Origin of the sequence: Kutzneria sp. NPDC052558 (genome assembly GCF_044547355.1) — a bacterium.
Lineage (GTDB): Bacteria > Actinomycetota > Actinomycetes > Mycobacteriales > Pseudonocardiaceae > Kutzneria.
Window position 1 is genome coordinate 500,672 of sequence record NZ_JBIUAG010000001.1, and the last position, 115,343, is coordinate 616,014.

The window sequence follows — 115,343 nt, forward strand, 5'->3', positions numbered from 1 at the left end:
TGCCCCCGTCTTGCCGGGCCGGGCGGCGGGGGGCGGCCCCCGCCCACCGGGGGGTGGGGGGGGGGGGGGCCCGCCCCCCCCCCCCCCCGCCGCGGGGGGGGGGGGGGGGGGGGCGGGGCGCCCCCCCCGACTGCGTTGATCACCACGCAGATGGGAGTAGCGCGTATCACAACTCACCAGTAACCTCCGGTCTGTGGCCTTGATCACAACGGCGTCCTCGGCTCGGCGGGGCTTCCGGCACCCGTGCGTCTACTGTGGACTTCCCGTGCTCGTCGACGACGTCGGCGAGCTCCATCCCGGCCATGTCGTCGTCGACTATCTCGACACCTCCAGCCCCAGCGGGCGCGGTTTGCCGGACCTGGCGCTGTTGCACCGGTTCTGCAACGAGCACCTGCTGCCGGACTGCGGCGTGGCGCTGCGCCGGGCCCACCTGGGCTGGGCCACCGAGCAGTTCGACGTCGACACGGGCTCGTCGCTGCGGCACTACGACCAGCTCGGCCTGCACACCGCCCCCTGGCGCGGCTTCGAGCTGTACCAGCGGCACTGGCGGGTGCGGAAGATGCGCTACGCGTGCAAGGCATGCCGGTACTACGCCGGCTGGTTCAACCGGAGTGGAGCTGACCCCCGTTGATCGTTCGTCTCGTCCTCGGCCTGCTGATCACCGTTGTCGGCCTGGCCATCGCCGGCCGCCGGATCTTCTGGCTGTACCGGCTGATCTCCTCGGGCCAGCCGGCCAACGGGAGGCTCGAGGACCCCGCCGCCCGGGTGAGCGTGGAACTGCAGGAGGTGCCCGGCCAGCGCAAGCTGCTCAAGTGGTCGGTGCCCGGCCTGGCCCACTTCTTCACCATGTGGGGCTTCGCCGTCCTGCTGTTCACCATCGTCGAGACCTGGGGCGCGCTGTTCGACCGGGACTTCGCGTTCTGGTGGATCGGCCATGAGCCCTGGCTCGGGTTCATCGAGGACTTCTTCGCGGTGGCGGTGATCCTCGCGCTGGTCACCTTCGGCGTCATCCGGATCCGGCAGGCCCCGCAGCGCCGACAGCGCAAGTCCCGGTTCTACGGCTCGCACACCGGCGCGGCCTGGCTGGTGCTGTGGATGATCTTCGGTGTGATGGCGACGCTGCTGCTCTCGCGCGGCGCGCAGTACGCCACCGGCCACTTCCCTTACGGGGACAGCGGTTGGCCGTTCGCCTCCGCGCTGCTGGGGCACGCGCTCGCTCCGCTCGGCAACGACGTCAACACGGTGCTGGAGACGGTGTTCCTGCTGGCCAACGTGGCCGTGGTGATGGGCTTCCTGGTCCTGGTCGCGTACTCCAAGCACCTGCACATCGGGCTGGCCCCGCTCAACGTGGGCGCCAAGCGGCTGCCCAACGCCCTGGGCCCGCTGCTGCCGATGGAGTCCAAGGGCAAGCCGATCGACTTCGAGGACCCGGCCGACGACGACACCTTCGGCCGCGGCAAGATCGAGGACTTCACCTGGAAGGGCATGCTGGACTTCGCCACCTGCACCGAGTGCGGGCGGTGCCAGAGCCAGTGTCCGGCCTGGAACACCGGCAAGCCGTTGTCCCCCAAGCTGGTCATCATGGACCTGCGGGACCACCTGTTCGCCAAGGCGCCCTATCTCATCGGCGGCCAGCAGGCGCCGGAGGAGGGCTCGGTCGAGATCACCGCCAACGGCCACGGGCACGGCGTGCCCGAGTCCGGTTTCGGCCGCGTCGCCGGGTCCGGGCCGGAGCAGGCCGCCCGGCCGCTGGTCGGCACGGCCGAGGAGTTCGGCGTGATCGACCCGGACGTGCTGTGGTCGTGCACGACCTGCGGCGCCTGCGTGGAGCAGTGCCCGGTGGACATCGAGCACGTGGACCACATCGTGGACATGCGCCGGTACCAGACGATGATCGAGTCGAGCTTCCCGTCCGAGCTCGGCGGCATGTTCAAGAACCTGGAGAACAAGGGCAATCCCTGGGGCCAGAACGCCAAGGACCGTCTACAGTGGACCGAGGGCCTGGACTTCCCGGTGCCGGTGTTCGACGGCGAGCTGCCCGACGACGTGGACTACCTGTTCTGGGTGGGCTGCGCCGGCGCGTTCGAGGACGCGGCCAAGCGGACCACCCGGGCGGTGGCGGAGCTGCTGCACACCGCCGGGGTGAAGTACCTGGTGCTCGGCCCGGAGGAGACCTGCACCGGCGACCCGGCCCGCCGCAGCGGCAACGAGTTCCTGTTCCAGATGCTGGCCCAGCAGAACGTCGAGGTGCTCAACACCCTGTTCGAGGGCCGGGAACCGGGCAAGCGCAAGATCGTGGTCACCTGTCCGCACTGCTTCAACACGCTGGCCAACGAGTACCCGCAGGTCGGCGGCGAGTACGAGGTCGTGCACCACACGCAGCTGCTCAACAAGCTGGTGCGGGAGAAGCGGCTGATCCCGGTGGCCCCGATCGCCGAGGACGTGACCTACCACGACCCGTGTTATCTGGGGCGGCACAACAAGGTCTATGAGGCCCCGCGTGAACTGGTCGGCGCGACCGGCGCGAAGCTGCGGGAGATGCCCCGGCACGCGGACCGCTCGTTCTGCTGCGGCGCCGGCGGCGCTCGCATGTGGATGGAGGAGCGGATCGGCAAGCAGATCAACCTGGAACGGACCGACGAAGCGCTGGGCACCGCGCCCAGCAAGATCGCCACGGGCTGTCCGTTCTGCAAGGTGATGCTCACCGACGGCGTCACCCAGCGCAAGAGCGAAGGCGTGGCCCAGGACAGCCTGGAAGTGATGGACGTGGCGCAGATGCTGCTGACGTCGGTCCGGCGCGGCAAGGAAACGGCGGACACCGCCGGCGAGTAGCGGACACCACGGCAACGGGGCGCCCGGATCGGGCGCCCCGTTGTCGCATGCGCACAACCAGCCGCCGTCCGCGGGAGCGGTCGACTGATCATTGTCCTAATCCTTGTCGACACCAAGGGAAACTCTTGATCCTCACGATCGGTGTCCGTCATAGTTCTCCCGCCGCCGCCCGCGATGCCCCCTTAGGAGTGGATGTGCGCAAACTGTCCGCATTAGCGGCCGCCTTAGGCGCCGCGATGCTGACCTTGTCCCTGCCGAGCCCTGCCAGTGCCGCCATCCTGACCCCGCTGCCGCAGAACGCGGACGGCTGGGAGCAGTCCTTCTCCCCCGCCTACGACTACGACGGCGACGGCTGCTACGCCACCGCCGCCATCGCCCCCGACGGCACGCTGAACCCCGGGCTCAAGCTCGGCGGCGACGTCAACGGGCACTGCCACGACCCGGCCCAGCTGCAGAACTCCAACACGTACTCGCGCGAGAAGTGCAACAACGGCTGGTGCGCGGTGGAGTACGCGAGCTACTTCGAGAAGGACCAGGCCACCCTGGGCCCGGCGGCCATCGGCCACACGCACGACTGGGAACACGTGATCGTGTGGATCAACATCGCCGAGAACCAGGTGGACTACGTGTCCAGCTCGCAGCACACCGGCTGGCAGTGGTACCCGCGCTCGCAGGTCCTGTTCGCCGGCACCCACCCCAAGGTGGTGTACCACAAGGACGGCGCCAGCACGCACTTCATCCGGATGGCCAACAGCAACGACGACCCGCCGGAGAACTACACCCACGCGTGGTTCTACCCGCCGCTGGTCGGCTGGAACGGCTATCCCAGCACGGCGCTGCGGGACAAGCTGATGAACGCCGACTTCGGCTCGGCCACCATCAAGATCAATGACGCCCGGTTCAACGACTCCCTGCACAACGGCCTGCCCACGGGGATTTCGTTCGACCCGTACGCGTGACCGCCGGCGGCTCGCCGTCCACTGTGGACGGTGAGCCGCTCAGGCCGTGCGCGGCGTCCCGATCGGCGGCGGCACGTCCATGATCTGGTCTCCAGGACGTCGTCCTCCGGCCCGGCGGGCGAACCGCCGGCGGTCCTCGGCCGTGCCGAAGCGCTCGTCGATGCGCCGGGCGGCCGCCGCCCACTCGGCCGGAGTCCGCACCGCGGTCAGGGTTTCGACGACGAACGGGTCGTGCCAGCGGGCCAGCGCCCGTTCCCACAACACCGCCGGCGGATCGGTGAGGATGTTGCCGATCGTGCCCTCGTACATGGACATCGCCCGCACGTTCCCGTCCGGCTCGATCTGCACGGCCCCGTAGGTCGACCAGTCGTCGGCGCGGCCGGGACGCATCTGGAGGTCCAGGTTGTCGTTGACCCGCACGGCCACGGCCGGTCCGACCAGCGACCGCAGCCGGGTCAGGCGGTCGGTGCCGGCGAGTTCGCGCCACTGGTCCTCGGTGAGCAACTCGGTCTCGGCAAAGCCGGCCCGGCTGGCCACGCCGCTGGGCACGACCGGCCCGAAGTAGGCGAACCCCAGTCGTGGGAACCGGCGGACGACGTCGGTGCAGAGGGCGTCGAGCTGGTGAAGGTTGCTGCGCAGCACCGAGCAGTCCACGCCGAAGGTGAACGGCCGACGTTCGGCCACCTCGTCGAGCATCGCCAGCGTGCGCAGCGCCCGGTCGAACGACCCGGGCCGGCCGCGGACGCGGTCATGGACCTCGGCCGTCGCCCCGTCCAGGCTCACGGCCAGCATCGACACCACCGACGCCAGGTCCTCGGCCAGCGCGGGCGACATCGACCAGCCGCTGGTGTACACGCCGACGTCGATGCCGGCGTCGGCCAGCCGCCGGGCCACGTCGAGGATTCCGGGCACCAGCACCGGCTCGCCGCCGGACAGCATGACCAGCTCCGGCCCGGCCTCGATGATCTTGTCGGCCACCCGGAGCATCGTGACCGGGGCCAGCTGCCGCGACGCCCGCCGGCCCGATTCGGAATAGCAGTGCACGCAGCGCAGCGGGCACGCGTAGGTCGTGTCCCAGACGAACTTCCGTGGGCCTTCCATGGGCGAGTCCTCCCCTCGGTGCGGCCCATCGTGCGCTTGCCGGGGCCGATCGGAAACCCGCGCCGCCTTAGTCCGCCCCATCGTCCGGGATCACACCCCCGCGTCGTGGGGTTGTTGATACGGTCCGTCCATGGCCGACCTGATCGAGGACGAGGCGCTGCGGGCGAAGCGGCTGCTGGACGCGCAGGACAAGGCGGTGGCGTTGTTCGCCGAGGTGCAGGCGCGCGGCATCGTCGCCCCCGGCGTGCGGGAAACCGAGGCCAGCAACGCGATCCGGGACCTGGCCGCCGACATGTTCGGGGTGAGCCGGTTCTGGCACAAGCGAATCGTGCGGGCCGGGGTGAACACGCTTCAGCCGTACAAGGAGAACCCGCCGGACCGGGTGATCGGCGAGGACGACATCGTGTTCTGCGACTTCGGGCCGATCTTCGAGGAGTGGGAGGCCGACTTCGGCCGCACCTTCGTGCTCGGCTCCGACCCGGTCAAGCTGCGCCTGCGCGACAGCCTGGACGAGGTGTGGCAGGCCGGCCGGGCCCACTTCGACAGCCGGCCGGACATCACCGGCGAGCAGCTCTACGCCCACGTCGTCGGCCTGGCCGAGGCGGCAGGGTGGGAGTTCGGCGGCTCGATCGCCGGCCACGTGGTCGGGCAGTTCCCGCACGAGCGGATCGACGGCGAGAAGATCGCCTCCTACGTCGCCCCGGGCAGCGACGGCCCGATGCGCCGCACCGACCGCAACGGGCAGGTCGCGCACTGGATCCTGGAGGTCCACCTGGTCGACCGCGAACGCGGCTTCGGCGGCTTCGTCGAAGAACTGCTGGACCTGCGCTGATGCCCCGCACCGATCGGGCGTCCCTGCTGGTCGCGGCCCCGCCGGACCGCGTGTTCGAGGCCATGGTCGACCCAGACGCGCTCGCGGCGTGGCTGCCGCCGGAGGGCATGACCGGCCGGTTCGACCACTACGACCTCCGCCCCGGCGGCGGCTACCGACTGACCCTCACCTACGCCGATCCCTCGGGCGCGCCCGGCAAAGCCACCGCCGACTCCGACGTCGTCGACGGGCGCTTCGTCGAGATCGTGCCGGGGTCGCGGGTGGTGCAGGCCGCCGACTTCGTCTCCGACGACCCGGCCTTCGCCGGCACGATGACCATGACCTGGTCGGTGGCCGCCGTCGACGGCGGGACCCTGGTGGAGATCCGGGCCGACGACGTCCCCGACGGCATCTCCGCCGAGGACCACGCCGCCGGCCTGGCCTCCTCCCTGGCCAACCTCGCCGCCTACCTGGACTAGTCGTCCAGCAACGGAAACGTGCCCGAGGACAGCAGGCCCACGATCGCCTCGGTGCGGTCCCGGGGCGCGGCGTAGTCGGGGTGGGCCCGCAGCACCGAGGCCGCGTCGTGCAGTCGATGCAGCTGGGCGGCCGCCTCCTGGACACCGCGACCGTTGACGGCGTGGCCGGCGTAGACCGGTTGCCTGACGTCGACCCGTCCAACCGAGACGGCCTTGTCCACCCGGCGGGCGCAGCGGCAGAACCCTTGCGGCGTCACGATTCCACAGGTCGATCCCATGAACGCCCGCAACCGTTCCCGGGCCCGCTCCAGCCGCTTGCGGTACGCCGCCGGCGACACGTCCAGCACCCAGGCCGCCTCGGTGGAGTTGAGCTCGAAGATCTCCCCCAGCACGAACGCGATCCGCTCGGACCGCTCCAGGCACTGAAGCACCGCCTGCGTGCAGGACAGCCGCACCTCGTGGGCCAGCAGCTCGGCCTCGGGGCCGGCGTAGTCGGTGTCGGCCAACCCGTCGGCCAGGCCGTCGCGGAACTCGTCCAGGCTGAGCTCCCGCTCCTCCTGCGGCGTCTTGCGGCGCAGGTTGAGCAGGTAGTTCACGCCGATCTGGTACGCCCAGGTGAGCAGCTTGGCCTCGCCGCGAAACGAGGACAGCCGGGTGATCACCTGGATCAGGATCTCCTGGGTGGCGTCCTCGGCGTCGGCGGGCCGCCACACCATGCGCAGCGCCAGCCGGTACAGGGGATCCCGCAGTTCGCGCACGATCTCCCGCAAGGCGTCCTGGTCCCCGCCGACGGCCCGGGCGGCGAGGTCGCTCACGGCCACAGCCAGGACGCGATCGCCCGGCCCATCGCCTCCGGCTGGTCCTCCGGGGCGTGGTGGCCACCCGGCCCGAGCGACACCGTCGTCACGGCGGCGAAGGTCTCCTTGGCCCAGGCCGCCGTCTCCGGCGAGCCCATGCCGATTCCCGGCTCCACGGTCATCACGAGCTTGGGCACCTCCGGGGTCTCGGCCAGCCACCGCCCGTAGGCGACGACGCGATCATGCACGTCGGCCGGCTCGCCGTCGAGCGGGATCTCCCGCGGCCAGGCCAGCAGCGGCCGCCGCGACCGCTCGTCCGGGTAGGGCCGCCGGTACTCGTCGTGGTCGGCCTGGGCCAGCCCCGACGCCACCCCGTGCGGCAGGTTGAACTCGATGAACTGGTTGTCCCGCAACACCATCTGCTCCCCCTCGGGCGAGCGCATGCGCTGGAACAGCTCCCGGCCCAGCGGCGGCATCTCGGCCAAGGACATCGGCCGCAGGAACGTCTCCACCAGCGCCAGCCCGCGCACCCGGCCCGGGTTGCGGCGGGCCCAGTCCATGCCCAGCGCCCCGCCCCAGTCCTGGCCGACGATCACCACGTCGTCCAGGCCCAGTGCCTCGAACCAGGCGTCCAGGTACCGGACGTGGTCGACGAACCGGTAGCCGATGTCCGGCTTGCCCGAGTCCCCCATGCCGATCAGGTCCGGCGCCAGGCACCGCGCCCGGTCGGCCAGCACCGGGATCACGTTGCGCCACAGGTATGACGACGTCGGGTTGCCGTGCAGGAACACCAGCGTCGTGTCCCCCGCGCCGGCCTCCCGGTAGGCCATGAACGAGTCCTCGACCTTGATCGTCTTCACGCTGTCCTCCCTCGTCGAACTGCCGTTCACGAGGTTGGACACGGGCCGGGGCCCGACTGTGACATGTGATCGCGCTCACTTGCCGCCGGGCCGGTGGTCGTCGGCCGACTCAGGCTGAGAAGGACCGCCGGTAGTCGGTCGGCGTGACCCCGACCGCGCGCTGGAAGTGGTGCCGCAGCAGCGCCGGGGTCCCGAAGCCGGCCAACCGGGCGATCTCCTCCACGCCTAGGGAGCTCTGCTCCAGCAAGGTGCGGGCGTGCAGGACCCGCTGGGTGGACAGCCATCGGTGGGGCGTGGTGCCGGTCTCCGCGACAAAGCGCCGGGCGAAGGTCCGTTCGGACATAGTCGCGCGGGCGGCGAGCTCGGCGACGGTGTGGTCCTCGGTGATGGTCTCCAGCATCCACAGCAGCACCGGCTGGAGGCTGTCGGCAGTGCACTCCGGGACGGGCATGTCGACGAACTGCCGCTGCCCGCCTTCCCGCTGCGGGGCGACGACCATGCGGCGGGCGATCTGGGCGGCGACCCGGGAGCCCAGCTCCCGGCGCACGAGGTGCAGGCAGGCGTCGATGCCGGCGGCCGTCCCGGCGCTGGTGATGATGTTGCCGTCGTCGACGTAGAGCACGTCGGCGTCGACCTTCGCCGCCGGGAACCGCTGCTGGAACTCCTCGGCGTCCCGCCAGTGCGCGGTGCACGGCCGCCCGTCCAACAGGCCGGCATCGCCGAGGACAAAACCGCCGCTGCACACGGAAAGCAGCGTGGCGCCGCGCGAAACGGCGTCCCGCAGGGCGGCCAGCACGGCCGGCGGGTACTCGTCCCGGATGTCGCACGCCGGCACGGCGACGAGGTCGGCCGACACCAGGTCGGACAGCGGCCGCTCCGGCACCAGGTGGACGCCGACGCTGATCCGCACCGGCTCGCCCGGCCGCTCCCCGCACACCCGGAAGTCGATCGGCGGCACGCCGTCGTCGGTCCGGTCCTTGCCGAAGACCTCGCACACCACGCCGAACTCGAACGGGGACACCCCGTCCACGACCAGCACGGCCGCCGATCTCAACATGCCGCCAGCATACATGGCAGGATTTTGTGGCACACCGTCTCTCCTGCCACTGTTGGCAGGATTTACGTCAGAGCACACTTCAAGCCATGGCACCCTTCACGAAGCGCCTCAAGAACGCCCTCCACAGTCACACCTTCTTCGGGGGTCCGTCGATGCCCCACCCCCGCCTCTACGGCAGCAGCGACATCGAGGACCGCGACCTCATCCGGATCCTGGACGACCTGCGGGTCACTCAGACTCGGCGAGCAGCTCGCGCACCAGAGGAATGACCTTGGTGCCGTAGAGCTCCAGGTTCCGCATGGCCAGCTCGTGCGGGATGGTGCCGTTCGAGTACTTCAGGTCGAACCGCTGCACGCCGAGCTTCTTGACCGTGTCGGCGATCTTGCGGGCAACCGTGTCGGGCGCGCCGATGTACTGCGAGCCGTGGGCGATCTCCCCGTCGAACTGGGCCCGCGTCATCGGCGGCCAGCCGCGCTCGCGGCCGATCCGGTCGTGCATCGCCCTGCTGTGCGGCCACACCAGGTCGGCCGCCTCCTGGTCGCTGTCGGCCACGAAGCCCGGCGAGTGCACCGCCACCGGCAGCCGCTCCAGACCCACGTGCTCCAGCGCACGGTGGTACAGGTCGACGTACGGGGCGAACCGCTCCGGGTTGCCGCCGATGATGGCCAGCGTCAGCGGCATGCCGTAGCTGGCCGCGCGGACCACCGACTCGGGGCTGCCCCCGACGCCGACCCAGGTCTTGATGCGACCGCTCTCGGTCTTGGGGAAGACGTCGGCGTTGTCCAGCGGCGGCCGGACGGTGCCCTGCCAGGTGACCGGCTTCTCGGTCAGCAGGTGGGCCATCAAGTCGATCTTCTCGCTGAACAGCTTCTCGTAGTCGGCGAGGTCGAACCCGAACAGCGGGAACGACTCGGTGAACGAGCCGCGGCCCAGGGTGATCTCGGCCCGGCCGTGGGACACCGCGTCCAGCGTGGCGAACCGCTCGTACACGCGGACCGGGTCGTCGGAGCTGAGCACCGTGACGGCCGTGCCCAGCTTGATGCGCTCGGTGCGGCCGGCGATGGCGGCCAGCACCACCTCGGGCGCCGACACCGCGAAGTCGTCCCGGTGGTGCTCGCCGACGCCGAAGTAGTCGATGCCCACCTGGTCGGCCAGCACCGCCTCGTCGACGACGTCGCGCAGCACCTGCGCGTAGGACTTGCGGTTGCCCTCGGCGTCGACGGTGACGTCGCCAAAGGTGTCGACCCCGAACTCCACGGGTGTAGTCATGCCCTGCCCTTCCCTCGAGCCGTTCCCGGCAACCAGTTGAACGTTGAACTACCATCATCGCATTCCCATCGATTTCACTCGTCACTGAAGTGACAGTGTCACAAAACATAGATCAAAACGCCGCCGACCTGCGACGAACGGCCCTAGCATCGCCAGCCATGCACAAGACCCGGGTCGCCGCGCTGCTGACGCTCATGGCGCTGGCCGCCGGCTGCGCCCAGAGCAAGGTGCCCACCGACGCCAAGGTGACCCTGACCGGCCAGCTCGTCCGGCAGGACGGCGCGCCGGCCGGCGACCTCAAGCTGGCGCTGACCCGGGTGCCCGACCTCGGCGAGCTCGCGTTCCAGGGCATCCCGGTGGCGGCGACCCTGGGCACCGCCTGCCTGGCCGACGACCCGCCGCCGCTGTGCAAGCTGCTCCAGCGGGCCACCACCGACGGCCAGGGAACGTTCACGGTCCATATGAACGGGTCGGACGTGCAGGGCACCTTCGGCGCCGCCACGACCTTCGACCTGGCCGCCCAACTGCCCGCCCGAGGGTCCGAAGTGGACGGTCCGAGCGTCCGGGCGAGCTTCGAGATCCAGCGCACCGAGCTCACCGTGCCGACCCTGAAATTCTGGGAACCCGATCACGTCACGGTCGGCGGCGACGCGCGGACCACCGCCCTCGACTGGTCCCGCATGCCGGACGCGGACGGCTACACCGCGCATTTCTCGGTCAACGGCCAGGAAATCTGGTCCGACACCGCCGAGGCCACAATGGACTCGCGGGTGTTCGAGGACGCGAACGGCGTGGTCCACATCTCCGCCGCCACCAGCGCCAAGGGCCCGGACACCACGTTCCACCTGTTCCACACCAGCCAGGGCGTCGGATTCCGGGGCCGGGCCGGCGCCCCCGAATCCCGTGGCAAGCCTTGCTTCGCCGAAAACAACAAAAGCGAGCCCTGCCACCTCACCGACGGGACCTTCGATCATCCGCTGGGCCAATCCTCCTGCGCCGAGCCCTGCTCGGCCAACGGCTGGGCCTACATCGACCTCGGCGCCCCCGAACCCGTCGGCGCGGTCTTCGCCCGCGCCAACCAGGCCGGCACGCTGACCGTCGAGACCAGCGACGACGCCACCACCTGGACGGCCCGGGCCAGCGGCGACGGCCAGTTCGCCGCCCTGTCCCTGCCGACCAAGGTCACCGCTCGCTACGTGCGCGTGCACGCCGCCCCCGGCTCGAAGCTCACCGGCCTGACCCAGCTCTCGGTGTGGCCGTGACTTCGTTCACCGGCCGATCCATCCCACCATTCGCGCTGGGCTGACCTTTTCGTTCCCCGGTGCGTATTGTTTGGCGACACCGCACTGAGGGGACCGTCGTTGAACGCCATCAGCCGTCCGATCGTCGGACGGGAACACGAACTCGCGCTGCTGAACCATCCCGGGCCGGCCCGGCTGGTCGAGATCGTCGGCGACCCCGGCATCGGCAAGACCAGCCTGCTCGGCGAGTTCGCCCGGCAGCGGGGCCGCGGATTCACCGGCCGCGCCACCGAATTCGAGCAGCACGTTCCGTTCGCGGTGTTCCTGGACGCCCTGGCCGACCGGGTCGCCGCCCTGGACGCGGCGGAGCGGGACCGGCTCGGCGAGCCGGCGGTGGAGCTGCTCACCGCGGTGTTCCACGGCGTCGACCACGCGGACCTGCACGGCGTCGGCCGGCACCGGCTCTACCGGGCGGTCCGCACGCTGCTGGAGGTGGTCGAGGGCGGCACGCTGGTGCTGGACGACATGCACTGGGCCGACGAGGGATCGGTTGGCCTGCTGGAGTTTCTGGTCCGTCATCCGCCGGCCGGCCCGTTCGTGATGGCCGTCGGCTACCGGCCGCGGCAGGCGTCGGAACGGCTGTTCGCCGCGCTGTCGCACGCATCCGGCACGGAACGGCTCCGCATCGAGCTCAAACCGTTGACGCTGCAACAGGTTTGCCAGCTCATGCCGACCGTCGACGCGGCGCGGGCCCGGCAGCTGCACGATGCCAGCGGCGGCAACCCGTTCTATCTCGACGCCCTGACCCGGGTCGCGGCCGACGGCGATCCCGAAGTCGCGCTCTCGGCCGAATTCGCCGCACTGACACCAAGAGAGCTGCTGGTGGCCCAGGCGGCGGCGCTGGCCGGCGACCCGTTCGACCCCGAGCTGGTGGCCGAGGTCGCGGAGCTGGCCGAGGCGGAAACCCTGGCCGATCTGGACGAACTGGTCGCCCGCGACCTGATCCGCGCCGAGAACAGCGCCCGCCGGTTCCGCTACCGGCATCCGTTGGTGCGCAGCGCCGCCTACCGAACCGGCCGCGCGGCTTGGCGTCTCGACGCGCACGCCCGCGCGGCCGCGGGGCTGGAACGCCGTGGTGCGCCGGCGACTTCTCGCGCCCACCACGTCGAGCGGGCCGCCCGCGCCGGCGACGACAAGGCGATCAGCGTGTTGGTCGAGGCGGCCGAGTCGGTGTTGGCCAGCGTTCCCGCGCTGGCGGTCGACTGGCTGCGCACCGCCATCGACCTGCTCCCCAGAACACCCGAGCAGCGGACCCGCCTGTGCGGGCTGATGTTGTTGCGCGCCAGGGCATTGCTGGTGATCGGCCGGCTGGCTGAGTGCCGTGAGACCGCGCAGGAGGTGCTGTCGCTGATGCCGCCGGAGCCCAGTGAGCAGCGCAGCGCGGCTGTTTCCATGTGCGGCACGGTGGAACGCCTGCTCGGCCGCTACGACGAGGCGCAGGCGCTGCTGGTCGGCGAGCTGAACCGGTTGCCCGACCGGCACGGTCGCCCGGCGTTGGGCATGCGGATCGACATCGCCGCCGGGCTGTTGCAGTGCGCCAAGTTCGAGGAGGCCCGCGACTGGGTGACGCAGGCGCTGGATTCCCCGTCGCAGCACCAGATCCGGCCGCTGACCCTGACCATCGGCCTGAGCATCCTGGCCACCGCCGACGCCTACACCGGCCGTTTCGACTCGGCGGTCGGGCATGTCCGCCGGGCCGCCGCGACCCTGGACGGCCTGTCCGACGGCGAGCTGGCCGAGCGCCTCTACCTGACGTTGGAGGTGTCCTGGGCCGAGTTGGTGCTGGAGCGCAACTACGACGCCCTGCGGCACGTGCGCCGGTGCGCCGCGCTGGCCGAACGCACCGGCCACAGCCATCTCCAGCCCGACATCCAGCTGACCTTCACCCAGGTGTACGCCCAGCTCGGCGACCTGGCGCTGGCGGCGGAGCACGCCGAGGCGACGCTGGAGACGGCCCTGCTGATGGGCCGCACCGAGCTGCTGGAGGTGATCCACGCCCGGCAGTCGGAGATCGCGCTGTGGCGGGGCGACCTCAAGGCCGCGCTCCAGTTCGCCGAGCTGGCGGTGGAGAAGACCCAGCCCGGCAACTACTGGTGGAGCGGCGAGGGCACGGCCGCGCTGGCCGCCGCCCGGCTGGCCAACGGCGATCCGCAGGGCTGCCGGCAGGAGCTGCTGCGCGGCGGCGACCCGACGCTCGTCGGCTACGCCCCGTCGCTGCGTAGGCTGTGGTTCGACGAGCTGGTGCGGGCCTCGGTCGCGCTCGGCGACGTGGACACGGCGCTGGAGTGGGGCCGCAAGGCCGAGGAGTCGGTGGCCGGCGGCGACCTGCCCGGCCGGACCGCCCAGGCCTGGCTGGCCTCGGCCCGGGCCCGGCTGGCGGCCAAGGACTTCCCGGCCGGGGCCGAGCTGGCCGGGAAGGCCGCCGACAACTTTGCGCAGGTGCACCTTCCTGTCTTCGAAGGGCAGGCCCGGCACCTGCTCGGCGCCGCGCTGGGCGAGCTGGGTCGGCGGGAGGAGGCCCAGTTGCAGCTCGGCCGGGCCAAGGAGCTGTTCGCCAACTGCGGCGCGACCGGCATGCACGCCGCCGTCGTGCAGCAGCAGCGGCTGCTCGGCGCCAGGTCGACGCGGGTGCGCAAGGACGGCGGGCCGCTGACCCAGCGGGAGCTGGAGATCGCCGAGCTGGTCGCGCACGGCTACACCAACCGGCAGATCGCCGCCCAGCTGTTCATGAGCCCGAAAACCGTCGAAGCCCACCTGTCCCGGATCTTCACCAAGCTCGGGGTCGCCTCCCGCACCGGGGTTGCCAGCCATCTCGCACGTCACGCGAGGGAAATGTAGGGAGTCCCCCGATGCTCCCCACCCCCTCGCGATGGCAGCGTTGCCGCCGGGGAAAGTCACTGGGGGACATGAGGGGATGAACACGAGGGTGGACACCTACGCATTCGGCCGCATCCTGCGGGCGTACCGGCGAGAGGGTGGGTTCACGCAGCAGCAGCTGGCCGACCGGGCCATGCTCAGCGTGCGGGCGGTACGGGATCTGGAGTTGGGCAACGCGCGGCAGCCGAGGGTGGGGACCGTTCGGCTGCTCGCTGACGGCCTGCAGTTGCGGGGCCAGCGCCGCTCCACGTTCGAGGCGGCCGCCGGTCGCTTCGGCGAGCCGGCGTTGCCCAGGCCGGAGTTGTCGGGGCGGGTCCCGGGCCAGCGCCCGCCCGCCCCGTTGCACGGACTGGTCGGCCGGCGCACCGAGCTGCGCGCGCTGACCGATCTGCTGGTCGCGGGCGACCAGCGGCTGGTCACCGTCACCGGCGTCGGCGGCGTGGGCAAGTCCCGCCTCGCCGCCGAGGTCGCCACCGCGGTGCACACGGAGTTCGGCTGGCCGGTGCTCTGGCCGAGCGAGCCCGACGCCGAGTTCGCGATCGCCGACCAGCCGACCCTGCTGGTGTTGGACGGCGAGTGGCGGGACCAGCCGGTGACCGCGCTGCTGCACCGGTTTCCGGCGCTGCGCGTGGTGATCACGTCACGGACGCCGACCGGCATCGCCGGCGAGCGGGTGTTCCCGTTGGGGCCGCTGGACGAGGCGGCCTCCGAGCGGCTGCTGCTCACCCACATCCGCCTGCTGAGACCGGCGTTCCAGCCGACGCCCGCGGTCGCCGACGTTTGCCGGCTGGTGGACGGGCTGCCCGGGGCCCTGGAGCAGGCGGCCCGCCGGTTCCTGCTGCTGCCGTCGTCCCGGCTGATGGTGCTGCTGGCCCAGGATCCGCAGCTGCTGGCCCCGATCCGGGACAGCATCGCCGCGCTGCGGCCGTCCGAACGGTTCCTGCTCGGCCGGCTGGCCGACCGCGAGGTCAGCTGGGCGGTGGACGAGGTCGGGCCGATCACCGCCGAGCTGGTGCACACCTTGCTGTCGCACGGGATGCTGCACCTGTCCGAGCACGGGGGCGAGCCGCGATTCCGCGTGCTCACCCCCGTGCGGCTGGTGCTGTCAGGCCGGAACCGGGTTCTCCCGGGGGATCATCAGCGCTGACACGACCGCGGGCGCCGCGCCGACCACCACCATCACCACCGGCCAGGTCGTGAACGACAGCAGGCCGGAGATCAGCAGCGGCGTCACGAACGCGCCGCCGAAGACCATGGTGTTCTCCAGGCCGAGCGCGGTGCCCGAGCGTTCCGCGCCGGCCATGGTGGCGATCTCGGCGTAGTGCACGCCGTGCCAGCCGCAGGCCAGCACACCGGCGATCACCACGAGGGCGGCGATCACCCAGACCGGGGCGGCGGCGTAGCAGGCGACGCCGACGAAGGCGGCCGCGATCAGCCAGCTGTAGACCTTGACGATCGAGCGCCGGTAGCGGCCGCCGTGCTTGTCGGTCCAGCGGCCGCCCCACACCCGGGACACGCCGCCGCCGACCTGCACGAGCACCAGCAGCAGGGCGATGGCGCCGATGTCGAGGTGCTCGACGGTGAGCAGGAAGACCGAACCGAAGGTCAGCACCGTGAACTGGGGCAGGTCCAGCAGGAACGCGGTGATCGAGAAGCGCCAGATGTCCCAGCGGCGCAGCGGGCTCTCGGTGGTGGTGGCGGCCTGGCCGGCGCTGGCCTTGGTCTTGGCCAGCGGCGGCTCGTCCAGCCACAGGATCACCGCGATCGTGGCCAGCAGCGCGAACGCCGTGAGGAAGCCGAAGACCAGCCGGAACCCGCCGGCCAGGGCCAGCGGCGGCAGCACAGCCGCGCCGATCGCGCCGCCGGCCGGCACCGCCGCGACCCGCAGGCTGATCGCGAAGCCGCGCTTGTTGACCGGGAACCAGCCCATCACGGCCCGACCGGACGCGCCGTTGACGCAGCCGCCCATCGCGCCGGACAGGAACAACACGACCGCCAGCGCGAGGTAGGACGGGGTCGCGTCGGCGGTGGGCACCAGGAACGCGGTGACCAGGCCGAGCGTGACCGTGGTGCCGGCCAGGCCGGTGATCAGTACTTTCCGCTCGCCGATGCGGTCGGACAGGATGCCCCAGAACACGTCGGTGATGAAGATGCCGCAGGTGATCGCGGCCAGCACCACGCCGAGCTGGCCGACGGACAGGTGGTAGGCGGCCTGAAGGATGGATCCGGAGGTCGGGACCCCCTGGAACGCGGCGCTGAACGCGGCCTGGGCGACGATGCCGATCCCCAGCACGCCCCACTTGTAGCGGCCGCCGTGCACCCGGCCGGACCGGCCGGTGCGGGTCTCGACCGGGTCGACCGGCGAGGGGGCAGGCGCGGCTGTGAGCACGTCCTGCGTCTGCTCGAGCATGGCTGTTTCTCCTGGTCGTGCGGGCCGGGGGCGCGCTTGCCGCCGTAATGGGTTTAAGCCATTACAGGCTGGCAGACACAACCCATCCCGGGCAACCCTCCGGCCCGCGTTCACATCTGGGCGTTTTCTGGATCGATTAGGCGTTGGCGAGTTCGGTGGCTTCGGGGGCGTCGACCGCGATCGGCCGGGTGCCCTTCTCGCGGATGACGATGCACACGCAGCCGTTCGGGCTGGACACCTGGTGCACGCTCTCCGGCAGCTCCACGATCAGCGTGCCCGGCGGGTACACGTCGCCGTTGTCGTTGTGCAGCTCGCCCTCCAGCACGATCAGCAGCTCGAAGCCGAGGTGCTCGTGCAGGTCGCCGTGGGCGCCGGGGCCGAAACGGGCCACGTAGGCCTCCGCGCCGTCGGGGCCGGTCTGCTCGCCGGTGTAGAGCCACTCCACGTCCACCGACGCACGACCCGGCTGCACATAGGGGATCCAGGTGAACTGGCCGTTGCTCAGGCCGGCGCCGAAGATGTCCTTGTAGATCTTCACGTCACGCATGACGGGTGTCTTCTCCTTGGTGTGGAAGGGGATTCTCAAGCCATGCCGGGAGCGGCCGGGGCCGACTCCACGGTCTGGAAGACGTCCTCGAACAGGTGCTCGTGCTCGTTTCGGCCGACGCGTTCCTGTTCGGCGGCGCGGAGCTCGACGCGGCGGATCTTGCCGGAGGTGGTCTTGGGCAGCGGGCCGAACTCCAGCCGCCGGATCCAGTTGTGCGGCGCGAGGTTCTCCCGCACGTGGGCCAGGATCGACCGCGCCGCAGCGGAATCCGGCTCGACGCCGGCGGCCAGCGTGACGAAGGCCTTGGGCACCACCAGGCCCACCGGGTCCGGGGTCGGCACCACGGCCGCCTCGGCCACCGATTCGTGTTCCAGCAGCACGCTTTCCAGCTCGAACGGGGAGATCCGGTGGTCATAGGACTTGAACACGTCGTCGGCCCGGCCGACGTAGGTGATGTAGCCGTCGGCGTCGCGGGCGCCGATGTCGCCGGTGTGGTAGTAGCCATTGGCGAAGGTGGCGGCGTTCTTCTCCGGGTTGCCGAGGTAGCCCGGCATCACGCCCACCGGCCGGTCGGTGAGGTCGACGCAGATCTCGCCCTCGTCGGCCCGCTCCCCCGTGGTCGGGTTGACCAGCACGATGTCGTAGCCCGGCAACGGTTTCCCCATCGAGCCCGGCTTGACCGGCAGCGACCGGGTGTTGCCGATCTGCGCGGTGGTCTCGGTCTGGCCGAAGCCGTCCCGCACGGTCACACCCCAGGTCTCACGGACGTAGTCGATCACCTCGGGGTTGAGCGGCTCGCCCACGCTGCCGGCTTCGCGCAACCGCACCGGCCACTGCCGCAGGTCCTGCTGGATCAGCATTCGCCACACCGTCGGCGGCGCGCAGAACGAGGTTGCCTTGTGTGCCACCAAAGCGTCGAGCAGATGGGTGGTCGAGCCGGCCGGCGCGTTGACCGTGAGCAGGGTCGCGCCGGCGTTGAACGGCACGAAGAAGCTGCTCCACGCGTGCTTGGCCCAGCCCGGCGCGGAGACGTTGAGGTGCACGTCGCCGGGCTGGAGGCCGTTCCAGTACATGCCGGACAGGTGGCCGACCGGGTAGCTGGCGTGCGTGTGCTGCGCGATCTTCGGCTTGGACGTGGTGCCGGAGGTGAAGTACATGAACAGCAGGTCGTCGGCGGCGGTCGGACCGTCGGGGACGAAGGTCTCGGGCTGCCCGTAGGCGTCCACATAGGACAGCCAGCCGTCGGCCGGCTCACCGACGACGATGCGGGTCAGCTCCGGTGGCGCGTCGGCGAAGGCGTGCACGTTGGTGGTGACGATGTGCTTGACGCCGCCACGTTCGAGGCGGTCGGCCAGGTCCGCGCCGGTGACCGTGGTGTAGGTCGGCAGCACGACCGCGCCGAGCTTGATGCCGGCCAGCACCGATTCCCAGACCTCGACCCGGTTGTCCAGCATCAGCAGCAGATGATCGCCGCGCCGGACTCCCTTGGCCCGCAACCAGTTCGCCACCTGGCTGGACCGTCTGGACAGCTGCTGGTAGGTCACCGCGGCGACCGAGTCGCCGTCCACGACGCGTAGGGCGTCGGTTGTGTTGTCCTTGGCCATCTCGTCGAACCAGTCCAGCGCCCAGTTGAACTGCTCGAACCGCGGCCAGCGGAACTCGGCGCAGGCCCGGCCGTGGTCGTCGCGCAGCTCCAGCAGCAGGTCCCTGGCCGCCTTGAACTTCTGGAAATTCGTGGTCACAGCAGGGCTCCCGTGGTGGAGTGGGCCGGCAGCGGGGCCAGCACGTCGGCGGCGACGGCGTCGGCGTCGGCGTGGAATCCGGTCGGCGGGCCGGGGCGGCCGTTGCCGATCTGGGTGAACCAGCGCTGGTTCTCGGTCGGGATGCCCAGCGCGTACAGGTCCGGGTCGGCGTTGCCGGCGGCGTCGATCACGTGGAACGGGGCGCGGGCCACGGCCAGGCCGCCGCTGGCGAACCAGTCGCCGGTGACCGGATCGGCGTTGACGTGCTCGGAGATCAGCCCGTCGGCCAGCAGCTGCCCGGTCAGCGGCGAGGCGTCGGCGTGCAGGTCCGGCCGCGGGATCCGGGCGTCGATCAGCGTCGGCACCAGCCGGCCCGAGCCGCGGACCTGCGGCGAGGACAGCAGGAAGCCGTCCCGCTCGCAGCCGACCTGCAACGCCGGCCCGACCACCACCAGCACGCCGGCCTCGATCAGCGCGCACGTCTGCTCGACGCGGAACGCCGGCGGCCCGGCCGACAGCATCGTGTTGACCGGGTTGAACTCCCCCAGGAAGTCGTCCCGGTGCGACTCGCCGCGCAGGCCGCCGAAGTCGACCGCCGCCCGCACCGAGCCGCGCAGGTCACGCAGGATGTCCAGGGCCGCCTTGAGCGGACCGGCCAGATTCCCCTGCATCGCCTCGGCGATGTCCAGCCGCAGCAGGTCGGTGACCACCCGGTGGAAGTGCGCCGGGCTGTCGAACTCGACGCCCGCGAACGGCCGGGCCATCCGGTCCAGGTCGATCCGCTGGGCGTCGGCGATGCCGTACTCGGCCAGCAGCTTGTCCACCAGCATCGGGTCGTGCGCGATGTCCAGGTGCCGCGCGGCGAACCGGTCGGCGGCGGCCTGGTCCTGCCGGCGGCGCACCAGGGTCCGGTAGTACGTGTGCTCCACTTCCCGCTGGAGCAGGGGAAGCACATCGGCACGGAAGTCCAGCTGCGGCGAGCCGTGCGCCGCCTGCGCGCGCTGCCGGGCCTGGGCCAGCGCCGCCGTCGTGGCGAACCGGGCCTGGTAGCGGTAGGTCGGCGCCTTCTGGTTGCGGCCGCGGGCCAGCATCGGCAGTCCGCTGCGGGAGCCGGCGATGATCCGCGGTTCCTTGCCGCTGGGCCGATACCGGAGCACGCCGTCGTCATCGGCGGTGAACACGCCGCCGCGCCCGGCGGTCAGCGCGGCCACCACGTCGAAGAAGGTCAGGCCCAGGCCGATGACGCCGACCTCGCTGCCGGCGGCGATCGCGTCCAGCGGCATCTCCGCCGCCGAGTCGCCCAGCACGTAGCGCAGTCCGGCGTTGTCCTCGGCGTGCGCGAGGAACCGCTGGTTGACCGAGTCCGGGACGTTGCTCGGGTGCCCGGTCGTGAGGATCACCTTGTCCACGGCCAGTTCGAACCGTCCACTGTAGGCAGTGACGGTGAACCGGGCGCCGGCCCGCTGGACCCGGTCCACCCGCGCCGACACCGGCAGCACGTGCACGTTGGCCGGCGCGTTGGCGACGATCGCGCGGTAGGCGGCGGTCAGGTACTCGCCGTAGACCGGGCGCGGCGCGTAGTCGCTCAGGCCCAGCGCCGACCAGCGCGGATCCGGGTGCTCGGCCAGCCACTCGTACAGCGACGGGCCCGCGCCGGCCCGCCGCGGGCCGCCGTCGGGGCCGCCGGAGTAGATGCTGACCTCGCCGGCCACCGTGTTCATCGCGAACCAGTGCGGCTGGCTGGTGCGCCAGATCCGGCCCGCGCCCTGCTCCCCCGGCTCGAACGTCCAGATCCGGACCGTGCCGTCGACCGGCGTTTCGGTCAGCCGCGCGACCAGCCGTTCGAGAACCGAAAGCCCCCGCGGCCCCATTCCGACGATGGCCACGTCCATGTCGGCTCTCGTCGCCGACCTGTTTCCAGACACACTAATACCCTTCTCCCCACACTGATATTCCGTCGCGGTTTCTGCTGGAAACACTAACCTTCGGGGAAGGGTCTTGCCCGGGTGTTCTTCGATAGCCCCATCGGGGTATGCGATGGCTGTCAGCTCACCAGTCGCAGGTCTTCACGGGAGGTGCGGGACATCAGCGCCACCAATGCGTCGAGTTCGCGGCTGCCCTCGTGTTTTCCCGTCCATGCCGCATAGAGACGGGCCGGGTTGGCGGCGCGCCACGGCAGGATCGCCGCCTCGCCGCTGTCGACCAGGTCGGCGACGACGACCCGCGGCAGCAGGGCCACGCCGAGCCCGGCCGCGACCGCCTTCTTCACGCCTTCGAGAGTCCCGAACTGGAGCGCGGCCTCGGCCGGCATGCCGATCTCGGCGGCCAGGATCCGGGCGTACAGGCAGTCCGGCTGGGCGATGAGGAACCGGCATCCCATCAGGTCGGAGGGCACTGGCAGGCCCGGCGCCGCGACCAGCACGACGTCGTCGGCGCCGAGGTCGCGCAGGCGGAAGTCGCCGGAGGGCCGGTCGACCGCCGACAGCAGGCAGACGTCGATCTCGGACCGCTCCAGGGCCCGCAACGCCTGGCCCTCGCGGAAGATGCGCAGCGACAGGCGGACGTTCGGGTGCCGGTGGTGCAGGGCCTCGACCAGCGCCGGCAGCCGGTAGGTCATCACCGACTCGCCGGCCCCGACGATCAGCGTGCCGGCCAGCTCGCCGTCGGCGTGCAGGGCCGTGCGGGCCTCGTCGGCCAGGGTGAGCATTCTTTCGGCGTACGGCAGGAATCGCTCACCGAACGCGGTGAGCCGCACGCCGTCCCGTCTGCGCTCGAACAGCGACACTCGCAGCACCGATTCCAGGCTTTTCACCTGCGACGTCACCGCCGACTGCGAATACCCGAGCTCGGCCGCCGCCCGTGTGATGCTCCGGGTGTGGCAGACCATGCGAAACGTGGTCAGCTGCCTGTGGTCCACAGCGATTTCCCCCAGCGGAATCGTTTCTGGTACCCGAGCAGCCTAAAACAGGCGGGACGCTGCCACTACGGCAGATCACCGGCATTTTCGGCCGGCGGAAGTTCCTCCCTCAACCTCCGAGTGCCGGTCCCGGTGCGCCGCCACCCGGGCCCGGTTGCCGCACCGGTCCGACGAGCACCAGCGCCGCCGGCCGCCCCTGGAGGTGTCGAGGAACACCGTCCCGCAATGGTTGCCGTCGCACTGGTGCAGCCTTTTCGCCTCCGCCGTGCTCAGCAGGTCGATGGCATCCCGCGCCACCGCCGTCAACACCTGCGTCGGCGTCGGGCGCTCCGTGTCCGACACCAGGCCGTGCTCCCCGATCCTCAACTGCGGCACCGGCGCCGGCCCTCGCGCCCAGGCATTCACCAGCGCCACGTCCTCGCCCTGGAGCTCGGCCTGATCCCTGGCCGTTGCCGTCACCAGCCGGCACACCGCTTCCCGGACCTCGACGAAGTGGCTCACGTCCTCGTCCCCCGGCCGTTTCGCCGTCTCGATGCCGACGTTGTCCAGCCAGGTCGCGACCCCCGCCCCATCCCCCAGGTCGTCGCTCGGCGCCGCCCCCAGCCGCCCGTGCACCGTCGCCACCAGCTCCAGGCACAGCCGCCCCGTACCCAGCTTCACCCTCGCCACCTCCACGTAATGCCCTTATGCCATTAGAGCACGCTCCCCCACGAACCGCGCCACCTCACGCACCGTGCGGAAGTTGTCGATGTCCAGCTCGGCCGGGGCCACGCTGATGCCGAAGGTCTTCTCCACCCACACCACCAACTGCACCGCGAACAGCGAACTCACCCCCGCCGTGGCGAAGATGTCCTGGTCATCGCCCAGCTCCACCCCCTGCACATGCCGCCGCACGAACTCCCGGACCGTGCTCAGGTGCTCCATCACCGCTCCTCCTCGTAGCCCCACCAAGATCAAGGGACCGAAACTCTCGTTGAACGTCAGCAAGGGGCCCTTCATGACATCTCGTGCCCCTCGTAGTCGTAGAAGCCGTGGCCGGTCTTGCGGCCCAGCAGGCCGGCGGCGACCAGCCGGCGCAGCAGCTGGGCCGGGCGGAACTTGGGGTCGTTGAAGTTGTCCAGCAACACCTCCAGCGACTTCAGCACGGTGTCGAGGCCGATCAGGTCGGCGGTCTCCAGCGGCCCCATCTGGTGCCCGAGGCACTGCCGGAACAGCACGTCGATCTCGGCGGCGGTGCCCACCCGCTCCTCGACGAGCATGATCGCCTCGTTGACCGACAGCATGGCGACGCGGTTGGTGACGAAGCCGGGCGAGTCGGCGACGACGACGCTGCCCTTGCCGATGCGGCGAAGCAGGTCCTGGGTGGCGGCGATCGTCGAGGGCGAGGTGCGGAAGCCGCGGACCACCTCGACAACCTTCTTCAGCGGCACGGGATTCATCAGGTGCACGCCGATCACCCGGTCCGGCCGGCCGGTGGCCGAGGCGACGGTGGTGATCGGGATGGCCGAGGTGTTCACGCCGAACACGGTGTGCGGCGGGCAGATCCGGTCGATCTCGGCGTACACGTCCCGTTTGACCGCCCAGTCCTCGGTGACGTTCTCGACGACGAAGTCGGCGTCGGCCAGGAGCGTGGTGTCGGTGGTGAACGTGATCAGGTCGATGATGTCGCGGCCGGCCAGTTCGCGGTCGATGAGGCCGTACATCCGGGCGTTGGTGGCGATCTCGGCGCGGGCGCGGTCCAGGGCCTGCTGGCTGATGTCGACCAGCACGACCGGCAGCCCGCCGGCGGCGAAGGCGTGCGCGCCGCCGATGCCCATGGTGCCGGCGCCGACCACGCCGACGGTGTCGATCTCGGTCACAGGTGTCCCCTCAGCAGGTCAGGCCAGGTGTCGACGTCCCAACCGTGTTGACACAGCAGTGCGTAGGTCAGGCGTTCCAGGCCGAAGCCGACGCAGGCGGAGAACGCCGGCTCGTCGTGCAGACGGATGTCGAACGCCTCGCCGAAGTGCCGGTCGTGCAGATTGAACGAGCCGACGGCCACGGTCTGGCCGCCGATGTCCAGGTGCAGCTCGTGTTTGAGCTCCAGCAGCCGCTGCGACGACACCCGCAGCGCGCCGTCGGCGGCGGCGAAGAACGGGTCGTTGGCCACCTCGCAGCGCCCGGCCAGGTCGAGCTTCTCGACGAGGTCGATCGCCCGCTCGCGCAGCCGATCCCGGGCCGTGCGGACGAAGTCGGCATCGCCGATGAACACCGTCTCGCGAATGGTGAAGTCCCCCAGGCGTTCCAGCGTCCGGTGGTAGCGGGCCTCGTGCCGGAACGAGCCACCGCGGGCGGTGATCACCGTTGGGCCGTCGAGGGTTCGGCCGGAGAGCTGGTCGAACGTGTGGTAGCACATGGTGGTCGGGAGGCATTGTTCGACCGGCCCGCACCGGGCCAGGACGTTGTCGGGGTCCTGAGCGAATTCCCGGTACGTGTCAACGTCGCCGTGCAGGCGGGCGACGAACATCAGGTGCTGCGGGAACGACGAGAGATAACCGCTGCGCCGCAACGCGTTCAGTGGGAGCAGGGTCGGATACCGGTACTCCGCGGCGTCGAACTCGTCGACGACGATGTCCCGAATGAGCCGGTCCAGCGCCTCCAAAGCGGCGATCGCCGGCTGCCCCAGGGCGACCTGGCCGGGGCCGACCTCGTGCACGACGCCATCGGCCACCAGCGCCGCGAAGGTGTCGGGACGGGCCCGGCGAGCGGTTTCCGAGCGCCACAACACCTTGGGCGGAGTGCGAAGCTGGGCCGCGACGTCGTTCTCCACCACGAACCGGAGCTTGCGGGTCAGTTCCGCCGGGTCGACCGGCCGGTCGGTGCTGACCGCGACGGCGGCCAGGCCGACCAGCTCGAAGTCCACAATGGACTCGTCGACGAAGAAGATCCGCCGGGTCAGCTCGTCGACGTGTTCGGGGGCCACCGGCTCGGCCAGTTCCAGGACGTAGCGGCACATCACGGGCCTCCTCACGCCGGCAGGCCGAGCAGGCCGGCGATGACCGAGCGCTGGATCTCCGAGGTGCCGGCGTAGATGGTGCCGGCCAGCGCGTCCCGGACCTCCCGCTCGATGCCGAGTTCCTCGGTGTAGCCACGGGCTCCGTGCAGCTGCATGGCGTCCAGCGCGGTCGCCTTCAGGCCCTCGCTGACGCACAGCTTGAGCATGGACGCCTCGTGCAGGGCCAGTTTTCCCTGCGACCGCAGCCAGGCGACCTTGTAGAGCAACAACTGCGCGAGTTCGAGCCGAACCCGCATGTCGGCGATCTTGCCCGACACGGCCTGGTAGCCGCCGATCGGCCGGCCGAACTGGGTGCGCCGCGTCGCGTGGTCGACGCTGCGTTCAAGAAGCCGGCCCAGCACACCGACTTGGCTGGCGAACATGAAGCCACGCTCCCACTCCATGGTGGACGTGAAGAGCCGATAGCCGGCCCCTTCCGCGCCGAGCCGGTGTTCGGCCGGCACAACACAGCTGTCGAAGGTGATCTCGCCCATCGGCGTGCCACGCAGGCCCGCCTTGGCGATCGGCCGGACCGACAGGCCGGGCGTGTCGGCCGGCACGATGAACGCGGTGAGTCGTCGCTGCGGGACGTTGTCGTCGCTGGTCCGCGCGAACACGATGAACAGCCCGGCCACCGGGGCGTTGCTGATGAAAGTCTTGGTGCCGTTGAGAATGTAGTCGTCGCCGACCTGCCGCGCGGTGGTCTCGATCGCCAGCATGTCGGACCCGTGATCGGGTTCGGTCAGGGCGTGCGCGCCGATCAGCGAGCCGTCGCACAGCCGCGGTAGCCACCGCTCGCGCTGCTCGTCCGTGCCGTGATCGGCGATGTAGACGGCGCAGGCGAAGACGTGGTTGTTGATGGCGAAGACCAGGCCGTTGTCGACGCAACTGTGGCCGAGCGCCTCGAATGCCATCGCCACGCTCAGCGGGTCGAGCCCGGACCCGCCATATGTAGGGGAAATCGGCCATCCGAGCACGCCGAAGTCGGCACAGGCCTTCCAGCCGGCCTCGTCGAAGACGCCCAACCGGTCGTGCTCGGCGGCGTTGGCTCCCAGGCGCTGGCCGAAGGCCATCACCTCCGCCTGTCGGGCGCGTTGCTCGGCCGTGGGTGCGAAGTCCATGCCGTCCCCCTCAGACTTCCCAGAGCGTCGCGGCCCAGGCCGCCACCGGGCTGTTGTTCAGCGCCAACACCAGATCTCCCGGCTCGGCGACCAGGCGGTCCAGGTTCAGCACCACGTCCATCGCGCCGAGATGCCCGTGCGCCCGCAGGTTCTCCTGGCACACCGGGTTGATCGGCAGTCCCAGCAGGTCCTCGTAGAAGCCGTAGGCGCTGGCGGTGACGTTCTGCATCAGGACCGTGCTGACGTCGTTCTTCGTCACGCCGGCGTCGGCGAGCACGCCGTCAACCAGGGCGCCCAGCCGCACCCGGCTGTGCATGGCCAACTCGAACCGGTAACGGGAAGGGGACGCACACCGCTCGCGCCACTCGTACCAGGGCGATTGCCGGTAGTCCACGCGGAACAGGTCGTGGAAGGCGCCGTCGGTCTCCATGCGGTGGGCCCGCAGCACCGGCCGTCCGCCGCGCACGACGGTCGTCGCGAACGCCCCGTCGCCGACCACCGTGACCGGATTGCGTATCCGGTCCGGCCCGGTCGGTCGGCTCGTGTGCGCGATGATCACCCTGTCCCGCCGGGGATCGGCCAGCAACAGGTCCCGGGCCAGCGCCCAGGCCGCGCTGGACCCGGTGCAGCCCAGGCCGTCGATGCCGAACGCGAACGCCCCCGGCAGTGTCGCCGCCGCCTGCACCGCGCACGGATCCGAACCGAGCAGTACATCTGGCGCCCGGGAGCCGACCAGGAGCAGCACGTCCGGTTCGCGGGGATCCGTGTCGAGCAGCGCCCGACAGGCCTGGGCGGCCAGCTCCGTCTGGGGGCCGTCGCCGAACACGCCGACCGTCTCGATGCCGCAGCCGGTGGCGAAGTCCTGGTCCTCCGGCGGCAGCGAGCCGAACTCCGGCAGGTCCACCACCGCGATCCGGTCGGCCGGCAGCAGGCAGTGGGTGGAGCCGATGCCGATCGTCATGGCCACAGTGGTAGCAAGAACGCGCTGCCACACAACAGATCCCGGCCATCGACGATGGCCATCGCCCCATCGAACGCGCGAATGCTCCAGCCGCCGAAATGGCCGTAGCTTCTCGGCTCGTGGCACCGAACGTGCATGGCCTTGTCGAGCAGTGGGTCGACCGGACCCCGGACGCGGTGGCGGTGACCGACCCGTCGACCGGCGTCTGCCTGTCGTACGCGGAACTCTGGGCTCGATCCGGCGCGATCGCCGCCGGCTGCCGTCCCGGCGACCTCATCGCCCTGCGGCTGCCCCGGTCGACCGACCTGGTAGTTGCCCAGCTGGGCGTGCTCCGGGCCGGCGCGGCGTATCTGCCGATCGACGCCCAGGCGCCGCAGTCCCGGGTCGACACCATCCTCGCCGACTCCGGGGCCGTCGAGCTCCAGGCGGCGGAACTGCCGGTCCCACCGGCAGTTCCGGTCTCCGGCGAGGACCCGTGCTACGTCATGTACACCTCCGGCTCCACTGGGACGCCCAAGGGCGTGGTCATCCCGCACCGGGCCGTCGTCCGGCTGGTCACCCGGTCGCACCACTGCGTGATCGCCCCGGGGGACCGCTGCGCCCACGCCGCGAATCCCGCCTTCGACGCATCCACGTTCGAGGTCTGGGGCGCGCTGGCCGCCGGGGCCACGCTCGTGATCATGCCGTCCGTGCTGGACCTGACCATCGACGAGTGGGCCATCGCGGTCCGTGCGCAGCGGCTCGACACCATGTTCCTGACCACCTCGCTGTTCCACCTCGTCGCGCGGACCCGCCCCGACGCCTTCGGCTCGCTGGCCAACCTCGTGGTCGGCGGCGAACAGCTCTCCCTCGACGCCGTCCGCGCCGTGCTCGACGCCGGCGGTCCCGGCCGGCTGGTCAACGGCTATGGGCCGACCGAGGCCACCACGTTCGCCGCCTACTTCGACTGCACCCCGTCCAGCCTCGCCGGCCTCTCCCGGGTCCCCGTCGGCTTTCCCCTGCCCGACACCACCCTGGCTGTCCTCGACGACACCCGCCAACCCGTTCCCCCGGGCACGACTGGCGAGCTCTGCATCGGCGGCCCCGGCGTCGCCCTCGGCTACCTGGGCCGGACATCCGTCAGCTTCACTGACGATCCGCTGACCGGATCATTTCTCTACCGCACCGGCGACCTCGCCCGACAACTCCGCACCGGCGCCATCGAGCTCCTCGGCCGCGTCGACCGCCAGGTCAAGCTGCGGGGCTTCCGCATCGAACTGGAGGAAATCGAACGCGCTCTGCTCGCCTCCGCGCCCCTCGCCGAGGCCGCCGTCGAGAAGATCGGCGACGGCCCCACCGCCTTCCTCGCCGCCTTCGTCTCTCCCGCCACAGTCGACATCGACTCCCTCTCAGCCCGCCTAGCCCTCGACCTACCGGCCTACATGCTGCCCGCCCGGTGGATCACCCTGGACGAACTCCCCTTCGGCCCCACCGGCAAACTCGACCGCGCCCGCCTCCGGGCGATGGCGGAGAGCGCACAGACCAGTGCGGCCGGGGTTGACCACCCTGGCCATGCCGTCCTGGAGATCTGCCGCGAGGTTTTGAGGGTGCCGGCCGTCCGGCCGTCGGACAACTTCCTCGATCTGGGCGGCAACTCGCTGCTGGCGGTGCAGGTGGCGACGCGGATCCGGCATCGGCTGCACGTGCGGGTGGAGCCTGCGGACGTGCTGCTGGCCGACTCCTGTGGCGAGTTGGCGAGGCGGTTGGCGTGAACAACCACCCCATGTCCTTTGCCCAGGAGCGGTTGTGGCTGGTCGATGTCGCCGATCCGGGGACGTCTACGTACAACGTGGCGCTGCGGAACCGGTGGCATGAGGCGGTGGACCCTGAGGCCTTGGATGCGGCGCTGACCAAGGTGGTGGCGCGGCACGAGGTCCTGAGGACGACGTATCGGCTGGTGGACGGCTCGCCGGTGCAGATCGTGGGCCCGGTGGCGGCGGTGCCGGTGGAGGTGCTGGCCGGCGGACCGGCCATGGAGGCGGAACTGGCGGATCGGGCACGGCGGGCGTTCGACCTGGGCCGAGGCCCACTGCTGCGGTGCACGGTGTGGCGCGGCGCGCCGGGCGGGGACGTGATGCTGCTGGTGGTGCATCACATCGCCGTCGATGGCTGTTCGCTGGAGCCGCTGTACGCCGACCTCGCCGCTGCTTACCGGCAGGTCGAGTTGCCGGATTTGCCTATGCAGTACCGGGAATTCGCCGTGTGGGACCGGAAGGCAGTCGAACGGGACCTGGTGGAGTCCCGTATTGCCGAGCTGGCCGACGCCAAGCCGCCGACCTTGCCGGGCGCGGGCGTGCCGAACGGTGTCGGGGACCAGATCGCCTTCAGCATCCCCATGTGGCCCAAGGTGATCGACCTGGCCCGTTCCTTGCGCGCCACGCCTGCCGTCATCATGCAGGCGGCCTTCGAGGCAGTGTTAGCACAATGGTCCGGCAGCACCGACTTCGTTCTCGGCCTGGTGACGGCCAACCGCACCCATCCGGATTCGGAGCGGCTGGTCGGCTTCTTCGCCAACACCGTGCCACTGCGCCGCCTTCTGCGTCCCGAGTGGACGTTCCGCGAGCTCTGCCTGGACGCCCGCACCGATGGCTACCGTTCCCTGACCTACCAACGGGTCCCGTTCAACGCGCTCGCCGGTCACCGACGCAACCTGGTGACCGCCTGCCTCGTCGTCCAGAACACCCCGGCCCCGCCCACCGACCTGTGGACGCGGCCCACCGTCCTGCCCACCGGCCGCGCCAGGTTCGAGCTACTGATGATCATCGAGGACGGCGCCGGCGCCCTCGAGTTCGACACCGGCCGCTATCCCGCCCGCATCGCGGACGGGGTGGTGGACTCGTTCCTGGACCTGCTGGACACCATGACCGCCAATCCCGAGACGCCACTCACCCGCTTCATCACCTTCACGCATCGGCCTTCTCGGGAGTTCGCCAACACGACGCCGGCCACCATGTCCACTGCCCGCCGGGCCCATACGGCAGGGGTGCTGACCCCGGCTCATCGGCACGCGGTCGAAATGTTTGCGACGGCGTTGGCTTCGGTTGGGCGTACGGCCCGGGACCTGGGGCCAGATGCCGACTTCTTCGCGCTGGGTGGGCATTCGCTGCTGGCGGTGACCATGCTGGCCGGGACGCAGGTGTCGCCCCGGGACTTTCTGGCGGAGCCGACGATTGCCGGGTTGGCGCGGCTGCTCACCATCGACCACGGGCCGGCGGAGCCCCCGCCCGCCGGCCCGGCCTTGGCCTCGGCGACGCAGCGGCGGTTCTGGTTCCTGGATCGTGTGCCGTCGCTGCGTCAGGCCTACGTGATGCCGACGGTGGTCGAGATTCCTGCCCCGGTGGACATCGAGGCCCTCCGGCGCGCGGTCGACGAGACGTTGGCCAATCACCTGGCGTTGCGGACGACGTTCGCCCTGGATCGCAAGCTGCGGCAAGTCGTCCGGGCCGAGACGCGGCCGGCCAGGGCCAGGATCGTACCGGCGGTGGAATCCTGTTGGGGCGCCTTCGATCTCGCCCGGCAAGCGCCGGCGCGTGCGGACATCGTGGACCGGGGCGAGCAGGGTGTGCTGCTGGTCCTTGTGGTGCACCACATCGCGGCGGATGGGTGGTCTCGTCGACTGCTGCTCACCGAGATCGCGGACCGGTATCACGGACGCACGCCAGCCCGAGCCGTGGTGACGCCGCCGCGTGAGCCGGATCGGCGCCACACCGAGGCGATGATCGACTGGTTGAGTGAGGCGCCGGTTGACATCGAGCTGTGCCGTGATCGCGAACGGCCGGAGACGCAAACCACACTGGCGGCAAGGCAATGTGTGGAGCTGCCGCAGTTGAGCGGGCTGGCGGCGACGCCGTTCCAGGTCGGGGCGGCGCTGCTGGCGGTCGCGTTGGCCCGACGCAGCGGCCAGCGGGACTTCCTGTTCGCCTTCCCGTGGGCCGGCCGTGACACGGAGGAAAGCCTTGGTGCGGTGGGCATGTACGTGAACACGGTGATACTACGGGTGGATCTCCGTGGCGTGGGGACATGGCGGCAGCTGTTGAAGCAGGTCAGGGAATCGAGCGCGGTGAGCTACCGCCATGCCGACGCCTCGTACGACGAGATCGCCGCCGCGTTGCACCCGTCGCGCGACCTGAGCCGGCCGCCGCTGACGCCGGTGTATCTCGGGGTGGCCGACGAGGTCACGCCCGATTTCCCCGGTGCGCGGCTGCGGGAGCTGGATCCGTTGCACATCAAGTTCGAACTGGAATGCACGATCACCGAGGACTGGCGGTTCGACATCGCCTACCTGGTCGGACTGTTCGGCGGCCACACGATCGCCGGGCTGGCGGCCGAACTGCGGGCGGCCGCCGTCGACCTGGCCACCGATCCCGACTCCGAGACGAGGGCGTGATGACTGAGGACGACCTGATCGAGCCGGTGCGGCTGGCCTGGGCCGAGGTGCTCGACGTCGAGGACATCGGCACCGACACGCCGTTCCTGGAGATCGGCGGCAATTCGCTGCTGCTGGTCATGTTGTGGGAGCAACTGGCCGAACTCGCCTCCCGGCCGATCAAGCTCGCCGACCTGTTCCACCACGCCACGATCCGGGCCCAGGCCGCGCTGCTGGCCGGGATCGAGTCGCCCGTGCCGGCCGAGGCCGGGGCACGGGATCGCCGACGCCTGCTCGGCCGGGCCGTCGCCAAGCGGGAGGGAGTGGCCGGTGTCTGAGGATGTCGACATCGCTGTCGTGGGAATCGGCTGCCGGTTCCCGGACGCGTGGAATCCCCAGCAGTTCTGGGCCAACATCGACAACGGCGTGGTGTCCATGCGGCCGCTGGACCAGCTGCCGGCCGATCACGTCCCGGTCGCCACGACCCTGCCCGGCTACGACCAGTTCGCGGCCGAGTTCTTCGGCGTCCCGCCGCGCGAGGCGGCCGCGATGGACCCGCAGCAGCGCATCTTTCTGGAAACGGCCTGGGAGGCCCTGGAATTCGCCGGCCACCCGGCGGACGGCCCGGTGGTGGGGGTGTTCGCGGGGAGCGCGGCGAGTCCGTACCAGGCCGCGAGAATTGCCCGGGCGGTGAGCCGGGTGGGGCTGGCGGCGGCGGTGAACGACATCGAGATCCATACGGGTGGGGAGCCGGACTTCCTCACCTCGCGGGCGGCGTACAAGCTGGGGTTGCGAGGGCCGGCGGTGAGCGTGCAGACGGCGTGTTCGTCGTCGCTGTACGCGGTGCACTACGCGTCGTTGAGCCTGCTGGCCGGGGAATGCGACATCGCGTTGGCGGGCGGGGCGACGGTGTTGGAGCCGGTGCTGGGGCACCGGTATGTGCCTGGTCGCGGGCTGTCGGAGGACGGATACTGCCGGTCGTTCGATCACCGATCCCAAGGCACGGCCTACAGTTCAGGCGTCGGCGTGGTGGCGTTGCGGCGGTTGTCCGACGCGCTGGCGGACGGGGACCCGATCCTGGCGGTGGTGCGAGGAACGGCAGTGGGCAACGATGGCGCGCACAAGGCCGGCTATGCCGCGCCGGATCCGGTGGGCGTCGAGGCCGTGGTGGCGGGGGCGTTGCGGGTCGCCGACGTGCCGGCTGACCTGCTGCGGTACGTCGAGGCGCACGGCACGGCGACTCCGCTCGGGGACGAGATCGAGCTGGCGGCTCTGACCGCCGCCGTGCGAAGGACCACTGCGGCCAAAGGGTTCTGTGCCCTCGGCTCCGTGAAGGCCAACATCGGGCACAGCGGTCCGGCGGCCGGGATCGCCGGCTTCATCAAGGCCGTGCACATCGCCCGCACCGGCGCGCTGCCGCCGCACCCGATGTTCGAGCGGACGCGGGAATCGCTGGAAGACGGCCCGTTCGTCATCGCCACCACCGGCGGCGCCTGCCCGGATCCGGAGCGGCATGTGCTGGTCAACGCCATCGGTATGGGCGGAGCCAACGCCGCCGCGGTGCTCGCGCCGCCGCCGGAGCCGACCGTTGCGTCGGCCCCGGCAACGGAAACCGTCCGGCTGGTGCTCTCGGCCCGTACCAGGGTCGAGCTGGATCGCTTGTCCGCCAACCTGTCCGATGTCATCGAGAAGAACCCGGCCGACGTGCACGACATCGCGCACACGCTCCGGGTCGGCCGGCGCCACTTCGACGAACGCCGCGTGATCACCGCCCGCCCGGACCAGCTCGTCGCCGCGCTCCGCATGCCCCGGCCGCCGCTGGCCCAGACCATGCGCAGAACCAACCAGCCGGCCCCGAATGCGGCGACCATCGAGGAGGCGTGGCTACACGGGGCCGAGATCGACTGGAACGCGTTCTCGGTCGGCCGGCGGTTGCCGTTGCCGACGTATCCGTTCGAGCGCCAGCGGTTCTGGCTGTTGGACGACTTCGACCTGGAACCGGCTGCCCCGGCCGCCGTCGATGACATCGAGCGGGAGATCCAGACCGTCTGGCGTGAGCTGTTCGGCGTCGAGGATGTCGGCCCAGACGACGAATTCGGGGCCATGGGCGGCACTTCGCTGCTGTCGGTGCAGCTCGTGCTGGAACTCCAGACCCGCTTCGGGGTCCTGGTCAACCTGCATCGGGTCGGCGGCGACAAGACCACCGCGCGCCGGCTGGCCCGGGTGATCCGCGGGCTGCGGACCGAGGACGAGCCCGACGACGCCAACCTGATCGACCAGGACCTCCAACTGCCGCTGGGGCCGATCGCCCCCAACAACCGCGGGCGCGACCTCCTGTTGACCGGGGCGACCGGCTTCCTCGGCGCGTTCGTGCTGGCCGAGCTGCTGGCCTCGACCACCGGGCGGGTGTACTGCCTGGTACGGGCCGACGACGAGGCCGCGGCCTTGGAGCGGCTCGCCGCTTCGGCGGCCAAGTTCCGTCTGCCCGCACCGGATCCCGAGCGGGTCCACCCGGTGCCGGGCGATCTCCGTGACATCGCCAAGATCGGCCCGAGCTTCCGTGACGGCGAGTTGGAGACCCGCGTCGGGCACGTCGTGCATTGCGCGGCCCGGGTCGTGTTCACGGAGCGGTATCGAACGCTGCGCGAGGACAACGTGGTGCCGATGGCGGATCTGCTGGCGTGGTGCCGAAGCAGCGGGATCGCCGACTTCTCCCACGTCTCCACCCTCACCGCGACCGCACGGCCGGCCGGTTCCGACCGCGTGCTGGAGATCCGCGACCAGGGCCTCGCCCCGGGGATCGGCGGCTACGGCACGACGAAGTGGGTGTGTGAGCGGCTGCTGGATCGCGCCGACGAGGAGGGTTTGCGGGTGCGGGTGTTCCGGCCCGGCCTGATCATGTCCGCCGCTTCCGGGGCGGCCAGCGACACCGATCTGATCTACTTCGTGCTGGCCAGCGGCATCGCCGTCGGCGCGCATCCGACCGACGACCGCTGGCAGGACATGGCCCCGGTCGACGTCGTGGCCAAGGCCGTGGCGCAACTGGCGGTCGGTCAGGGCTCGGTGGGCCGGGCGTACCACCTGATCGGCCAGCAGCGGGTCAGCGTGCGGGACCTGTTCGCCATGCTCGCCGAGGCCGGGCTGCCGACGCGGCCGGTGAGCCTCGCCGAGTGGCAGGAGCTGGTGCGGGCCAAGGGAATCGCCACCGGCAACCCGATCATGGCCACCGCCGGGCTGCTGGAGCTGAAGGGCACCGCCCCCGACGCGTTGCCGCCGCAGGCCGTCGGCTGGCAGCCGTTCCTGCGTCGCGCCGGCGTCGACTCGGCCGTGATCACTGGGGACCTGCTGCGGCGCGGCCTGGTCTACCTGGCCGCCACCAACCCCCTGTTCGCCGAGCTGCTGACGCCATGAACACTCTCTACCAGTGGTTCGCGCGGTCGGTGCGGCGGTATCCGGACGCCGTCGCCCTGGAGGTCGGCGACCGCTCGCTGACCTACCGTGAACTCGACGCCTACTCCGCCGCCGTCGCCGCGTATTTGTTGCGCCGCCACGGGAAGCCGCCGCACCGGGTCGGGCTGCTCGCATCACGCAGCCTGATGGCCTTCGCCGGATACCTTGGGGCGACCCGGCTCGGGGCCACGGTGGTGCCGCTCAACCCCCTGCACCCGGTGGCCCGCACCCGTCTCATGCTGGAGGCAGCCCCCTGCGAGGCGGTCCTGACCGACTCCCCCAACGCCAGGAAAGGCCCTTTCACTGCACCCGACGCCATGAACGGGCCTTTCCTGGCGTTTTCCGAGGCGGATCTGGGGGGAGGGGCGGGGGTGGCGCCGGATGACCTGTCCGTGCTCAACGGCGTGGCCTATCTGCTGTTCACCTCCGGCTCCACCGGGCGGCCGAAGGGCGTGCCGATCAAGCACCGGCACGTGGCCCCGTTCATCGAGCACAACATCGCCCGGTTCGAGGTCGGCCCGGGGGCCCGGCTGTCGCACACCTTCGACCTGACCTTCGACCCGTCGGTGTTCGACCTGTTCGTCACCTGGGGCTCCGGGGCGACCTTGGTCTGTCCACAACGGACCGAACTGCTGGACCCGTTGCGCTACATCGAAGATCGGCGGCTCACGCACTGGTTCTCCGTCCCCTCGGTGATCACCACCGCCGAGCGGCTTGGCACCATCGACCGGCAGGTCACCGGCCTGTGGCACAGCGTCTTCATCGGTGAGCAGCTCACCCTGCGGCAGGCCGCCCGCTGGCACGCCGCCGCACCCTCGGTGATCACCAACACCTACGGCCCGACGGAACTCACCGTCGCCTGCGCCGACTACCGCCTGCCGGCTGACCCGGCCGACTGGCCGTCTACCGCCAACGACACCGTGCCGATCGGCTCGCCCTACCCGTTCCTGGCCGCCGTCATCCGGGACGACGAGCTCTGCGTCCGAGGTCCGCAGCGGTTCGACGGCTATCTCAATCCCTTGGACGACGCCGACCGGTTCACCGGCGACGGCTACTACCGCACCGGCGATCGCGTGCAGTGGGAGCACAACGCGCTCGTCCACCTCGGCCGTACCGACCACCAGGTCAAGATCAGCGGCTACCGGGTCGAGCTCGGCGAGATCGAGACCGTCCTGGCCCGCCACCCGGACATCGCCGAAGCGGTGGCCGTGGCGACCACTGTGGACGGTGAGGTTCGACTCGACGCCTGGTATCGCGGCGCCGAGGTGCCGGAGCGGGAGTTGAAGCACTGGCTGCGGGGCCGGCTGCCGCTGCACATGGTGCCGAAGCGGCTGCGACGCGTGGAGCAGTTCCCGCTCAACGCCAACGGAAAGACGGACCGCGCGGCTCTGTCACAGGGGGCAGCTCAGTGACTCCCCTGGTCCGCCTGCTCTGCCTGGCCAACATGGCCAAGACGACCGCCAACGGCGTGCTGATGGCGGTGCTGGTCCTCTACTTCACCCGATCCGTCCACATTGGATCCGATGAGGTTGGCCTGGCGCTGAGTGTCGGCGCGGGCATCGGCCTGACGGCGGCGGTGCCAGCCGGACGACTGTCGGACAAGCACGGCCCCCGGGAGACGGCGTCGATCCTGTTGTGCGCCTTGGGGCTCGCGACCTGTGCCTACCCGTTGACCGGCGACTTCGCCGGACTGATGATCGTGAGCGCGCTGGTGCTGACGATCGAGTCGGGGGCCAACGCCTCGGTGTATGCCCTGGTAGCGGGACTATTGCCGACCGAGGAGCGAGTGCGGGCGTCCTCCTACATCAGGGCGGCGTCCAACATCAGCATCGCGGCCGGCGCGGCGGCCGGGGCGATCGGGCTCTACCTGGACACGCCGGCCGGATACCTCACGCTCCTTGTCGGCGCGGGAAGCCTGTTCATCGTCTCGGGCCTGCTGTTTCGGAGGCTCCCGAAGGTGCCGACGACAGAGCGCAAGCCGGGCCAGCCGGTGTGGCCGGTGCTGCGGGACCTGCCGTATGTCGCGGTCGCGCTGCTCAACTCCGTGCTGGTCATGAACGCCGGGGTGCTGAGCGTGGCGTTGCCGATCTGGATCGCCCAGAGCACCGCCGCGCCGACCTGGGTGTACGCCGTGGTGGTGATCGTGAACGCAACGGCGGTGGTGTTGCTGCAAGTCCGCGTCAGCAAGGGCGTCGAGGATGTGCCCGGTGGCGTGAAAGCCTGGCGGCGGGCGGCGATCCTGTTGGCCGCTGGGTGCGGACTGTACGCGCTCGCCGGCGGACTGCTGGTCTGGGCGGCCACGGCGGTGTTGCTGGTCGGGGCCGTGGCCCACGTGCTCGGCGAGATGCTGCACGCCTCCGGCGCCTGGGCCCTGGGCTACGGACTCGCCCCCGACCACGCCCAAGGCCAGTACCAGGGCCTGTTCACGACGTCCTCGCAGCTCGGCCAAACGATCACGCCCGTGCTGGCCACGGCGCTGCTGACCCACCTCGGCGCGGCCGGCTGGGCGGTGTTCGCCGGCCTGTTCCTGGCCGCCGGGGCACTGACACCCCGTCAGAAACCCGTTGTGAGGCAATGACAATGGACTTCAGCCTGTTCTACTTCGCCGACGACGGCACGGCCCGCCCCGGCCACCGCTACGACCTTCTCCTCGAAGGGGCGAAGTTCGCCGACGAGCACGACTTCACCGCCGTCTGGACCCCGGAGCGGCACTTCCACCCCTTCGGGGGCCTGTACCCGAACCCGTCGGTCACCGGCGCGGCCATCGCCGCCGTCACGAACCGGGTCAAGATCCGCGCCGGCAGCGTGGTCGGCCCGCTGCACCACCCGCTGCGCATCGCCGAGGAATGGGCCGTGGTGGACAACCTCTCCGGCGGGCGGGCCGGCATCTCCTTCGCCTCCGGCTGGCACGCCACGGACTTCGCCCTGCGCCCCGAGGCCTACGCCGACCGCAAGGACCACACCCTCACCACCGTCGACCAGGTGCGAAGGCTCTGGCGTGGCGAGCAGATCGACGCCGTCGACGGCAACGGCCAGCCGTGCCGGCTCGGCATCCACCCGCCGCCCGTCCAGCCCGAACTGCCGGTGTGGCTGACCAGCGCCGGCGGCATCGAGACCTTCCGCGCCGCCGGCCGGGCCGGCGCCGGCGTGCTGACCCACCTGCTCGGCCAGGAACCGGCCGAGCTGGCCGAGAAGATCGCCGCCTACCGGGAGGAACACCCCCGAACCGGGCACGTCGTCCTCATGCTCCACACCTATCTCGACGAGGACGAGGACCGCACCCGCGAGGCGGTCCGCGAGCCGCTCATGGCCTACCTGAAGAGCTCGCTGGGCCTGCTGCTGGGCTCCCGCCGGTTCGACATCGCCAAGCTCGCCCCCGAGGACGTCGACTTCCTCGCGCAGCAGGCGTTCGACCGCTACGTCGAGCAAGGCCTGCTCGGCACCGCGGACAAGCTGCGCGCCACCGTGGCCGGCTTCGCCGAGATCGGCGTGGACGAGCTGGCCTGCCTCATCGACTTCGGGCTGCCGGCCGCCGACGTGCTCGCCGGCCTGCCCCGCCTCAACCAGCTGCGAAAGGCGGACACGTGGTAGGGATCATCGACCTGGAGGTGGCGTTCCCGGCGGGCCGCCGGACCGTGCGGGAGATGCACGAGCTGTCCGGGCGGCCGGTCGCCGACATCCTCGCCTGGACGCACTGCCCGGAGATCCCGGTGTTCGGCCCGGACGAGCAGGCCTGGGAGCTCCAGGCCGACATCGCGGCCAAGGTGCTGGACCGGGCCGGCGTCGCGGCGTCGGAGATCGGGCAGGTGATCGTCGGCGGCGGTGGCGACTGGGACCGGCCGTCCTGGTCCCCGGCCGCCCGGATCGCCGCCGAGCTGGGCGTGACCCGGGCGCACTGCTTCGAGGTGCTGAACTTCTGCTCCTCGTCCTCGGCCGCCCTCCAGGTCGCGTCCGACGCGATCACCCTGGGCCGCACGACGTACTCCCTGCTGCTGTTCGGCGAGCGGGTCGCCCGCTCCATCGACTACACCGACCCCGAGTCGGTGTCGCTGTTCAACGTGGGCGACGCGGCGGCGGCGGTGTTGCTCGGTCCGCACAATGTCCGGTTCGACCTGCTCGACACCCGGACCCGCTCCGAACCGACCTGGTCGGACTTCCTCAGCGGCGAGATCGACGGCGACCGCATGGTCATCCGCCTGCGGGGCCGGCGGCGCGGCATCTCGGCGTTGTACCTGGAGCGCTACCGGGACCTGGTCCGGGAATCGCTTCACGACCTCGGCCTGACGCCGGCCGACGTCGACCACTTCGTGATCAACCAGGTCGACCGCCGCATGCACGAACGCCTGCTCGACGCCCTCGGCATCCCGGCCGCGCGCAGCGTGTTCAACTACCACCGGCTCGGCCACATGTCGAGCACGGACCCGTTCATCGGCCTGTGCGACCTGCGGGACACCGGCCGGCTGGCCGACGGGGACCTGGTCCTGCTGGCCACCAGCGGCTTCGGCTTCAGCTGGGGCGTGACCGCCGTGCGACACCGCGCCTGATGCCCCTTTGACCATTCCTTCACCACTGTCTGATGTTCTGGGGAATACCTGAATCGCCACGGGAGAGACTCGTCGGCGAGCGCGCGGCGACGCGCGTGGACACGGAGCGGACCCCGGCCGAAAAGGACGTCATGAGCGCGGCAGCAGCCATCAGGAGCCTCGATGGCTCGGGTTGTCCAGCGCTACACGCCGCCGCGGCCGGGCGGTCGGCCGTGACCCCTGTGACCGGAGCCATGATTTGTGGGGTTCCTACAAACTCCGGTGCTCGGCACGGTTCCTTGCAGCATTTCGCCACTGGCGAATCCACGACAGTGTTCAGTGTGGGACTGGGGTCTGTCGGCCCCGCACGCGTCTAGTAGGAGGCTCGGTCGGTGTTCAGTCGTGTCGCCATCGTCAACCGCGGAGAGGCCGCGATGCGGCTGATCCACGCCGTCCGGGATCTCGCCGCGGAGACCGGGACGCGCATCGAGACCGTCGCGTTCTACACCGACGCCGACCGCAACGCCACGTTCGTGCGCGAGGCCGACCTGACCTACGACCTGGGCCCGGCGTCGGCGCGGCCCTACCTCGACTACGCCAAGCTGGAGCAGGCGCTGGTCGCCAGCGGCGCGGACGCGGCCTGGGTGGGCTGGGGCTTCGTCGCCGAGGACCCCACCTTCGCCGAGGTCTGCGAGAAGGTCGGCGTCACCTTCGTCGGCCCGAGCCCGGACGCCATGCGCCGGCTCGGCGACAAGATCGGCGCCAAGCTGATCGCCGAGGAGGTCGGCGTCCCGGTCGCGCCGTGGAGCCGCGGTGAGGTCGCCACGCTGGAGGACGCGCTGGCCGCCGGCGCGACCATCGGCTACCCGCTGATGCTCAAGGCCACCGCCGGCGGCGGCGGGCGCGGCATCCGCAAGGTCGAGTCGGCCGACGAGCTGGCCGACGCCTACGAGCGCACCAGCCAGGAGGCGCTGCGGGCCTTCGGCTCCGGCGTGGTGTTCCTGGAGCGCCTGGTCACCGGGGCCCGCCACGTCGAGGTCCAGGTGATCTCCGACGGCGAGACCGCGTGGGCGCTGGGCGTGCGCGACTGCTCGGTGCAGCGCCGCAACCAGAAGATCATCGAGGAGTCGGCATCGCCGGTCCTCGGCCCGGAGCAGACCGCCGAGCTCAAGCGCTCGGCCGAGCGGCTGGCCGTCAAGGTCGGCTACCGCGGCGCGTGCACGGTGGAGTTCCTCTACCACCCGGGCGAGAAGCTGTTCGCGTTCCTGGAGGTCAACACCCGTCTCCAGGTCGAGCACCCGATCACCGAGATCACCACCGGCACCGACCTGGTGCGGCTTCAGCTGCACGTGGCCGGCGGCGGCAAGCTGGAGGGCGAGCAGCCGGCCGAGCTGGGCCACGCCGTCGAGGCCCGGCTCAACGCCGAGGACCCGGACCGCGACTTCGCGCCGTCCCCCGGCCGCATCGCCCGGCTGGACCTGCCGGCCGGCCCGGGCATCCGGGTCGACACCGGCGTCAGCGAGGGCGACACCATCCCCGCCGACTTCGACTCGATGATCGCCAAGATCATCGCGTACGGGAAGGACCGCGACCAGGCGCTGGCCCGGCTGCGGCGGGCGATGGCCGAGACCAAGGTCATCATCGAGGGCGGCGCCACCAACAAGAGCTTCGTGCTCGACCTGCTCGACCAGCCCGAGGTGATCGACGCCAGCGCCGACACCGGCTGGATCGACCGCGTCCGGGCCGAGGGCCGCCTGGTCTCGCACCGGCACTCCGCCGTGGCTTTGGCGGCCGCGGCCATCGAGGCGTACGAGGAGGAGGAGCGCGTCGAGCGGCAGCGCCTGCTGTCCACCGCGTTCGGCGGCCGCCCCCAGGTGCAGCACGAGAGCGGCCGGCCGCTGGACCTCAAGCTGCGCGGCGTGGGCTACCGGGTCCGCGTGGCCCGCGTCGGCGCGACCCGGTTCCGCGTGGCGATCGAGGCCGGCGAGGACGTGCGCACCGCCGACGTGGTGCTGGACCGGTTCGACCACCACAGCGGCCAGATCCTGGTCAACGGCTCCCGACACAGCCTGCTCACCGGCACCCACGGCCCGATCCACCTGGTCGAGGTGGACGGCGTGGCCCACCGCGTCAGCCGCGACGAGGGCGGCGTGGTCCGCTCCCCCGCGCCGGCGCTGGTCGTGGCCACCCCGGTCGAGGTCGGCGACGAGGTCGAGGCGGGCGCGCCGATCATCGTGCTGGAGAGCATGAAGATGGAGACGGTGCTGCGCGCGCCGTTCAAGGCCCGGCTCAAGGAGCGGCCGGTCTCCGTGGGCAGCCAGGTCCCGACCGGGGCCCCGCTGCTGCGGCTGGAGCCGATCGCCGACGACGAGGCCGCCGAGGACACCGGCGCGGTCGAGACCGTCGAGCTGGACCTGCCCGCCGCCGACGACGCCGTCCCGGTGGCGGACCGGCTGGCCCGTGGCCAGGAGGACCTGCGCAACCTGCTGCTCGGCTTCGACCTCGACCCGCTGGACGAGGCCCGGGTGCTGGACGAGTACCTGGCCGCCCGGCGCGAGGTCGGCCGTCCGCCGGTGGCCGAGGAAATGGCCCTGCTGGACGTGTTCGCCGACCTGGCCGAGCTGAGCCTGAACCGGCCCACCGGCGACGACGGCGGCCACTCCTACAGCGCCCGCGAGCAGTTCCACACGTACCTGCAGAGCCTGGACGTGGAGCGGGCCGGCCTGCCGGAGGACTTCCAGGCCAAGCTGTCCAAGGTGCTGGCCCACTACGGCGTGACCGAGCTGGACCGGACCCCGGAGCTGGAGACCGCGGTCTTCCGGATCTTCCTGGCCCAGCAGCGGGCCAGCGCCGACGCCAAGATCGTCACGACCCTGCTGCGGGCCTGGATCCGGGACCTGCCGCCGGACGGGACGCTGCGCCAGCCCGCCGGTCTCGCCCTGGAACGGCTGGTCGCCGCCACCCAGGTCCGGTTCCCGGTGGTCTCCGACCTGGCCCGCGGCGTCGTGTTCGACTGGTTCGGCCAGCCCCTGCTGCGGCGCAACCGGGCCCGCGTGTACGCGGCCGTCCGCAACCACCTGCGCCACCTCGACGCCCACCCGGACGCGGCCGACCGCGCCGAGCGGGTCGCCGAGATGGTGCGCAGCACCGAGCCGCTGGTGCGGCTGCTGGGCCAGCGGCTGATCCGGGCCGACCGGGACAACGCCACCATGCTCGAGGTGCTGATCCGGCGCTACTACGGCAACAAGGGCACCACCGACGTGCGCCGCAGCGAGGTCGCCGGCTGCACGTACGTCGTGGCTTCCCGCGCCGACTCGACGATCGCGTCGGCGGCGGTGAGCTTCGAGTCCTTCGGCAGCGCGCTGCGCGGCCTGGCCGAGCTGGCCGCGGGCGAGGACGCCGTCGACGCCGACATCTACCTGGCGTGGGAGAAGCAGCCCGAGGACTTCGACGCGATGGCGGCCGAGCTGGCCGAGGTGATCAGCTCGCACCCGCTGCCGGCCCACGTCCGCCGGGTCACCGCGACCGTCGCCGGCCGCGGCAACGCCGTGATGCACCACCACTTCACGTTCCGCCCGTCCTCGCTGGGCATGACCGAGGAACGGCTGATCCGCGGCCTGCACCCGTACATCGCGCAGCGGATGCAGCTGGAGCGCCTGCACAAGTTCGACCTGACCCGCCTGCCGTCCTCCGACGAGGAGGTGTACCTGTTCCGGGCGGTGGCCCGGGAGAACCAGGCCGACGACCGGCTGGTGGCCTTCGCGCAGGTGCGGGACCTCACCGAGCTGCGGGAGCAGGACGGCCGGCTGGTCGCCCTGCCCACCGCCGAGGACACGGTCGCCATGTGCCTCGACTCGATCCGCCGCGCCCAGTCCCGCCGGCCGTCGAAGAACCGGTTCAACACCAACCGGATCGTCATCTACGTGTGGCCGGCCAGCGAGATGACCCGGGCCGAGCTGGAGACGATCACCAGCCGCGTGCTGCCGACCACGGCCGGCACGGGGCTGGAGGAGATCCTGTTCATCGCCCGGCAGCGGGACCCGGAGACCGGCGCGCTGTCCAAGGTGGCGGTGCGGATCTCCTTCGACGCCACCGGAGGCACGACGCTGGAGGTCGGCGAGCCGCCGGTCGACGCCGTCGAGCCGCTGGACGAGTACCGGCTCAAGGTGCTGCGGGCCAGCAGCCGGAACACGGTGTACCCGTACGAGCTGACCGGGCTGCTGGGCGACTTCGTCGAGCACGACCTCGACGCCTCGAATGCCCTGGTGCCGGTGGATCGGCCCAAGGGCCGCAATACGGCGGCGATGGTCGCCGGTGTGGTCAGCACGCCGACCGAGCGGCACCCGGAGGGTGTCAAGCGGGTCGTGCTGCTCGGCGACCCGACCAAGTCGCTGGGCGCGCTGTCCGAGCCCGAGTGCCGGCGGGTGATCGCGGCGCTGGACCTGGCCGAGCGGATGGCCGTGCCGGTGGAGTGGTTCGCGCTGTCCTCGGGCGCGCGGATCGCGATGAACTCCGGCACCGAGAACATGGACTGGGTGGCGGCCGCGCTCAAGCGGATCGTCGAGTTCACCCAGGACGGCGGCGAGATCAACATCGTGGTCACCGGCATCAACGTCGGCGCCCAGCCGTACTGGAACGCCGAGGCGACGATGCTCATGCACACCAAGGGCATTCTCGTCATGACGCCCGACTCGGCGATGGTGCTGACCGGCAAGCAGGCGCTGGACTTCTCCGGCGGCGTGTCGGCCGAGGACAACTTCGGCATCGGCGGTTACGACCGGGTGATGGGCCCCAACGGGCAGGCGCAGTACTGGGCGCCCAGCCTCACCGGCGCCCGTGACGTGCTGATGGCCCACTACGAGCACACTTACGTGGCCCCGGGCGAGACCGGGCCGCGGGCGGTCGGGTCCTCCGACCCGGTGGATCGCGACGTTTCGCCGTTCCCGCACGAGTTCGGCGCCGACTTCGCGACCGTGGGCGAGATCTTCTCGGCCTCGGCCAACCCCGACCGTAAGAAGGCGTTCGACATCCGCACGGTGATGCGGGCGCTGGCCGACCAGGACCACCCGGTGCTGGAGCGCTGGGCCGGCATGGCCGACGCCGACACCGCGGTGGTGCAGGACGTGCACCTGGGCGGGCAGCCGGTGTGTCTGCTCGGCATCGAGTCGAAGTCCGTGCAGCGGCGCGGTTTCCCTCCCACCGACGGCCCCGACGCCTACACCGCCGGCACGCTGTTCCCGCAGTCGTCGAAGAAGGCCGCTCGGGCCATCAACTCGGCGAGCGGCAACCGGCCGCTGGTGGTGCTGGCCAACCTGTCCGGTTTCGACGGGTCGCCGGAGTCGATGCGCAAGCTCCAGCTGGAGTACGGCGCGGAGATCGGCCGGGCCATCGTCAACTTCCAGGGCCCGATCGTGTTCTGCGTGATCTCCCGGTACCACGGCGGCGCGTTTGTCGTGTTCTCCAAGGCGCTCAACCCCCGTATGACGGTGTTGGCGGTCGAGGGCTCGTTCGCCTCGGTCATCGGCGGCGCGCCGGCGGCGGCCGTGGTGTTCGTCGGTGACGTGAACCAGCGGACGTCGACCGATCCTCGGGTTGTGGAGCTGGAGGCGTCGCTGGCCGAGGCCTCCGGGGCCGTGCGGGCCGAGCTGAGCGCCAAGCTGGCCGAGGTTCGGTCGTCGGTTCGGGCCGAGAAGCTGTCCGACGTCGCCACCGAGTTCGACCGTGTGCATTCCGTGCACCGCGCCGTCGAGGTCGGCTCCGTCGACGCCGTCATCAGCGCCGCCGAGCTCCGTCCCAAGATCATCGAGGCCATCCGTAAGGGCTGACGCCGTGGTCACGGGGTGGGTTCCTTTCCGGAACCCACCCCGTTTTCTTTCCACCCGGAGTCACCACTCAACCGGCCGCCACCCCGGACTCTCCACCGAAGACGCCGCTCGCCTCGAAACCCGCCACCACAGCGTTTACCCCCGCCCCCACGAGGTAACCCGTCCCTCATGGTGACCCACATCGTGGCGACCACGATCGACTGCGCCGATCCGGCTCGGCTGGCCCACTTCTGGTCGGCGGTGCTCGGCTACAGCACCGTCCAGTCGGGCACGAGCACCGACGGCACTGCCTTCGTGGAGATCGGCCCGGCGGATTGGGACACGGCCCGCGGCCCGGCCGTCCTGTTCGAGCAGGTCCATTCCCTGCCGGAGAAGACCGCCAAGAACCGTGTGCACCTGGACGTCGAGGCCCCGCCCGGCCGGTTCCGGATCGAGGTGGACCGCGTCCTCTCCCTCGGAGCCGCCCACGCCGACATCGGCCAGCACGAGGCGGACCTGCCCTGGACGGTTCTCACAGACCCCGAGGGCAACGAGTTCTGCATCCTGAACCGCGACGTCCCGACCACCATGCGGGGCTGACGCGCATATGCCGCCCCACACCCTCACCCTCAGACAGCTGCTGGACGACTACGGCCGCACCTACGCGAGCGAAGCGGGCATCACCCTCCGCGACAAACCGGCCCCGTTGTACCAACTCCTCGTCCTGGCAACGCTCCAATCGACCCGTATCCGAGCGGATATCGCCGCCGCAGCGGCAAAGGAGCTGTTCACGGCCGGCTTCCGCACGCCGCAGCGGATGCTGGACGCCACGTGGCAGCAACGGGTCGACGCCCTGGGCCGAGGCGGCTACGCCCGCTACGACGAGTCGACGGCGACCCGCCTCGGCGACGGCGCCGAGCTGCTGCTGAAAACCTGGCGGGGCGACCTGCGCCGGCTGCGTTCACCCCACCGGGAGCTCCAGCAGTTCCCCGGCATCGCGAGCGCCGGCGCGGACATCTTCTGCCGGGAGGTCCAGGCGGTCTGGCCCCGGCTGCGGCCCTTCTTCGACCAGCGCAGCCTCGACGCGGCCCAGCGGTACGGCCTCCCAACGGATCCGAAGAAGCTCGCCGGGCTCGTCCCCGACGACCAGGTCGCCGTCCTCGCCACCGCCCTGGTCCGCTCAACCCTCAGGGCCTGAGACCCTCAGCGCCCGACGACCTCAGGGCCGGGGAATCAGCGGCTCCGGATCGGACTCCGGCTCCGGCTCGACCGGCACCGGCACTTCAGGGCCCGGCTCCGGCAACACCGGCTCCGGCACGGCAGGATCATCGGGCGGCAGCGGACGTTCCGGCGCGGGCGCGGTCATGGCGTCTCCTTACTCGACAAGCCACCCGGCTACCCCATCGCGCCGATCCTCAACCAAACACACCCCGTTCACGGGGTCAGCCGCTGCGCCAGCTGCTTGCGGATGCGCGGCGGTATCTCCGGCGCGAACCGCCGGATGTAGCTTTCCGCGTGCGCCTTGTGCTCGACGAGGAACGGCAGGTCGAACACCACCAGTTTGCGGATGGCCAGCAACGGCACCGGGGCCCGCAGCGCCTTGAACTCGGGGTTCCACAGCCCGGGGGCGTCGCACACCGGATGGAACTGGCCGATCATCAGCCCGTCCTCGACGAACTTGTCCTTGGCCACGCGTTGTATCTCGTCCAACCCACTGGCGTCGGTGTGGTCGAGGTGCGGCAGCACCAGCAGCACGGTGAGCAGCTCACGGTCGGCGGTCGACATCGTCGCACCGAGCCGCTCGTACCACCCGCGCAGGCTTTCCACGGCCGCGCCGACATCCCCCTCCCCCGACAGCGCGGCCAGGTGAAACAGTCCCTTGTGGAGGGACGGCTGGGTGTACGGGCACACCGGGCCGTTGCGGCCGAGTTCGGGATGCGGCGACACCAGGTATCTTCGGGCCCAGGCCAGGATCTCCCGGACCGGTGCGAGATGCTCCGAGGGCACCTCGCCGGCGTCCACCTCGGCCGCCGACCAGAACAGCACCTGGGCCTGGTTGACCGCGGTCATGACCCGATCCCCTGCTCGAACGTGAAGAAGCCGTCGGGGTCGATCCGGCGTTTGATCTCGGCCAGCCGCGCGTAGTTGTCGCCGTAGTAGGCCGTGCGCCAGGACTTCAGGTCGGGGTCGGTGAAGTTCAGGTACGAACGTTCGTTCCCGTACGGTGCCAGGGTGTCGGCCAGCTCACCCAGCCACCCGATGTTCGCGTCGACCACCGCCGGGGAATCGTTCGAGGCCCACGACGTGTCCATGGACAGCAGGAACTTCGCGTCCCGGTGTGGGAAGGCGGTGTCGCCGGCCGGCACCCGGTTGACCGCGCCGCCCCACGAGAACAGGGCCGCGCCGCCGCCGTCGGGATTGCCGCCGCCGGGCCATCGCCGCACCAGCGACAGCATGGCGTCGATGCCGTCCCCGGGCAGCGGTTCGGTCAGCACGCTGGTGCGGCACGCGAACGCGCCGGCGGCGGTCTCGTGCAGCAGATCGTCCTTGGCCTGCCAGTAGGTCCGGTCGTTGATCAGCGTCCGGAACGGTTCGGCCACCGCCAGGATCGGGTCGAGGATCTCCTTCAGCGCGGCCGCCGAGCCCATGTGCTGCCCGATGCACGAGACCACCGAGTCGGGGCCGGTGGTGCTGACGCCGACCCTGGCCGCGAACGCGTCCGGCGCGGTCCGCATGGTCTCCTGCACCGCCGAGAACACCTTCTCGGCGTCCTCGATATGCCACAGCAGCACATAAGTCGCGCAGTCGGACACCGGCTGCGCCTGGAACGTGAACGACACGTTGACGCCGAAGTTCCCGCCCCCGCCGCCCCGGCAGGCCCAGAACAGATCGGGGTTCTCGTCGGCCGAGCAGCGCAGCACCTCGCCGTCGGCGGTGACCAGAGTGGTCGCCATCAACGCGTCGGCGGTGATGCCGTGCACCCGGGACGTGGCGCCGACGCCGCCGCCGAGCGTGAGCCCGCCGATGCCGACCGAGGCCCCGTTGCCGAGCGCGAACGCCATCTCGCCGGGCTGGATCGCGGCATACACATCGGACATCGACGCACCGCCGGCCGCCGTGACCAAACCGGTCGAGGCGTTGGCGGACACGGTGTTCAACGAGCCGAGGTCGATCACCAGACCGGGCCCCACCGAGAAGCCGGCGTAACTGTGCCCGCCGCCGCGGACCGCCACCCCGACACCGTTCTCCCGTGCCCACACCACTGCCCGCTGCACGTCGACCACGGACGCCACCGACACCACGCCGGCCGGCACGGTGTCGGCGAAGCGCCGGTTGAACGGCATGCTCACCGCGCCGAACCCGTTCTCGCCGGGGCGCAGCACCCGGCCGGCCACGGCCTTGTCCAGACGCGTCCAGTCCTCTTCGGACGGTGACTTCATCGGAGCTCTCTCACCTCTTCGAGGTAGGACGTGCCGGTGGCCGCGTGCGGGCCGTAGCGTTCCCACCGCTCGCACAACCGGATCCGGCCGTCGTCGCCGATCTCCGGCGTGTTCACGGTGTGGCCGCAGATCACCTCGCCGGAGTCGAGCACAATCGTGTATCCCATGTGGAGGGTGCCGCCCTCGTCGCGCAGGCCGGTCACCGCGCACCGCAGCACGTCGCCGCCGGACACCTCCGTCCACACGACGTCGCCCTGCTGCCGGTACACCGCGACCGGCGCGCCGTCCGCGCCCTCCTTGCGGAACCGCCGGCCGTCGTAGTCGATCACTGCCCATCACCGGCGGCGGCCCGCGCCTCCTCCTGCCGAACGAACCCCTCGGACATCGCGCGGTCCCACCAGATCGCGTAGTAGGCGAAGTCCTCGTCGCCGGCGTTGGTCAGGTGGTGCTCGATGCCCGGCCGCAGGAACGCGATGTCGCCGGCGGCGAACTCGTAGCGCTCATCGGGAGTGACCACCTCGGCACGCCCGGTCATCCCGATGAAGATCTCGTGCTCGTGGTGGGCGTGCGTCACCGAGGTGTCGCCCGGCCGCAGCACGCACCAGGCGCCCTCGAACGGGGCCGTCAGTCCGTCCCACGGGTAGAGCAACTTCATCTCCAGCCCGTAGGCACGGACCAGGTTCTTGTGCTCCAGTCTGCGGAAGTCCACGGCAGCGGGCTCTACATCGGTCATGTCGCACTCCGATCGGCCGGATCCCCTGTACAAGCCGAGCCGAGGCTAACCACGCCGCTTTCCCCGTCGGTAGGGGAAGTTCTCCCTCATGCCAGGGAAATCCCTTTACCCGCAACAGGGTCAGCCGCGGCCGAGGCCGGCGTCGCGGGCCAGCACGATCGCCTGCGCGCGGTCGGTCACGCCCAGCTTGCCCAGCACCGAGGAGACCCGGTTGCTGATGGTCTTGGGCGCCAGCGCGAGGTCACGGGCGATGGCCGGATTGGACTTGCCGGCCGCGATCCGTTCCAGCACCTGCTGTTCCCTCACCGTCAGCTGAGGGAAGGGGTACGGGGCGTGATCGCCGCGGGCACTGAGCAGGGTGGCCAGCCGGCCGGCCACCGATCGTCCGACGATCACCTCACCGCTGGAGACCACCTGCACGCCGCGCAGCACCTGGTCCGCGTCGGCGTCGGCGGCCACCAGGTAGCCCCGCGCGCCGGCGTGGAACGCGGCCCGCACGGACTCGTCGTCCTCGGTCGTCGTGACCACCAGAACCCTTGTGCGGGGCGCGATCCGGGCCACGTGGCCGATCACGTCCTCGGCCGCGATCCGGCCGAACTGGTGCGGGTCGACGACCAGCACGTCCGGCCGGTGCCAGGCGACTTCGGCGAACATCTCGGCGGCGGTGGTCGCCTCGCCGACGACGGTGATGCCGCCCGAGCGCTCCAACATGGACCGGACGCGGCGACGGGCGACCGGCTGGGTGTCGGCCAGCAGCACCGTCACCGCGTCGAGCGCGCTGGTCGGGGATTCCAGGAGAGTTCCGGGCCGCCGTGCGGAAAACAGTGGCGGTTCCCGGTGTGCAGGGTGAGTCATGTTGCCCCCAACGGGTTCACAGGCTCCCCCCAGTGCCCGCATGTCCAGGGTTGTGAAACTAGCGAACCGCCACCTCAGCGCGTTAGTTGACACGCCAAAGACCAGGGCGTTGATCCGGCCAAAACGCGTACTGGATACGGCTGAAAGCACGCGGGCCCCCGCGAGATTCCCCGACGGACGGGCAAACCTTCCCTATCGACGGGGAAACGCCGCCTCCTAGCATCGAGTCACGAGCTGGTCACTCGCTCGACATGAACGGACATCGCGCGTCACCGCCGCGGGCCACCGGGCCCGGCGGGCGCGAACCACTTCCGACGAACGAGGTGTGCCTGTGACTGACCAAGAGGTGGGCTTGCTGGCGATCGGCGCGGGGCCGGCCAACCTGGCGCTCGCGGTGGCCATCGAGGAGTCCGGTTCGGACGCACTGGCCGGCGAGACGCTGCTGCTGGACCAGAGCCCGGACATCAAGTGGCAGCGTGACCTGCTGATGCCGTGGGCCCGCAGCCAGGTGTCCTTCCTCAAGGACCTGGTGACCCTGCGCAACCCGCGCAGCAAGTTCTCCTTCCTGAACTTCCTGCACGACTCGGGCCGGCTGGACGAGTTCGTGAACCTGGGCACCTTCAACCCGTTCCGCTGGGAGATCTCCGACTACCTGCAGTGGGTGGCCCGCTCGCTGGAGCGGGTGCCGATCCGCTTCAACGCGCACGCCCAGCGCATCGAGCCGGCCCGCGGCTCGGACGGCTCCATCACCGGATGGACAGTGACGCTGTCCGATGGCGACACCATCCGCTGCCGCGACCTCGTGGTCGGCGGCGGCCGGGACCGCAACATCCCCGACGTGTTCGCCGAACTGCCGGCCGACCGCGTCGTGCACAGCTCGCAGTACAAGACCAGGATCGCCCAGCTGCCCGCGGACGCGCCGCTGCGGGCCGTGGTGGTCGGCGGAGCGCAGAGCGCGGCCGAGATGTTCATGGCCCTGCACCAGAATCTGCCCAACAGCGAGCTGACCATGGTGGTGCGCTCGATCGGCCTGCAGAACTACCAGACCAGCAAGTTCGTCAACGAGCTGTTCTTCCCGTCCTTTGTGGACACCTTCTACGACAGTCCGCCGGACGTGCGCAAGCAGCTGCTGGACGAGATGCACCTGACCAACTACGCCGGCCTGGCCCCGCCCTTCCTGGAGCAGCTGTACACGATGCTCTACCAACAGCGCGGCGTTGGCCAGGAAAGGTCACGGGTGCGGCCGCTGACCGAGGTGGTCGGGGCCCGCATGGCCGACGGCGAGGTGGTGCTGGACCTGCGTGACCGGACCTCGGGCAAGGTGGAGCCCCTGCGCTGCGACGTGGTGCTGCTGGGCACCGGGTACGACCTGCGGATGCCGGCGATGGTCCGTGACCTGGCCGACCAGGTCGGCCTGGCCGAGATCACGGTCAGCCGCTGCTACCGGGTCGATCTCGGCGACTCCACCTGGGGCGCCATGTACCTACAGGGCGTCAACGAGGCCACGCACGGCATCGCCGACTCGCTGATCAGCGTGCTGGCCCACCGGTCCCAGGACATCGTCGACGACCTGCTGGCCCGTCGCGGCGAGCTCAGGAGCGCCCGATGACCGAGCGGCTGGTGATCATCTCCCCGGCGCCGACCGCCAACGGGGACCTGCACGTCGGCCACCTGGCCGGGCCGTTCCTGGCCGCCGACGTCTGCACCCGGTACGCCCGGGCCACCGGCCGGGAGGCCTTGTACGGCACGGGCATGCACTTCACCCAGAACTACGTGGTGACCGCCGCCCGCAAGCTCGGCGTGTCCCCCGAGCACCTGCGGGTGCGCTCGGCCGAGCAGGTGGAGCGGACGCTGGCCGCGATGGGCATCGAGGTGGACGGCTTCGGCTGCATCGGCGACCGGTTCACCAAGATGGTGCTGGACTTCTACCAGCGCCTGCACGGCCTGGGCCGGCTCAAGCTGCGCACCTGGCGTTTCCCGTACCTGCCCAGCACCGGCGAGTACCTGATGGACGCCTACGTGCTCGGCGGCTGCCCGTTCTGCCTGGCCACCGGGTACGCCGGCATCTGCGAGAGCTGCGGGCTGCCGGTCGCGCCCGGCGACCTGATCGATCCGCGTTCGACGCTGTACCCGGACGAGCCGCTGGAGACCCGCGAGGCGGAGATCCTCGTGTTCCCGGTCGAGGAGTACCGAGCGGAGTTGGCCGACTACTTCGCGCGAACGCCGATGCGGCCGCACATGGCCCAGATGATCGAGGACGTGATGGCCGGGCCGCTGCCCGACTTCCCCATCACCCAGCCGACTTCGTGGGGCATCCCGGCGCCGTTCCCGGAGGTGCCGGGGCAGGTGATCTACCCGCACATGGAGGGCATGCCGTGGAGCATGTTCACCACGGCGCTGGCCGCCGAGCGGCGGGGCGCGGTGCTGACCGCCGACGACGAGTTGTGGCGCAAGGACTCCGGCACCACCGTCGTCTACTTCACCGGCCTGGACGCCACCTATCCGTTCGCGGTCGTCGGCACCGCGATGCTGACCGCGCTCGGCGAGCACGTGGTGCCGGCGCAGTACATCACCAACGACTTCTACGAGCTGGCCAACGAGAAGTTCTCGACCAGCCGCGGTCACGTGGTGTCGGGCCGGGAGTTGGCGGCCGAGGTGCCGCGTGACCTGATCCGCTTCCACCTGTCGGCGACCAGCCCGGAGTTCCAGCGCACCGACTTCACCCGTGAGGCATTGCTCCGTGTCACCGAGTCACGGCTGGTTCGTCCGTGGAACCGGGTCGCGGCGGCGGTCGACGCGTTGGTGGGGCGCGGGCCGCTGCCGGTGTCCGAGCGGTCGCGGCGATCGGCGCGGCGCATGGTCGAGCGGTTCGCCGGCGGCTACGGCGTGCGGCGCTTCAGCCTCACGGCCGTCGCGTCCACAATGGCCGAACAGCTGGCCCGGTTGGACCAGATGGCCGCAGGGGTGACCAAGGCGAACGCCGGCGACCTCTGCCACGAGGTCGACGTGTTCCTGCGCTGCGCCGCGCCGGTGCTGATCGACCTGGCCGCAGCGGCGTTGCCGGACACCACGATTCCGTCCGCGTCGGACGTCATCGCGGTCACGCCCACGCCCCTGCCTCGCCTGACCGGGGCCGGCGGCTGATGTCCACCGTCGTGATCGTCGGCGCCGGGGTCACCGGGATGGTGACCGCGATCGAGTGCGCGCTGGCGGGCCACCGGGTGACGCTGCTCGATCGCGGCCCCATCCCCAATCCGGCGTCGACCTCGGCCGACCAGCACCGGGCGCTGCGGGTGCGCCGGCCCGGCGACCCGGTGCTGACCGCCCGCATGGCCGACGCCCGCAAGCGCTGGCTGGGCCTGGAATCCGTGCTGGGCACCGAGTTCCTACGCCTGGTCGGCATCGTCACGGCCTGGCCCGTCGAGGACGCCGAGGGCGAGCTGGTCGAGCTGCCGCACGTGGTGTTCCCCGGCGGAACCGTCGGCGTGCTCGACCCCGACGCCGGAGTTCTGCTGGCGGACAAGTTCCTGCACGCCGCCGCCCGGTGGCTGGCCGACCACCCGGCGGTGTCGGTCCGTCCCGAGTGCTCGGTCCGATATGTGGCCGACCACTGGGTGTCCCTTTCGGACGGCACGGCGCTCGGCGCGGACGCCGTCGTGGTGGCGGCCGGGCCGTGGAGCCGAGATCTGGTGGACGTGCCGGTGGCGCTGTTCCGGCAGACCATGGTGTACCTGCGTCCGCCGGCCGATCTGGCTTCGTGGTGGGAAACCGCGCCCGGAGTCGGCGGCCTCGGCGCCGACGGCCGCGCCTGGCTGCTGCCGCCGGGGGAAGGCACCCTGCTCAAGATCAGCTCCGATGTGGTGTGCCGCAAGGTCGACTCGACCACCGACGGCGACCTGGAGTCCTGGGGCGACTGGCTCCCCGCCGCCCCACGCGCCGCACGGCCACCAGCCACCCCCCACACCACCCCGCCCCAAGATCAAGGGACCGATCCTCTCGCTCAACGTCAGGAAGGACCCCTTCATGACATTCAACGTCAGGAAGGGCCCCTTCATGACGTTCAACGCCAGTATGGGGCCCTTCATGACACAAAAAAACGCCAGGAAAGGCGCTTTCACCCCACCCAGCGCCAGGATCGGGTCTTGCCTGGCGTGAGTGCGGACGCGTGGCGGGCCGAGCGATCGCCGTTACCCGCACGGGCCGGGCGGCTGCCCGACCTGCCGTGGGCCGAGAGACTGCTCGCGGAACCCATTCTGTCCGAACTGGACCGGTACACCGTGGTGGCGGTGCGGGAATGCCACTACGCGGCCGCGCCGGACACCGGCGGTCCGCTGCTGATCCATCCCCGCCCGGGCCTGTGGGTCCGGCCGGCCTGCGGCGGCTCGGGATTCGCCGCCGCACCGCTCGTCGCGAACACGATCGTCGAAGCCATGGAGGCATCAGCATGAACAACGACAGGGCGTCCGACGGCGTGCTCGCCGCGATCAGGGCGACACCGGTGTCGATCCGGTACCTGCTCGGCGGCATGCTGCTCAACCAGCTGGGCGCGTTCGTCCAGTCCTTCCTGCTGCTGTACCTGGTGCACCGGGGGGTGTCGGCCGAGCTGGCCGGCATCGGCTTGGTGGCCTACGCGGTCGGCGCGATCGTCGGCACCATGCTCGGCGGCGAGCTGGCGCACCGGGTCGGCACGCGCGTCACCATCGGCCTGGCCATGGCCGCCTCCGGCCCGCTGGTCGCGCTGATCCCGTTGCTGGGCGGGCCGAACACGTTCTGGCTGGTGGTGCTGGACGTCGGCCTGGCCGGCCTGGTCACGCAGGCCTACCGGCCGGCGGCATCGGTGCTGCTGGCCGAGCTGATGCCGGAGAAGTTCCAGGTCATGGGCTTCTCCATGATGCGGATCGCGCTCAATGCCGGCGCGGCCGGGGCGGCGCTGCTGGCCACGGTGTTCATCAGCGTCAACTGGGACCTGCTGTTCTATGTGGACGGTGTGACCGCGCTGCTCTACTCGCTGCTGGCGTTCTCCTTGCTGCCCAACGTGGTCGCGCCGGCCGAGGAGGAGCCCGCGCCCGGCGAGACCGCGTCCCGCGGCTCGGCCTACGCGGTGCTGGCCCGGGACGGCCGGTTCCTGATGTACCTGGCCGCGGTGTTCATCGGCACCCTGGTCTACGCCCAGTACACGGTCGCGCTGCCGCTGAAGATCGTCGCCGACGGGCTGTCCACCGACCTCTACAGCTTCGTGCTGGCCACCTCCGGCATCGTGCTGATCACCTGCGAGCTCAAGATCACCTCGTACATCGTGAAGTGGCCGCCGTCGCTGGCGGTGTTCCTCGGCCATGTGGTGTTCGGGCTGGCGTTCCTCGGGTGGGGCCTGTCGGCCGGCAACCCGGCGGTGGTGATCGTCAGCGCCGCGCTGTTCACCGGCGGGCTGATGATGTCCGGCCCGACCATGTTCGCCCGGCCGGCCAAGGTGCCGGCCCGGTACCGGGCCCGCTACCTCGGCGTGAACAGCTCGATCATGGGCCTCGCCCAGGCGGTCGGGCCGGCGATCGGCGTGGTCGCGTGGGCCGCGCTGGGCAACGCGTTCTTCCCGGTGCTCACGGTGTTCGCCGTCATCACCGGCGCGCTGGCCTGGGCCGGCATCAAGGTCAAGCCCGAGCCCAAGACCGAGTCGGTCGTCACCTCGGAGGCCGTGGCATGAGCACCTTGTTGGTGATCGGCAGCGGCCTGCGCTACTACCGGGAGTACCTGGTCACGTCCGTCCACCGCCGGGCCCGCGCCGCCGGGCTGCGGCTGGTGCTGCTGAACAATCTCAAGCCCACCTGGCAGAACCAGTACTTCGACGAGATCGTGCTGGCCGACGTCTTCGATCCGGCGGTGATGGCGGCCGAGGCCCGCAAGGTGGCCGAGCGGGAGCAGGTCGTGGGGTTGATGTGCTGGGACGAGCCGCTGGTGCTGACCGCCGGCGAGTTGGCGGCCGAGTTCGGCGTGCCGGGGCTGGGGCTGGCCGGCGTGCACGGCTGTCGGGACAAGAACCGCACGCGGGCCCTGCTCACCGCCGCCGGCCTGCCCCAACCCGGCTACGCCATGACGTCCGATCCGGCCGAGGCCCGTGCGGCGGCGGAGCGGATCGGCTATCCGGTCGTGGTCAAGCCCCGGGCGTTGGGGGCCAGCATCGGCGTCGTCATGGCGCGCGACGCGGCGGAGTTCGACGCCGCCTTCGCCGTGGCGCAGGCGGCCAGCGAGGTCGACCAGGGCGTCTACGGGGCCAAGGCGATCGTCGAGGGCTACGCCGAGGGGCCGGAGATCAGCGTCGACGGGGCCGTGCACAAGGGCGAGTACCTGCCGATGTTCTTGGCCCGCAAGGAAAGCGGCGAGCACCCGTACTTCGAGGAGATCGGGCACGTCGTCGACGCCGCCGATCCACTGCTGGCCGACGAGGAGCTGGTGGGCACGCTGGCCCGGGCCCACCGCGCGCTGGGCATCGAGGACGGCATCACCCACAGCGAGGTGCGGCTGACGCCACGGGGCCCGGTGGTGATCGAGATCAACGGCCGGGTCGGTGGCGACCTGATCCCGCTGCTCGGTCAGCTCGCCACCGGCATCGACTCCGGTGAGGTGCTGTTCGACGTGGCCACCGGGCAGCGCCCGGACATCACACCCACCCGCCAGTCGGTGGCCGGCATCCGGTTCGGGCTGCCGGAACGCGACTGCGTGGTGCGGTCGGTGACCGTGCCCAGCTCGGTGGAAGGTCTGGTCACGGCCTCGCCGATGGTCGAGCCCGGGACCACGCTGCGGCTGCCGCCGGGCGGCTACCTGGCCCGACACTCCTTTGTCGTGTGCGAGGCCGAGGACGTGCCGACGTGCCGGCGTCTGCTGGCCGAAACCTCGGCCATGGTCGAGGTCTCGGCGGACCCGGCCGGACCGCCGGAGCCCGACGCCGCCTTCGAGATGCCCGCCGGGCTCCTGGACACCGACGCATGAGGAGCGAGCACATGACCATCGCACCCGAGCTGACGGCCGCGGATATCCTGGCCCGGGCCAAGGCTTTGGCTCCGGAGCTGCGCGAGCGCGCGGCGGAGATCGAGCAGCTCCGGCATCTGCCCGAGGACATCGTCGAGAAGCTGCGGGCGACCGGCATCTACCGGGCCGGTTTCAGCCACGCGTGGGGCGGCCCGGACCTGTCCTCGTTGCAGGAGCTGGAGGTCATCGAGGCACTGTCCTATGGGGACGCTTCCGCCGCGTGGTCTGCGGAGGTCTGCGCGCACACCGGGCACTTCGCGCGGTACCTGTCCCCCGTGGCGGCCAAGGAGATGTTCCCGCACCTCGACATCATCACCGCCGGCGCACTGTTCCCGGTCGGCCGCGCGGAGATGGCGCCCGGCGGCTACCGGCTGTCCGGTCGATGGACCTTCGGCAGCGGCGTCACGACGTGTGACTGGGTGATCTCCGGCGCATTCGTCTTCCAGGACGGTCAGCCCTTCCCCGGCTCGGGCTCGCACGACTCGCGGCTGTTCATGGTCCGCCGCGAGGACGTGACCACTATGGACAACTGGGAGACCACCGGCCTGGCCGGCACCGGCAGCTGCGACTACACGATCACCGACGTGTTCGTGCCCGAGGACCACGCGCTGGTGTTCAGCGAGCTGCGCGACCCCGATTGCCGGCGCAACGAGCCGGAGACCTTCATGCGGTCCCTCCCCGGCGTGCCGCTGGGTGTAGCCCGCGCGGCGTTGGACCACGTCCGCGAGCTGGCCACGACTCGGCGCTATCCCAACGGGGACCGCTGGGCCGACAACCGGCGCGTGCAGACGATCATCGCCGAGTGCGAGGCCGACTACCACGCCAGCCGGCAGGGCGTGCGGGGTGCGCTGACGAGGCTGGAAGAAGTGTTGGGCGACAACGGAACTCTGGACGACCTGACCGTCGACGAGCGGGCCGTGCTGCCGCTGTCCCGGTTGCACGCGTTCCGGACCGCGCGCTCGATCGTCACCCGGCTCTACGACCTGCTGCAAACCGCGTCGATCCACCGCGCCTCGCCGATGGACCGCTGGCTGCGGGACACCACGACCATGTGCCAGCACCTGTTCGCGCAGGAGCGGATCCTGCAGTCCGGCGGCGCCCACCTGCTGGGCGGCGCCCCCGAGTTCGGCCTGTGCCTGGGCATCGCGAGATAGAGGAGCCACTGCCGTGACCGATCGACCGATCATCCTGGTGGGCTTTGTGTCGGCGCTGAAGGTGCTGGCCGAGTTCCTGCCGGAGCAGTCGCTGATCATCATCGAGGAGCCGGACGTCGTGCGGAAGCGGGACGTCCGCGGGCACATCGCCGACTCGAAGCTGGTGCGTGAGCTCATCGAGTGGGAGTACCAGCTGCCCGGCTCGGCCGACACCCTGCTGGCTGCCCGGCCCGACCTCACCGCGTCGGCGGTGGTGCCTCTGGTCGAGTACGCGACGCCGTGCGCGGCCCGGCTGGCCGAGCGCCTCGGGGTGCCGGGGGCGACCTTGGGCGCGGCCGAGCTGTTGCGGGACAAGTCGTTGCTGCGCAAGGTGACGCGTGCCGCCGGCGTGCCCAATCCGGTGTCGGAGGAGGTGGCCTCGCCGGAGGAGGTGGTGGCATTCATGGCTGCCCACGACGCGCCGGTGATCCTCAAGCCGGCCAATCGGCAGGGCGCGGTCGGGACGCAGATCGTGCACGACGCGTCGTCGGTGCCGACGGTCTGGGCCGAGTGCACCCGGCACGACGAGGGCGTCTTCGTGCCCGACCGCGACCGGGCGGTGCGGATGCTGGTCGAGGAGTACATCGTCGGCCACGAGTACAGCGTGGAGATGGTCGTCCGCGACGGGCAGTCGCTGTTCTTCAACGTCACCGACAAGCTGCTCTACCCCGGCTCGCGGCCGATCGAGCTCGGGCACGTGCTGCCGGCGGCGATCTCCGGCGAGCTGGCCGATTCGTTGCGGGACAGCACCTTGGCCGTGCTGCGGGCCGTCGGTTTCCACTCCGGTGTCGTGCACTGCGAGTGGATCGTCCGCGACGGCACGCCGTATCTCGTGGAGTGCGCCGGGCGGTTCCCGGGCGACGGCATCATCGAGATGATCGAGCGGGCCTACGGCGAACCCATCGGCCAGCACTACTTCTCGGTGATGCGCGGCCTCGAACCGCCGGTGCTGCCCACCGTCGCCCCGCAGGCGGCGGCCGTCCGCTTCATCTCGGTGGCGCCCGGTGAGATCCTCAGCATCGACGGCCTGGAGGAGGCCAAGGAGCTGCCCGGCGTGGTCAGCGTCGGTCTCGCGCCCGGCGTCGGCGACGTCGTGCCGGAGCTGCGCAGCTCATGGGACCGGCCGGGCTCGATCATGGTGCTCGCGCCCACCGCCGGCGAGGCGGTTCGCCTGGCGGAGAAGGCAATCGACCAGGTGCACGTCGTCACGACCGGGGGTCCGCAGTGGAATTCACGGTAGTCGGGGCCGGCATGGCCGGCGCCTTCCTGGCGCTGGCGCTCGGCCGGCAGGGCCACACGGTCACCGTCTACGAGCGCCGGCCCGATCCGCGGCTCAACGCCGTGCACACCACCTCGATGAACCTCGGCCTGTCCGAGCGTGGTCTGCAAGCGTTGCAACGCCTGGGTTTGCGGGCGGAGATCACCCGGCACGTCGTGCCCATGCGGGGGCGGATGGTGCACAACCCGGACCGCTCGCTGCGGTTCTCCAGCTACGGCGAGGGCGGCATTCTCGCCATCCAGCGCCATGATCTCGGCGTCGCGCTCATCGAGGCCGCCAGCCGGACCGGGGGCGTGCGGTTCGTGTTCGACACCCGCTGCGTCGGCATCGACAAGGACCTGCCCGCCGCCGACTTCGTGTCCGAGTCCGGCGAGGCCTTCACCGTCACCCCCGATGTCATCGTCGGCGCCGACGGGGCTTTTTCCGTCGTGCGCAAGCACATGCAACGCGACGAGCGGGCCGACTACTCGCAGGAGTTCCTGGAGTGGGGTTGGCGGGAACTGCACATCCCGGCCGGGACCGACGGCCGGCACCGCATGGCCGACGACGTGTTCCACCTGTGGCCGCGGGGCGAGACCATGATGTTCGCCCACCCCAACCTCGACGGCTCGTTCACCTGCTCCTGCGTGCTGCCGTTCCAGGGTCCGCGCAGCTTCGCCGCCCTCCGCACCGCCGACGACGTCGACACGCTGTTCCGCACGCTGTTCCCCGACGTCCTCGACCTCGTGCCCGACGTCGGCAAGGTCTTCCTCGACCAGCCCACGTTCAAACTCGTCACCACCCGCACCTCGCCGTGGCACCACGACGGCAAGGTCGTGCTCATCGGCGACGCCTGCCACGCCGTCTATCCCTTCCTGGCCCAGGGCATGAACGCCGCCTTCGAGGACGGACTCGAACTGGCCGACTCCTTCGCCGCCTTCCCCTCCGACTCCCCAGCCGCCCTGTCGCGCTTCTACCGGCGGCGCAAGCCCGACACCGATGCCCTGGCCGACATGTCCCGCCAGAACTTCGCCGAACTCCGCGACACTGTTCGCTCTCCGGCCGTGCGACTGGAGAAGGCGTGCGACGTGGTGCTGGAGAAGATCCTTCGGCACCGGTGGATGCCCCTGCACGCCATGGTCACCAACACCACCATGCCCTACGCCGCCGCTCGGCACCGTGCCCACCGCCAACACCGCATCCTCCAGGCCGCCGCGGCGACGCTCGGCGTGCTGGCGGTCGGCGCGGCGGCGCGGCGGTTCCTGCGCTGACCGCGGTCCGCCGGCCGCGGCAGTGGCTGCGGCCGGCGGACCGGCGATCGCCTGCCCCAACGGGCGGCGTCCCCTCGGATCGACCCCGGCCTCCGGTCGTGATCACTACGCTGGCAACGTGAGGATCCTGCTGTTGACGGCCGGCAGCCGCGGCGACGTGGAGCCGTTCCTGGCGCTGGGCCGACGGGCGGTCCGCGACGGCCACACCGTGCGGATCGGCGTCACCAGGGAGTTCGTGGCCACGGCCGAGAAGGCGGACCTGGACGCCGCCGCGCTCGACGCGAACTACGCGGAGCTGGTGGCCGAGCAGGGCGTGTCGCCGCTGGCGGCGATGCGGTCGTTCCGCAGCACGATCATGCCCATGATGACGGCTCTGCTGCGTTCGACGACCGCGGTGGCCACCGCCTTCCGCCCGGATGTCCTTGTCTACCATCCGAAACTGCTCGCCGCCCCGCTGGCCGCGGCGGCGTTGGACGTGCCGGCGGTGCTGGCCGAGATCGTGCCGGTGGTCACGCCGACCCGGGAGTTCCCGGCCGCCGGCGTCACCACCGCCAACCTGGGGCCGTTCAACCGGATCACCTTCCGGGCCACAGAAGCGGCCAACCGGATGTTCGCGAAACCGTTGCGGGAGCTGCGATCCGAGCTCGCCCTGCCGGCACGGGGCCCCATTCCCGGCCCGGCCCGCGCACTCGTTCCGGTCAGCCCCGCGCTGCTGCGCCGGCCGGCCGACTGGCCGGAGACCACCGTGATCACCGGCCAGTGGCACGAGCCCGACACGACCGAACCCGATGCCGAGACGGCCGAGTTCCTGGCCGGTGGCAACGTCATCTACGCCGGCTTCGGCTCGATGGCGGTCGGGGACGCGCGCGAGCGGGCCAACGCCGTCGTCGCCGCGGCCCGCGCCGTGGGCCATCGGGTGCTGCTGGTCACCGGCTGGGGCGGACTCGCCTCCCCCGACGACCCGACCGACGTCCTGGTGCGGAAATCGGTTCCCCACCACGGAGTCCTGCCCCGCTGCGTCGCCGCCGTCCATCACGGCGGGGCCGGCACGGTCCACGCGGTGGTGCGGGCCGGGCTGCCGTCGGTGGTCGTGCCGTTCCTGGCCGACCAACCGTTCTGGGCCGGTCTCCTCCACCGCCAGGGCCTCGCCGCCGAGCCGCTCCCGGTCCGCCGGCTCACCGCCGACCGCCTCGCCCGACGGCTGGCCACGCTGCCGACGCCGGCCGCCGCCGCGATCGCCGCGGAGCGACTGGCCACCGAGGACGGGTGTGACCTGGCTCTCACGACGATCGCCGGTTGACCCGGGCGCAGAAGCATGCCACCGGTCCCCCGGGGCCGGCCACCCTTTCTTGTTCACAGCAATAAAATTCGGTCACGTAACCCGAGTGGATGGCAGCCGTTCGTCGCAATAACGCCGTTCAGGCGATTCATGCGAACTTCACTACCTTCGTCGGTTGCTCCCGGTTCGCCGAGCCCGGATCCTGGTCCGCGGTCGACGCATCCTTCCACCTCTGTCGGACACGGCCGCCGGACGCGGACCGAGTCAACCCCTGCTCGGAGGAGAACCTGCCGATGATCCTGAGACGCACCACCGTCGTCGTCGCGGCCGGCCTGCTGGTCGCCGCCGTCACCACCAGCACGGCCGCACAGGCGCAACCCACCCCGAACACCGCGTCCCCGCTCACCGCGGACGCCATGGCCGTCAACGCCGCGCAGAGCCTGGTCGCCTCGCGGCCGGCCGCCCTGCACGCCAGCGCCGACGACGCGTTCGTCGAGCACAGCTTGATCTCCTCCACCAACGGGATGAAGTACGTCCCGTACGACCGCACCTACAAGGGACTGCCGGTCGTCGGCGGCGACTTCGTGGTGGCCACCAACTCCACCGGCCAGGTCGTGTCCACGTCCGTGGCCCAGGACAAGACCATCAGCCTGGCCTCGATCACGCCCACGCTGTCGGCCAAGGACGCCGAGGCCACGGCCCGCGCCCAGTTGTCCACCGTGGACAACGTCGGCGCCGCCCAGCTGGTGACCTTCGCGCTCGGCACGCCCACGCTGGCCTGGCAGAGCACCGTGACCGGCGTCAAGGACGGCGAGCCCAGCAAGCTCGACGTCGTCGTGGACGCCACCACCGGCAAGGTGTTGCACACCCAGGAACACGTCCTGTTCGGCGACGGAACGTCCGCGTGGAACGGTCCGAACCCGGTGCACCTGGACACCACCCACTCGGGCAGCAACTTCTCGCTGAAGGACCCGGTGCTGACCAACGTCAGCTGCCAGGACGCCGCCAACAACACCACCTTCACCAAGACCTCCGACACCTGGGGCACCGGCAACGCCACCAGCAAGGAGACCGGCTGCGTCGACGCGCTGTTCGGCGTGCAGACCGAGAACAAGATGCTGTCGCAGTGGCTGGGCCGCAACAGCTTCGACGGCAGCGGCGGCGGCTGGCCGATCCGCGTCGGGCTGGCCGACGAGAACGCCTACTACGACGGCAGCCAGGTCCAGATCGGGCACAACTCGAACAACCAGTGGATCGGCTCGATCGACGTGGTGGCCCACGAGCACGGCCACGGCATCGACGACCACACGCCGGGCGGCATCTCCGGCAACGGCACCCAGGAGTTCGTCGCCGACGTGTTCGGCGCGTCCACCGAGTGGTTCGCCAACGAGCCGTCGCCCTACGACGTGCCCGACTTCCTGGTCGGCGAGCAGATCAACCTGGTCGGCTCCGGCCCGATCCGCAACATGTACAACCCCTCGGCCCTTGGCGACAAGAACTGCTACGACAGCTCCATCCCCAGCACCGAGGTGCACGCCGCGGCCGGCCCCGGCAACCACTGGTTCTACCTGCTGGCCGAGGGCACGAACCCGACCAACGGCCAGCCCACCAGCACCACCTGCAACAGCAGCACCGTGACCGGGCTGGGCGTGCAGAACGCGCTGAAGATCTTCTACAACGCGATGCTGCTCAAGACCACCGGCAGCTCCTACCTCAAGTACCGGACCTGGACGCTGACCGCGGCCAAGAACCTGTTCCCGGGTAGCTGCACCGAGTTCAACACGGTCAAGGCGGCGTGGGACGCGATCAGCGTGCCGGCCCAGACGGCCGACCCCACGTGCAGCGCCACCGGCACGGTGACGGTGTCCAACCCCGGCAACCAGTCCACCACCACCGGCGCGGCCGTGAACCTGCCGCTGTCGGCCAGCGGCGGCACCGCGCCGTACAGCTGGACGGCCACCGGCCTGCCGGCCGGCCTGTCGATCAACGCCTCGACCGGCGTGATCTCCGGCACCGCCACCACCGCCGGCACCAGCAACGTGACGGTGACCGCCACCGACAGCGCCAGCCACAGCGGCTCCGCCTCGTTCAGCTGGACGGTCGGCACCGTGAGCGGCAACTGCACCGGCCAGAAGCTCGGCAACCCCGGCTTCGAGTCCGGCAACACCGTCTGGACCGCGACCTCCGGGGTCATCGCCCAGAACGGCTCGCAGCAGCCCACCCACGGCGGCACCTGGAACGCCTGGCTGGACGGCTACGGCACCGCCCACACCGACACGCTGTCCCAGTCGGTGGCCATCCCGGCCGGCTGCCACGCCACGCTGACGTTCTGGCTGCACATCGACTCGGGCGAGACGACCACCACCACCCAGTACGACAAGCTGACCGTCACCGGCGGCACCACCACGCTGGCGACCTACTCCAACCTGAACAAGGCCTCCGGGTACGTCCAGAAGACGATCGACGTCTCGTCGTTCGCCGGCTCGACCCTCGCGCTGAAGTTCACCGCGGTGGAGGACAGCTCGCTGCAGACGTCGTTCGTCGTGGACGACACCGCATTGACGCTGAGCTGAATCCCCTAGCGTCGACCACTTGCTGACCGGAGACGGGGAGGGCCACCGGCCCTCCCCGTTTTCGCTGCCCGGGGGTCAGGTTCGGGGGTAGGAGCGGACGCCGGACTGGAGGTAGGACTCGCCGGTGGGCAGGGTGTAGAAGACGACCGCCGACCACGACACCCTGCCCTCCGGGCGGTAGACGAACAGGGTGTCGGTCACCGGCAGCAGGTCGTACTCGACGACCGGCTCCGGGACGACGTCGGCGAGCAGCCCGGTGACGGTGGCCCGCAGCCGCAAGCCGTTGTCGCCCTGGAAGATCTCGACCCGGTTGCCGGCCCGCTCGTAGGCGCCGACGACCGCCGCGGTGTCCACTGTGGGCGGTCGGGCCGGCGGCTCCACCGGGCGCGGCACGGTGATGCCGGCCAGCTCGGCGAACATCTCACCGAACAGGTCGCGGTAGAGGTCCCCGGTGTTGCCGCCGTTGGCGAGCACCGTGATGGCCAGCCCGAACTCGGGCACGATCCGCAGGAACGCCGACTGGCCGCGGGTGTTGCCGTCGTGGCCGATGATCCGGTGGCCGTCCCAGTCGAACAGCATCCAGCCGAGGCCCCAGGAGTCGCAGATGGTGTGCCGGTTGGGCACATCCACCTGCCACTCGGTCATCGCCGCCGCGGACGCCTCGCTGAGCAGGTCCGCGCCGCCGTCGAGGTGCATCCGGGCGAACGCCAACACGTCGGCGGCGGACGCGGTGATCAGACCGGCCGGGCCGAGGTTGCGGGGCAGCATGAAGTCCTTGACTGGCCTGAGTTCCTCGCCCTCGGCCGCTTCATGACCGACGGCGGCGCCGAGCGGGACCGCTTCCTCGGGCAGCGTGACCGTGCGCTTAAGGCCGAGCGCAGTGATCAGCCGTTCGCGAAGCGCGGCGTCCCAGGTCTGGCCGGTGACCTGCTCGATCACCCGCCCGGCCAGCACGAATCCCGCATTGCTGTAGGACATGGTCGCGCCGAGCGGGTGCACCTGCGCGGCCTGGTCCAGCCCGTCGACGTACTTCTGCACGCAGTCGTCGCCGCGGCCGGTGTCGACGAAGTGGTCGCCGTCGATGCCGCTGGTGTGGGTGACCAGGTGCCGCAGCGTCACCCGCTTGGCCACGTCCGGATCGGACAGTCGCAGCTCCGGCAGCACGTCGGCGACCGGCGCGTCGAGATCGAGCCGGCCATCGTCGACCAGCTGCATGATCATGGTGGTCGTCCAGACCTTGGTGATGGAGCCGATCTGGAACACCGAGTCGTCAGCCACCGCCGCGCCGGTGTTCTTGTCCAGCACGCCGAAACTCGCCTGGACCGACTCGTCACCGCGCAGGATGCCCAACGCCGCCCCGGGCACGCCGTGCCGACGGCACAGCTCCGCCAGTCGCCGCCGCCAGTGCTCGACCCGAATCGGCTCCCGCTGTTCGACCCAGTCCACGATCCGCGTGCTGTAGTCCGCCCGATGGGACGGCCGCCCGTCGACGATGAACAGGTGCGACGCGCCCGGGTAGAGCACCATCCGCGTCGGCACACCCCGCGTGTACAGGGCGTGGAACCATTGTTCAGCCTGGCCGACCGGGCAGCGTTCGTCGCTGCCGCCGTGCAGGATCAGCGTGGGCGTGCGTACATCGTCCACTCGGGACATCGGGCTCTCGGTCGCCTCGCCCAACTCCTTGGTGGCGAAGTAGTGTCCGCCGTCCGACGTGCCGGTGAAGCTGGTCATGTCGCAGACCAAGCCACCGGCGACGGCCCGGGTGAAGCGGTTGTCGCGGCTGGTCAGATATGCCGTCATGTAACCGCCGTAGCTGTAGCCGCAGACGGCCAGCCGGTCCGGGTCGGCCACGCCCTCGGCGACGAGTTGGTCCAGCGGCCCGAGAAAGTCCTCGACCTCGGTGCCCCAGCCGCCGATCGTCGCGGTGAAAAAGGCCTCGCCGTAGCCGTCGCTGGCCCGGGGGTTGAGCAACAGCACGGCCCAGCCCCGGTCAGCGAGCACCTGCCGGTAGATGTGCTCGGCGTCGGCGATGTCGTTGGAGGCGTTGTGCGGGCCGCCGTGGATGTCCAGCAGCAGCGGCAACGGCCCCTGGCGGCTAGGGTCGCGCAGCAACCACCCGTGCACGACGACGCCCTCAGAAGTGGTGAACTCCCTGTCCTCGTAGGCAAAGAGCTCGACATCGGCCGGGCTGTGGCTGGTGCGCACCTCGACCTCGCCGGTGGCCAGATCGACGACCGCGATCTCGCCGTACGAACCCGTCGTGGCCAGCACGATCGCCGCATGGCCGCCGGCAATGTCCACACCGGAAACCAGACGACCCGCACCGCCGACCACTGGCCGAGCTTCGGCGCCGTCGACCACATACAGGTGCGTGTATCCACGATCGCGGACGCAGAAGTACACCGCGTCGCCGACCGACCGCGGCAGTGCCCCGGGATAGCCCGAACTACCCGTCATCACGTTGCGGTCCAACGACTCGGCGAGATCGACGGTGTCCCCGCCGTCCAGCGGAACCCTGAGGAGCCGGGCATTCCCGACGGCTGCTGTCGACGTGCCGACGACCAGGAGCGCGGTGCCGTCGGCGGTCCAGTCGGCCGTCACGCACACGCCTTCGCCACTGCCGACCAGCCGGGGCAGACCGCCAATCTCCATGACGTAGGCGGCAGAACGGTAGGTGCGGTCCGCGTCGGCGTCCATCCCGGCGCAGAAGGCGATCCGCGTGCCGTCCGGCGACCAGGCCGGCGCGCCGGCGTGCCAGTCGCCCGAGGTGACCTGCTTGACCATGCCGGTGGCGACGTCGACGATGTGAATGTGGTTGCGCTTCAAGCCGATCAGGCCGGTTCCGTCGGCCTTGTGGCCAAGGCGGTCGATCACCAGCGGCCGGTCGGGCTCGTCCGGTCCGACCGGCGCGCTGTACGCGATCTTGGCGCCGTCCGGGCTCCACACCGGCGCGCCGGCGCCGGTGGTCGTGAGCGGCCGGGGTTCGCCGCCTTCGGCCGGCAGCAGCCAAATGTCCTTGTCCCGCAAGAAAGCGATCGTCGTCCCGTCCGGCGACCACGTCGGCGACAAGTCGTCCGGGCCCTGGGTGAGCTGCCGTGCCGGTCCGCCGGCGGCGTCAACCTGCCACAGCGTCCAGACGTTCCGGTCCGCCTCGCGGTCGGCCGTGCGCAGCGCGTAGACGATCCGCCGGCCGTCCGGCGACATCGCCGGTTGCGCCGGCAACGCCAGCTCGTACAGGTCGTCGACCTTCGTGCGTCGGGTCATCCCGAATCCCCCCAAATCAGTCGATGAGTTCCCGGTTCACCGTCAGTTCGGCCACCCGCTCCGGGATCGGGGTGACGCCGATCTCCGGCCCCGTCGGCACCGGAAGATGACCGTCCACCAACAGGAACGGCTCGGTGATCTCGGTGCGGAAATAGCGGTCGGAGGCCGAGGTGTCGCCCGGCAGCGTGAAACCCGGCAACGCGGCCAGGGCCAGGTCGGCGGCCCGTCCCACGCCGGACTCGATCATGTCGCCGCACCACACCGGCACGCCGTGGGCCCGGCACACGTCGTGCACCCGCCTGGCTTCCAGGTAGCCGCCGACCCGGCTGGCCTTGATGTTCACGATCCGACACGCCCGCAGGGAGATGGCGTCGGCGGCGATCCTGGCCGAGGTGATCGACTCGTCCAGGCAGATCGGGGTCCGGAGCTGCCGGGCCAGTTCGGCGTGGCCGAGCAGGTCGTCCTCGTCCAGCGGCTGCTCGATCAGCAGCAGGTCGAAGGGGTCCAGGCGGGCCAGCAGACGGGCGTCGGCCGGGGTGTAAGCGCCGTTGGCGTCCACCTGGAGCAGGACATCGTCGCCGAAGCACTCGCGGACCGCGCGCACCGGCTCCACGTCCCAGCCGGGCTCGATCTTGAGCTTGATCCTGACATAGCCCTGGTCGAGGTAGCCCGCGACCACATCGAGCAGTTGCGGGATGGAGTCCGCCATGCCGACCGACACACCGCACGGCACAGTGTCCCTTGTGGACCCGAGCGCTGCCGCCAACGACATCTGACGGGCGCGGAGTTCGGCATCGAGCACCGCCATCTCCAGGGCCGCCTTGGCCATCCGGTGGCCCTTGAACCGCGCCAGCAACGGGGCGACCGCGTCGGCGGTGATCTCGCCCGCCTGCATCAACGTTGGCACGAGGAATGTCCGCAGCACGTGGGCCGCGCCCTCCACGTACTCCTCGGAGTAGACCGGATCCGGCAAGGCGCCGCACTCGCCCCAGCCCTCGCCGTCCCGGGTGATCACGCGCAGCAGCAACAGGTCCCGGGCCTCCATCGTCAGGACGGATGCCCGGAACGGCGAGAGCAGCGGCAACCGCAGTCGAATCAGCTCGACGCCCTCGAGCCTCATGACCGGGCCAGGACCGACTTGAGTAGGGCAACCAGCAGCGCGGTCCGCCGGGGAATCTCGTCGACGATCACGTGCTCGTGGTCGGCGTGCGCGCCGTCGCCGACCGCCCCGAGGCCGTCGAGCGTCGCAATGCCCAGCCCTGCCGTGAAGTTCCCGTCCGAAGCGCCGCCGACCGCGGTCTCGGTGAGCCCCGGCAACAGCTCCGAGGCGAGGCGGAACAGGTCGGCCGAGGTCTCCGTCTCCAGCGGCGGACGGTTGATGCCGCCCTCGATCCGCACCTGCGCCCCCGGCAGCACCGGCCGGAGCTCGCGGATGGCCTTGTCCACCCGCTGCTGCTCGGCCTTCGACCAGGCTCGGACGTCGACCGCGACCGTCGCCTGCGCCGGCACGGTGTTGGTCGTGGTGCCGGCGGACAACACCGTTGGCACCACGGTGGTTCCGCCGGCCGGGTCGTCCAATGCGGACACGGCGAGAATCTGGCGCGCGAGCTCGACACCCGCGTTGATCCCCTTCTCCGGCTCCAGCCCGGCATGCGCGGCCTTGCCCTCGACCACGATCCGATAGATGGACGTGCCCTTGCGCCGGGTCTTCAGCGCCCCGCCCGGACCGGACGCCTCCAGAACGAACACCGCCTCGCAGCCGCGGGCCTCCTCCTCGATCAGGGCGCGCGACCGCGGGGAGCCGATCTCCTCATCGCCGGTGACCAGGATGGTCACGCCGTCACGGTCATCCAGCTCGGCCGCCGCGTGCAACGCCATGACCACGCCGGTCTTCATGTCGAAGCAGCCCGGCCCGCGTAGCACACCGTCCACAATGGAGAAAGGATGGGTGTCCAGGGATCCCAGCGGCCACACGGTGTCGTGATGGCCGAGCAGCAGCACCTTCGGCCGGTCGCCGAACCGCCAGCGCAGGTGCGTGCACCCGTCGGTCAGGATGCGTTCCGGCTCGGCGCTGAGCAGCCGCCGGCCGATCGCCGCCACCACGTCCGCGCTGCGGGACACCGCCTCGTGATCCGACGACGGCGATTCACAGCGCACCAACTCCTCGATGTCGGCCAACAGGTCGGTCATCGCGCCTCCCCACGCAGCGGCTGCCCCGGCAGCGCATCGGTTTGCAGTTCTCCCTGCCGGACAACGGAAATGCCGGCCACATACAGGTGCTGGACGCCGACCGCCGGCCGGGTTCCGTCGGCATAGGTGGCGGTGTCGGTGACCCGCTCCGGGTCGAGGACCACGATGTCCGCGTCCGCGCCGACCCCGAGGTGTCCCTTCGCGCGGGCCCCGGGCGCGCAGTCGTCCAGGACGCGGGCCGGCAGGTACGAGCAGCGCCGGAACGCCTCCAGCCACGTCCACGCGCCGGTTTCCCGCACCATCAGGCGAAGCGACTTGGTGAAGGTGCCGGCCGTGCGCGGATGCGTCGAGCCGCCCGGCGGCAGCGGCCACTCGGTGCTCTCGATGTGCCCATCGGGCCAGAAGACCGGCATCGCGTCGCTGCCGACGATGGCGTCCGGGAACGCCAGCGTGCGCCGCATCATCGCGCGGCCCTCAGCCTTGGTCTCGTCGTAGTTCTCCAGCAGGCAGGGCGCGCCCGGACTGGTCCGCCGAACCTCCAGCAATCGCTTCTCGTCGGCCATGCGCTCGCCGGTCTCGAGCAGGATCACGTTGGACGGCCCCAGCCCCTTCATCTTCAGCCGCTCCGGCGAGATGAACGCCGCGCCGATCGCCGTGCTGCCCGCGCCGTACGGATAGGTCTCCACCGTGACCCGGGATCCCGCCTGCCGGGCCCGGTCCAGCGTGCCGAGCACGCGGTCGATGTGGAAGCCCGACGTGCTGTTGACGTGGCAGTGGTGCATCGCCGCGCCGGTCTCCCCCGCGGCCCGGACGATCTCCTCCGAGCCGTCGATCGGCGTCTCGGGGTCCACCTCGACCAGCTCGCGGACGTGGGTGTAGGTCGGGACACCGGCCCTGGCCGCCAGGGCGGCGACGGCCAGGAACTCAGCCGGCTCGCTGGTCGGGGCGTAGCCCATGAGCACGCCGATGCCCAGCGCCCCGGCGGCGATCTCGTTCTCCAGCAGCGACAGCCAGGCCGTCAGCTCCGACGGCGAGGACGACCGCCGCCACGCGGGATCGCCCAGGACGGCCAGCGCGCTCTGGATCCCCGCGTCCGGCTCGGCGCCGAGCAGCACCTGGGCCCGGGCCATGCCCCAGGACGCGGAGAAGCCGTAGTTCAGCGGCCTCCCGGCCTGGGCCGCGTCGGCGTAGGCCCGGGCGATCGGCATCAGGCCGGCCTCCAGGTCGAGGGCGGTGGTCACACCGTCCATCGCCTGCAACCGATGGCCGGCGATGGAGTGCACGTGGCTGTGCAGGTCGACGAAGCCGGGGCCGACGATCATCCCGGTGACGTCCACGACCGCGGCCCCCGGTGGCGCGTCCAGCCCCGGGCCGACCGCCGCGATCTTGCCGCTGGACACCAGCACGTCGGCGATTTCGTCGAAGCCCACACCCGGATCCACGACCCGGCCGCCCCGCAGCAGTGTGTCCATGCCCTCGACCCTATGGCGTCGGGCCGCGTTTTCGCACGTGCCGAGTCGGCCGGGGTGCCCCCTATCCGCGGATCACGATGGCCCGCAACCACTCCCGCAGCTGCTGGCGGTCGGCCCGGCTCAGCGGTTCCATCAGCTCCGCCTCCGCGGCCTCGGCCGCGGCATTGGCCTTGATCACCGTCTCATGGCCGACCCTGGTCAGCTCCACGACATTGCGGCGGCGGTCCTCCACGTGTGGGTGCCGGGAGACGAGTCCCTTGCGCTCCAACGTGTCCAGCAGCGCGACCATGGTGGTGCGGTCGATGCCCAGACGCTGCGCCGCCTCGTGCTGCGAGCCGGGCTCGCGACCCATCAGCACGTTCAGCACCGCCAGCTCGCGGCCGTTGACGCCGAGCGGGCTCAGCGCCCGCTCGCTGAGCTCGGCCATGCGCAGCTGGGCGTGCTTGAGCAGATAGCCCAGCCGTCGGGTCACCCCGGGCCCCGGGTCCTCGTCGTTCGACACCGGCCGATCCTATCGCTACGCTGATCGTCAGCTGTACTGACGATCAGCCTGACGATTGATTTGGAGCGCTGATGATTCTGATCACCGGTGGCCTCGGCTTCATCGGCTCGCACACGGCGCGAGCCCTCACCAGCCTCGGGCAGTCCTGCGTGCTGGCCCAGCGGCGAGCCCCCGACGGGCCGTCTGACCTGGGCGAAGTCGTCCATGTCGACATCACCGACCTGGCCGCGCTGCGGGCCGTCGGCGACCGCCACAAGATCACCGACATCGTCCACCTGGCCGGCTCCATGCCGTGGCCGCCGACCCAGGACGCCCCGATCGAGGCCTCCCGGCGCGCCCTCGGCGGCCTGTTCAACGTGCTCCAGGTCGCGCAGGACTGGGGCGTCTCCCGGGTGGGGCTGGCCAGCACCATCGGCATCTACGGCGGCGTCGTCTCCGACCAACCGCTCACCGAGGACCTGCCGCTGCCGTTACCCTCGCCGCACGTCATCCCCACGTTCAAGAAGATCAGCGAACTGCTGGCCGGCCACCTCGCCGACGCCGCCGGCCTCGACATCGTCAACTACCGCATCGGCGCCATCTGGGGCCCGCTCGGCCGCCCCGTCTCCCCCTTCTTCGCCGCTCCCCAACTGGTCCACGCCGCCGCCTCCGGCGCTCCGTTCGAAACCGCCGACGACGCCATCGACCTCTGCTACGCCAAGGACTGCGGCCGCGCTCTCGCCCTGCTCCAGCTCGCCGACGGTCTCCAGCACCGCACCTACAACGTCAGCTCCGGCCGTCTCACCAGCAACGCCGACATCGTCGCCGCCCTCGGCCCCGACGCGCGGATCACCCTCACCCCGGCCACCGACGTCCCCCGGCCGCCCCTGGACATCACCCGCCTGCGCGCCGACACCGGCTTCTCCCCCGCCTACGACACCGACGGCGCCGTCGCCGACTACCTCGCCTGGCTGCGCGCCGGCAATCCCCGCTGAGATTTGTTCGACACCCCCTGAAGTCAGCGCGTTCCCAAGACGTCAGTGATCGACGGGACGAAAATCCTTGATGTGCCGCACAGTCGCTGACGCCAGGGCGGACCGGGCGACGGCAATCCCGGCGCCGACGAGCACCAGAGCGCCGGCGGCGGCGATGACGGTGCCCACGGTGAACACGGAGAACGCGTCGATGCCGAGGAAGGACTCCAGCACGATCGTGCCGGCGCAGACGAGGTAGCCGGCGGTGCCGATGACCACTGCACGGAAGCGCACGGCGGCGGGCCAAGGGGTGAAACGGGTCAACCAGGCCAGAATCGGCAAGGCGAGAATGCCCTGCATGGCGGCGGCATGGGCGGGCACCAGGACGACGGCGGCGGTGTAGGCGGCGTCGAGGGACACCGTGCGGGCGGTGGACGTGCCGATGGCGATCATGACGGCGCCGACGGCCAGGCCGAGCAGCAGGCTGGCGAATCCGACGCGCAGCGCCAGCTGCATGCCGGGCGGGGCGTCCAGTCGACGGAAAGCGGCTCGCAGCAGGAAAAGGGTGGCCACGATGATCACGGCCCCGCCACCGGCGGCGCTGAAGGCGAAGGTGGCGTCCAGCGGCGTGGCGGTGTTGAAGTGGGACGGCACGCCCCGCCAGGCCTGCACGGAGATCACCACAACCTCGACCACGCTGGCGGCGGCGAACCAGGCCAGCACCGCCGGCCGCACCTTGAGATAGAGACTGACCCAGGTGACCGCCCAGAGGGTGAGGCCGAAGGCCACGCCGAAGTCGGCCGGCTTGCGCCAGGAGACCGGGCCGTCCCAGGGCCCGCCGAGCACGGCCTGCACGCCCAGATGCGCCAGCCCGCTGGCGAACAGCACCGCCGCGATGAGGTGACACGCCCGTCGGATCGTCATGCCGGAGACGGTAGGACCTCTGTCGCACGACCTACATCGCTCGACGGACGTACCTGAGGCCTACGCCGACAGGCGTACGCGGCTATTCTGGCCGCGGCCACGAGTACCGAAGGGAACGACCATGGGCGACCGCGACGAGATCGACGACGACGCGTTCGAGCAGCTCGACTCGCTCGACACGCTGGACGGCGGCCCCGGCGACCCGTTGGACGAGGGATTCTCCCCGGCCGAGAAGCCGTGGGCGCTGGACGACTGGGGCACCACGCCCCGTGAGCAGCACGACGGCCAGAGCCTCGACGACCGGCTGGCCCGCGAGCTGCCCGACGTCGGCGCGGACGAGTTCGACGACGACGGCCTGGGCGACGTCTCCGACTCCGACGGCGAGCTGCGCGACTACGAGGTCGGCGACGACCGCGCCGGCCGGCTGGTCAGCGAGTCCTACATCGCCTCGGACGCCGCGAGCGTGGGCGGCGACGAATGGGACGCCGACCTGCTGGCGGTGGACGTGGGCATCGACGGCGCGGGCGCGTCGGCCGAGGAGGCGGCGGTGCACGTCATCCGGGACGAAGAGAGCTGACCTCCGGCTGGTAGGCCTCGGCCTGGAGGGTGAACAGCTGGGCGTACGTGCCGTCCAGCGCCATCAGCTCGTCGTGCGTGCCGCGTTCCACGATCCGGCCGTGGTCGAGCACGATGATCTGGTCGGCGTGCCGGATGTTGGCCAGCCGGTGCGTGATCAGAATGGTGGTGCGGTCGCCCTCGGCCCCGTCCCGCCGCCGAAGTCGTTGCAGCGAGCGGAAAACCTCGTGTTCGGCGCGCGCGTCCATGGCGGCGGTGGGCTCGTCGGCGACGAGGATCGGCGCGTCCCGGTACAGGCCGCGGGCGACGCTGATCCGCTGCCACTGGCCGCCGGACAGGTCGCGTCCGTTGGTGAACCGCCGCGACAGCACGGTGCGCACACCGGCCGGCAGCTCGGCGATGACGGTGTCGGCCCCGGCTTCCGCCGCGGCGGCGGCCAGGGCGGCGCCGTCCGGATCGGGGCGGTCGATGCGCCCGATGCGGATGTTGTCCTCGGCGGTCATCGGCCACTGGGCGGGGGCCTGCATGACCATGGCGATCCGGTCGTAGACGGACGACTCGTCCGCCACGGCCAGGTCGACGCCGTCCCACCGCACCTGCCCGTCGCTCGGCCGGAACAGGCCGGTGACCAGCTTGGCCAGGGTGCTCTTGCCGGAGCCGTTCTCCCCGACCAGCGCGACGACCTCGCCGCGGCGCACGGTCAGCGTGACGTCGCGCAGCGCCGGCTCGTCCTGCCCGGGGTAGGTGAACGACGCGCCGGTCACGGTGATCTCGGCCGGATCCGCCGGCGCGGCCAGGCCGCCGGACTCCCGGGTCCGCTCCTCGGTCTGCCCCAGCAGGTTGGTGTAAAGGTCCAGGTAGAGGATGTTCTCGTACAGCTGGTTGATGCCGAACATGGTGGTCGACAGCGAGGACGAGGCCATCCGCATCGCCACCACCGCCGCGCCGGCCAGGGCCAGCGGCAGCGCGCCGCCGTAGAGCAGCCCGGCCAGCGCCCCGTAGGCCAGCCCGGTCCCGATGCCGGCGATTGCCCGGCCCAGCAGGCGAACGCGGGTCTTGGCCACTTCGAGCCGGCTGTTCTCGTCGGTGAGCTGCGCGCTGATCCGCCGGTACTCGCCGAGCAGCGCCGGGCCGGCGGTGCAGGCCCGCAGCTCGGCGGCGGTGGACCGGTCGGTGAGCAGCTCGCTGGCGATCTGCATGCGCAACATCCGGGAGACCAACCGGATGTACGACTGGTAGGACAGCTTGGCCGCCCGCGCGGACGCCCACATGTCCGGCACGACCGCGAGCACCACCAACGGGGCCAGCAGCGGATGCAGCACGGCCGCGGTGAAAACGGCCGCCCCCAACTGGATGACTGATCCGGACACGTTGCCGATCGCCTCGACGCAGCCCTCGATGCTGCTCATGCCCCGTTGCAGGCCCTGCCGCACGAGGTCGGCGTACTCGCTGTCCTCGAACGCGATCAGGTCGACCCGGGCGATCGCGGCGTGCGCCTTGTCCCGAGCGTTCTGCTCGACGCGCGGTTTCAACAGGGCTTGCGCGGTCGCGGTGCCGGCTTCGAGCAGCGCCCTGACCACGTACGACGCGACCAGCAGCGCCACGGCCGGCAACGCGGACACGACCCGTTCCGGGGTGGGTCCGGCGGACAGCAGCTGGGTGAAGACATCGGCGGTGGCCAGCAGGCCGAACGCGGTCGCGCAGCCGGAGGCGAGCGTGAGCACCGCGGTGGTCAGCGTCCAACGCCGGGATGCCTGCCAGGCCAGGCCGAGCACCACCCGCACGCCGGCCGGCAGCGCGAGCAGCGTCCGCCCCAGCCCGGCCTCGGCGACCTGCCGCTCCACGTTCATCCACGTGGGCAGCTCGATGTTGTCGACGCCGACCAGCGGCTGGGTCACGTCGTCCTCCTCAGCGGCGCGTGCCGCAGGCTTTCCCTGGCCCGGGCCACCAGGCCGAGCACCCGCTGCTCCGGCGGGTGCCCCAGGCCCAGGAGACGATTGCAGTGCATGTGCACCATGCTGCCAGCGATGTCCCGGGCTGTTTGGGTCAATTCCAGGCCATCGATGGCCAGTGCGAACTCTTCGACGGCACGGCGTCGCGCAGCCAGGACCGCCACCGCCTCGGGGCCGCCCGGCTGTCGGCCCAGCCAGTCCGGATCGCCCAGCGCCTCGCGCAGAACCCGGGCCTGGCGGCGGTATTCGTCGGCGGCCTCGCGGCGGTCGAGCACCCGGCCGGCGCAGTGCTGGCCGGGCTCGAAGCCGAGGCCGGTCAGCAGGTCGTCCACAGTGGACGCCACCAGCAGGTTGCGTTCGATCTTGAGCACGCCGGTGTGCTCCAGATGCAGCAGGTCGGCGGATGCCTTGCTGTCGGCGGTGAACAGCCGTTCCGCCGCCAGCATGGCCGCCGCGCCGCCGTAGCGTTCGACCTCCTGGTCGTAGGTGTCGAGGGCGAAGCGACGGCAGTAGCCGTCGGTCACGAGCTTCGATCCCCAGCGCAGGAGCCGAGGCGCCAGCTCGGTCGTGACGGCCTCGGGGTCGCCGCGGAAGCGGATGCGCAGATGCCGGTCGGGGTCGGTGTAGCGCAGGAAGAACCAGTCCTCGGCCAGACCCCCGTCGCACACCTCGGCAGCGAAGTCCCGGAAAGCCAAGGCGATCAGGTCTTCCTCATACGTCGGCACGTGATACAGCTTGGCGTAGAGCCAATCGCTGCCCGGCGTCCAGTTCCGGCGGTTGTTGCTCCTGACGACAGCGCGAGTTTCCGGCCTTGCGGCCACGGTGTCGAGCACCAGCGGCACCATGAGCTCGCTGACGTAGTGGCCGTCCGGGCCCGGCAGCCACGCCTGGTCGGCCCCGGGCAGGGCTTCGTCGAGCAGCAGCGGGGCCGACTTCGCCTCCGCGCGCAGCTGCGCGACGTGCTCGGGCTGGTCGAGGTCGAGCAGCAGCCGGTGGTCGAAGACCTTGAGATAGACGTGTCGCGGCACCCACCACCGCTGCCGCCACTGCTGGAAGTCGTCCAGCGCCGCGCGGTCGACCCGCCAGGACGCCGGCGCGAGCACCACCCGACCGACGCGAACCCTGGGCAGGAAGGGGAATTCGGCGGCTGCGCCCCAGTTGAACTCGGTGAGCTGGACGCGGCCGTCGCGGGCAAGCTCCTCAAGGAAGCGGATCACCGGCTGCGCCAGCCGCGGGTTGAGCATGTGACCGGCGCAGGGCACGACCTCGTGCCCGTTCCACAGCAACACGAACCGGCCGCCCCGCACGGCCACGAACAACTCGTCCACCGGCACGGCCGTGCCGCTCGGGGAGGTGTCGAACGCCAGCTCGTGACTGCGGGTCAGCGGTCGAATGGCGACGTTGCTGATCCGGGTCCGGTGCGGCAGATAGGAAACCTCGGCCCAGATCCGTCCCGGTAGCACGGTCTCCTCGGCCTCGGCAACCTCACGCAGCGCGGCTTCGGCCGGAGCCCCGAGAAGGTCGGCGAAGCGGCCGAGGGTGCGGCCCGCGACCGAAGCGCCGACGTTCGGGCCGACCACCAGGCGGAAGTCGCCGTCGTCGATCGCCGTCCGCGACGGAGCCGTCACGAACACCGACAGGTCAAGGGAACTCGGGGCCGAGGCGGGCGAGGGTTTCCAGGTCTCCAGCTTGGCCAGGGTCGCCTCGTCCAGCTCGACCTCCAGCGCGCCGTCGCGGATCGCGTTCAACGCCAGCCCGGTCAGGACCTCGTTGCCCGGCCTGGGCGCCGGTTGGTCCGATGTGGACTGTCCGGTCGGCCCGAGCCCTACCTCGGGGTCGAGCAGCTTCAGCAGCGGCACCTCGGCCCCATAGCCGTAGCGCTCCTCGAACTGGGCCCGATACGGGTCCAGATGCGGAATTCCCTTGGGGGCGGCGGAAAGCCGGAGCAGCAGATCGGCCGCACGCGCCGCCTCCTCGGCCACCGCCCGGTGGATCCGCCGACCGCGCAGGCCGACGGCCATGTCGCTCTGGAACGGCCCCTTGGCCGAGTTCTTGCGAGTCTCGACCGTGTGCACGGATTCGGCGCGGGCCAACAACTTCGGGTAGCTCGCGGCCCCCTGCTGCGCGTCGAGCTCGTCCCACGCCGCGATCTCGGCCAGCAGGTCGGTGAGCGCGGCGGCATGCTCAGCCGCGCCGGGGATCTGCGCCAGCCGGTTCGCGACGTATCGGGCGGGCTCGGTCACGGTCATCGGCGGGCGCAGGTCGCTCAGCAGCAGCGTCTGCTCCCACAGCTGCTCGATCAGCCGCTCGATCTTGCCGCGGTCCACGGCGAACTCCGTGGTCAGGGTCGAAACCAGCTCCTCGTGAGGGATCGGGCGTCGAGCCAGCGTCATCGCGCGGCGCACCGGCCTGGTGGCGCGCAGGGACACCGCGCGGCCCGCCTCCTCCGAATCCCCGACCGGGGCCCGCTGGCTCAGGAACACCCGGTCGGCCCGGACGAACGCCGCCGGGTTGGCGAACACGCTCAGCCCCGACCGCACCTCCGGCTCGCGTTCCAGGACCGCCACGAACTCCAGCAGCCAGCCCATGTCCGGCCGGGTGCGGCTGACCCGTTCGCCGTCGAGCTCGGCATCCGTGGCCTCGCCCCAGCCGACCAGCCCGACGCCGGCGAACAGGCCGAACGGAGTCGGCCGCGTCGACATCCGGATCAGGTAGCGCAACAGCTTGCCCGCCAACCGATCCCGCCCCTTGGCGTCGGCCGGCGGCCGGTCGAGGGCGCGGGTCAGGTCGCCGGCGCCGACGGCCAGGGCGCGCCGTATCCGCGCGTCCGGCTCCGATGTCGGCGGCCGCGTCGGGTAGTGCTCGACCGGGAGCAGCGGCGTGCGGACCACTGCCCAGTCCAAGGGTCGGTACAGAGCCACGTGATCCTCCCTCACGACAGCAACAACATCCCGTCCCACGTGGGCTCGGCGCCCGTGCCCGCGGTCAGCAGCGCGAGCGCCACCCCGGCGGCTCCGTCGAGCAGCCCGGGTTGGTCGACCTTCGCCCCCTCACTGTTCAGCGCGTAGTAGCCGTACGGCCGGTCCGGCTCGTACATCGCCACCAGCTGCTCGGTCAGCGGCACGGCCGCCTCGGCGAACGCCGGATCGCCGGTGTCGTGGGCGAAACGCAGCGTGATCGTCAGCAGGCCGCCGATCCCGTGACACAGGCCCGGGGTCCGGTCCACGCGGCGCGCCTCGGCCGGTCGGGTGTGGACGGCCTTCATCGCCGACACGGCAAGTTCTTGCAGCGCACCGTCTTCGAGCGCCTCGCCGGCCAGCCACAGTGCCCTGGCCACGCCCGGACTCCCGTAGCACCAGGCCGCGTGCGCCGGTTCCCCCCGATTGCCACCGAGCTCAACCGCCGCCGGCCAGTTGACCCCCCAGTCGTCGAAGACCCGTTGCCCAGCAAGCCATCCGGCCATCCGCCCGATCGCTTCCCGTTGTCCCTCAACCTCGACGCCCGCTCGTCGGGCCAGCGCCAGCAACGCCATCGGGCCGGCGATGCCGTGCGCGAGTCCACAGTCGAGGTAGCCGTCCGGGTACCGACCCGGCAGCGCCGCGCCGGCGACCAGCGACCGCTGAGGAATGTGCCAGCGCGGCAGGCCGTTTTCCTCGCCGGACAGCGCGACCAACGCCTCCAGCACCTTCGACAGCGCCTTTTCCTTGCGTCGCACCAGGTATCCGCCGCTGCCGGCCAACCCGTTGATCACATCGATCAGGTGGGCCGGCGGTCCGGACGGGGATTCGCTCAGCAGCTCCGCCCGCGTGGTCACGCCGGCGATCACGCCCCGGTCCAGTTCCGTCATCAGCCTTCGGTACCGTTCGCCGCCTCGTGACAGCGACCAGGCCGCGAACGCCACACCGCCCACCCCGCCGCACAGCCCCGATGATCCCGGCCCTGACCTCTCGGCGGCCGTCGCCGCGCGCGCCAGGTGCGCGTGTGCCGCCCGATCCCAGCCCGCGCCCGGCCGGTGCCGGTCCAGTTCACCGTGCAGCAGCGCGATTCCGACCGCCGTCTCGATCACCTCGTGATCGGTCGCGCCGGGCTCCGGCGGATTCCGCATCCGCTCGGCGATCTCCGTCGCCACCCGCACCGCCCGCTCCGCCACCCCCTGCGACAGCGCCGACCGCCACTGCCCGACCGCCGTGCTCATCCCGTTCTCCCCTGGTTCGAGGGTCGTCGCCACGGCGGTTGGAGGCCGTGGCGACGAACTAGCTCACTGCCGCGGCGCCGGCGCCGTCGGACAGGTCGCGCACTGGGTGCCACAACTGGGGCGGTGCGTCTCGAAGCACGTGTCGAACCTCGTGTCGCCGCCGGTGGCCACCAGTCCGGTGCCCGGGGCCAGCGGCTCGCCCAGCCGCACGTCCAGGTCGAACTCGTCGGTCATGGTGGACATCGTTGCTTCCTTCCTTGTGGGACAGTCAGTTCAGCGCGCAGAACGGGATGGCCGAGATCGGGTGCCCCAGCGGGTCCAGAGACTGTCGCTTGGTGGCCCCGTCGCCCTCGCTCGGCGCTTGCGTGCCGAGTCGCACGTCCAGGTCGAACTCGTCCAGCAGAGTGGTCACGGTCGTCTCCCTCGTGATGGATCGATCAGCAGTGCTCAGTGGTCGGGATCCCGCGCGGCGGCGTCGGCGGCGCCGGCGGCGTCGGGGGCTGGCGCGGCCGTTTCGTCGCCGGATCCTCGGCCCACGGGTCCGCGACCCCGAGCCGGATGTCCAGGTCGTAGTCGTCCATGTGTCACCTCCTCCCGACCAGTCAGGCTCGCCCAGCACCGTTCCCGGCCGACAGGGGAGGACAACCGGGAAGATCCGGGAAACACACCCGGGTCACCCGGGAGAGAAGGGAGTCACGCTCACACCAACCCGACAAAGGGATTGATTTCACTTGTCACTGAAGAGATAGTGCTTATGCCCACACAAGCCGATGGGCCGCACCCGCGCGGGGTGCGGCCCATCTCGGCCTGAGGTCAGGAGAAGGTCAGGTCACCGGTTCGGGTGCGCTTGAGCTCGAAGAAGTCGGGGTACGAGGCCAGGGCCACGGCCCCGTCGAAGACCTTGAGGGCGGCCTCGCCACGGGGCACGGAGCTGAGGACGGGGCCGAAGAAGGCGACACCGTCGATGTGGATGGTGGGCGTGCCGACGTCCATGCCGACGGGGTCCATGCCCTGGTGGTGGCTGGCGCGAACGGCGTCGTCGAAGGCGGTGGTGTCGGCGGCGGCCAGGAGATCGGCGGGAGCGTCGATGGCCTGGAGGGCGGCGGCGATGACGGCGCGACGGTCGTGGTCGCCCTGGTTGTGATAGCGGACGCCGAACTCCGTGTAGTAGTCACGCAGGGCCGGCTCGCCGTTGAGCTGGGCCAGCGCGGCGGCGACGCGCACGGCCCACCAGCCCTCCTCCAACCGGGCCTTGTACTCCTCGGGCAGATCGGCCCGGCCGCTGTTCAGCACGGTGAGGCTCATGATCCGAAACCGCAGGTCGAGCTCGCGCTGTCGCTCCACCTCCAGGATCCACCGCGAGGTGATCCACGCGAACGGGCAGATCGGGTCGAAGTAGAAGTCGACCTTGGTCATCGGATGCTCTCCCCTGCCGGTTGTGCTCGGTCGGGTCAAGCATGCCGCACCGGGATCAGGTCGCCACCGGGATCGGCAGGCCGCGCAGCAGCCGAGCGACCTCGGACCGCAGTTCGACAAACGTCTCCGACTCACGGGTGGTGATCTGGTCGCGGGCAGCCGGCAGGTCGACCGGGATGTCGGCGAGCAGCCGGGCCGGCGAGCCGGACAGCACAAGCACCCGGTCCCCCAGGTACACGCTCTCGTCGATGTCGTGGGTGACGAGCAGCATGGTCGTGCCCTGCTCGTGGTGCACGCGGAGCAGCAGGTCCTCCAGCTCGAACCGGGTCTGGGCGTCGACCGAGGCGAACGGCTCGTCCAGCAGCAACAGCGCCGGCCGATAGGCCAGCGCCCGGGCCAGGGCGACCCGTTGCTGCATGCCGCCGGACAGCTGCTGCGGATGCTTGTGGGCGGCGTCGGCCAGGCCGACCTGGGCGAGCGCGGACCGGGCCCGCTCACGGCGTTCGGACCGGCCGACCCGGCCGCGCAGCGGAAACTCCACATTGGACTGCACGGTCAGCCACGGGAACAGGGAACGGCTGTAGTCCTGGAACACCACGGCCAGGTCCTCGGGCACGCCGCGCACCGGGGATCCGTGCAGCAGCACCGAACCGCCGGTCGGCGCGAGCAGGCCGGCGATGGCCCGCAGCAGCGTGGACTTGCCGCAGCCGGACGGCCCGACGATGCAGGCCAGCTCGCCGGCGGCCACCGTGAACGACAGCTCGGCGATCGCGGCGTGGTCGTAGACATGGCTCAGCTGAGCCAGTTCAAGCATGGTCGACAAGTCGTCCTCCTGCCTTCGCCGGCACGCGGGGCTCGCCTGCCGTCCGATGCCAACCCAGCGCCCGCCGCTCCACCGCGAGCAACATCGTGTTGAGGGTGTAGCCGAGCACGCCGATCAGCGCGACCACCGCCCACATCTGGGCGAAGTCGAACTGGTCCTGCGCGTCCCGGAGCTCGCCGCCGAGCCCCCCGTTGGCCGCGAACAGCTCCGCGACCACCATCAGCGTCACCGACTGCGACAGACTCACCCGCAGCCCGGCGAAGATCTTCGACAGCGCCGCCGGCAGCACGATGCGCAGCAGCAGCCGGGTTGTCGGCACGCGGAAGGCCCTGGCGGTGTCCAACTGCACCCGGTCCACCGTGCGCACACCGTCCACTGTGTTCAGCAGCACCGCCCACACCGCACCGAAGACGATCACGGTCAGCACCATCTGCGTGCCCAGCCGGCACAGCAGCACGAACACCGGCACCAACGCCGGCAACGGCAGGGACCGGAAGAAGGCGAACACCGGCCCCGTGTACTGGAGAAGTCGCCGGGACAGCCCGAGGCCCGTGCCCAGCACCACGCCGGCCAGCACCGCCAGCAGCCACCCGCCGACGAGCCGGCCGATGCTCGGGAACAAGGAGTCGAAGGCGGCCGGGCCGAGGAAGAGCGTGGCGGCCGTGCCGGACAGCCACATCTGTTGGGCCGCCGCGAGGATCTCCAGCGGTGGCGGGAAGTACGGGTGGTCGATCGCCGCCGTGACGAGCTGCCACACCGTGACGAGGAGCAGGAAGACGGCCCAGCGCAGGACAAAGCCGTGCAGTCGGGTCATGACGGCACCTCCGCGCCGTGCCACCAGAAGTACCGGCGCTGCAACCGTTCCAGGCCGGCGTTGATCAGGTAGCCCAGCAACCCGGCCACCACCACGCCGGCCAGCACCCGGTCCATTCTGGTCGCGCCGCTGGCGGCGGCGAGGATGAACTGGCCGATGCCGCCGCTGGCCCCGGTGAGCATCTCGGCCGAGATCACCACCGCCAGCCCGATGGCCGCCGACAGCCGGACCCCCGTCAGCACGAACGGGGCCACGCTGGGCAGCGCGACCCGGGTCAGCACCCGGGCGCGGTAGACCCGGGCAGTGTCCACCTGCACCGGTTCGATCTCACCGAAGGCGTAGATGGTGTTGAACAGAATCGGCCACAGGCCGGCAAAAACCGCCAGCGCGATCTTGGTCGTCGGGCCGCCGCCGATCGACACCACCAGCAGCGGCACCAGCGCCACCGCCGGTATCGGCCGCAGGAACTCCACCACGGTGCGGCTCGCCACCCGCAGCCACGGCACGCCCGCCAGCAGCAGCCCCGCCGGCACCGCGATGCCCACCGCCAGCGCCAGGGCGATGGCCCACGACAACACCGTGGCCACCACCGCCAACTGGAACGCCGGGTCCACCAGCATCATCGCCAGTTGCGGGAACACAACCGATGGCGGCGGCAGGTATTCCGACGGAACCGCCCCGGCCAGCACGACCGCCTCCCAACCGAACAGGAGGCAGCCGATGCCGACCAGTCCCCGCAGCGCACCGCCCATCAGCGCCGCCCGCCCGTGTCCGGCCTCCTCATCGCTCAGCCCTGCTCGGCCAGGATCATCGGCTTGATGTCGAACTTCTGGCTGATGACCCCGAACTGCTGCATCAGGTCCGGCACGCGCTGCAGGCGGGTGGGGTCGGCCGAGATGGGGTACGAGGGCAGGTGAATGACCGGGGCGATGTCGGGGGCCACGTTGGCGTTGTCCACCATGGTCTGCTTGACCTCGGAGTCGCCCTGCTGGGTGGCGGCCTCGGCCTGGGCCTTGCGGATGGCCCGCTGGAACGCGGCGACCATCTTGGGGCGCTCCTTGGCGACCTGCTCGGTGGTGAGGTAGCAGCTGAGCGGGATCCCGTCCAGGGCGCCGGTCAGCGGCTGGAAGACGGTGGTGACGCCGGCCTGGGTCTGGGCGATCGTCACGTACGGCTCGGCGTAGAAGGCGGCGTCGATCTCGCCGCTTTCCAGCTTGGGCAACATGTCGGCGAAGCCGATCTGCTTCCACTCCACTGTGGACCAGTCCACTTTGGCCGCTCGCAGGCCGGCCATCACGGCGAGGTCGGACATGGTGCCCCTGGCGGTGACGGCGATGCGCTTGCCCTTGAGGTCCTCGGCCCGGGTCAGCGGCGAACCCTTCTTCACCACCACGGCCGTGGTGTCCGGCTTGGCCGCCGAGGCGTCGGCCACGACGCGGAGATTGGCCTTGCCCTTGGTCTTCAGCTGGGCCTGCACCAGCGCGGGATAGGTGGCGAAGCCGAAGTCGGCGTCTCCGCCGAAGACGCTGTTGATCACGTCCGGGCCGCTGGGCTTGTTGACCAGGGTGACGTCGAGCCCCTCGGCGGCGAAGTAGCCGTTCTTCTTGGCCAGCCACAGTGGACCGACGTCGGTGCAGGGGATCAGCGATATGTTGATCTTGGATTTCTCCACCGTGGTGTTGCCGGCGGCCTGCACGTCCGCGGTCGTCGAGGACCCGCCGAGCAGGCTGCACCCGGAGTCCACCGCGGCCACCGCGGCCGCCGCCGTCACCGACAGGAACAGCCGCCGTGACCAGGGCCTGTCCACCGTCGGACCGGCGTGTGGCTCACTCATGTCGATCTTTCTCCTCGCCGCAGGGATTAATCATTGACAATTGACCGTGACGCGGATCACCCGTCGCCCAGCGAGACTCTAGCGACATCCGCAATACCGTCATGACGGCGGCACACCGGCCTCGGAACGGCGAATCCGGCGCTCACGGGCCCGCCACAGGGCCGTCGAGGCGCACGGTTTAGCCCGAAGCGCCGAGACGATTCACCAGTAGCTCGAGGTCGCTAGCAGACACACGAGCGTCCATGCGGGTGAATTCGCCTAAACGATCTTACCCCGAATCCTGAGCACGGGCGTTCGAAAACCGCCGCCATGATGCGGAAACGGGTTACTGCTTGCGGCGACAACCTTTAGCCGCAACGGCGTCCGTCCGGGGAACTTCACCCCGACGCGCGTGACGGCGGTCTCCCCGACTGTGTTAAGAAGCTCCGGTGCAATTGCATCCGGCGGGCCGAAACCTTTCGGATGCCCATCGTCAACTGTCGACAAAAGGGCCGCGCCACCAACCACCCTCGAACTCCGATTCGCCTGACGGGTCCTTGTTCGGATGACCAGGGGAGCGTGTGAGGAAGTGTCCGAGCCACAGCGTCGGGACGCTCACGGCGAGTCGGGCGAGCACCACCACCCGCCATCCCAGCCGATCCGGGGGCGCCGACCAGCGGGTTCGCCCGGCGGTCGGTGGCGGCTGCGCAACTGGCGGCTGCGCACCAAGGTCGGCGCGGTGCTGCTGGTGCCCACGCTCGCGGCCCTGGTGCTTGGCGGCCTGCGGGTGCAGACCGAGATCGACAACGCCAACAACTTCCACCGCACGGTCGCCCAGGTCGACGCGGCGAAGCAGATCACAGAGGTGATCCACGAGCTCCAGCGGGAACGGGTGCTGATGGTCACCGGCGCGGCCGCGACCAGCTCGGCCGCCGGCAGTCCCCTGGCCAGCCAGGTCGACCGCAGCAACGCCGCGATCTCCGCGCTGCGCAGCGCCGTGGCCAGGCTGAACCTGCCCGACGCCGGCGCCATGGACCGGTACAACCGGGCGGTCGACGGCCTGTCCACGCTGACCACGCTGCGGCTGCTGGCCCAGCGCGGCGTGTATCCCGACTCGGCGCTGTTCACCGAGTACACGTCCGTGATCGACACGTTGGTGCAGGTCGGGCGGGAGGTCACCGCGGCCGCCACCACCCAGGAGCTGTCCCGGGCCAGCACGGCGGCGCAGACGCTGGACCAGGCCAAGGAGCAGATCGCCCAGCTGGACGCGCTGCTCCAGATCGCCGCCGCGCACAACTCGTTCCAGTCCACCCTCAGCCAGGACCTGGCCCGCTCGGCCAACGCGGCGTACACGGCGTCGGTCACCGACTTCACGGCCGTGGCGACCAGCCAGGAACGCCAGAACTTCAGCGACGGCTACAGCGGCTCGGACGTGGACAACGATCACCTGATCGAGCAGTCCGCCCTGCTCACGCCCACCCCGACCACGCCGCTCAACATCGACATCCACACCTTCACCGCCGCCAGCGCCATCGCCAACGACAAGTTCCACCAGGTCGAGCTGGGCCTGATCGGGCAGCTGCGGGCGCAGGCCTCGGCGCTGGCCGCGGACGCGGCGGCGGCCGCCGGCCGCGACATCGCGTTCCTGCTGGGCACGCTGATGATCGCCCTGGGCCTGATGCTGGTGGTCGCGTGGTCGCTGCTCACGCCGCTGCGCCGGCTGCGGCTGGAGGCGCTGGACATGGCCAACGTCCGGCTGCCCCAGACCCTCAAGCGGATCCTGGCCGACCCCGACCCGGTCGAGGCGGCCAAGCACGCCGCCGACCCGGTCTCGGTGTTCAGCCGCGAGGAGATCGGGCAGCTGGCCCGGTCCTTCGACCTGGTGCACGACCAGGCCGTCCGCATGGCCGTCGACCAGGCGGTGCTGCGCGACAACGTGAACGCGATCTTCGTCAACCTGTCCCGGCGCAGCCAGGCCCTGGTCGAACGGCAGCTCTCGGAGCTGGACCGGCTGGAGCAGAACGAGCAGGACCCCGACCAGCTGGCCCGCTTCTTCGTGCTGGACCACCTGGCCACCCGGATGCGCCGCAACAGCGAGAACCTGATCATCCTGTCCGGCACCGGCCTGACCAAGCACGTGGTGCGGCCGCTGCCGCTGGGCGAGCTGGTCGGCGCGGCCATCTCCGAGGTCGAGCACTACGCCCGGGTCAAGGCCACCGCCCTGCCGAACGTGCTGGTCCACGGCCGCGCGGTGAAGGACCTGATCCACCTGATCGCCGAGCTGCTGGACAACGCCACGACGTACTCCGAGTCCTCCACCACGGTCACGATCGCGGCCCGGCAGCTGCGGGCCGGGCAGCTGGCCATGCAGATCTCCGACTCCGGCATGGGCATGACCACCGACGAGCTCGACGCGGCCAACCACAAGCTGGCCGACCCGCCGGACTTCGACGTCACCGTGGCCCGCCGGATGGGCCTGTACGTGGTCGGACGGCTCGCGCAGCGGCACAACATCCGCGTCCGCCTGCGCAACGGCGACTTCATCGAGGGCGGCACCAAGGCCGTGATCACCGTGCCGGCCGATCTGCTGGCCGAGCCGCGTGACGACGACAAGCTCCCTGAGCTGGGCAAACCGGCGCTGCGGCGGTCGATCCGGCTGGAGGACACGCAGCCTCATATCGTGATCCCCGAGCAGAGCAGCAGCCTGTTCCGCCGGCCGGCCGAGGCCGAGGACAGCCCGGCCCTCGTCACGACCGCGCCCCCGCCCGCCCCGGCCGAGGTGCCGGTGAAGCCCAAGGACCCGGAGCCGGAGCCGACCACGCGCCTGCCCATCTACGAGGAGGTCCTGTCGCGGTGGTTCCAGCCGGTCGACGAGTGGCCGGTGGACGAGCCCGACGCGCCGCCGCTGCCCGCGCTGCCGGCCGCCGAGGCCGAGCCGGTGGTCATCCCGGAGCAGAAGCCCCAGCCGCGGCCGGCCATGCCGGAACCGGTCAACCGGCACGTGTCCTGGAACTCGCCGGCCGACGAGGCCTGGCTGACCGTGCGGACCAAGCTGTCCGGCCCGGCCGGCGACCAGATCACCACCTCCGGCCTGCCCAAACGGGTGCCGAACAAGCACCTGGTGCCCGGCTCGGCCGCGCCCCGCAGCGCGCCGGCCGAGGTGCAGGAGACCCGGCCGCCGCAGTCCCCCGAGCGGACCCCCGAGACGACCCGCAACCGGCTGTCGGGCTTCCAGCGCGGCCTGGGCCGGGCCCGCCGGCACGCGCTGGACGCCCCGCCGGACGAGAAGGCCCCGACCCGCGGCTGAGAGTGGAGTGAGGCATGACCAACCAGGAACCCGGCGACTTCGGCTGGTTCATCACCGATTTCGTGCGACGGGTGCCCGAGGTGGCGCACGCGGTGGTGGTGTCCGCGGACGGGTTGTTGCTGGCCGGCTCGTACGCGCTGCCGACCGACCGCGCCGAGCAGGTGTCCACGGTGGCCAGCGGCCTGGTCAGCCTGGCCAAGGGCGCCGCGCGGTGCTTCGACTACGGCGACGTGGTGCAGACGATCGTCGAGATGAGGATGGGCTACCTGTTCCTGATGTCGATCAGTGACGGCTCCTGCCTGGCGGTGCTGGCCGCGCCGAACTGCCAGATGGACGTCATCGCGTACGAGATGTCCATGCTGGTGGAGCGGATGGCGACCCGGTTGACGCCCGAGCTGCGGGCCCAGCTCGCGGCGGCCGCCGTGCAGGCCTGAGGTCACGAGGGGCTCACCTGCGGCTGTGGTCGCGCGAAGCGGTGTTTGAGCAGCACGCCGATCAGCGGGCCGAGGGTCAGGGCGATGGCCAGCGTGCCGGGGCCGGCGGTGCCGGCGCTGACCGCCTGGACCGGGTTGGCCAGGATCAGGCCGAGGGTGAGCACGCCCAGCTCCAGGCCGGTGCGCACGGTCCGCACGCTCAGGCCCCAGCGGGCGCAGGCGCCGGTCATCAGGCCGTCGCGGGCGCCAGGCCCGAGGCCGCTCTTGATCACCAGGGCGGTGCCGACGGAGAACACGACGATGCCCCCGGCCAGCAGCGCGGCCCTCGGGGCCAGGTCGGACGGCACCGGCACGACGGCCAGCACCAGGTCGCAGCACGCGCCCGGCAGGAAGGTCATGGCCAGCGTGCCCAGGCCGGGGCGCTGGCGCAGCGGCCACCAGAACAGCAGGACCAGCAGCGACATCCCGATGATGACGGTGCCCGGCGAGACGTTGAGCAGTTTCGCCAGGGCCAGGTGCAGCACGTCCCAGGGTTGCGCGCCCAGGCGGGCCCGAATCATCAGCGCCAGTCCCGCGCCCGTTGTCGAGGCCCCCAGGACCACGCCGGCCAGCTTCCAGCCGAACCGGAGCAGATCGACCCGCGGTTTCCGCTCGACAATCGGCTCGCGCGGCCGGGGCACGGCCAGGCACTGGGCGCGGTGAATCGGGCGGGGGCGGTGGCCAATTCCGCGGTCGGCCGGCGGTTGTAGGCCAAGACAGGTTCGGCTGGGGGCTTGCGTCGCCCGCGGCGGCACCCGAATGGACGGCTCGACGCCGGTGATTTGCTCGTTGTCCACTTCTGGTATTCGACGAATTTCCTCCATCGCCGACCACCCTCCTCACACACACCCCCGGGAACTGGCCTCAGTTTCCGCGACGAGGACCGTACCGCAAATAGCCAAATAAGGTGAACACCCTTTGAAATCCCGCTCGGCCGTGCACGTGCACGTGCAGTGCGCCGTTTCCGCAGGACACCGGGGCTGTCCCCGGTCCGGGCGCACCGTCGTCACCGAGGGTGTCCGACGGTCGGATCCCCAACGAAACACCATTGTGCAGTTCCCCGATGAAAACGCTCCATGCAATTTCATGGCGCACTTCCCCCCAACCGCGTAACCCCACTCCACGCTCACGGCCGCCGTGATCGCGCCGACCGTCCACGGCCGAACCCGAGCGATGCTTGGCCAGTCCTCCCGGCTCCCCGCCGGGACTGGCCACGCTCCCCCGACGCGGCCGGAAACCAGTCGCCGCAACGCATCGAGGCCACATCCGAGTGCCGGGTCGCCCCTTCGGCGGTACCACCGTCCAAAAGATCCAGTGCCCGGCACAGCCCGTCACCGCCACCGTCCCCTGTGAGTGGTGGGACGCCGGTGAGCCATGAGGTTCGTGGGGTGACAAGGGATCCGTGGACTTCGGCGGGTGGACCTGGATCCGAGGCTGGCGCGGCACTTCACGGTGGTGGCCGAGCACGGACATTTCGGACGGGCGGCCGAGGTGTTCCTCAACCAGGCCAAGGCGTCGGCCCTGAAACCGAGTTGACCCGCCGATACAGTCGACCATGTGAACGAACGCGCCTTCGCCCCGCTGCCCGCCGACATCGACCTGCCGGCGGTCGAGCGGGAGATTCTGGCCCGGTGGAAGGCCGCGGACGTGTTCCGGCGCTCCTTGGAGCGGACCGCCGACGGGCCCCGCTGGGGGTTCTTCGAGGGGCCGCCGACGGCCAACGGCAAGCCCGGCGCCCACCACGTCGAAGCCCGCGTGTTCAAGGACCTGTTCCCCCGGTTCAAGACCATGAAGGGCCACCACGTCGAGCGCCGGGCCGGCTGGGACTGCCACGGCCTGCCGGTGGAGCTGGCGGTGGAGAAGGAGCTGGGCTTCACCAAGAAGCAGGACATCGAGGCGTACGGGATCGCCGAGTTCAACGCCCGCTGCCGGGAGTCGGCGCTGCGCAACGTCGCCGACTTCGCGGCGATGACCGAGCGCATGGGCTACTGGGTCGACCTGGACAACGCCTATCTCACCATGGCTCCGTCCTATGTGGAGAGTGTGTGGTGGTCGCTGAAGCAGATCTTCGACAAGGGCCTGCTGGTCGAGGATCACCGGGTCACGCCGTACTGCCCGCGGGACGAGACGCCGCTGTCGGATCACGAGGTGGCACAGGGCTATCAGGACGACGTCGATCCCTCGGTGACGGTGCGGTTCCCGCTGACCAGCGGCCCGTGGGCGGGCGCGAACCTCTTGGCGTGGACGACAACGCCGTGGACGCTGCCGTCGAACACCGCCGTCGCCGTGCACCCCGAGGCCACCTATGTGCTGGCCGAGCTGGACGGCGAGCGGATCGTCACCGCTGAGCCGCTGCTGCCCGAGAAAGCCCAACCGCTGGAACGCCTCAGTGGCCGCGAACTCGCGGGGTCCACCTACCAGCGACCGCTGGACCTGGTGCCGCTCAGCAGCTTCGGCGACGACGCGTTCACCGTGCTGACCGCCGACTACGTGACCACCGACAGCGGCACCGGCATCGTGCACCTGTCGCCGGCCTTCGGCGCGGAGGACCTGGCGGTGGCCCGTGAGCACGGCCTGCCGGTGGTCAACCCGATCGGTGTGGACGGCCACTTCCTGGCCGAGGTGCCGCTGGTCGGCGGACGATTCTTCCGTGACGCCAACGAATCCGTCATCGCCGAGCTGGAGGCCCGCGGCCTGCTGGCCGCGCACGAGCCGTATCCGCACAGCTATCCGCACTGCTGGCGCTGCGGCACCGCGCTGATCTACTACGCGCTGCCGTCCTGGTTCATCCGCACCACCGCGATCAAGGACCGGCTGGTGGCGGAGAACGAGGCCACGGACTGGCACCCCGCGCACATCAAGCACGGCCGGTACGGGGCGTGGCTCAACAACAACGTGGACTGGGCGTTGTCCCGCAACCGGTTCTGGGGCACTCCGCTGCCGATCTGGCGCTGCGCCGAGGACCACCTCACCTGCGTCGGATCTCTCCGCGAACTGTCCACTGTGGCCGGTCAGGACCTGAAGGACCTGGATCCGCACCGGCCCTTCGTGGACAAGATCTCCTTCCCCTGCCCCGATTGCGGTGGCGAGGCCCGCCGCGTGCCGCAGGTGGTCGACGTCTGGTACGACTCCGGTTCCATGCCGTTCGCCCAGTGGGGCGCGCCGCACCGCGACGTCGAGCAGTTCGAGGCGTCCTATCCGGCGCAGTACATCTGCGAGGGCATCGACCAGACCCGCGGCTGGTTCTACTCGATGATGACCGTCGGCACGCTGGTGTTCGACAAGTCCTCGTACGAGACGGTGTTGTGCCTCGGGCTGATCCTCGACGCCGAGGGCCGCAAGATGAGCAAGCACCTCGGCAACATCCTCGACCCGTTCGAGCTGTTCGACCGCTACGGGGCCGACGCGGTGCGCTGGCTGATGCTGGCCGGCGGCTCGCCGTGGGTGGACCGCCGGGTCGGCGACGACGCGCTCAGCGAGATCGTCCGCAAGGTGCTGCTGACCTACTGGAACGCGGCCTCCTTCCTGTTGCGCTACGCCGATCTCGCCGGCTGGCGGCCCGGCCGCCCGGTGACCGAGCGGCACGTGCTGGACCGCTGGCTGCTGGCCGAGCTGCACGGCGTCGTGGCCGATGTGGACGCGGCGCTGGAGGACTTCGACTCGGCCGGCGCCGGGCGGCGGCTGGCGGCGTTCATCGACGACCTGTCCAACTGGTACATCCGCCGGTCGCGGCGGCGGTTCTGGCAGGCCGAGCCGTCGGCGATGGCCACCCTGCTGGAGACCCTGGACGTGCTGACCCGGCTGCTGGCGCCGTTCGTGCCGTTCGTCACCGACTACCTGTGGCAGCACCTGCACGCCGACGCCGACTCCGTGCACCTGGCGTCCTGGCCCTCGGCCGCGGACCTGCCGGACGATCCGGCCCTGGTGGCGCAGATGCGGCAGGTGCGGGACCTGGTGGAGCTGGGCCGGTCCACGCGGGCCGCGAACAAGATCCGCACCCGGCAGCCGCTGGCCCGGGCCATGGTGCACGCCCCCGGCTTCGCCGAGATCGGCCCGGACCTGCGGCAGCAGATCGCCGAGGAGCTCAACGTCCGCACGGTCGAGCCGATGACCACCGACCTGGTCAAGGTCACGGTGAAGCCGAACTTCCGGGTGCTGGGCAAGAGGTTCGGGCCGCGGATGCGGCGGCTGGCGCAGGCCATCGCCGCCGCCGGGGCGCCGGTCGACGGCACGCTGACCGTGACGCTGGACGGCGAGACGATCACCCTGGGCGGCGATGATCTCGTGCTCACCGAGCAGCCGCGCGCCGGCTGGGCGGTCACCACCGTGAACGGCACCTCGGTCGCGCTGGACCTGGAGCTCGACGAGGAGCTCACGCAGTCCGGGCTGGCCCGCGACGCCGTGCGCCTGGTCCAGGACACCCGCAAGGGCATGGGCCTGGCGATCGCCGACCGGATCCGGCTGTGGTGGACCAGCGACCGCCCCGAGGTGGCGGCCGCGCTCCGGACGCACCGTGAGCTGCTCGCCGACGAGGTGCTGGCCGTCGAGGTGGCCGAAGGCACGGGCGACGGCGACCCCGTGTCCTTCGCCGAGCTGGGGCTGACGGTCTGGCTGGCCCCGGTGTAGCCCAGGTCACCGGAATGAAACCCGTGGTCGGATCGTTGCAGGGGAAGCGAAGGAGGTGGCGATGGCCACGGTGGAACTGACCCGCGAGAACTTCGACGAGGTCGTCGGCAAGGGCACGGTGCTGGTGGACTTCTGGGCGCAGTGGTGCGGTCCGTGCCGCATGTTCGGCCCGGTCTTCGAGCAGTCCTCCGACCAGCACGACGACATCGTGCACGCCAAGGTGGACACGGAGGCCCAGCAGGAGCTGGCGGCGGCGTTCAACATCCGCTCCATCCCCACGCTGATGGCGGTGCGGGACGGCGTGGTCGTGTTCTCGCAGGCGGGGGCGCTGCCGGCGGCGGCGCTGGAGGACCTGATCGGCCAGGTCCAGGCGCTGGACATGGACCAGGTCCGCGAGCAGATCAAGGCCGAGCAGCAGCAGTAAGACCCCACAGACGCGACGCCCGGCCATACGGTGGCCGGGCGTAGCCGTCTGTCACGAGCGCGGCGACGGGACGGGCTGCTCCTCGGCGTCGCCCACCTCGCACACCACGAGGTGCAGGTCGCCGCAGGTGCGTTGCGGACACCGACTCGGGCAGCGGATCCACCCGCGTGATGATCGCAGGCCGCGGCGGCGGCGAGCAGATGTGGCCGAAAGTCGCGCCGTGGCCGCGTTCGGGGCCACGACCACGGCGCGGGCCGGTCAGGAGTGCACGCTGACGCAGCCGTCTCCGGGGTGGTCGACGTTCGACTTCGTCGCCGACTCGCCGCCGCACAGCGTCACGTTGTGCGCGAAGGTGATGTCGGAGAACGTCACGCTGTAGGCGTCGGTCACCTTCGGCGACCAGAAGAAGGTGGCGCCCGAACCGGTGCTGGCCTCCAGGTAGAAGTAGCCGGTGGCGGTGCCGCCGGACTTCAGGGAGACCGTGGCCGAGTCGACGTGCAGGCCGCTGCCCTTGACGTCGATGCAGAACTTCGTGCCGCACTTGGACGCGCTGTCCGGCGCGGCCACGGCCGGGGCGGCCAGCGCCACGGTGGCCAGGCCGGCGGCCAGCAGCGGAATCCAGGTCCTCATCGATGGTCCCCTCTCTCGGATGGATCTTCCCCAGCCTGGGCGCGTGACCGGTCCGGCCGGAAGCGGCCGGCGGCGATCCCGGACAAATCCGGGCGACACCGCAGGTCGGGGAATTGGCCGCCGGACAAATCAGCCCGAACGAATCAGCTCGGGCACATCAGCCTGGGCACGTCAGCTCGGGCGAGTCAGACGACCTGGAGCAGGAAGAAGACCGCCCGCTGGCCGGGCAGCATCAGCCGGCCGGTCGAGTCGACCATCTTCCAGTAGACCTGGTGGTAGCCCGGCGTTTCCGGCAGCCGGACGTCCACCGAGACGCGGACCGCCTCGCCCGGCCGGGTCGCCGGGATCGGCGCCTCGGCCGGCGTCACGCACTCGTCGGGGCCGAAGGCCGCCGCCCGGCGCAGGTAGCGGCCGATCCACGGCACCGTGCCGGAGTTGCGCAGCGCCCACGTCTTCACGATCCGGCCGCCGGCGGGCACGACCGTGCCGTCGGGGACGTCAAGATCGCTGACGAAGGTGGCGCGGTCGCCGGGGATCGCCGCGACGGGCCGATCCGGTTGCGCCGCCGCGGTTTCCCAGCGCAGCCGCCAGGTCCGGCGGGCCGACGCCGGGTCCTGGCCGAGCACGCCGACGGCCAGCGGCCGCACGAACTCCCAGGTGACGTCCCAGGACGGCAGCCGATGGCCGCGGGCCGCCTCCGACAGCGCCGACTTCGACGCCAGCGCCCCGAATTCGGCCCGCATCCGATCGTAGGACGGGTCCCCCGCCGCCTTCTTGAGCCGCCACAGCTGGTGGGCGAACGATCCCGTCGCCCCGACCGTCACCTCGGGGCCCATGGCCACCCGCCCCCGTCGCCCTGTCGTCACAACCGGATTGACGCCGAAGCGGCCCGGCGAGGTGTTCGGTCACGCTGTGACGCGCGCCTCAGTGACAGGTGCCCAGCATCTGGGTCAGCGCGTCGTGCTCCGACTGGGAAATGGTCAGTTTGTACTTGTCCTTGACCTTGATCCAGTGGGTCGCGTAGTCGCACCGCTCGGACTCCACCGGCAGGTAACCCGGCGGCGGCTGGTCTCCCTTGCTGCGGTTGCTGTGCGCGGTCACGGCGACGAGCTCGTCGAGGTCGTTGGCGAACGCCACTCGCTGCGCCTGTGTCCATTTCGCCGCCCCGGTGCGCCAGGCCTCCGCCTCGGGAACGAGATGGTCGATGTCGAGGTCGTGCGGGGAGGTGACGTTCTGTCCGTCGTAGAGCGAGAGCCACTTGCCGGAGTTCACCGTGCAGCCCTTGGCGTTCACGTCCTTGCCCTGGGCCTTGAGCACGTCGACGCGGGTGTCGCAGCCGTCGGGCTGGGTGATCCAGTCGCCGCCGAAGCGGTCCCGCGAGTAGCCGGTCATCGGTCCGGCGGCGGCGATCTTCAACGACGCCAGCTGGGCGGCGCTGTCGCTGGGCAGGGGCGCGTGACTGTCCCCGCCGGCGGTGGCGGGCAGGGTGCACGCGGTGAGGGTCGCGAGGGCGAACAGGGTGATACCGGCGGCCACGCCGGTTCGGGTGCCAGCCATGATCCATGGATTACTGGATCTTCGAGCCTCGAACCAGAGGTCATTCGGAGCAGTTGGCGTGCAACGAAAGCAGTAGATCAACCACCTGCTCCGGCCGTTCGACCTGCGGGCTGTGGCCGGCGTCCTCGACGATCTCCACCCTGGCCCCGACCGCCCGGTAGCGCTCGGCCGTGCGGACGCAGTCGTAGAACCGGTCGTGCCGGCCGAGAATGGCCATGGTCGACGCCCCGAGCTCCCGCACCCGCTCGTCCAAAGGCTTGCGGGCCAAGGCCTTCCGGCGTTCGACGAGCACCGCCCTTGCCACTGCCGGGCTGGTGGTCGCGTGGCCCCGCACCAGCGCCGGGTCGAACTCGAAGCCGGGGGCGAAGGCGTAGGACATCGCCCGGCGGACTGCGCTCGGCGGGGCGATCCGGTGCAGCAGCGGGCCGAGCACCGGCACCGCCAGCAGTCCGCTGCCGGCCGGGAAGGTGGCGTAGCTGTAGTCCGGGGCCTGGCTGATGATCACGACCTTGTCGGCCCGGCGGCCCAGCGCCAGCGCCACGTCGGCGCCGTAGGAATGCCCGACCGCGGTGACCCGGCCGATGCCCAGCCGGTCCAGGACCTCGGTGACGGCGGCGGCCTGGGAATCGGCGTCCAAACCGTCGTGACCGCCGGTGCGGCCGTGGCCGCGCAGGTCGACGCGCAGCACGCGGCCGTGCTCGGCCAGCAGCGGGGCCACCGCGTCGAACGAGCGCACCGAGCCGCTGAATCCGTGCAGCAGCAGGAAAACCGGCCGTCCTCGACCCTCGTCACGGAAGTACACGGGGACTAGGAGATCACGAGGCTGGCTACCTTGTCGCCACGGACCTTGACGGCCATCGCGCCCGTGCCGTTGAAGCGGTGGCTACGCACCTTGATCGTCACCGTGTAGCTGTCCGGCTCGCCGGCCGGCCGCACCGAGACCAGCTCGAAGTGGGCCTGCACGCCGATGTTGTCGGTCTTGTTCCAGCTGGCCACGCCGTCGTGGCCGTGGAACTGGCGGCCCCAGTCCTCCAGGAACGCGTCGTCGGTGAAGGCGGCCACGAAGGCCTCGGTGTCGGCGTTGTTGGTGGCGTCGACAAACGCCTGGATCGCGGCGGGGGTGGTCACGGGTCGTTCCTTTCGCAGGCCGGGCAGGATGTTCGCGACGAGCGCCCGGGCGAACTCGTCGGTCAGCGGCTCGTCGGGGATGAGCAGCCGGTGGTACACCGCGCCCCACAGCTGGTCCACGACCACCTGCGGGTCGAAGTCGGAGCGGAGCTCACCACGGGCCATGCCCCGCCGCAGCGTTCGCTCCGCCAGTTCCCGCCGGGGTCGCGAATACCGTTCCCGAAAGGACGCCCCGAGCCGGGCGTCGGTCTGGGCCTCCCCGATCAGGTCGCCGATCACCCGCCCCGCCGGCGTGTCCCGCACCAGGTGCACGAACGCCAGCAGCTGGGCCGCGATGTCCGCCTCGGTGTCCCCCGTGTCCGGGAACTCCAGGCTGTGCGAGACCACGCTGGCGTAGCCGTCCAGCGCCAGCGAGCCCTTCGACGGCCACCACTTGTAGATGGTCATCCGGCTCGAGCCGGCCCGGGCCGCCACCTTCTCGATGGTGAACCCGCCCATGCCCTCCGCTAGCAACAGCTCCCCCGCCGCCGCCAACACCTTGCCGCGGACCAGTGCCGCCGGCCGTCTTCCGCGCATCCCACACCTCCCGACTATATGGACACAGTGTATCCAAGTCGGGGAATTTCGCCAGGGTGACCACAGCCACCCGGTCAGTCGACGGTCGGGGACTCGGAAAGCAGAGCCAGCGAGCGAAGGAACGCCTCGCGGTCGGACACGGGGAGGCGAGCGAGGAGGCGGTCCTCGTTGCGTTGGATCTCGGACTGGACGTCCTGGCGTTTGCGGCGACCTTCGGCGGTCACGGCGAGGAGGCGGGCGCGACGGTCGGTGGGGTCACGGGGGCGGTCCAGAAGCCCGGCGGCTTCGAGCTCGTCGAGGACGGGGATGATGCGGCTCTTGTCGGCGCCGATGACCTCGGCGAGGGCGGCCTGGGTGCGGACCGGCTGGCCGTCCAGGGCGGTGAGCACGATGTAGCCCCACATGCTGAGCCGATGCGCCCGCAGCACCGGCTGCTCGGCGGCGATCAGCGCGCGTTGCAGCGGCGCGATCATCGCGGCCAGGTCCTGACGCCCATCCATGATCGGCATGATAACGGCGTTGACCCTATCGTATGCATGCGCTTATCGTATGCGCATGCATATCAATGAGCTGCTGAGCCTTCACCGCATCGCGGTCCAGGCCAGCGCCGAGACCGTCAAGCAGGTCCACTCCGAGGACCTGGACCGGCCGACTCCGTGCGCACAGTGGACAGTCGCCGACCTGCTGGCCCACATGACCGCACAGCACCACGGGTTTGCCGCCGCGGCCTGCGGGCGGGGCGGAGACCTCGCGGCGTGGCGGGTCAACGCGCCGGGGCCGAACCCGGCGAGCGAGTACGCGGACGCGGCCGAGGATGTGCTCGCGGCCTTCAACGAGCCGGGCGTGTCGGAGCGGGAGTTCGAACTGCCGGAGTTCAAGCCGGTGTCCCGCTTCCCGGCCACGCTGGCGATCGGCTTCCACCTGATCGACTACGTGGTGCACGACTGGGACATGGCCCGCGCGCTCGGACTCGACTACAAGCTGGCGCCGGAACTGGCCGACGTGGCGCTGCGGATCGCGCTCGCGGTGCCGAACGGCGACAACCGACTCGCGCCCGACACGGCGTTCCAGCCGGCCCTGACCAGCACGGACACCGATCCGCTGCGCCGGATTCTGGCCACTCTTGGCCGCTCGCCGGACTGGTCCCGACCCTGACCCGTGACCACCGCCACCTCCCTTATATGGACACGCCGTACACATCTGTGGTTATATGTACACAGCGTCCACTACCGAGGGAGCAGGACATGAGCGAGAACCGCGTTGCCATCGTCACCGGCGGGTCGGGCGGGATCGGCCGGGCCGTGGCCGAGCGGCTGGGCCAGGACGGCATGCAGGTCGTGGTCAGCTACGCCGGCAACCCGCAGCGGGCCGACGAGGTGGTCGAGGCGATCACCGCGGCCGGCGGCACGGCCAGCGCGCTGCCGGCCGACGTGGCCGACGAGAACCAGGTCGCGGCGCTGTTCGACGAGACCGAGAAGCGCTACGGCGGCGTCGACGTGGTGGTGCACACCGCCGGCATCATGCTGCTGTCGCCGCTGGCCGAGCTGGACCTGGCCGACTTCGACCGGATGCACCGCACCAACGTGCGCGGCACCTTCGTGGTCGACCAGCAGGCCGTGCGCCGGCTGCGCCGGGGCGGCGCGCTGATCAACTTCTCCACCTCGGTCACGCACATCGCGCTGCCGACCTACACCGCCTACACCGCCAGCAAGGGCGCGGTCGACGGCATGACCCTGACCCTGGCCAAGGAGCTGCGCGGCCGCGACGTCACCGTGAACGCGGTGGCCCCCGGCCCGACCGCCACTCCCCTGTTCCTCAACGGCAAGGACCAGGAGACCATCGACCGGATGGCCAAGACCGCCCCGCTGGAGCGGCTGGGCGTGCCGGAGGACATCGCCGAGGCGGTGGCGTGGCTGGCCGGGCCGGCCCGCTGGGTGAACGGCCAGGTCATCTACGTCAACGGCGGCGTGACCGACTGAAGCGGCCGTGGGGCGGTCCATTGTGGACCGCCCAGCCACCCCGTCGACATCACCGCTTGATGCCGATCAACACGTTGCGCACCAAGGCCCGCGCGAACTCGTCGGTGATCGGCTCGTCGGGAATGAGCAGCCGGTGATAGCACGCCCCCCAGAGCTGGTCGACGACCACCTGGGGGTCGACGTCCTCCCACAGCTGCCCCTGTTCGATGGCCTTGGTCAACCGCCGCACGGCAAGCGCGCGGCGCGGCGCCGAGTAGCGCTCCCGGAAAGCCGAGGCCAGCTCGGGATCGGTCTGCGAGGCCCCGATCAGCTCGGCGATCACCTTGCCCGCCCCGGTGTCGGTGAGCAGATGCGTGAACGCCAGCACCTGCGCGGTCAGGTCGGCCTCGATGCTGCCGGTCTCCGGGAACTCCAGCACGGTGCGGACCTTCGTGGCGTAGCCGTCCAGCGCGAGCGCGCCCCGCGACGGCCACCACTTGTAGATGGTCATCCGGCTGGCGCCGGCCCGGGCCGCCACCTTCTCGATGGTGAAGCCGGCCATGCCCTCGGTCAGCAGCAGCTCCCCCGCGGCCGCCAGCACCTGCTCGCGCACCTCCGCCGCCGGACGGCGGCCCCGGCCGCGGCGGATCGGCTGCGGCTGATCGGTCTCGGTCATGCGCCAACACTATATGGACACTCTGCCCGCTAGGGCCCACACCTTGACGAACGAATAAATTCACGAGTTAGATCACGACTCGAACAAAGCCTCGGTCGGGCGGCGGCCGAGGCGCGGTTCGAAAGGACTTGTCCTGTGCCCGAAGACAAAGACGTCAAGGCGCGTGGCTTAGCGCGCAGAGGTTTCCTGGGCGCGGCGCTGGCGGCGGCCCCCGCGGTCGCGCTGGCCTCCAACGCCACGGCGCAGGCCGCGGCCGATCCGGTCGCGCCTCCCCCGCCGGCCCAGGCCAAGCCCGGCGACCCGGACTTCGGCCCCAACGTCTACGTGTTCGACGGCTCCATCCCCACCGCGCAGATCCAGGCCACGGTGGACGCCGTGTATGCCCAGCAGCAGCACGCCGAGTTCGGCGACGGCCGGTACGCGCTGCTGTTCAAGCCGGGCGGCTACGGCATCGACGTGAAGCTGGGCTACTACACCCACATCGCCGGCCTCGGCCTGCAACCGGCGGCCAGCGGCATCACCGGCTCGTGCCAGGTGCTGGGCGAGGCCCACGGCAACAACACGCTGATCAACTTCTGGCGCGGCGCCGAGAACCTCAACATCGTGCCCCGCAGCGGCCAGGACACCTGGGCCGTCTCGCAGGCCACCTTCTATCGCCGGATATACCTGCTGGGCGACCTCAAGCTGTCCGACGGCAGCTGGTCCAGCGGCGGTTACATCGCCGACTGCCAGCTCACCGGGCAGATCAACTCCGGCACCCAGCAGCAGTGGGTCACCCGCAACTCGGTGCTGGGCAGCTGGGTCGGCTCCAACTGGAACATCGTGTTCGTGGGCACGGCCAACGCGCCGGCCACGACCTTCCCCACTCCCCCGGTGACCTCGGTGCCCAAGTCGCCGGTGATCCGCGAGAAGCCCTTCCTGTACGTCGACTCGACCGGCGCCTGGCAGGTGTTCGTGCCGGCGGTGCGCCACGACGCGCAGGCCACCAGCTGGGAGGCGCAGAAGCCGGCCGGCGCCTCGATCCCGATCGCGAACTTCCTGATCGTCAAGGCCGGCACCACCGTGGCCGACATGAACGCCGCGCTGGCCCAGGGCAGGCACCTGCTGATCACGCCCGGCATCTACCACCTGTCCGAGTCGCTGAAGGTGACCAAGCCGGACACGGTGATCCTCGGCCTCGGCTACGCCACCCTCATCCCCGACAACGGGGCGATCGCCATCGACGTCGCGGATGTGGACGGTGTGCATCTGGCCGGCCTGCTGATCGAGGCCGGCGCCGTGCAGTCCGAGGCGCTGATCCGGGTCGGCCCGGCCGGCTCGCGGCGTGACCACAGCGCCAACCCGAGCTCGCTGCACGACGTGTTCGCCCGCATCGGCGGCACGCTGGCCGGCAAGACCAAGCAGTCCCTGGTGGTCAACAGCAACAACGTGATCATCGACAACACCTGGCTGTGGCGGGCCGACCACGGCAGCGGCGTCGGCTGGACCTCCAACACCGTGGACCAGGGCCTGGTCGTCAACGGCGACGACGTGGTGGCCTACGGCCTGTTCGTGGAGCACCACCAGAAGACCCAGGTGCAGTGGAACGGCGAGAACGGCCGGACCTACTTCTTCCAGAACGAGATGCCCTACGACCCGCCCAACCAGGCCGGCTGGATGGACGGGACGCACCGCGGCTTCCCGGCCTACGCGGTCGGCGACCACGTGCGCCGGCACGAGGCATGGGGGCTGGGCAGCTACTGCATCTTCGCCATCGACCGGACGATCGTCGCCGACCGGGCGATCGCCGCGCCCCGCACGCCGGGCGTGAAGTTCCACAGCATGATCACGTTCTCGCTGGGCGGCGGGCAGGGCACGATCGCCCACATCGTGAACACCACCGGCGGGCCGTCGGACTCGACGACGAACCTGGGCATGCTCGCGCAGTACCCCTAGCGTTCACTTTTTCGGGGCCGGCTGGATCAGGTCCCAGCGGTTGCCGTAGAGGTCCCGGAAGACCGCGACCGAGCCGTAGGGCTCGTGTCGCGGCTCCTCCTCGAACTCCACGCCCGCGGCCACCATGCGGGCGTGGTCGCGGGCGAAGTCGTCGGTGTTGAGCAGCAGGCCGACCCGGCCGCCGGTCTGGTCGCCGACGCGGGCCCGCTGCTCCGGCTTGTCGGCCAGGGCCAGCAGGATGGCGGTCTCGGCCGACCCGGGCGGGGCGACCACGACCCAGCGCCGGCCGCCGCCCTGGTCGGTGTCCTCGCGCAGGTCGAAGCCCAGGGCCTCGGTGTAGAAGGCGATCGCCTCGTCGTAGTCGTGCACCAGCACGGCGACCAATCCGATGTGCGGCATGATCACATTATTCCCGATCGGCCGAAACGTCCCACAGCGTGGCCGCCCCTGCGCGAGCGGCCCGGACCGGCGCACAATCGCTGGCATGACACGAGGAACTGGTCCGCGACTCGCAGTCGCGCTGGACGGCGCGGGTTGGCATCCCGCCGCCTGGCGCTCGCCGGATGCCCGGCCGGCCGACGTGTTCGGCGCCGGCTACTGGCTGGACCTGGTGCGGGAGGCCGAGGCCGGCACGCTCGACTTCGTGACCTTCCGCGACTCGCTGGCGCTGCCGGCCGACGGCGTGCGCGGGCGGCTGGACGCGGTGCTGGTCGCGGCCCGGATCGCCCCGCTGACCTCGGGCATCGGGTTGGTGCCGGAGATCGTGGCCACGCACACCGAGCCGTTCCACCTGTCCAAGGCCATCGCCACCCTCGACTACGTCAGCACCGGGCGCGGCGGCGTGCAGGTGTCCGTGTCGTCCGATCCGGCCGAGTACCGCAACTTCGGGCGGCGGGAGTTCGGGGCCGACATCGCCGGCGAGGCCGCCGACTACGTCGAGGTGCTGCGGCGGCTGTGGGACAGCTGGGAGGACGACGCCGAGATCCGCGACGTCGCCACCGGGCGGTTCGTGGACCGGGAGAAGCTGCACTACATCGACTTCGAGGGCCGGTACTTCAGCGTGCGCGGGCCGTCGATCACTCCTCGCCCGCCGCAGGGCCAGCCGCTGGTCACGGCGTTGCAGGGGGTGGCCGATTCGTCCGTTGACGTCGTCTATGTGACGCCGCAGTCCCGTGACGAGATCGGGCCGCTGGTCGAGGCCCAGCGCGGGCGGCAGGTGTTCGCCGACCTGGTCGTGTTCCTGGACTCGACGTCGCAGGCGGCGGCCGACCGGCGGGCCCGGCTGGATTCGCTGGCGCTGCTGGAAAGTGACGCGCTGGTGTTCGCCGGCACGCCCGAGGAGCTGGCCGAGCTGCTGCTGGCCTGGCACGTGGCCGGGCTGGACGGATTCCGGCTGCGGCCGGCGGAACTGCCGCACGACCTGCACGGCATCACCCGAGGTCTGGTGCCGGAGCTGCGGTCGCGCGGCACGTTCCGCAAGGCTTATGAGGCCGACACCCTGCGTGGGCTGCTCGGCCTGGACCGGCCCGCCAACCGCTACGTCGCCTGAGGGGGAGAGCGATGACCAAGCCACTGAAGCAGATCCACCTCGCCGCGCACTTCCCGGGCGTGAACAACACGACCGTGTGGAGCGACCCGCGGGCCGGCAGCCACATCGAGTTCAGCTCGTTCGTGAAGCTGGCGCAGACCGCGGAGCGGGCCAAGTTCGACTTCTTCTTCCTGGCCGAGGGCCTGCGGTTGCGGGAGCAGGGCGGGCAGATCTACGACCTGGACGTGGTCGGCCGGCCGGACACGTTCACCGTGCTGGCCGCGCTGGCGGCGGTCACGGACCGGCTGGGCCTGGCCGGGACGATCAACTCCACGTTCAACGAGCCGTTCGAGGTGGCCCGGCAGTTCGCCTCGCTGGACCACCTGTCCGAGGGGCGGGCGGCGTGGAACGTGGTCACCTCGTGGGACGCCTTCACCGGCGAGAACTTCCGGCGCGGCGGCTTCCTGCCGCAGGACCAGCGCTACTCGCGGGCCGAGACGTTCATGCGAACCACGTGGGAGCTGTTCGACTCGTGGCACGGGGACGAGGTCGTCGCCGACAAGGCCACCGGCCAGTTCCTGCGGGGCGAGCCCGGTCGGTTCTCCCACCACGACGCGCATTTCGACATCGAGGGCCAGTTCCCGGTGCCGCGCAGCCCGCAGGGCCGGCCGGTGATCATCCAGGCCGGCGACTCGAACGAGGGGCGGGAGTTCGCCGCCGCCACCGCCGACGCGATCTTCTCCCGGTACGGCACCCTCGAGGCCGGGCAGGCGTTCTACACCGACGTGAAGGGCCGGCTGGCCAGGTACGGGCGCACCGACCGGCAGCTGATCATCCTGCCGGCGGCCACCTTTGTGCTCGGCGACACCGACGCCGACGCCCAGGAGAAGGCCGATGTGGTGCGGCGGCAGCAGGTCAGCGGGGCGACCGCGATCAAGTTCCTGGAGCAGCTGTGGAACGCCGACCTCAGCGGCTTCGACCCGGACGGCCCGCTGCCCTCGTTCGATCCGGTCGCCGGCGAGAAGACGATCTCCAAGGGCCGGGCGAGCGACCGCATGTACCGGGACCCGCTGGCCACCTCCCGGCAGTGGCGCGAGCTGGCCGAGGCCAAGGGGCTGTCCATCCGTGAGCTGATCATCGAGGTCACCGGCCGGCAGAACTTCATCGGCTCCGCCGCCACCGTGGCCGAGCAGATCAACCACCTGGTGCAGAACGACGCCAGCGACGGCTTCATCCTCGTCCCCCACGTCACCCCCGGCGGCCTGGACGAGTTCGCCGACAAGGTCGTGCCGCTGCTCCAGGAACGCGGCGTCTTCCGCACCGACTACACCGGCCCCACCCTTCGGGATCACCTTGGCCTGAACGAGAACTAGCATCGCTGGGTTCCCGAGGTGTATCCCGCTCAGGGGAGGCGTTCGATGATGGTGACGTTGGCTTGGCCGCCGCCTTCGCACATGGTCTGGAGGCCGTAGCGGCCGCCGGTGCGCTCCAGGGCGGACAGGAGGGTGGCGGTGAGCTTGGCGCCGGTGGCGCCGATGGGGTGGCCCAGCGCGATGGCCCCGCCGTTGACGTTCACCCGGTCCAGGTCGACCTTGAGTTCCTTGGCCCAGGCCAGGACCACGCTGGCGAAGGCCTCGTTGATCTCGAACAGGTCGATGTCGTCGATGGACATGCCGGCCTTCTGCAACGCGTGCCGGGTGGCGCGGATGGGCGCGGTCAGCATGTAGATCGGATCCGCGCCGCGAGCCGACAGGTGGTGCACCCGCGCCCGCGGCTTCAGCCGGTGACTGCGCACGGCTTCCTCGGACGCCACCAGCACGGCGCTGGCGCCGTCGGAGATCTGGCTGGCCAGGGCGGCGGTGACGAGTCCGTCGGGCCGCAAGGTCTTCAACGACGCCATCTTCTCCAGGCTGGTGTCCCGCCGCGGCCCCTCGTCCACGGCCACGTCGCCCACGGCCACGAGCTCCGCGGCGAACCATCCCTTGTCCACGGCCTCGATGGCCCGGGCATGGCTGCGGAAGGCGAACTCCTCCATCTCGGCCCGGCTCAGCTCCCACCGCTGGGCGATCAGATCGGCCGCCCGGAACTGGGAGATCTCCTCGGAGCCGTAACGGTGGGCCCAGCCCTCGCAGCCGTCGAACGGCGTGGGGAATCCGAACTGCTCCCCCACGGTCATCGCCGCGCCGATGGGGATCCGGCTCATGCTCTGCACGCCGCCGGCCACCACCAGGTCGGCTGTCCCGCTCATCACCGCCTGGGCGGCGAAGTGCAGGGCCTGCTGGCTGGAGCCGCACTGCCGGTCCACGGTCACGCCCGGCACCTCCTCGGGGAAGCCGGCGGCCAGCCAGGCCGTGCGGGCGATGTCGCCGGCCTGTCCCCCGAGCGTGTCGACACAGCCCAGGATCACGTCGTCGACCTCGCCCGGGTCCACGTTCACCCGGGCCAGCAGCCCTTCGATGGCGCACGCGCCGAGGTCGGCCGGGTGCAGGTGGCTGAGCCCGCCACCGCGCCTGCCGACCGGCGTCCGCACCGCGTCAACCAGGTACGCCTGGGCCATCGGCCCTCCCTTGCGCTATCCCGTCCAGCACGATCGACAGGTACTGCCGGGCGACGTCGTCCGCGGTCAGCGAACCGCCCGGGTGGTACCAGTGCACGGCCACCCACACCGTGTCGCGAATGAAGCGGTAGACCAGCTCCACGTCCAGGTCGTCACGGAACGCGCCGTCCCGGATGCCTTCCTCCAGCAGCCCGACCCACATCTTGCGGAACTCCAGGTTGAGCTCGCCCAGGTAGCCGAAGCGCTCGAACTGGGCCAGGTAGGCGGCCTCGCGCTGGTAGATGGCGACGGCGTCGTGGCTGCGGTCGATGCACTCGAACGAGGCGACGACCACCGCCTCCAGGGCCTCGCGCGGCGACCGCCCGGCGCCGGTGATCGCCCGGTAGCGGTCGAACAGCTCGTCCAGGAAGCCGTGCAGGATCTCGTCCACCATGGACTCCTTGGAGTCGAAGTGGTGGTAGAGGCTGCCGGACAGGATGCCGGCGGCGTCGGCGATGTCGCGCACGGTGGTGGCGAGGAAGCCGCGCTCGGCGAACATCCGCGCGGCCAGCGCGAGCAGTTCGGCTCTCCGGCTCATCCGGGCTCCTAGGGGTGTTGACTGCTGACCGACAGGACCTCACCGGTCAGGTACGAGGCGTAGTCGCTGGCGAGGAACACCATGGCATTGGCCACCTCCCACGGTTGCGCCGCCCTGCCGAACGCCTCGCGTCCGGTCAGCTCGGCCAGCAGCTGCTCGTCGGTGACCTTGGCCAGGAACGGGTGCATGGCCAGGCTGGGGGCCACGGCGTTGACCCGGATCCCGTGCGGGGCGACGTCGGCGGCGGCGCAGCGGGTCAGCGCCATCACGGCCGCCTTGGCCGCCGCGTAGTGGGCCTGCCCGGCCTGCGACCGCCAGCCGACGACCGAGGCGTTGTTCACGACCGCGCCGCCGTCGCCCTGCTCGACCAGGCGTTTGAGGGCGGCCCGGGTGCAGCGGAAGGTGCCGTTGAGGGTCACGTCCAGCACCCGCGACCACTCGTCGTCGGTCATCTCCAGCACCGACTTCGTGCCGCCGAGGCCGGCGTTGTTGATCATCACGTCGAGCCGGCCGAAGGTGCGCACCGCCGTGTCGAGCAGGGCCTGCACCTGGTCCTCGTCGGTGACGTCGCAGGGCGTGGCGGCCACGTTCGCGCCGTGCTCGGCGGCCAGCTTGTCCAGCGTCTCGCCGAGCCGGCGCTCGTGCCAGTCGCTGATCACGACGCGAGCGCCCTCCTCCAGGCAGCGTTTCGCGGCGGCCGAGCCGATGCCGGCCCCGGCCGCGGCGGTCACCACGACCACCTTGTCGTCGAGTAAGTGGTGACCGCGCACGTAGTCGATCACGCTTGGTCTGCTCATCCGCGCGCCTCCCTCGGCAGGCCGAGCACCCGTTCCGCGATGATGTTGCGTTGGATCTCGTCGGATCCGCCGTAGATCGTGTCGGCCCGGCTGAACAGGAACAGCCGCTGCCAGCGGTCGAAGTCCTCGCCGACGACCATGGACTCCGGGCCGCGGGCCCGCATCGCCAGCTCGCCCAACCGCCTGTGCCAGCCGGCCCACAGCAGCTTGCTCACCGACGGGTCGGATCCCTTGGTGCGCAGGGCATGCGACCGCATGACGCTCAGCTCGACCGCCGCCCGCGACAACTGTTCTTGCAGCACAACGTCTTCCGGGTCGGCGATGGCCAGCAGATCGTCGAGTTCACGCCGGAAGCCGACCTGCTGGCCCAGGGTCGCCGCGCCCCGCTCGTACGCCAGCGTGGCCATCGCCACCGCCCAGCCGCCGCCCGGTTCGCCGACGACCAGGTCCGCGTCGGTCCGAGCGCCGTCGAAGAAGACCTCGTTGAACTCGGCCGTGCCGGTCAGCTGCCGGATCGGCCGGACCTCGATCCCCGGCTGCCGCATCGACACCAGCAGATAGGACAACCCCTTGTGCCCCACCGATCCCGGGGTCGTCCGGGCCAACACGAAGCACCAGTCCGACAGGTGGGCCAGCGAGGTCCACACCTTCTGTCCGGTGATCACCCACTGGTCGTCGACCAGCCGCGCCGAGGTGGCGACGGCAGCGAGGTCCGAGCCGGCGCCGGGCTCGGAGTAGCCCTGGCACCAGAGTTCGTCGACGGCCCGGATCCTGGGCAGGAACCGGGCCCGCTGCTTCGGCGTGCCGAGGTCGATCAGCGTGGGGCCCACCAGGTTCTCGCCCAGATGGTTCACCCGCGCGGGCGCGTCCGCGAGGGCGTATTCCTCGTGGAACGCGACCTGATCGTCGAACGTCATGCCCCGGCCGCCGTGCTCGACCGGCCAGGCCGGGCAGGTCCAGCCGTGCGCGGCCAGGTGCCGCTCCCACTCCAGGCGGGCCTCGAACGCCTCGTGCTCGCGACCGGGCCCGCCGAGCCCCTTCAGCTCGGCGAAGCGCCCCACGAGATGCTCGGCGAGCCACCGCCGGATCTCGGACCTGGTCATGGCCATGCCCGTAGGCTAGCCTACCAAGCAGTTGCTTGGTAGGAGGTGTTATGGCGCCTGGCACCATTCCCGCGGCGGTCGACGCGGCGGCGGAGCGCTTCGGCGACCACGAGGCGCTTGTCGACGGCGATGTCCGCCTGACCTACCGTGACCTGCGCGTACGCGTCCGGCAGCTGGCCGCCGTGTTCGCGGCCGGCGGGATCGGCCCCGGCGACCGGGTGGCGATCTGCGCGCCCAACACCTGGCACTGGGTCGTCGCCGCGCTGGGGGCCAGCTACGCCGGCGGCGTGCTGGTGCCGTTGAACACCCGGTTCACCGCGTCCGAGATGCAGGACGTGATCGAGCGCAGCGAGGCCGCCGCCCTGGTCGTGGACGCGGATTTCCTTGGCCGGAACCGGTTGCAGGAGCTTCGGGCCATCGGCGGGGCGCCCGAGTTCACGCTGACCGTCGAGGATTGGGCGTTCACCGCGGAGGTCGACGCCGCGCCGGTCGGGCCGGAGGACATCAGCGACATCCTCTACACCTCCGGCACCACCGGCCGGAGCAAGGGGGCGATGAGCGCGCACCGGCAGGCGCTGGCCGTGGCCGCCGCCTGGGCCGACTGCGGCGCCGTCGTGGCCGGCGACCGGTACCTGGTGATCAACCCGTTCTTCCACAGTTTCGGTTACAAGGCCGGCATTCTCGTCTGCCTGCTGACCGGCGCCACGCTCGTGCCGCAGGCGGTGTTCAACGTGGCGCGCACCCGTGAACTCGTCGAGCAGGAGCGGATCACCATCCTGCCCGGCCCACCGACGATCTACCATTCGCTGCTGGCCGAACCCGGTTGCGACACCTTGAGATTGGCGGTCACGGGCGCGGCCCCGGTGCCGGTCACGCTGGCCGAGCGGATGCAGAAGCGCTTCGGCACCGTGCTCACCGCGTACGGGCTGACCGAGGCGGTGGTGGCGACCATGTGCCGTCCCGACGACGACGCCGAGACCGTGTCGCACACCTCCGGCCGCGCGACGGCGGGCTTCGAGGTGCGGATCGCCGACTCGGGCGAGATCCTGTTGCGGGGCCCCAATGTGATGATCGGCTACCTGAACGACGCGGCCGCCACCGAGCAGGCCATCGACGCCGACGGCTGGCTGCACACCGGCGACGTCGGCGCCCTCGACGACCGCGGCTACCTGACGATCACCGACCGCCTCAAGGACATGTACGTGTGCGGCGGCTTCAACGTCTATCCGGCCGAGGTCGAGCAGGCCCTGGCCCGGCTGGACGGCGTGATCGAGTCGGCGGTGATCGGCGTGCCCGACGAACGGCTGGGCGAGGTCGGCAAGGCCTTCGTGGTGTCGAGGAACCGACTGTCCACTGAGGACGTGATCGAGCACTGCCGGGCCCTGGTGGCCAACTACAAGGTGCCCAGACACGTGGTGTGGCTCGACAGCCTGCCCAGGAACGCGTCCGGCAAGGTGCTCAAGCGCCAGTTACGGGAGGAGTCCCGGTGACCGACGAGGTCGTCCGCTACGAACGCGTGGGCGCGATCGCGACCGTGACCATGAACCGGCCCCGGTACCGCAACGCCCAGAACTCGGCCATGACCTACGCCCTCGACGCCGCGTTCGAACGGGCCGTCGACGACGACGAGGCCAAGGTCATCGTGCTGGCCGGGGCCGGCGAGCACTTCTCGGCCGGCCACGACATCGGCACCCCCGGGCGGGATGTGGACGTGTCGTTCGACCGCAAGGCCGTGCTGTGGTGGGACCACGTCGACAAGGCCGGCGGCGACCAGCGCTTCGCCCGCGAGAGCGAGGTGTACCTGGGGATGTGCCGGCGGTGGCGGGAGATCCCCAAGCCCATGATCGCCATGGTGCAGGGCGCGTGCGTCGCCGGCGGGCTGATGCTGGCCTGGGTGTGCGACCTGATCGTGGCGTCCGAGGACGCGTTCTTCGCCGATCCCGTGGTGCGCATGGGAATTCCCGGCGTCGAGTACTTCGCCCACCCCTGGGTGCTCGGGCCGCGGGCGGCCAAGGAGGTGCTGTTCACCGGCGATCGGTTCAGCGCCCAGCGGGCGTACGAGTGGGGCATGGTCAACCGTGTCGTGCCGCGCGCGGAGTTGCCCGACGCCGTCTCGGCGCTGGCCGATCGGATCGCCCAGATGCCCCGGTTCGGGTTGGCGCTGGCCAAGAAGGCGGTCAACCAGTCCGAGGACCAGATGGGCCTGCGGGCCGGCATGGACTCGGTGTTCGGCCTGCACCACCTGGCCCACGCCCACAACGCCGAGGTGTCGAAGGACCCGCTGGGCGGCATGGACGCCAAGTCGATGAAGGACAACGCCAGTGGATCTTGATGACACCGACGTCGACTTCCGCCTCGACATCCGGTCCTGGCTGGCCGACAACGTACCCCCGACTCTGTCCTCAATGGACACGGCCGAGGGCTTCGAGCAGCACCGGGAGTGGGAGCGGACCCTGGCCAAGGCGCGCCTTTCCGCTGTCTCCTGGCCGGTCGAGCACGGCGGGCGGGGTGCGTCGCTGACCGAGTGGCTGGTCTTCGAAGAGGAGTACTGGGCCAGCGGCGCGCCGGGACGGGTGGCGCAGAACGGGATCTTCCTGCTGGCCCCGACCCTGTACGCGCACGGGACGGTCGAGCAGCAGGAGCGGTTGCTGCCGAGGATGGCCCAGGCGGAGGACATCTGGGCCCAGGCATGGTCGGAGCCGGAGGCGGGCAGCGACCTGGCGGCGGTGCGGAGCCGGGGCGTGCGCACCGAGGGCGGCTGGTTGTTGAGCGGCCAGAAGACGTGGAGCTCACGGGCGGCCTTCGCCGACAAGGGGTTCGGGCTGTTCCGGACGGACCCCGACGCGGAGCGGCACCGCGGACTGACGTACTTCCTGTTCGACCTGAGGGCGCCGGGAGTGACCGTGCGGCCGATCCCGCAGCTGGACGGCGAGGCGGGATTCGCGGAGATCTTCCTGGACGAGGTGTTCGTGCCGGATCACGACGTGCTCGGCGAGCCGGGTGCGGGCTGGCGGGTGGCCATGAGCACGGCCGGCAACGAACGGGGTCTGTCGCTGCGCAGTCCGGGGCGGTTCTGCGCGGCGGCGGACCGGTTGCTCCAGCTGTGGCGCGAGGTCGGCGACCCGAGCGACACGGCCATGCGCGACAGGGTGTTGGACGCCTGGACGGGCGCGCAGGCCTACCGGCTGCACGTGTTCGGCTCGCTGGACCGGCCGGTCGGCGCGGAGGCCAGCGTCACCAAGCTGTTCTGGTCCCAGCTGGATCTGGCCCTGCACGAGACGGCGCTGGAGTTGCTGGGCCCCAGGGCCGAGCTCCAGGGCCCCTGGCTGGACGGCTACCTGTTCGCGCTGGCCGGCCCGATCTACGCCGGGGCCAACGAGATCCAGCGCAATGTCGTCGCCGAGCGACTGTTGGGGCTGCCGCGATGAAGTTCACCCTGTCCGACGAGCAACGCCAATTCGCGCACACGCTCCGCGAGACGCTCAGACGATCGACCGACTGGGACACCCTGCTGGCCCTGGGCGTGCCCGAGGTCGAGGCCGCGCCCGACCTGGTGGTGGCCTTCCTGGAGCTGGGCCGGGCCGCCGTGCCGGGTCCGGTGGTCGAATCCTTTGCCGTGCTGCGGGAACCGTCGGCCACACTGGCCTGGGCCCCGCACGTTCCGTACCTTGTGGACGAAGCCGAGCGCGCCTACGCCGTGGTGGACGGTGTTCAACACCGAGCCACCCCGACAACCGCGTTGACCTCCGTCGACCCGTCGCGCCGGCTCTTCGAGTACGAACTCGGCGAAGCCGTCGGGCCGGTCGATGAGCAGGCGTTCGACCGGGGCGTCCTGGCCTGCTCGGCCCAGCTGGTCGGGCTCGGCCGGGCGCTGCTGGCCAAGACCCGGGACTATGCCTTGCAGCGCAAGCAGTTCGGCCAGGCCATCGGCAGCTTCCAGGCGGTCAAGCACCAACTCGCCGACGTGCACGTGGCCCTCGAACTGGCCGAGCCGCTGGTGTTCGGGGCGGCCGTGACGATGAGCCCCCGGGACGTCTCGGCGGCCAAGATCGCCGCCGGATCGGCCGCGTACCAGGCGATGCGCACCGCGTTGCAGCTGCACGGGGCGATCGGCTACACCGCCGAGTTCGAGCTGAGCCGGTGGCTGCTCAAGGTCCGCGCCCTGGTCACCGCCTGGGGCGCCGAGGCGTTCCACCGGGAGCGGCTGATGGCGGCGCTATGTGGCTGACCGACGAACAACTGGCCCTCCAGGACACCGTGGCCCGGCTGCTGGCCAAGGGCCCCGACGACCTGTGGCCGACCCTGAGCGAGATCGGCGCGCCGGGCCTGGCGATCCCCGAGGAGTTCGGCGGCAGCGGCGCCACCCTCGCCGAGCTGCAAGTGGTCCTGGAGCAACTGGGCCGCACCCTCGCGCCGGTTCCGTTGCTGGGCACGGCCATCGCCGCCGAGGCGATCCTGGCCACCGGGAACGTCGAGGCGTGCCAACGGCTCCTGCCGGACATCGCCGCCGGCCGGGTGGCGGCCTGGCGCCCGGACTCGGAGAAGTTCGTGCTGGACGGCGACAAGGCCGAAGTCCTGCTCGTCGGCCGCCACGGCGTGCTCCACGAGATGACCCCCGACCAGGTCACCATCACGCCCCTGACCACCATGGACGAGTCGCGGAGCCTGGCCGCCGTCACCGTCGACCAGCCTCGAAACCCGATCGGCCGGTACGACGAGACCCGGGTCCGGCGGTTCGCCCTCTCCGCGCTGGCGGCCGAACAGGTCGGCACCGCGGCGAGATGCCTGGAGATGACCGTCGAGTACGCCAAGCAGCGGGTCCAGTTCGGGCGGGCGATCGGCAGCTTCCAGGCCGTCAAACACCGCCTGGCCGACATGCACGTGCTGGTCGAGACGGCCCGGTCGGCCGCATACGACCGCGAGCACCCGGTCGAAGCCAAGATCTACTGCTCCGACGCCCTGACCAGGGTCGCCGCCGAGATGGTCCAGCTGCACGGCGGAATCGCCATCACATGGGAACACGACGCCCAGCGCTACTTCAAAAGAGCGCACGGCGCCGCGTTCCTGTTCGGCGATCCCGCCGAGCACCTCCGCGCGTATCAGGTGCGGGGATAGCCGAGTCTGAGCAGGACCTGGGGAGTCAGGTCGGGGCCGACCACCGCGCGGGCCAGCTGCGGACGCATGGGCAGCCGGCAGCCGAGCAGGCCCCACACGGTGCCCATCAGCAGCACGGCGCTGAACGCCGCCCCGGCGGCGAGCACGTCGTTGGTGGCGATCACCGCCAGCACGCCGGCGTTGCGCAGCGACTTGGACCGCCGCAGCATCCTCACCCGGGTCTCGTGGTCGACCACGAGGTGCAGCTCCGCCCCCTCGGATGCCGCCTGCGAGGAGAGCCGGCGGAGCACCGTCCACGGCACGGCCGCCTCGCTGTAGTCGGCGTCGTCGCTGGTCCGGATGCTGATCGCGGCGGCCATCGCGACCTGCTCCGGGGTGGGCTGCTGGCGTACGGCGTGGATCGAGGCGACGTGCGTCGGATCGGACGGCATCGTGCCCCGGCGGACCAACGCGCCCCAGCCCGAGGCGGCCAGGGCCACGCGCAGATGGTGCAGCACCGCGCCCACGCCGAGCAGCACGGTCGGCGGGCTGTCGGGCGTGTCGAGGTGCAGGTGGGCGGCCCCGTCGGTGAGCCGCCACTGGTAACCGCCGGCGTGGGGAGCG

General features: G+C 70.9%; 98 protein-coding genes and 1 pseudogene (1 of these 99 cut by a window edge). 46 read left to right on the forward strand and 53 right to left on the reverse strand.

From position 1 onward, the window contains the following. The first annotated feature begins 193 nt into the window (after nucleotides 1-193). The 3 genes from ACIG5F_RS02115 (at nucleotide 194) to ACIG5F_RS02125 (ending at nucleotide 3,791) form a co-directional block, all read left to right on the forward strand. Complete coding sequence (locus tag ACIG5F_RS02115) at nucleotides 194-631, forward strand: hypothetical protein (protein WP_396515515.1); 438 nt, start codon at nucleotides 194-196, stop codon at nucleotides 629-631. After that, complete coding sequence (locus ACIG5F_RS02120; RefSeq protein WP_396515516.1) at nucleotides 628-2,832, forward strand: (Fe-S)-binding protein; 2,205 nt, start codon at nucleotides 628-630, stop codon at nucleotides 2,830-2,832. Before ACIG5F_RS02115 ends, ACIG5F_RS02120 begins: the two co-directional genes overlap by 4 nt. 236 nt (nucleotides 2,833-3,068) lie before the next feature. Next, on the forward strand, nucleotides 3,069-3,791 hold the full coding sequence (locus ACIG5F_RS02125) for an NPP1 family protein (protein ID WP_396515517.1): 723 nt from the start codon (nucleotides 3,069-3,071) through the stop codon (nucleotides 3,789-3,791). 39 nt (nucleotides 3,792-3,830) lie between these two features. Here ACIG5F_RS02125 and ACIG5F_RS02130 read toward each other — a convergent pair whose 3' ends face one another. Continuing rightward, on the reverse strand, nucleotides 3,831-4,892 hold the full coding sequence (locus tag ACIG5F_RS02130; RefSeq protein WP_396515518.1) for a radical SAM protein: 1,062 nt from the start codon (nucleotides 4,890-4,892) through the stop codon (nucleotides 3,831-3,833). Nucleotides 4,893-5,022: 130 nt separating this feature from the next. Here ACIG5F_RS02130 and ACIG5F_RS02135 point away from each other — a divergent pair, with 130 nt between their 5' ends. After that, nucleotides 5,023-5,724, forward strand: a complete 702-nt coding sequence (locus ACIG5F_RS02135; RefSeq protein ID WP_396515519.1) for a M24 family metallopeptidase — start codon at nucleotides 5,023-5,025, stop codon at nucleotides 5,722-5,724. Next, nucleotides 5,724-6,182, forward strand: a complete 459-nt coding sequence (locus ACIG5F_RS02140) for an SRPBCC family protein (protein ID WP_396515520.1) — start codon at nucleotides 5,724-5,726, stop codon at nucleotides 6,180-6,182. Before ACIG5F_RS02135 ends, ACIG5F_RS02140 begins: the two co-directional genes overlap by 1 nt. Here ACIG5F_RS02140 and ACIG5F_RS02145 read toward each other — a convergent pair. The 4 genes from ACIG5F_RS02145 to ACIG5F_RS02160 all read right to left on the reverse strand — a co-directional run bounded on the left by ACIG5F_RS02145 (nucleotide 6,179) and on the right by ACIG5F_RS02160 (nucleotide 10,165). Then, nucleotides 6,179-6,997, reverse strand: coding sequence for an RNA polymerase sigma factor (locus ACIG5F_RS02145; protein WP_396515521.1), 819 nt, complete (start codon nucleotides 6,995-6,997; stop codon nucleotides 6,179-6,181). The two genes, ACIG5F_RS02140 and ACIG5F_RS02145, sit on opposite strands and share 4 nt — an antisense overlap. Next, nucleotides 6,994-7,839 (reverse strand): haloalkane dehalogenase, encoded by an 846-nt coding sequence (locus tag ACIG5F_RS02150; protein ID WP_396515522.1) that lies wholly within the window; start codon nucleotides 7,837-7,839, stop codon nucleotides 6,994-6,996. Before ACIG5F_RS02150 ends, ACIG5F_RS02145 begins: the two co-directional genes overlap by 4 nt. Nucleotides 7,840-7,948: 109 nt before the next feature. Then, entirely contained in the window at nucleotides 7,949-8,896 is a 948-nt protein-coding gene (locus tag ACIG5F_RS02155; protein WP_396515523.1) for a GlxA family transcriptional regulator, read from the reverse strand. Nucleotides 8,897-9,124: 228 nt separating this feature from the next. Further along, entirely contained in the window at nucleotides 9,125-10,165 is a 1,041-nt protein-coding gene (locus ACIG5F_RS02160) for an LLM class flavin-dependent oxidoreductase (protein WP_396515524.1), read from the reverse strand. A gap of 158 nt (nucleotides 10,166-10,323) precedes the next feature. On the opposite strand from ACIG5F_RS02160, the gene ACIG5F_RS02165 reads away from it, so the two are divergent. From ACIG5F_RS02165 to ACIG5F_RS02175, 3 genes are all read left to right on the forward strand, one after another. Next, nucleotides 10,324-11,427 (forward strand): discoidin domain-containing protein, encoded by a 1,104-nt coding sequence (locus tag ACIG5F_RS02165; RefSeq protein WP_396515525.1) that lies wholly within the window; start codon nucleotides 10,324-10,326, stop codon nucleotides 11,425-11,427. A gap of 99 nt (nucleotides 11,428-11,526) precedes the next feature. Further along, nucleotides 11,527-14,304: an AAA family ATPase gene (locus tag ACIG5F_RS02170; protein WP_396515526.1), complete on the forward strand. Its 2,778-nt coding sequence runs from the start codon at nucleotides 11,527-11,529 to the stop codon at nucleotides 14,302-14,304. 76 nt (nucleotides 14,305-14,380) lie between these two features. After that, entirely contained in the window at nucleotides 14,381-15,490 is a 1,110-nt protein-coding gene (locus ACIG5F_RS02175; RefSeq protein ID WP_396515527.1) for an AAA family ATPase, read from the forward strand. Here ACIG5F_RS02175 and ACIG5F_RS02180 read toward each other — a convergent pair. From ACIG5F_RS02180 to ACIG5F_RS02230, 11 genes are all read right to left on the reverse strand, one after another. After that, the gene (locus tag ACIG5F_RS02180) at nucleotides 15,449-16,753 is read right to left on the reverse strand and encodes an MFS transporter (RefSeq protein WP_396515528.1); all 1,305 of its coding nucleotides are present in this window, start codon (nucleotides 16,751-16,753) and stop codon (nucleotides 15,449-15,451) included. The genes ACIG5F_RS02175 and ACIG5F_RS02180 overlap by 42 nt on opposite strands. A 136-nt stretch (nucleotides 16,754-16,889) precedes the next feature. Then, nucleotides 16,890-17,300 carry a cupin domain-containing protein gene (locus ACIG5F_RS02185; RefSeq protein ID WP_396515529.1) on the reverse strand — a complete coding sequence of 137 codons (411 nt, stop codon included), beginning with the start codon at nucleotides 17,298-17,300 and terminating at the stop codon, nucleotides 16,890-16,892. Between the two features lie 35 nt (nucleotides 17,301-17,335). Further along, a complete protein-coding gene (locus ACIG5F_RS02190; RefSeq protein WP_396515530.1) occupies nucleotides 17,336-19,042 on the reverse strand; it encodes an AMP-binding protein in 1,707 nt (568 codons plus the stop codon). After that, entirely contained in the window at nucleotides 19,039-20,934 is a 1,896-nt protein-coding gene (locus ACIG5F_RS02195) for an FAD/NAD(P)-binding protein (RefSeq protein WP_396515531.1), read from the reverse strand. The genes ACIG5F_RS02190 and ACIG5F_RS02195 overlap by 4 nt, the downstream gene beginning before the upstream one ends. Nucleotides 20,935-21,086: 152 nt before the next feature. Continuing rightward, a complete protein-coding gene (locus tag ACIG5F_RS02200) occupies nucleotides 21,087-21,959 on the reverse strand; it encodes a LysR family transcriptional regulator (RefSeq protein ID WP_396515532.1) in 873 nt (290 codons plus the stop codon). 75 nt (nucleotides 21,960-22,034) lie between these two features. Continuing rightward, entirely contained in the window at nucleotides 22,035-22,619 is a 585-nt protein-coding gene (locus ACIG5F_RS02205) for a CGNR zinc finger domain-containing protein (RefSeq protein ID WP_396515533.1), read from the reverse strand. 24 nt (nucleotides 22,620-22,643) lie between these two features. Next, a complete protein-coding gene (locus ACIG5F_RS02210) occupies nucleotides 22,644-22,883 on the reverse strand; it encodes an acyl carrier protein (protein ID WP_396515534.1) in 240 nt (79 codons plus the stop codon). Nucleotides 22,884-22,954: 71 nt separating this feature from the next. After that, a complete protein-coding gene (locus ACIG5F_RS02215; protein WP_396515535.1) occupies nucleotides 22,955-23,818 on the reverse strand; it encodes a 3-hydroxyacyl-CoA dehydrogenase family protein in 864 nt (287 codons plus the stop codon). Beyond that, the gene (locus ACIG5F_RS02220; protein ID WP_396515536.1) at nucleotides 23,815-24,954 is read right to left on the reverse strand and encodes a hypothetical protein; all 1,140 of its coding nucleotides are present in this window, start codon (nucleotides 24,952-24,954) and stop codon (nucleotides 23,815-23,817) included. The genes ACIG5F_RS02215 and ACIG5F_RS02220 overlap by 4 nt, the downstream gene beginning before the upstream one ends. 11 nt (nucleotides 24,955-24,965) lie before the next feature. After that, nucleotides 24,966-26,114, reverse strand: a complete 1,149-nt coding sequence (locus tag ACIG5F_RS02225) for an acyl-CoA dehydrogenase family protein (protein ID WP_396515537.1) — start codon at nucleotides 26,112-26,114, stop codon at nucleotides 24,966-24,968. A gap of 10 nt (nucleotides 26,115-26,124) precedes the next feature. After that, a complete protein-coding gene (locus tag ACIG5F_RS02230; RefSeq protein WP_396515538.1) occupies nucleotides 26,125-27,075 on the reverse strand; it encodes a 3-oxoacyl-ACP synthase in 951 nt (316 codons plus the stop codon). Between the two features lie 119 nt (nucleotides 27,076-27,194). On the opposite strand from ACIG5F_RS02230, the gene ACIG5F_RS02235 reads away from it, so the two are divergent. From ACIG5F_RS02235 to ACIG5F_RS02285, 11 genes are all read left to right on the forward strand, one after another. Next, complete coding sequence (locus tag ACIG5F_RS02235; RefSeq protein WP_396515539.1) at nucleotides 27,195-28,826, forward strand: non-ribosomal peptide synthetase; 1,632 nt, start codon at nucleotides 27,195-27,197, stop codon at nucleotides 28,824-28,826. Further along, nucleotides 28,823-31,501, forward strand: coding sequence for a condensation domain-containing protein (locus ACIG5F_RS02240; RefSeq protein WP_396515540.1), 2,679 nt, complete (start codon nucleotides 28,823-28,825; stop codon nucleotides 31,499-31,501). The genes ACIG5F_RS02235 and ACIG5F_RS02240 overlap by 4 nt, the downstream gene beginning before the upstream one ends. Then, nucleotides 31,501-31,818, forward strand: coding sequence for a phosphopantetheine-binding protein (locus tag ACIG5F_RS02245; protein WP_396515541.1), 318 nt, complete (start codon nucleotides 31,501-31,503; stop codon nucleotides 31,816-31,818). Before ACIG5F_RS02240 ends, ACIG5F_RS02245 begins: the two co-directional genes overlap by 1 nt. Beyond that, the gene (locus ACIG5F_RS02250; protein WP_396515542.1) at nucleotides 31,811-34,891 is read left to right on the forward strand and encodes a beta-ketoacyl synthase N-terminal-like domain-containing protein; all 3,081 of its coding nucleotides are present in this window, start codon (nucleotides 31,811-31,813) and stop codon (nucleotides 34,889-34,891) included. The genes ACIG5F_RS02245 and ACIG5F_RS02250 overlap by 8 nt, the downstream gene beginning before the upstream one ends. Further along, complete coding sequence (locus ACIG5F_RS02255; protein ID WP_396515543.1) at nucleotides 34,888-36,342, forward strand: AMP-binding protein; 1,455 nt, start codon at nucleotides 34,888-34,890, stop codon at nucleotides 36,340-36,342. Before ACIG5F_RS02250 ends, ACIG5F_RS02255 begins: the two co-directional genes overlap by 4 nt. Next, nucleotides 36,339-37,508, forward strand: coding sequence for an MFS transporter (locus ACIG5F_RS02260; protein WP_396515544.1), 1,170 nt, complete (start codon nucleotides 36,339-36,341; stop codon nucleotides 37,506-37,508). Before ACIG5F_RS02255 ends, ACIG5F_RS02260 begins: the two co-directional genes overlap by 4 nt. 2 nt (nucleotides 37,509-37,510) lie before the next feature. After that, nucleotides 37,511-38,521: a MupA/Atu3671 family FMN-dependent luciferase-like monooxygenase gene (locus tag ACIG5F_RS02265; protein ID WP_396515545.1), complete on the forward strand. Its 1,011-nt coding sequence runs from the start codon at nucleotides 37,511-37,513 to the stop codon at nucleotides 38,519-38,521. Beyond that, nucleotides 38,515-39,474: a 3-oxoacyl-ACP synthase III family protein gene (locus ACIG5F_RS02270; protein ID WP_396515546.1), complete on the forward strand. Its 960-nt coding sequence runs from the start codon at nucleotides 38,515-38,517 to the stop codon at nucleotides 39,472-39,474. The genes ACIG5F_RS02265 and ACIG5F_RS02270 overlap by 7 nt, the downstream gene beginning before the upstream one ends. A gap of 371 nt (nucleotides 39,475-39,845) precedes the next feature. Further along, the gene (locus ACIG5F_RS02275; protein ID WP_396515547.1) at nucleotides 39,846-45,278 is read left to right on the forward strand and encodes a biotin carboxylase N-terminal domain-containing protein; all 5,433 of its coding nucleotides are present in this window, start codon (nucleotides 39,846-39,848) and stop codon (nucleotides 45,276-45,278) included. Nucleotides 45,279-45,461: 183 nt separating this feature from the next. Beyond that, nucleotides 45,462-45,857 carry a VOC family protein gene (locus tag ACIG5F_RS02280; RefSeq protein WP_396515548.1) on the forward strand — a complete coding sequence of 132 codons (396 nt, stop codon included), beginning with the start codon at nucleotides 45,462-45,464 and terminating at the stop codon, nucleotides 45,855-45,857. Between the two features lie 7 nt (nucleotides 45,858-45,864). After that, nucleotides 45,865-46,455 carry an endonuclease gene (locus tag ACIG5F_RS02285; protein ID WP_396515549.1) on the forward strand — a complete coding sequence of 197 codons (591 nt, stop codon included), beginning with the start codon at nucleotides 45,865-45,867 and terminating at the stop codon, nucleotides 46,453-46,455. 21 nt (nucleotides 46,456-46,476) lie between these two features. On the opposite strand, the gene ACIG5F_RS02290 is transcribed toward ACIG5F_RS02285, so the two are convergent. The 6 genes from ACIG5F_RS02290 to ACIG5F_RS02315 form a co-directional block, all read right to left on the reverse strand. Then, the gene (locus ACIG5F_RS02290; protein WP_396515550.1) at nucleotides 46,477-46,623 is read right to left on the reverse strand and encodes a hypothetical protein; all 147 of its coding nucleotides are present in this window, start codon (nucleotides 46,621-46,623) and stop codon (nucleotides 46,477-46,479) included. Between the two features lie 68 nt (nucleotides 46,624-46,691). Further along, nucleotides 46,692-47,327, reverse strand: coding sequence for a DUF6875 domain-containing protein (locus ACIG5F_RS02295; RefSeq protein WP_396515551.1), 636 nt, complete (start codon nucleotides 47,325-47,327; stop codon nucleotides 46,692-46,694). Next, nucleotides 47,324-48,697 carry an FAD-binding protein gene (locus ACIG5F_RS02300; RefSeq protein ID WP_396515552.1) on the reverse strand — a complete coding sequence of 458 codons (1,374 nt, stop codon included), beginning with the start codon at nucleotides 48,695-48,697 and terminating at the stop codon, nucleotides 47,324-47,326. Before ACIG5F_RS02300 ends, ACIG5F_RS02295 begins: the two co-directional genes overlap by 4 nt. Further along, nucleotides 48,694-49,026: a hypothetical protein gene (locus tag ACIG5F_RS02305; protein WP_396515553.1), complete on the reverse strand. Its 333-nt coding sequence runs from the start codon at nucleotides 49,024-49,026 to the stop codon at nucleotides 48,694-48,696. Before ACIG5F_RS02305 ends, ACIG5F_RS02300 begins: the two co-directional genes overlap by 4 nt. Continuing rightward, a complete protein-coding gene (locus ACIG5F_RS02310) occupies nucleotides 49,023-49,430 on the reverse strand; it encodes a cupin domain-containing protein (protein ID WP_396515554.1) in 408 nt (135 codons plus the stop codon). Before ACIG5F_RS02310 ends, ACIG5F_RS02305 begins: the two co-directional genes overlap by 4 nt. A gap of 120 nt (nucleotides 49,431-49,550) precedes the next feature. Continuing rightward, nucleotides 49,551-50,195: a LuxR C-terminal-related transcriptional regulator gene (locus tag ACIG5F_RS02315; RefSeq protein WP_396515555.1), complete on the reverse strand. Its 645-nt coding sequence runs from the start codon at nucleotides 50,193-50,195 to the stop codon at nucleotides 49,551-49,553. Nucleotides 50,196-50,616: 421 nt separating this feature from the next. Between ACIG5F_RS02315 and ACIG5F_RS02320 the strand changes: the two genes are divergently transcribed. The 11 genes and pseudogenes from ACIG5F_RS02320 (at nucleotide 50,617) to ACIG5F_RS02370 (ending at nucleotide 64,879) form a co-directional block, all read left to right on the forward strand. Beyond that, nucleotides 50,617-51,894, forward strand: coding sequence for a lysine N(6)-hydroxylase/L-ornithine N(5)-oxygenase family protein (locus tag ACIG5F_RS02320; protein ID WP_396515556.1), 1,278 nt, complete (start codon nucleotides 50,617-50,619; stop codon nucleotides 51,892-51,894). Continuing rightward, complete coding sequence (locus tag ACIG5F_RS02325) at nucleotides 51,891-53,429, forward strand: class I tRNA ligase family protein (protein WP_396515557.1); 1,539 nt, start codon at nucleotides 51,891-51,893, stop codon at nucleotides 53,427-53,429. Before ACIG5F_RS02320 ends, ACIG5F_RS02325 begins: the two co-directional genes overlap by 4 nt. After that, nucleotides 53,390-53,479, forward strand: a pseudogene (locus tag ACIG5F_RS02330) (hypothetical protein); the annotation flags it as partial. The gene ACIG5F_RS02325 and the pseudogene ACIG5F_RS02330, both read left to right, overlap by 40 nt. After that, complete coding sequence (locus ACIG5F_RS02335) at nucleotides 53,468-54,733, forward strand: NAD(P)/FAD-dependent oxidoreductase (protein ID WP_396515682.1); 1,266 nt, start codon at nucleotides 53,468-53,470, stop codon at nucleotides 54,731-54,733. The pseudogene ACIG5F_RS02330 and the gene ACIG5F_RS02335, both read left to right, overlap by 12 nt. Beyond that, on the forward strand, nucleotides 54,730-55,983 hold the full coding sequence (locus ACIG5F_RS02340; protein WP_396515558.1) for an MFS transporter: 1,254 nt from the start codon (nucleotides 54,730-54,732) through the stop codon (nucleotides 55,981-55,983). Before ACIG5F_RS02335 ends, ACIG5F_RS02340 begins: the two co-directional genes overlap by 4 nt. Next, on the forward strand, nucleotides 55,980-57,266 hold the full coding sequence (locus ACIG5F_RS02345) for an acetyl-CoA carboxylase biotin carboxylase subunit family protein (protein WP_396515559.1): 1,287 nt from the start codon (nucleotides 55,980-55,982) through the stop codon (nucleotides 57,264-57,266). The genes ACIG5F_RS02340 and ACIG5F_RS02345 overlap by 4 nt, the downstream gene beginning before the upstream one ends. 11 nt (nucleotides 57,267-57,277) lie before the next feature. Continuing rightward, complete coding sequence (locus ACIG5F_RS02350) at nucleotides 57,278-58,459, forward strand: acyl-CoA dehydrogenase family protein (protein WP_396515560.1); 1,182 nt, start codon at nucleotides 57,278-57,280, stop codon at nucleotides 58,457-58,459. A gap of 13 nt (nucleotides 58,460-58,472) precedes the next feature. Next, nucleotides 58,473-59,738: an ATP-grasp domain-containing protein gene (locus tag ACIG5F_RS02355; protein WP_396515561.1), complete on the forward strand. Its 1,266-nt coding sequence runs from the start codon at nucleotides 58,473-58,475 to the stop codon at nucleotides 59,736-59,738. Continuing rightward, nucleotides 59,723-61,027 (forward strand): FAD-dependent oxidoreductase, encoded by a 1,305-nt coding sequence (locus ACIG5F_RS02360; protein ID WP_396515562.1) that lies wholly within the window; start codon nucleotides 59,723-59,725, stop codon nucleotides 61,025-61,027. Before ACIG5F_RS02355 ends, ACIG5F_RS02360 begins: the two co-directional genes overlap by 16 nt. 118 nt (nucleotides 61,028-61,145) lie before the next feature. Further along, nucleotides 61,146-62,327 carry a glycosyltransferase gene (locus ACIG5F_RS02365; protein ID WP_396515563.1) on the forward strand — a complete coding sequence of 394 codons (1,182 nt, stop codon included), beginning with the start codon at nucleotides 61,146-61,148 and terminating at the stop codon, nucleotides 62,325-62,327. Between the two features lie 272 nt (nucleotides 62,328-62,599). Beyond that, the gene (locus ACIG5F_RS02370; protein WP_396515564.1) at nucleotides 62,600-64,879 is read left to right on the forward strand and encodes a M4 family metallopeptidase; all 2,280 of its coding nucleotides are present in this window, start codon (nucleotides 62,600-62,602) and stop codon (nucleotides 64,877-64,879) included. 75 nt (nucleotides 64,880-64,954) lie between these two features. Here ACIG5F_RS02370 and ACIG5F_RS02375 read toward each other — a convergent pair whose 3' ends face one another. From ACIG5F_RS02375 to ACIG5F_RS02395, 5 genes are all read right to left on the reverse strand, one after another. Next, the gene (locus ACIG5F_RS02375; RefSeq protein ID WP_396515565.1) at nucleotides 64,955-68,143 is read right to left on the reverse strand and encodes a serine hydrolase; all 3,189 of its coding nucleotides are present in this window, start codon (nucleotides 68,141-68,143) and stop codon (nucleotides 64,955-64,957) included. Nucleotides 68,144-68,159: 16 nt separating this feature from the next. Beyond that, nucleotides 68,160-69,263, reverse strand: coding sequence for an o-succinylbenzoate synthase (menC, locus tag ACIG5F_RS02380; protein WP_396515566.1), 1,104 nt, complete (start codon nucleotides 69,261-69,263; stop codon nucleotides 68,160-68,162). Next, nucleotides 69,260-70,333, reverse strand: coding sequence for a M20 family metallopeptidase (locus ACIG5F_RS02385; RefSeq protein WP_396515567.1), 1,074 nt, complete (start codon nucleotides 70,331-70,333; stop codon nucleotides 69,260-69,262). The genes menC and ACIG5F_RS02385 overlap by 4 nt, the downstream gene beginning before the upstream one ends. Continuing rightward, entirely contained in the window at nucleotides 70,330-71,805 is a 1,476-nt protein-coding gene (locus tag ACIG5F_RS02390; RefSeq protein WP_396515568.1) for an amidohydrolase family protein, read from the reverse strand. Before ACIG5F_RS02390 ends, ACIG5F_RS02385 begins: the two co-directional genes overlap by 4 nt. A 61-nt stretch (nucleotides 71,806-71,866) precedes the next feature. Then, entirely contained in the window at nucleotides 71,867-72,307 is a 441-nt protein-coding gene (locus ACIG5F_RS02395) for a MarR family winged helix-turn-helix transcriptional regulator (protein ID WP_396515569.1), read from the reverse strand. Nucleotides 72,308-72,378: 71 nt separating this feature from the next. Between ACIG5F_RS02395 and ACIG5F_RS02400 the strand changes: the two genes are divergently transcribed. Continuing rightward, a complete protein-coding gene (locus ACIG5F_RS02400; protein ID WP_396515570.1) occupies nucleotides 72,379-73,281 on the forward strand; it encodes an NAD-dependent epimerase/dehydratase family protein in 903 nt (300 codons plus the stop codon). A 42-nt stretch (nucleotides 73,282-73,323) separates the two neighbouring features. Here the strand turns inward: ACIG5F_RS02400 and ACIG5F_RS02405 are convergent, their stop codons facing one another. Beyond that, nucleotides 73,324-74,184, reverse strand: a complete 861-nt coding sequence (locus tag ACIG5F_RS02405; RefSeq protein ID WP_396515571.1) for a hypothetical protein — start codon at nucleotides 74,182-74,184, stop codon at nucleotides 73,324-73,326. A gap of 121 nt (nucleotides 74,185-74,305) precedes the next feature. On the opposite strand from ACIG5F_RS02405, the gene ACIG5F_RS02410 reads away from it, so the two are divergent. Next, nucleotides 74,306-74,761 carry a DUF5709 domain-containing protein gene (locus tag ACIG5F_RS02410; RefSeq protein WP_396515572.1) on the forward strand — a complete coding sequence of 152 codons (456 nt, stop codon included), beginning with the start codon at nucleotides 74,306-74,308 and terminating at the stop codon, nucleotides 74,759-74,761. Here ACIG5F_RS02410 and ACIG5F_RS02415 read toward each other — a convergent pair. From ACIG5F_RS02415 to ACIG5F_RS02465, 11 genes are all read right to left on the reverse strand, one after another. Further along, nucleotides 74,739-76,658 (reverse strand): ABC transporter ATP-binding protein, encoded by a 1,920-nt coding sequence (locus ACIG5F_RS02415; RefSeq protein ID WP_396515573.1) that lies wholly within the window; start codon nucleotides 76,656-76,658, stop codon nucleotides 74,739-74,741. The genes ACIG5F_RS02410 and ACIG5F_RS02415 overlap by 23 nt on opposite strands. Continuing rightward, a complete protein-coding gene (locus ACIG5F_RS02420; RefSeq protein ID WP_396515574.1) occupies nucleotides 76,655-79,633 on the reverse strand; it encodes a lantibiotic dehydratase in 2,979 nt (992 codons plus the stop codon). The genes ACIG5F_RS02415 and ACIG5F_RS02420 overlap by 4 nt, the downstream gene beginning before the upstream one ends. A gap of 11 nt (nucleotides 79,634-79,644) precedes the next feature. Beyond that, nucleotides 79,645-80,907: a lanthionine synthetase C family protein gene (locus ACIG5F_RS02425; RefSeq protein WP_396515575.1), complete on the reverse strand. Its 1,263-nt coding sequence runs from the start codon at nucleotides 80,905-80,907 to the stop codon at nucleotides 79,645-79,647. A 63-nt stretch (nucleotides 80,908-80,970) separates the two neighbouring features. After that, nucleotides 80,971-81,150, reverse strand: coding sequence for a hypothetical protein (locus ACIG5F_RS02430; protein WP_396515576.1), 180 nt, complete (start codon nucleotides 81,148-81,150; stop codon nucleotides 80,971-80,973). A gap of 25 nt (nucleotides 81,151-81,175) precedes the next feature. After that, entirely contained in the window at nucleotides 81,176-81,319 is a 144-nt protein-coding gene (locus ACIG5F_RS02435) for a hypothetical protein (RefSeq protein WP_396515577.1), read from the reverse strand. Between the two features lie 25 nt (nucleotides 81,320-81,344). After that, nucleotides 81,345-81,488 carry a hypothetical protein gene (locus tag ACIG5F_RS02440; RefSeq protein ID WP_396515578.1) on the reverse strand — a complete coding sequence of 48 codons (144 nt, stop codon included), beginning with the start codon at nucleotides 81,486-81,488 and terminating at the stop codon, nucleotides 81,345-81,347. Between the two features lie 232 nt (nucleotides 81,489-81,720). Then, nucleotides 81,721-82,323 (reverse strand): DsbA family protein, encoded by a 603-nt coding sequence (locus tag ACIG5F_RS02445; RefSeq protein ID WP_396515579.1) that lies wholly within the window; start codon nucleotides 82,321-82,323, stop codon nucleotides 81,721-81,723. Nucleotides 82,324-82,378: 55 nt separating this feature from the next. Further along, complete coding sequence (locus tag ACIG5F_RS02450; protein WP_396515580.1) at nucleotides 82,379-83,146, reverse strand: ABC transporter ATP-binding protein; 768 nt, start codon at nucleotides 83,144-83,146, stop codon at nucleotides 82,379-82,381. Beyond that, nucleotides 83,130-83,960: an ABC transporter permease gene (locus tag ACIG5F_RS02455; protein ID WP_396515581.1), complete on the reverse strand. Its 831-nt coding sequence runs from the start codon at nucleotides 83,958-83,960 to the stop codon at nucleotides 83,130-83,132. The genes ACIG5F_RS02450 and ACIG5F_RS02455 overlap by 17 nt, the downstream gene beginning before the upstream one ends. Beyond that, nucleotides 83,957-84,712, reverse strand: coding sequence for an ABC transporter permease (locus tag ACIG5F_RS02460; RefSeq protein ID WP_396515582.1), 756 nt, complete (start codon nucleotides 84,710-84,712; stop codon nucleotides 83,957-83,959). The genes ACIG5F_RS02455 and ACIG5F_RS02460 overlap by 4 nt, the downstream gene beginning before the upstream one ends. A 35-nt stretch (nucleotides 84,713-84,747) precedes the next feature. After that, the gene (locus tag ACIG5F_RS02465; RefSeq protein WP_396515583.1) at nucleotides 84,748-85,794 is read right to left on the reverse strand and encodes an ABC transporter substrate-binding protein; all 1,047 of its coding nucleotides are present in this window, start codon (nucleotides 85,792-85,794) and stop codon (nucleotides 84,748-84,750) included. A gap of 568 nt (nucleotides 85,795-86,362) precedes the next feature. Between ACIG5F_RS02465 and ACIG5F_RS02470 the strand changes: the two genes are divergently transcribed. Both ACIG5F_RS02470 and ACIG5F_RS02475 read left to right on the forward strand, forming a co-directional pair. Further along, nucleotides 86,363-89,080, forward strand: coding sequence for a nitrate- and nitrite sensing domain-containing protein (locus ACIG5F_RS02470; protein ID WP_396515584.1), 2,718 nt, complete (start codon nucleotides 86,363-86,365; stop codon nucleotides 89,078-89,080). 14 nt (nucleotides 89,081-89,094) lie between these two features. Next, nucleotides 89,095-89,514, forward strand: a complete 420-nt coding sequence (locus tag ACIG5F_RS02475; protein ID WP_396515585.1) for a roadblock/LC7 domain-containing protein — start codon at nucleotides 89,095-89,097, stop codon at nucleotides 89,512-89,514. 2 nt (nucleotides 89,515-89,516) lie between these two features. On the opposite strand, the gene ACIG5F_RS02480 is transcribed toward ACIG5F_RS02475, so the two are convergent. Then, a complete protein-coding gene (locus tag ACIG5F_RS02480; RefSeq protein WP_396515586.1) occupies nucleotides 89,517-90,350 on the reverse strand; it encodes a YitT family protein in 834 nt (277 codons plus the stop codon). 760 nt (nucleotides 90,351-91,110) lie between these two features. On the opposite strand from ACIG5F_RS02480, the gene ileS reads away from it, so the two are divergent. Next, nucleotides 91,111-94,179 (forward strand): isoleucine--tRNA ligase, encoded by a 3,069-nt coding sequence (gene ileS / locus ACIG5F_RS02485; protein WP_396515587.1) that lies wholly within the window; start codon nucleotides 91,111-91,113, stop codon nucleotides 94,177-94,179. A 61-nt stretch (nucleotides 94,180-94,240) separates the two neighbouring features. Next, nucleotides 94,241-94,603 (forward strand): thioredoxin, encoded by a 363-nt coding sequence (gene trxA / locus ACIG5F_RS02490; protein ID WP_396515588.1) that lies wholly within the window; start codon nucleotides 94,241-94,243, stop codon nucleotides 94,601-94,603. A 258-nt stretch (nucleotides 94,604-94,861) separates the two neighbouring features. Here the strand turns inward: trxA and ACIG5F_RS02495 are convergent, their stop codons facing one another. From ACIG5F_RS02495 to ACIG5F_RS02520, 6 genes are all read right to left on the reverse strand, one after another. Next, a complete protein-coding gene (locus ACIG5F_RS02495; protein ID WP_396515589.1) occupies nucleotides 94,862-95,233 on the reverse strand; it encodes a hypothetical protein in 372 nt (123 codons plus the stop codon). 185 nt (nucleotides 95,234-95,418) lie between these two features. Further along, nucleotides 95,419-96,069, reverse strand: coding sequence for an NBR1-Ig-like domain-containing protein (locus tag ACIG5F_RS02500; RefSeq protein WP_396515590.1), 651 nt, complete (start codon nucleotides 96,067-96,069; stop codon nucleotides 95,419-95,421). 88 nt (nucleotides 96,070-96,157) lie between these two features. Further along, nucleotides 96,158-96,790 carry an HNH endonuclease family protein gene (locus ACIG5F_RS02505; protein WP_396515591.1) on the reverse strand — a complete coding sequence of 211 codons (633 nt, stop codon included), beginning with the start codon at nucleotides 96,788-96,790 and terminating at the stop codon, nucleotides 96,158-96,160. A 40-nt stretch (nucleotides 96,791-96,830) separates the two neighbouring features. After that, complete coding sequence (locus tag ACIG5F_RS02510) at nucleotides 96,831-97,592, reverse strand: alpha/beta fold hydrolase (protein WP_396515592.1); 762 nt, start codon at nucleotides 97,590-97,592, stop codon at nucleotides 96,831-96,833. A 5-nt stretch (nucleotides 97,593-97,597) separates the two neighbouring features. Then, nucleotides 97,598-98,494 carry a TetR/AcrR family transcriptional regulator C-terminal ligand-binding domain-containing protein gene (locus ACIG5F_RS02515; RefSeq protein ID WP_396515593.1) on the reverse strand — a complete coding sequence of 299 codons (897 nt, stop codon included), beginning with the start codon at nucleotides 98,492-98,494 and terminating at the stop codon, nucleotides 97,598-97,600. A 74-nt stretch (nucleotides 98,495-98,568) separates the two neighbouring features. Further along, a complete protein-coding gene (locus tag ACIG5F_RS02520) occupies nucleotides 98,569-98,994 on the reverse strand; it encodes a MarR family winged helix-turn-helix transcriptional regulator (protein WP_396515594.1) in 426 nt (141 codons plus the stop codon). Nucleotides 98,995-99,049: 55 nt separating this feature from the next. Here ACIG5F_RS02520 and ACIG5F_RS02525 point away from each other — a divergent pair, with 55 nt between their 5' ends. Together ACIG5F_RS02525 and ACIG5F_RS02530 are read left to right on the forward strand one after the other, a co-directional pair. Next, nucleotides 99,050-99,649 carry a TIGR03086 family metal-binding protein gene (locus tag ACIG5F_RS02525; protein ID WP_396515595.1) on the forward strand — a complete coding sequence of 200 codons (600 nt, stop codon included), beginning with the start codon at nucleotides 99,050-99,052 and terminating at the stop codon, nucleotides 99,647-99,649. Nucleotides 99,650-99,738: 89 nt separating this feature from the next. Continuing rightward, on the forward strand, nucleotides 99,739-100,473 hold the full coding sequence (locus ACIG5F_RS02530; RefSeq protein ID WP_396515596.1) for an SDR family oxidoreductase: 735 nt from the start codon (nucleotides 99,739-99,741) through the stop codon (nucleotides 100,471-100,473). A gap of 49 nt (nucleotides 100,474-100,522) precedes the next feature. Here ACIG5F_RS02530 and ACIG5F_RS02535 read toward each other — a convergent pair whose 3' ends face one another. Continuing rightward, nucleotides 100,523-101,128, reverse strand: coding sequence for a TetR/AcrR family transcriptional regulator (locus ACIG5F_RS02535; protein WP_396515597.1), 606 nt, complete (start codon nucleotides 101,126-101,128; stop codon nucleotides 100,523-100,525). Nucleotides 101,129-101,263: 135 nt separating this feature from the next. On the opposite strand from ACIG5F_RS02535, the gene ACIG5F_RS02540 reads away from it, so the two are divergent. Continuing rightward, nucleotides 101,264-103,063, forward strand: a complete 1,800-nt coding sequence (locus ACIG5F_RS02540; RefSeq protein ID WP_396515598.1) for a coagulation factor 5/8 type domain-containing protein — start codon at nucleotides 101,264-101,266, stop codon at nucleotides 103,061-103,063. A gap of 3 nt (nucleotides 103,064-103,066) precedes the next feature. Here the strand turns inward: ACIG5F_RS02540 and ACIG5F_RS02545 are convergent, their stop codons facing one another. After that, a complete protein-coding gene (locus tag ACIG5F_RS02545) occupies nucleotides 103,067-103,465 on the reverse strand; it encodes a VOC family protein (RefSeq protein WP_396515683.1) in 399 nt (132 codons plus the stop codon). Nucleotides 103,466-103,547: 82 nt separating this feature from the next. Here ACIG5F_RS02545 and ACIG5F_RS02550 point away from each other — a divergent pair, with 82 nt between their 5' ends. Together ACIG5F_RS02550 and ACIG5F_RS02555 are read left to right on the forward strand one after the other, a co-directional pair. Then, complete coding sequence (locus tag ACIG5F_RS02550; RefSeq protein WP_396515599.1) at nucleotides 103,548-104,612, forward strand: LLM class flavin-dependent oxidoreductase; 1,065 nt, start codon at nucleotides 103,548-103,550, stop codon at nucleotides 104,610-104,612. 11 nt (nucleotides 104,613-104,623) lie between these two features. Then, complete coding sequence (locus tag ACIG5F_RS02555) at nucleotides 104,624-105,964, forward strand: NtaA/DmoA family FMN-dependent monooxygenase (RefSeq protein WP_396515600.1); 1,341 nt, start codon at nucleotides 104,624-104,626, stop codon at nucleotides 105,962-105,964. A gap of 29 nt (nucleotides 105,965-105,993) precedes the next feature. On the opposite strand, the gene ACIG5F_RS02560 is transcribed toward ACIG5F_RS02555, so the two are convergent. The 4 genes from ACIG5F_RS02560 to ACIG5F_RS02575 are packed head-to-tail and all read right to left on the reverse strand — an operon-like array spanning nucleotide 105,994 to nucleotide 109,631. Next, nucleotides 105,994-107,148 (reverse strand): acetyl-CoA C-acetyltransferase, encoded by a 1,155-nt coding sequence (locus tag ACIG5F_RS02560; RefSeq protein WP_396515601.1) that lies wholly within the window; start codon nucleotides 107,146-107,148, stop codon nucleotides 105,994-105,996. Beyond that, complete coding sequence (locus tag ACIG5F_RS02565) at nucleotides 107,126-107,725, reverse strand: TetR/AcrR family transcriptional regulator (protein ID WP_396515602.1); 600 nt, start codon at nucleotides 107,723-107,725, stop codon at nucleotides 107,126-107,128. Before ACIG5F_RS02565 ends, ACIG5F_RS02560 begins: the two co-directional genes overlap by 23 nt. A gap of 8 nt (nucleotides 107,726-107,733) precedes the next feature. Next, nucleotides 107,734-108,522: an SDR family oxidoreductase gene (locus ACIG5F_RS02570; protein WP_396515603.1), complete on the reverse strand. Its 789-nt coding sequence runs from the start codon at nucleotides 108,520-108,522 to the stop codon at nucleotides 107,734-107,736. Continuing rightward, nucleotides 108,519-109,631, reverse strand: coding sequence for an acyl-CoA dehydrogenase family protein (locus ACIG5F_RS02575; protein ID WP_396515604.1), 1,113 nt, complete (start codon nucleotides 109,629-109,631; stop codon nucleotides 108,519-108,521). Before ACIG5F_RS02575 ends, ACIG5F_RS02570 begins: the two co-directional genes overlap by 4 nt. 44 nt (nucleotides 109,632-109,675) lie before the next feature. Here ACIG5F_RS02575 and ACIG5F_RS02580 point away from each other — a divergent pair, with 44 nt between their 5' ends. Genes ACIG5F_RS02580 through ACIG5F_RS02600 form a run of 5 tightly spaced genes read left to right on the forward strand, consistent with a single transcriptional unit; the run spans nucleotide 109,676 to nucleotide 114,740 of the window. After that, nucleotides 109,676-111,115, forward strand: coding sequence for a FadD3 family acyl-CoA ligase (locus ACIG5F_RS02580; RefSeq protein WP_396515605.1), 1,440 nt, complete (start codon nucleotides 109,676-109,678; stop codon nucleotides 111,113-111,115). Then, nucleotides 111,112-111,957, forward strand: coding sequence for an enoyl-CoA hydratase (locus tag ACIG5F_RS02585; protein ID WP_396515606.1), 846 nt, complete (start codon nucleotides 111,112-111,114; stop codon nucleotides 111,955-111,957). Before ACIG5F_RS02580 ends, ACIG5F_RS02585 begins: the two co-directional genes overlap by 4 nt. Next, the gene (locus ACIG5F_RS02590; RefSeq protein WP_396515607.1) at nucleotides 111,947-113,053 is read left to right on the forward strand and encodes an acyl-CoA dehydrogenase family protein; all 1,107 of its coding nucleotides are present in this window, start codon (nucleotides 111,947-111,949) and stop codon (nucleotides 113,051-113,053) included. The genes ACIG5F_RS02585 and ACIG5F_RS02590 overlap by 11 nt, the downstream gene beginning before the upstream one ends. After that, entirely contained in the window at nucleotides 113,050-113,853 is an 804-nt protein-coding gene (locus tag ACIG5F_RS02595; RefSeq protein ID WP_396515608.1) for an acyl-CoA dehydrogenase family protein, read from the forward strand. The genes ACIG5F_RS02590 and ACIG5F_RS02595 overlap by 4 nt, the downstream gene beginning before the upstream one ends. Then, a complete protein-coding gene (locus tag ACIG5F_RS02600; RefSeq protein WP_396515609.1) occupies nucleotides 113,844-114,740 on the forward strand; it encodes an acyl-CoA dehydrogenase family protein in 897 nt (298 codons plus the stop codon). The genes ACIG5F_RS02595 and ACIG5F_RS02600 overlap by 10 nt, the downstream gene beginning before the upstream one ends. Here the strand turns inward: ACIG5F_RS02600 and ACIG5F_RS02605 are convergent. Next, a protein-coding gene (locus tag ACIG5F_RS02605; RefSeq protein WP_396515610.1) for a hypothetical protein crosses the window boundary here: on the reverse strand, nucleotides 114,725-115,343 show its 3' portion. 68 nt of this gene lie beyond the right edge of the window; 619 of the gene's 687 nt are visible here — the last part of the coding sequence; its start codon lies off the right edge, out of view; it ends in the stop codon at nucleotides 114,725-114,727. The two genes, ACIG5F_RS02600 and ACIG5F_RS02605, sit on opposite strands and share 16 nt — an antisense overlap.

Coding starts and splice junctions, on each gene's coding strand:
- ACIG5F_RS02125 (WP_396515517.1), top strand. CDS start 3,069: ATGCTGACCTTGTCCCTGCCGAGCCCTGCCAGTGCCGCCATCCTGACC.
- ACIG5F_RS02130 (WP_396515518.1), bottom strand. CDS start 4,892: ATGGAAGGCCCACGGAAGTTCGTCTGGGACACGACCTACGCGTGCCCG.
- ACIG5F_RS02135 (WP_396515519.1), top strand. CDS start 5,023: ATGGCCGACCTGATCGAGGACGAGGCGCTGCGGGCGAAGCGGCTGCTG.
- ACIG5F_RS02140 (WP_396515520.1), top strand. CDS start 5,724: ATGCCCCGCACCGATCGGGCGTCCCTGCTGGTCGCGGCCCCGCCGGAC.
- ACIG5F_RS02155 (WP_396515523.1), bottom strand. CDS start 8,896: ATGTTGAGATCGGCGGCCGTGCTGGTCGTGGACGGGGTGTCCCCGTTC.
- ACIG5F_RS02160 (WP_396515524.1), bottom strand. CDS start 10,165: ATGACTACACCCGTGGAGTTCGGGGTCGACACCTTTGGCGACGTCACC.
- ACIG5F_RS02165 (WP_396515525.1), top strand. CDS start 10,324: ATGCACAAGACCCGGGTCGCCGCGCTGCTGACGCTCATGGCGCTGGCC.
- ACIG5F_RS02175 (WP_396515527.1), top strand. CDS start 14,381: ATGAACACGAGGGTGGACACCTACGCATTCGGCCGCATCCTGCGGGCG.
- ACIG5F_RS02180 (WP_396515528.1), bottom strand. CDS start 16,753: ATGCTCGAGCAGACGCAGGACGTGCTCACAGCCGCGCCTGCCCCCTCG.
- ACIG5F_RS02185 (WP_396515529.1), bottom strand. CDS start 17,300: ATGCGTGACGTGAAGATCTACAAGGACATCTTCGGCGCCGGCCTGAGC.
- ACIG5F_RS02195 (WP_396515531.1), bottom strand. CDS start 20,934: ATGGACGTGGCCATCGTCGGAATGGGGCCGCGGGGGCTTTCGGTTCTC.
- ACIG5F_RS02210 (WP_396515534.1), bottom strand. CDS start 22,883: ATGGAGCACCTGAGCACGGTCCGGGAGTTCGTGCGGCGGCATGTGCAG.
- ACIG5F_RS02220 (WP_396515536.1), bottom strand. CDS start 24,954: ATGTGCCGCTACGTCCTGGAACTGGCCGAGCCGGTGGCCCCCGAACAC.
- ACIG5F_RS02225 (WP_396515537.1), bottom strand. CDS start 26,114: ATGGACTTCGCACCCACGGCCGAGCAACGCGCCCGACAGGCGGAGGTG.
- ACIG5F_RS02230 (WP_396515538.1), bottom strand. CDS start 27,075: ATGACGATCGGCATCGGCTCCACCCACTGCCTGCTGCCGGCCGACCGG.
- ACIG5F_RS02245 (WP_396515541.1), top strand. CDS start 31,501: ATGACTGAGGACGACCTGATCGAGCCGGTGCGGCTGGCCTGGGCCGAG.
- ACIG5F_RS02255 (WP_396515543.1), top strand. CDS start 34,888: ATGAACACTCTCTACCAGTGGTTCGCGCGGTCGGTGCGGCGGTATCCG.
- ACIG5F_RS02265 (WP_396515545.1), top strand. CDS start 37,511: ATGGACTTCAGCCTGTTCTACTTCGCCGACGACGGCACGGCCCGCCCC.
- ACIG5F_RS02285 (WP_396515549.1), top strand. CDS start 45,865: ATGCCGCCCCACACCCTCACCCTCAGACAGCTGCTGGACGACTACGGC.
- ACIG5F_RS02290 (WP_396515550.1), bottom strand. CDS start 46,623: ATGACCGCGCCCGCGCCGGAACGTCCGCTGCCGCCCGATGATCCTGCC.
- ACIG5F_RS02295 (WP_396515551.1), bottom strand. CDS start 47,327: ATGACCGCGGTCAACCAGGCCCAGGTGCTGTTCTGGTCGGCGGCCGAG.
- ACIG5F_RS02300 (WP_396515552.1), bottom strand. CDS start 48,697: ATGAAGTCACCGTCCGAAGAGGACTGGACGCGTCTGGACAAGGCCGTG.
- ACIG5F_RS02310 (WP_396515554.1), bottom strand. CDS start 49,430: ATGACCGATGTAGAGCCCGCTGCCGTGGACTTCCGCAGACTGGAGCAC.
- ACIG5F_RS02325 (WP_396515557.1), top strand. CDS start 51,891: ATGACCGAGCGGCTGGTGATCATCTCCCCGGCGCCGACCGCCAACGGG.
- ACIG5F_RS02335 (WP_396515682.1), top strand. CDS start 53,468: ATGGTGACCGCGATCGAGTGCGCGCTGGCGGGCCACCGGGTGACGCTG.
- ACIG5F_RS02340 (WP_396515558.1), top strand. CDS start 54,730: ATGAACAACGACAGGGCGTCCGACGGCGTGCTCGCCGCGATCAGGGCG.
- ACIG5F_RS02345 (WP_396515559.1), top strand. CDS start 55,980: ATGAGCACCTTGTTGGTGATCGGCAGCGGCCTGCGCTACTACCGGGAG.
- ACIG5F_RS02350 (WP_396515560.1), top strand. CDS start 57,278: ATGACCATCGCACCCGAGCTGACGGCCGCGGATATCCTGGCCCGGGCC.
- ACIG5F_RS02370 (WP_396515564.1), top strand. CDS start 62,600: ATGATCCTGAGACGCACCACCGTCGTCGTCGCGGCCGGCCTGCTGGTC.
- ACIG5F_RS02375 (WP_396515565.1), bottom strand. CDS start 68,143: ATGACCCGACGCACGAAGGTCGACGACCTGTACGAGCTGGCGTTGCCG.
- menC (WP_396515566.1), bottom strand. CDS start 69,263: ATGAGGCTCGAGGGCGTCGAGCTGATTCGACTGCGGTTGCCGCTGCTC.
- ACIG5F_RS02385 (WP_396515567.1), bottom strand. CDS start 70,333: ATGACCGACCTGTTGGCCGACATCGAGGAGTTGGTGCGCTGTGAATCG.
- ACIG5F_RS02390 (WP_396515568.1), bottom strand. CDS start 71,805: ATGGACACACTGCTGCGGGGCGGCCGGGTCGTGGATCCGGGTGTGGGC.
- ACIG5F_RS02400 (WP_396515570.1), top strand. CDS start 72,379: ATGATTCTGATCACCGGTGGCCTCGGCTTCATCGGCTCGCACACGGCG.
- ACIG5F_RS02405 (WP_396515571.1), bottom strand. CDS start 74,184: ATGACGATCCGACGGGCGTGTCACCTCATCGCGGCGGTGCTGTTCGCC.
- ACIG5F_RS02410 (WP_396515572.1), top strand. CDS start 74,306: ATGGGCGACCGCGACGAGATCGACGACGACGCGTTCGAGCAGCTCGAC.
- ACIG5F_RS02425 (WP_396515575.1), bottom strand. CDS start 80,907: ATGAGCACGGCGGTCGGGCAGTGGCGGTCGGCGCTGTCGCAGGGGGTG.
- ACIG5F_RS02430 (WP_396515576.1), bottom strand. CDS start 81,150: ATGTCCACCATGACCGACGAGTTCGACCTGGACGTGCGGCTGGGCGAG.
- ACIG5F_RS02440 (WP_396515578.1), bottom strand. CDS start 81,488: ATGGACGACTACGACCTGGACATCCGGCTCGGGGTCGCGGACCCGTGG.
- ACIG5F_RS02445 (WP_396515579.1), bottom strand. CDS start 82,323: ATGACCAAGGTCGACTTCTACTTCGACCCGATCTGCCCGTTCGCGTGG.
- ACIG5F_RS02455 (WP_396515581.1), bottom strand. CDS start 83,960: ATGACCCGACTGCACGGCTTTGTCCTGCGCTGGGCCGTCTTCCTGCTC.
- ACIG5F_RS02460 (WP_396515582.1), bottom strand. CDS start 84,712: ATGGGCGGTGCGCTGCGGGGACTGGTCGGCATCGGCTGCCTCCTGTTC.
- ACIG5F_RS02465 (WP_396515583.1), bottom strand. CDS start 85,794: ATGAGTGAGCCACACGCCGGTCCGACGGTGGACAGGCCCTGGTCACGG.
- ACIG5F_RS02475 (WP_396515585.1), top strand. CDS start 89,095: ATGACCAACCAGGAACCCGGCGACTTCGGCTGGTTCATCACCGATTTC.
- trxA (WP_396515588.1), top strand. CDS start 94,241: ATGGCCACGGTGGAACTGACCCGCGAGAACTTCGACGAGGTCGTCGGC.
- ACIG5F_RS02495 (WP_396515589.1), bottom strand. CDS start 95,233: ATGAGGACCTGGATTCCGCTGCTGGCCGCCGGCCTGGCCACCGTGGCG.
- ACIG5F_RS02500 (WP_396515590.1), bottom strand. CDS start 96,069: ATGGGCCCCGAGGTGACGGTCGGGGCGACGGGATCGTTCGCCCACCAG.
- ACIG5F_RS02505 (WP_396515591.1), bottom strand. CDS start 96,790: ATGGCTGGCACCCGAACCGGCGTGGCCGCCGGTATCACCCTGTTCGCC.
- ACIG5F_RS02515 (WP_396515593.1), bottom strand. CDS start 98,494: ATGCGCGGAAGACGGCCGGCGGCACTGGTCCGCGGCAAGGTGTTGGCG.
- ACIG5F_RS02520 (WP_396515594.1), bottom strand. CDS start 98,994: ATGGATGGGCGTCAGGACCTGGCCGCGATGATCGCGCCGCTGCAACGC.
- ACIG5F_RS02525 (WP_396515595.1), top strand. CDS start 99,050: ATGCATATCAATGAGCTGCTGAGCCTTCACCGCATCGCGGTCCAGGCC.
- ACIG5F_RS02530 (WP_396515596.1), top strand. CDS start 99,739: ATGAGCGAGAACCGCGTTGCCATCGTCACCGGCGGGTCGGGCGGGATC.
- ACIG5F_RS02535 (WP_396515597.1), bottom strand. CDS start 101,128: ATGACCGAGACCGATCAGCCGCAGCCGATCCGCCGCGGCCGGGGCCGC.
- ACIG5F_RS02550 (WP_396515599.1), top strand. CDS start 103,548: ATGACACGAGGAACTGGTCCGCGACTCGCAGTCGCGCTGGACGGCGCG.
- ACIG5F_RS02555 (WP_396515600.1), top strand. CDS start 104,624: ATGACCAAGCCACTGAAGCAGATCCACCTCGCCGCGCACTTCCCGGGC.
- ACIG5F_RS02560 (WP_396515601.1), bottom strand. CDS start 107,148: ATGGCCCAGGCGTACCTGGTTGACGCGGTGCGGACGCCGGTCGGCAGG.
- ACIG5F_RS02565 (WP_396515602.1), bottom strand. CDS start 107,725: ATGAGCCGGAGAGCCGAACTGCTCGCGCTGGCCGCGCGGATGTTCGCC.
- ACIG5F_RS02570 (WP_396515603.1), bottom strand. CDS start 108,522: ATGAGCAGACCAAGCGTGATCGACTACGTGCGCGGTCACCACTTACTC.
- ACIG5F_RS02575 (WP_396515604.1), bottom strand. CDS start 109,631: ATGGCCATGACCAGGTCCGAGATCCGGCGGTGGCTCGCCGAGCATCTC.
- ACIG5F_RS02580 (WP_396515605.1), top strand. CDS start 109,676: ATGGCGCCTGGCACCATTCCCGCGGCGGTCGACGCGGCGGCGGAGCGC.
- ACIG5F_RS02595 (WP_396515608.1), top strand. CDS start 113,050: ATGAAGTTCACCCTGTCCGACGAGCAACGCCAATTCGCGCACACGCTC.
- ACIG5F_RS02600 (WP_396515609.1), top strand. CDS start 113,844: ATGTGGCTGACCGACGAACAACTGGCCCTCCAGGACACCGTGGCCCGG.